Annotated in this window: 96 protein-coding genes, 1 tRNA gene and 1 pseudogene (2 of these 98 only partly in view); 54 read left to right on the top strand and 44 right to left on the bottom strand. The window is 46.6% G+C overall.

Annotation, left to right across the window (positions count from 1 at the left end):
* The 8 genes from glyS to ACKU40_RS05675 form a co-directional block, all read right to left on the bottom strand.
* On the bottom strand, window positions 1-34 hold the beginning of the coding sequence (gene glyS, locus ACKU40_RS05710) for a glycine--tRNA ligase subunit beta (RefSeq protein ID WP_320175557.1). 2,060 nt of this gene lie to the left of the window's left edge; the window shows 34 of its 2,094 coding nt (coding positions 1-34); the start codon lies at window positions 32-34; its stop codon lies off the left edge, out of view.
* Between the two features lie 16 nt (window positions 35-50).
* Complete coding sequence (glyQ, locus tag ACKU40_RS05705) at window positions 51-923, bottom strand: glycine--tRNA ligase subunit alpha (protein WP_320175556.1); 873 nt, start codon at window positions 921-923, stop codon at window positions 51-53.
* 151 nt (window positions 924-1,074) lie between these two features.
* Window positions 1,075-1,815, bottom strand: a complete 741-nt coding sequence (gene recO / locus ACKU40_RS05700) for a DNA repair protein RecO (RefSeq protein WP_320175555.1) — start codon at window positions 1,813-1,815, stop codon at window positions 1,075-1,077.
* A 16-nt stretch (window positions 1,816-1,831) separates the two neighbouring features.
* Window positions 1,832-2,716, bottom strand: a complete 885-nt coding sequence (locus tag ACKU40_RS05695; protein ID WP_320175554.1) for a RodZ domain-containing protein — start codon at window positions 2,714-2,716, stop codon at window positions 1,832-1,834.
* A 105-nt stretch (window positions 2,717-2,821) separates the two neighbouring features.
* A complete protein-coding gene (locus ACKU40_RS05690) occupies window positions 2,822-3,760 on the bottom strand; it encodes a SurA N-terminal domain-containing protein (protein WP_320175553.1) in 939 nt (312 codons plus the stop codon).
* Between the two features lie 130 nt (window positions 3,761-3,890).
* Window positions 3,891-4,850 (bottom strand): SurA N-terminal domain-containing protein, encoded by a 960-nt coding sequence (locus tag ACKU40_RS05685; RefSeq protein ID WP_320175552.1) that lies wholly within the window; start codon window positions 4,848-4,850, stop codon window positions 3,891-3,893.
* Between the two features lie 33 nt (window positions 4,851-4,883).
* Window positions 4,884-8,333 (bottom strand): transcription-repair coupling factor, encoded by a 3,450-nt coding sequence (mfd, locus tag ACKU40_RS05680; protein WP_320175551.1) that lies wholly within the window; start codon window positions 8,331-8,333, stop codon window positions 4,884-4,886.
* A gap of 168 nt (window positions 8,334-8,501) precedes the next feature.
* The gene (locus ACKU40_RS05675) at window positions 8,502-8,981 is read right to left on the bottom strand and encodes a chemotaxis protein CheW (RefSeq protein ID WP_163295949.1); all 480 of its coding nucleotides are present in this window, start codon (window positions 8,979-8,981) and stop codon (window positions 8,502-8,504) included.
* A 246-nt stretch (window positions 8,982-9,227) separates the two neighbouring features.
* On the opposite strand from ACKU40_RS05675, the gene ACKU40_RS05670 reads away from it, so the two are divergent.
* On the top strand, window positions 9,228-9,443 hold the full coding sequence (locus tag ACKU40_RS05670; RefSeq protein ID WP_320175550.1) for a hypothetical protein: 216 nt from the start codon (window positions 9,228-9,230) through the stop codon (window positions 9,441-9,443).
* A 54-nt stretch (window positions 9,444-9,497) separates the two neighbouring features.
* Here the strand turns inward: ACKU40_RS05670 and ACKU40_RS05665 are convergent, their stop codons facing one another.
* Entirely contained in the window at window positions 9,498-10,844 is a 1,347-nt protein-coding gene (locus ACKU40_RS05665) for a UDP-glucose/GDP-mannose dehydrogenase family protein (protein WP_320175549.1), read from the bottom strand.
* Window positions 10,845-11,119: 275 nt separating this feature from the next.
* Between ACKU40_RS05665 and ACKU40_RS05660 the strand changes: the two genes are divergently transcribed.
* From ACKU40_RS05660 to ACKU40_RS05625, 8 genes are all read left to right on the top strand, one after another.
* On the top strand, window positions 11,120-11,845 hold the full coding sequence (locus ACKU40_RS05660; RefSeq protein WP_320175548.1) for a pyridoxine 5'-phosphate synthase: 726 nt from the start codon (window positions 11,120-11,122) through the stop codon (window positions 11,843-11,845).
* A gap of 3 nt (window positions 11,846-11,848) precedes the next feature.
* Window positions 11,849-12,223 carry a holo-[acyl-carrier-protein] synthase gene (locus ACKU40_RS05655; RefSeq protein WP_320175547.1) on the top strand — a complete coding sequence of 125 codons (375 nt, stop codon included), beginning with the start codon at window positions 11,849-11,851 and terminating at the stop codon, window positions 12,221-12,223.
* 153 nt (window positions 12,224-12,376) lie between these two features.
* Window positions 12,377-13,912, top strand: a complete 1,536-nt coding sequence (locus ACKU40_RS05650; protein WP_320175546.1) for an NAD(P)H-hydrate dehydratase — start codon at window positions 12,377-12,379, stop codon at window positions 13,910-13,912.
* Window positions 13,906-14,355 (top strand): CBS domain-containing protein, encoded by a 450-nt coding sequence (locus ACKU40_RS05645; RefSeq protein WP_320175545.1) that lies wholly within the window; start codon window positions 13,906-13,908, stop codon window positions 14,353-14,355. Before ACKU40_RS05650 ends, ACKU40_RS05645 begins: the two co-directional genes overlap by 7 nt.
* Window positions 14,356-14,357: 2 nt before the next feature.
* Window positions 14,358-14,852: a tRNA (adenosine(37)-N6)-threonylcarbamoyltransferase complex ATPase subunit type 1 TsaE gene (gene tsaE / locus ACKU40_RS05640; RefSeq protein WP_320175544.1), complete on the top strand. Its 495-nt coding sequence runs from the start codon at window positions 14,358-14,360 to the stop codon at window positions 14,850-14,852.
* A 38-nt stretch (window positions 14,853-14,890) separates the two neighbouring features.
* A complete protein-coding gene (locus tag ACKU40_RS05635; RefSeq protein WP_320175543.1) occupies window positions 14,891-16,129 on the top strand; it encodes an aspartate kinase in 1,239 nt (412 codons plus the stop codon).
* A gap of 3 nt (window positions 16,130-16,132) precedes the next feature.
* Window positions 16,133-17,734, top strand: a complete 1,602-nt coding sequence (gene cimA, locus ACKU40_RS05630) for a citramalate synthase (protein ID WP_320175542.1) — start codon at window positions 16,133-16,135, stop codon at window positions 17,732-17,734.
* Entirely contained in the window at window positions 17,719-18,558 is an 840-nt protein-coding gene (locus ACKU40_RS05625; RefSeq protein ID WP_320175541.1) for an MBL fold metallo-hydrolase, read from the top strand. The genes cimA and ACKU40_RS05625 overlap by 16 nt, the downstream gene beginning before the upstream one ends.
* A gap of 82 nt (window positions 18,559-18,640) precedes the next feature.
* On the opposite strand, the gene ACKU40_RS05620 is transcribed toward ACKU40_RS05625, so the two are convergent.
* From ACKU40_RS05620 to ACKU40_RS05610, 3 genes are all read right to left on the bottom strand, one after another.
* Window positions 18,641-20,872 (bottom strand): DUF3536 domain-containing protein, encoded by a 2,232-nt coding sequence (locus ACKU40_RS05620; RefSeq protein WP_320175540.1) that lies wholly within the window; start codon window positions 20,870-20,872, stop codon window positions 18,641-18,643.
* A 154-nt stretch (window positions 20,873-21,026) separates the two neighbouring features.
* The gene (locus tag ACKU40_RS05615) at window positions 21,027-21,572 is read right to left on the bottom strand and encodes a hypothetical protein (protein WP_320175539.1); all 546 of its coding nucleotides are present in this window, start codon (window positions 21,570-21,572) and stop codon (window positions 21,027-21,029) included.
* A 224-nt stretch (window positions 21,573-21,796) separates the two neighbouring features.
* Complete coding sequence (locus ACKU40_RS05610; RefSeq protein ID WP_320175538.1) at window positions 21,797-22,216, bottom strand: hypothetical protein; 420 nt, start codon at window positions 22,214-22,216, stop codon at window positions 21,797-21,799.
* Window positions 22,217-22,441: 225 nt separating this feature from the next.
* On the opposite strand from ACKU40_RS05610, the gene ACKU40_RS05605 reads away from it, so the two are divergent.
* The 9 genes from ACKU40_RS05605 (at window position 22,442) to ACKU40_RS05565 (ending at window position 30,103) form a co-directional block, all read left to right on the top strand.
* Window positions 22,442-22,702, top strand: a complete 261-nt coding sequence (locus ACKU40_RS05605; protein WP_320175537.1) for a DUF493 family protein — start codon at window positions 22,442-22,444, stop codon at window positions 22,700-22,702.
* Window positions 22,703-22,971: 269 nt separating this feature from the next.
* The gene (gene ileS, locus ACKU40_RS05600; RefSeq protein WP_320175536.1) at window positions 22,972-25,785 is read left to right on the top strand and encodes an isoleucine--tRNA ligase; all 2,814 of its coding nucleotides are present in this window, start codon (window positions 22,972-22,974) and stop codon (window positions 25,783-25,785) included.
* A gap of 168 nt (window positions 25,786-25,953) precedes the next feature.
* Window positions 25,954-26,424: a signal peptidase II gene (lspA, locus tag ACKU40_RS05595; protein WP_320175535.1), complete on the top strand. Its 471-nt coding sequence runs from the start codon at window positions 25,954-25,956 to the stop codon at window positions 26,422-26,424.
* A gap of 1 nt (window position 26,425) precedes the next feature.
* The gene (lgt, locus tag ACKU40_RS05590) at window positions 26,426-27,181 is read left to right on the top strand and encodes a prolipoprotein diacylglyceryl transferase (protein WP_320175534.1); all 756 of its coding nucleotides are present in this window, start codon (window positions 26,426-26,428) and stop codon (window positions 27,179-27,181) included.
* Window positions 27,181-27,417 (top strand): PLD nuclease N-terminal domain-containing protein, encoded by a 237-nt coding sequence (locus ACKU40_RS05585; RefSeq protein WP_320175533.1) that lies wholly within the window; start codon window positions 27,181-27,183, stop codon window positions 27,415-27,417. The genes lgt and ACKU40_RS05585 overlap by 1 nt, the downstream gene beginning before the upstream one ends.
* Window positions 27,407-28,330 carry a tol-pal system protein YbgF gene (gene ybgF, locus ACKU40_RS05580; protein WP_320175532.1) on the top strand — a complete coding sequence of 308 codons (924 nt, stop codon included), beginning with the start codon at window positions 27,407-27,409 and terminating at the stop codon, window positions 28,328-28,330. Before ACKU40_RS05585 ends, ybgF begins: the two co-directional genes overlap by 11 nt.
* A gap of 19 nt (window positions 28,331-28,349) precedes the next feature.
* Window positions 28,350-28,778, top strand: a complete 429-nt coding sequence (locus tag ACKU40_RS05575; RefSeq protein ID WP_320175531.1) for a 4Fe-4S binding protein — start codon at window positions 28,350-28,352, stop codon at window positions 28,776-28,778.
* Window positions 28,779-28,804: 26 nt separating this feature from the next.
* The gene (locus ACKU40_RS05570) at window positions 28,805-29,317 is read left to right on the top strand and encodes a hypothetical protein (RefSeq protein ID WP_320175530.1); all 513 of its coding nucleotides are present in this window, start codon (window positions 28,805-28,807) and stop codon (window positions 29,315-29,317) included.
* A gap of 42 nt (window positions 29,318-29,359) precedes the next feature.
* Entirely contained in the window at window positions 29,360-30,103 is a 744-nt protein-coding gene (locus tag ACKU40_RS05565) for a protein phosphatase CheZ (RefSeq protein WP_320175529.1), read from the top strand.
* Between the two features lie 104 nt (window positions 30,104-30,207).
* Here ACKU40_RS05565 and ACKU40_RS05560 read toward each other — a convergent pair whose 3' ends face one another.
* The 3 genes from ACKU40_RS05560 to purT all read right to left on the bottom strand — a co-directional run bounded on the left by ACKU40_RS05560 (window position 30,208) and on the right by purT (window position 34,432).
* Window positions 30,208-31,464, bottom strand: coding sequence for a tetratricopeptide repeat protein (locus ACKU40_RS05560; protein ID WP_320175528.1), 1,257 nt, complete (start codon window positions 31,462-31,464; stop codon window positions 30,208-30,210).
* Between the two features lie 177 nt (window positions 31,465-31,641).
* Window positions 31,642-32,946 carry a Na+/H+ antiporter NhaC family protein gene (locus tag ACKU40_RS05555; RefSeq protein ID WP_320175527.1) on the bottom strand — a complete coding sequence of 435 codons (1,305 nt, stop codon included), beginning with the start codon at window positions 32,944-32,946 and terminating at the stop codon, window positions 31,642-31,644.
* Window positions 32,947-33,250: 304 nt separating this feature from the next.
* Window positions 33,251-34,432 carry a formate-dependent phosphoribosylglycinamide formyltransferase gene (gene purT / locus ACKU40_RS05550; protein WP_320175526.1) on the bottom strand — a complete coding sequence of 394 codons (1,182 nt, stop codon included), beginning with the start codon at window positions 34,430-34,432 and terminating at the stop codon, window positions 33,251-33,253.
* A gap of 184 nt (window positions 34,433-34,616) precedes the next feature.
* Between purT and ACKU40_RS05545 the strand changes: the two genes are divergently transcribed.
* Together ACKU40_RS05545 and ACKU40_RS05540 are read left to right on the top strand one after the other, a co-directional pair.
* Window positions 34,617-35,195 (top strand): UbiX family flavin prenyltransferase, encoded by a 579-nt coding sequence (locus ACKU40_RS05545; RefSeq protein WP_320175525.1) that lies wholly within the window; start codon window positions 34,617-34,619, stop codon window positions 35,193-35,195.
* A gap of 3 nt (window positions 35,196-35,198) precedes the next feature.
* Window positions 35,199-35,882 carry a metal-dependent hydrolase gene (locus ACKU40_RS05540; RefSeq protein WP_320175524.1) on the top strand — a complete coding sequence of 228 codons (684 nt, stop codon included), beginning with the start codon at window positions 35,199-35,201 and terminating at the stop codon, window positions 35,880-35,882.
* Between the two features lie 56 nt (window positions 35,883-35,938).
* Here ACKU40_RS05540 and uvrC read toward each other — a convergent pair whose 3' ends face one another.
* Window positions 35,939-37,747, bottom strand: a complete 1,809-nt coding sequence (gene uvrC / locus ACKU40_RS05535; protein ID WP_320175523.1) for an excinuclease ABC subunit UvrC — start codon at window positions 37,745-37,747, stop codon at window positions 35,939-35,941.
* A gap of 297 nt (window positions 37,748-38,044) precedes the next feature.
* On the opposite strand from uvrC, the gene ACKU40_RS05530 reads away from it, so the two are divergent.
* The 13 genes from ACKU40_RS05530 to ACKU40_RS05470 all read left to right on the top strand — a co-directional run bounded on the left by ACKU40_RS05530 (window position 38,045) and on the right by ACKU40_RS05470 (window position 51,237).
* Window positions 38,045-39,421, top strand: coding sequence for an outer membrane homotrimeric porin (locus ACKU40_RS05530; protein ID WP_320175522.1), 1,377 nt, complete (start codon window positions 38,045-38,047; stop codon window positions 39,419-39,421).
* Window positions 39,422-39,612: 191 nt separating this feature from the next.
* Window positions 39,613-40,917 (top strand): histidinol dehydrogenase, encoded by a 1,305-nt coding sequence (gene hisD / locus ACKU40_RS05525; protein ID WP_320175521.1) that lies wholly within the window; start codon window positions 39,613-39,615, stop codon window positions 40,915-40,917.
* A 12-nt stretch (window positions 40,918-40,929) separates the two neighbouring features.
* Window positions 40,930-41,829 carry a phosphoribosylaminoimidazolesuccinocarboxamide synthase gene (locus ACKU40_RS05520; protein WP_320175520.1) on the top strand — a complete coding sequence of 300 codons (900 nt, stop codon included), beginning with the start codon at window positions 40,930-40,932 and terminating at the stop codon, window positions 41,827-41,829.
* 38 nt (window positions 41,830-41,867) lie between these two features.
* The gene (locus ACKU40_RS05515; protein ID WP_320175519.1) at window positions 41,868-42,632 is read left to right on the top strand and encodes an enoyl-ACP reductase; all 765 of its coding nucleotides are present in this window, start codon (window positions 41,868-41,870) and stop codon (window positions 42,630-42,632) included.
* A 171-nt stretch (window positions 42,633-42,803) separates the two neighbouring features.
* The gene (rpsF, locus tag ACKU40_RS05510) at window positions 42,804-43,115 is read left to right on the top strand and encodes a 30S ribosomal protein S6 (protein WP_320175518.1); all 312 of its coding nucleotides are present in this window, start codon (window positions 42,804-42,806) and stop codon (window positions 43,113-43,115) included.
* A 2-nt stretch (window positions 43,116-43,117) separates the two neighbouring features.
* Complete coding sequence (gene rpsR, locus ACKU40_RS05505) at window positions 43,118-43,378, top strand: 30S ribosomal protein S18 (RefSeq protein ID WP_015851900.1); 261 nt, start codon at window positions 43,118-43,120, stop codon at window positions 43,376-43,378.
* Window positions 43,379-43,387: 9 nt separating this feature from the next.
* Complete coding sequence (rplI, locus tag ACKU40_RS05500) at window positions 43,388-43,921, top strand: 50S ribosomal protein L9 (protein ID WP_320175517.1); 534 nt, start codon at window positions 43,388-43,390, stop codon at window positions 43,919-43,921.
* Window positions 43,896-45,323, top strand: a complete 1,428-nt coding sequence (gene dnaB, locus ACKU40_RS05495) for a replicative DNA helicase (RefSeq protein WP_320175516.1) — start codon at window positions 43,896-43,898, stop codon at window positions 45,321-45,323. The genes rplI and dnaB overlap by 26 nt, the downstream gene beginning before the upstream one ends.
* A 53-nt stretch (window positions 45,324-45,376) precedes the next feature.
* On the top strand, window positions 45,377-46,672 hold the full coding sequence (locus tag ACKU40_RS05490) for a phenylacetate--CoA ligase (RefSeq protein WP_320175515.1): 1,296 nt from the start codon (window positions 45,377-45,379) through the stop codon (window positions 46,670-46,672).
* A 2-nt stretch (window positions 46,673-46,674) separates the two neighbouring features.
* Complete coding sequence (locus tag ACKU40_RS05485; protein WP_320175514.1) at window positions 46,675-47,178, top strand: DUF456 domain-containing protein; 504 nt, start codon at window positions 46,675-46,677, stop codon at window positions 47,176-47,178.
* Between the two features lie 106 nt (window positions 47,179-47,284).
* Entirely contained in the window at window positions 47,285-48,736 is a 1,452-nt protein-coding gene (thrC, locus tag ACKU40_RS05480; RefSeq protein ID WP_320175513.1) for a threonine synthase, read from the top strand.
* Entirely contained in the window at window positions 48,737-49,480 is a 744-nt protein-coding gene (locus tag ACKU40_RS05475; protein WP_320175512.1) for a TlyA family RNA methyltransferase, read from the top strand. It abuts the gene before it with no gap.
* Between the two features lie 464 nt (window positions 49,481-49,944).
* The gene (locus ACKU40_RS05470; protein WP_320175511.1) at window positions 49,945-51,237 is read left to right on the top strand and encodes an OmpP1/FadL family transporter; all 1,293 of its coding nucleotides are present in this window, start codon (window positions 49,945-49,947) and stop codon (window positions 51,235-51,237) included.
* Between the two features lie 77 nt (window positions 51,238-51,314).
* Here the strand turns inward: ACKU40_RS05470 and ACKU40_RS05465 are convergent, their stop codons facing one another.
* On the bottom strand, window positions 51,315-52,871 hold the full coding sequence (locus ACKU40_RS05465) for a DUF4139 domain-containing protein (protein ID WP_320175510.1): 1,557 nt from the start codon (window positions 52,869-52,871) through the stop codon (window positions 51,315-51,317).
* A gap of 214 nt (window positions 52,872-53,085) precedes the next feature.
* Between ACKU40_RS05465 and galE the strand changes: the two genes are divergently transcribed.
* Entirely contained in the window at window positions 53,086-54,072 is a 987-nt protein-coding gene (gene galE / locus ACKU40_RS05460) for a UDP-glucose 4-epimerase GalE (RefSeq protein WP_320175509.1), read from the top strand.
* Window positions 54,073-54,150: 78 nt separating this feature from the next.
* On the opposite strand, the gene ACKU40_RS05455 is transcribed toward galE, so the two are convergent.
* From ACKU40_RS05455 to ACKU40_RS05420, 8 genes are all read right to left on the bottom strand, one after another.
* On the bottom strand, window positions 54,151-54,885 hold the full coding sequence (locus ACKU40_RS05455) for a class I SAM-dependent methyltransferase (protein ID WP_320175508.1): 735 nt from the start codon (window positions 54,883-54,885) through the stop codon (window positions 54,151-54,153).
* Window positions 54,886-54,895: 10 nt separating this feature from the next.
* Window positions 54,896-55,720, bottom strand: a complete 825-nt coding sequence (locus ACKU40_RS05450; RefSeq protein WP_320175507.1) for a thioredoxin domain-containing protein — start codon at window positions 55,718-55,720, stop codon at window positions 54,896-54,898.
* A gap of 93 nt (window positions 55,721-55,813) precedes the next feature.
* Window positions 55,814-56,254, bottom strand: a complete 441-nt coding sequence (locus ACKU40_RS05445) for an exosortase system-associated protein, TIGR04073 family (protein WP_320175506.1) — start codon at window positions 56,252-56,254, stop codon at window positions 55,814-55,816.
* Between the two features lie 152 nt (window positions 56,255-56,406).
* A complete protein-coding gene (locus ACKU40_RS05440) occupies window positions 56,407-59,985 on the bottom strand; it encodes a PEP/pyruvate-binding domain-containing protein (protein ID WP_320175505.1) in 3,579 nt (1,192 codons plus the stop codon).
* Between the two features lie 303 nt (window positions 59,986-60,288).
* Window positions 60,289-61,212 carry a biotin--[acetyl-CoA-carboxylase] ligase gene (locus ACKU40_RS05435; RefSeq protein WP_320175504.1) on the bottom strand — a complete coding sequence of 308 codons (924 nt, stop codon included), beginning with the start codon at window positions 61,210-61,212 and terminating at the stop codon, window positions 60,289-60,291.
* Between the two features lie 105 nt (window positions 61,213-61,317).
* Window positions 61,318-62,457, bottom strand: coding sequence for a cyclic nucleotide-binding domain-containing protein (locus ACKU40_RS05430; protein ID WP_320175503.1), 1,140 nt, complete (start codon window positions 62,455-62,457; stop codon window positions 61,318-61,320).
* Window position 62,458: 1 nt separating this feature from the next.
* Entirely contained in the window at window positions 62,459-63,637 is a 1,179-nt protein-coding gene (locus tag ACKU40_RS05425; RefSeq protein WP_320175502.1) for a cyclic nucleotide-binding domain-containing protein, read from the bottom strand.
* 35 nt (window positions 63,638-63,672) lie between these two features.
* A complete protein-coding gene (locus ACKU40_RS05420) occupies window positions 63,673-64,353 on the bottom strand; it encodes a TVP38/TMEM64 family protein (protein ID WP_320175501.1) in 681 nt (226 codons plus the stop codon).
* 89 nt (window positions 64,354-64,442) lie between these two features.
* Between ACKU40_RS05420 and ACKU40_RS05415 the strand changes: the two genes are divergently transcribed.
* Complete coding sequence (locus ACKU40_RS05415) at window positions 64,443-65,606, top strand: polynucleotide adenylyltransferase (protein WP_320175500.1); 1,164 nt, start codon at window positions 64,443-64,445, stop codon at window positions 65,604-65,606.
* 63 nt (window positions 65,607-65,669) lie between these two features.
* Here the strand turns inward: ACKU40_RS05415 and ACKU40_RS05410 are convergent, their stop codons facing one another.
* From ACKU40_RS05410 to ACKU40_RS05400, 3 genes are all read right to left on the bottom strand, one after another.
* Window positions 65,670-66,032, bottom strand: coding sequence for a hypothetical protein (locus ACKU40_RS05410; protein ID WP_320175499.1), 363 nt, complete (start codon window positions 66,030-66,032; stop codon window positions 65,670-65,672).
* 145 nt (window positions 66,033-66,177) lie between these two features.
* A complete protein-coding gene (locus ACKU40_RS05405) occupies window positions 66,178-66,669 on the bottom strand; it encodes a hypothetical protein (RefSeq protein ID WP_320175498.1) in 492 nt (163 codons plus the stop codon).
* The gene (locus tag ACKU40_RS05400) at window positions 66,666-67,451 is read right to left on the bottom strand and encodes a hypothetical protein (RefSeq protein ID WP_320175497.1); all 786 of its coding nucleotides are present in this window, start codon (window positions 67,449-67,451) and stop codon (window positions 66,666-66,668) included. Before ACKU40_RS05400 ends, ACKU40_RS05405 begins: the two co-directional genes overlap by 4 nt.
* 262 nt (window positions 67,452-67,713) lie before the next feature.
* Here ACKU40_RS05400 and sucD point away from each other — a divergent pair, with 262 nt between their 5' ends.
* The 3 genes from sucD (at window position 67,714) to ACKU40_RS05385 (ending at window position 71,739) form a co-directional block, all read left to right on the top strand.
* Entirely contained in the window at window positions 67,714-69,810 is a 2,097-nt protein-coding gene (gene sucD, locus ACKU40_RS05395; protein ID WP_320175496.1) for a succinate--CoA ligase subunit alpha, read from the top strand.
* A complete protein-coding gene (locus ACKU40_RS05390; RefSeq protein WP_320175495.1) occupies window positions 69,803-70,894 on the top strand; it encodes a glycosyltransferase family 4 protein in 1,092 nt (363 codons plus the stop codon). The genes sucD and ACKU40_RS05390 overlap by 8 nt, the downstream gene beginning before the upstream one ends.
* Before the next feature lie 107 nt (window positions 70,895-71,001).
* Entirely contained in the window at window positions 71,002-71,739 is a 738-nt protein-coding gene (locus ACKU40_RS05385; RefSeq protein ID WP_320175494.1) for a 4Fe-4S double cluster binding domain-containing protein, read from the top strand.
* A gap of 22 nt (window positions 71,740-71,761) precedes the next feature.
* Here the strand turns inward: ACKU40_RS05385 and hysD are convergent, their stop codons facing one another.
* The 3 genes from hysD to hysB all read right to left on the bottom strand — a co-directional run bounded on the left by hysD (window position 71,762) and on the right by hysB (window position 74,967).
* Entirely contained in the window at window positions 71,762-72,235 is a 474-nt protein-coding gene (hysD, locus tag ACKU40_RS05380; protein ID WP_320175493.1) for a NiFeSe hydrogenase maturation protease, read from the bottom strand.
* Window positions 72,236-72,458: 223 nt separating this feature from the next.
* Window positions 72,459-73,997, bottom strand: a complete 1,539-nt coding sequence (hysA, locus tag ACKU40_RS05375) for a NiFeSe hydrogenase large subunit HysA (protein ID WP_320175492.1) — start codon at window positions 73,995-73,997, stop codon at window positions 72,459-72,461.
* A 22-nt stretch (window positions 73,998-74,019) separates the two neighbouring features.
* Complete coding sequence (gene hysB, locus ACKU40_RS05370; protein WP_320175491.1) at window positions 74,020-74,967, bottom strand: NiFeSe hydrogenase small subunit; 948 nt, start codon at window positions 74,965-74,967, stop codon at window positions 74,020-74,022.
* A gap of 284 nt (window positions 74,968-75,251) precedes the next feature.
* On the opposite strand from hysB, the gene ACKU40_RS05365 reads away from it, so the two are divergent.
* The gene (locus tag ACKU40_RS05365) at window positions 75,252-76,568 is read left to right on the top strand and encodes a M23 family metallopeptidase (RefSeq protein ID WP_320175490.1); all 1,317 of its coding nucleotides are present in this window, start codon (window positions 75,252-75,254) and stop codon (window positions 76,566-76,568) included.
* A 56-nt stretch (window positions 76,569-76,624) separates the two neighbouring features.
* Here the strand turns inward: ACKU40_RS05365 and ACKU40_RS05360 are convergent, their stop codons facing one another.
* Window positions 76,625-77,755 carry a YibE/F family protein gene (locus ACKU40_RS05360; RefSeq protein WP_320175489.1) on the bottom strand — a complete coding sequence of 377 codons (1,131 nt, stop codon included), beginning with the start codon at window positions 77,753-77,755 and terminating at the stop codon, window positions 76,625-76,627.
* Window positions 77,756-77,838: 83 nt separating this feature from the next.
* Entirely contained in the window at window positions 77,839-79,392 is a 1,554-nt protein-coding gene (locus ACKU40_RS05355) for an alkaline phosphatase (protein ID WP_320175488.1), read from the bottom strand.
* 747 nt (window positions 79,393-80,139) lie between these two features.
* Here ACKU40_RS05355 and ACKU40_RS05350 point away from each other — a divergent pair.
* Entirely contained in the window at window positions 80,140-80,430 is a 291-nt protein-coding gene (locus ACKU40_RS05350; RefSeq protein WP_320175487.1) for a hypothetical protein, read from the top strand.
* On the opposite strand, the gene ACKU40_RS05345 is transcribed toward ACKU40_RS05350, so the two are convergent.
* The 8 genes from ACKU40_RS05345 to ACKU40_RS05310 all read right to left on the bottom strand — a co-directional run bounded on the left by ACKU40_RS05345 (window position 80,427) and on the right by ACKU40_RS05310 (window position 92,564).
* On the bottom strand, window positions 80,427-81,380 hold the full coding sequence (locus ACKU40_RS05345) for a serine hydrolase domain-containing protein (protein WP_320175486.1): 954 nt from the start codon (window positions 81,378-81,380) through the stop codon (window positions 80,427-80,429). The two genes, ACKU40_RS05350 and ACKU40_RS05345, sit on opposite strands and share 4 nt — an antisense overlap.
* 301 nt (window positions 81,381-81,681) lie before the next feature.
* The gene (lon, locus tag ACKU40_RS05340) at window positions 81,682-84,135 is read right to left on the bottom strand and encodes an endopeptidase La (protein ID WP_320175485.1); all 2,454 of its coding nucleotides are present in this window, start codon (window positions 84,133-84,135) and stop codon (window positions 81,682-81,684) included.
* Window positions 84,136-84,445: 310 nt separating this feature from the next.
* Window positions 84,446-87,151 carry an ABC transporter substrate binding protein gene (locus tag ACKU40_RS05335; RefSeq protein WP_320176363.1) on the bottom strand — a complete coding sequence of 902 codons (2,706 nt, stop codon included), beginning with the start codon at window positions 87,149-87,151 and terminating at the stop codon, window positions 84,446-84,448.
* 186 nt (window positions 87,152-87,337) lie between these two features.
* The gene (gene clpX, locus ACKU40_RS05330; RefSeq protein ID WP_320175484.1) at window positions 87,338-88,591 is read right to left on the bottom strand and encodes an ATP-dependent Clp protease ATP-binding subunit ClpX; all 1,254 of its coding nucleotides are present in this window, start codon (window positions 88,589-88,591) and stop codon (window positions 87,338-87,340) included.
* A 6-nt stretch (window positions 88,592-88,597) separates the two neighbouring features.
* The gene (gene clpP, locus ACKU40_RS05325; protein WP_320175483.1) at window positions 88,598-89,206 is read right to left on the bottom strand and encodes an ATP-dependent Clp endopeptidase proteolytic subunit ClpP; all 609 of its coding nucleotides are present in this window, start codon (window positions 89,204-89,206) and stop codon (window positions 88,598-88,600) included.
* Between the two features lie 253 nt (window positions 89,207-89,459).
* Window positions 89,460-90,767: a trigger factor gene (tig, locus tag ACKU40_RS05320; protein WP_320175482.1), complete on the bottom strand. Its 1,308-nt coding sequence runs from the start codon at window positions 90,765-90,767 to the stop codon at window positions 89,460-89,462.
* A gap of 303 nt (window positions 90,768-91,070) precedes the next feature.
* Entirely contained in the window at window positions 91,071-91,385 is a 315-nt protein-coding gene (locus tag ACKU40_RS05315) for a tetratricopeptide repeat protein (protein WP_320175481.1), read from the bottom strand.
* Between the two features lie 183 nt (window positions 91,386-91,568).
* Window positions 91,569-92,564 (bottom strand): bile acid:sodium symporter, encoded by a 996-nt coding sequence (locus ACKU40_RS05310; RefSeq protein ID WP_320175480.1) that lies wholly within the window; start codon window positions 92,562-92,564, stop codon window positions 91,569-91,571.
* A 122-nt stretch (window positions 92,565-92,686) separates the two neighbouring features.
* Here ACKU40_RS05310 and ACKU40_RS05305 point away from each other — a divergent pair, with 122 nt between their 5' ends.
* The 3 genes from ACKU40_RS05305 to ACKU40_RS05295 all read left to right on the top strand — a co-directional run bounded on the left by ACKU40_RS05305 (window position 92,687) and on the right by ACKU40_RS05295 (window position 94,842).
* Window positions 92,687-93,367 carry a Crp/Fnr family transcriptional regulator gene (locus ACKU40_RS05305; RefSeq protein WP_320175479.1) on the top strand — a complete coding sequence of 227 codons (681 nt, stop codon included), beginning with the start codon at window positions 92,687-92,689 and terminating at the stop codon, window positions 93,365-93,367.
* Window positions 93,368-93,457: 90 nt separating this feature from the next.
* Window positions 93,458-94,045 carry a LysE family transporter gene (locus ACKU40_RS05300; RefSeq protein ID WP_320175478.1) on the top strand — a complete coding sequence of 196 codons (588 nt, stop codon included), beginning with the start codon at window positions 93,458-93,460 and terminating at the stop codon, window positions 94,043-94,045.
* Window positions 94,046-94,056: 11 nt separating this feature from the next.
* Window positions 94,057-94,842: an AraC family transcriptional regulator gene (locus ACKU40_RS05295; protein ID WP_320175477.1), complete on the top strand. Its 786-nt coding sequence runs from the start codon at window positions 94,057-94,059 to the stop codon at window positions 94,840-94,842.
* Here the strand turns inward: ACKU40_RS05295 and ACKU40_RS05290 are convergent, their stop codons facing one another.
* The 3 genes and pseudogenes from ACKU40_RS05290 to ACKU40_RS05280 form a co-directional block, all read right to left on the bottom strand.
* Window positions 94,843-95,247 (bottom strand): hypothetical protein, encoded by a 405-nt coding sequence (locus ACKU40_RS05290; protein ID WP_320175476.1) that lies wholly within the window; start codon window positions 95,245-95,247, stop codon window positions 94,843-94,845. It abuts the gene before it with no gap.
* Between the two features lie 129 nt (window positions 95,248-95,376).
* A complete protein-coding gene (locus tag ACKU40_RS05285) occupies window positions 95,377-95,838 on the bottom strand; it encodes an Sbal_3080 family lipoprotein (protein WP_320175475.1) in 462 nt (153 codons plus the stop codon).
* Window positions 95,839-95,984: 146 nt separating this feature from the next.
* Window positions 95,985-96,581 (bottom strand): annotated as a pseudogene (locus ACKU40_RS05280) (methyl-accepting chemotaxis protein); the annotation flags it as partial.
* Between the two features lie 1,341 nt (window positions 96,582-97,922).
* Between ACKU40_RS05280 and ACKU40_RS05275 the strand changes: the two are divergent.
* The 11 genes from ACKU40_RS05275 to ACKU40_RS05225 all read left to right on the top strand — a co-directional run.
* Window positions 97,923-97,999 (top strand) — tRNA-Arg (locus tag ACKU40_RS05275).
* 582 nt (window positions 98,000-98,581) lie between these two features.
* Complete coding sequence (locus ACKU40_RS05270) at window positions 98,582-99,337, top strand: DUF3450 domain-containing protein (RefSeq protein WP_320175473.1); 756 nt, start codon at window positions 98,582-98,584, stop codon at window positions 99,335-99,337.
* Window positions 99,334-100,758 carry a MotA/TolQ/ExbB proton channel family protein gene (locus ACKU40_RS05265; protein ID WP_320175472.1) on the top strand — a complete coding sequence of 475 codons (1,425 nt, stop codon included), beginning with the start codon at window positions 99,334-99,336 and terminating at the stop codon, window positions 100,756-100,758. The genes ACKU40_RS05270 and ACKU40_RS05265 overlap by 4 nt, the downstream gene beginning before the upstream one ends.
* Window positions 100,745-101,383, top strand: a complete 639-nt coding sequence (locus tag ACKU40_RS05260) for a MotA/TolQ/ExbB proton channel family protein (RefSeq protein ID WP_320175471.1) — start codon at window positions 100,745-100,747, stop codon at window positions 101,381-101,383. Before ACKU40_RS05265 ends, ACKU40_RS05260 begins: the two co-directional genes overlap by 14 nt.
* A complete protein-coding gene (locus tag ACKU40_RS05255; protein WP_320175470.1) occupies window positions 101,380-101,790 on the top strand; it encodes a biopolymer transporter ExbD in 411 nt (136 codons plus the stop codon). The genes ACKU40_RS05260 and ACKU40_RS05255 overlap by 4 nt, the downstream gene beginning before the upstream one ends.
* Window positions 101,790-102,452, top strand: a complete 663-nt coding sequence (locus ACKU40_RS05250; RefSeq protein WP_320175469.1) for an energy transducer TonB — start codon at window positions 101,790-101,792, stop codon at window positions 102,450-102,452. Before ACKU40_RS05255 ends, ACKU40_RS05250 begins: the two co-directional genes overlap by 1 nt.
* Entirely contained in the window at window positions 102,449-103,612 is a 1,164-nt protein-coding gene (locus ACKU40_RS05245) for a tetratricopeptide repeat protein (protein ID WP_320175468.1), read from the top strand. The genes ACKU40_RS05250 and ACKU40_RS05245 overlap by 4 nt, the downstream gene beginning before the upstream one ends.
* Before the next feature lie 301 nt (window positions 103,613-103,913).
* Window positions 103,914-104,219 carry a hypothetical protein gene (locus ACKU40_RS05240; RefSeq protein ID WP_320175467.1) on the top strand — a complete coding sequence of 102 codons (306 nt, stop codon included), beginning with the start codon at window positions 103,914-103,916 and terminating at the stop codon, window positions 104,217-104,219.
* 33 nt (window positions 104,220-104,252) lie between these two features.
* Window positions 104,253-105,149 (top strand): DUF4198 domain-containing protein, encoded by an 897-nt coding sequence (locus tag ACKU40_RS05235; RefSeq protein WP_320175466.1) that lies wholly within the window; start codon window positions 104,253-104,255, stop codon window positions 105,147-105,149.
* 48 nt (window positions 105,150-105,197) lie between these two features.
* Entirely contained in the window at window positions 105,198-115,070 is a 9,873-nt protein-coding gene (locus ACKU40_RS05230; RefSeq protein ID WP_320175465.1) for a non-ribosomal peptide synthetase/type I polyketide synthase, read from the top strand.
* A gap of 20 nt (window positions 115,071-115,090) precedes the next feature.
* A protein-coding gene (locus tag ACKU40_RS05225; RefSeq protein ID WP_320175464.1) for a non-ribosomal peptide synthetase/type I polyketide synthase crosses the window boundary here: on the top strand, window positions 115,091-115,343 show its 5' portion. Its footprint extends 9,320 nt past the window's final position; 253 of the gene's 9,573 nt are visible here — the first part of the coding sequence; the start codon lies at window positions 115,091-115,093; its stop codon lies beyond the right edge, outside the window.

Raw genomic sequence — 115,343 nt, 5'->3', positions numbered from 1 at the left:
CTTCAATTCCAATTTCGAGTATAAAATCGGCCATCTTAGCTTCCGTTTTTTTAATCGTTTTCAAGCATGGGGTAATTCAGGTTCTCGCGCTCTTCTGCATACAGTTTTGCAGCTGCTGAAGCGAGATTACGAACTCTGCCGATGTAAGTTGCCCTTTCAGTAATGGAGATTGCTCCACGGGCATCAAGCATGTTGAAAGTGTGAGAACACTTCAGGCAATATTCGTATGCCGGACGGGGCAATCCTTCTTCGCAGAGCTTCTTACTTTCAGCTTCAAATTTATCGAAGAGATCCAGCAGCATATTGGCATCGCTGAGTTCAAAGTTGTACTTTGACTGCTCCACTTCGTTCTGGTGAAAAATCTGACCGTAAGTAACCTTGTCATTCCATTTGAGATCGTAAACAGACTCAACGCCCTGCAGGTACATGCAGATACGCTCAAGTCCGTATGTGAGCTCTACGGATACAGGTTTGAGATCAATACCGCCAACCTGCTGGAAGTAAGTGAACTGGGTAACTTCCATACCATTAAGCCAGACTTCCCAGCCAAGGCCCCATGCGCCGAGTGTGGGAGATTCCCAGTCATCCTCGACAAAACGGATGTCATGCTCTTTAGCGTCAATGCCGAGAACTTCAAGACTCTTAAGATAAAGATCCTGAACATTATCAGGAGAAGGTTTCAGGATTACCTGAAACTGGAAGTAATGCTGCAGCCTGTTGGGGTTTTCACCATAGCGACCGTCAGTAGGACGGCGGGAAGGCTCAACATATGCGGTCTTCCACGGCTCAGGTCCGATTACGCGGAAAAAAGTTGAAGGGTTGAATGTGCCCGCACCGACCTCAATATCAAGAGGCTGGACAATGCAACATCCGTAATCAGACCAAAAGTCCTGAAGTTTGAGTATAACATCTTGAAAATTCATCAAATTCCTCTCATCTAACAAACAACATTTGTATTGATTCATTTCTTCGAGATGCTTGGTATAGAGCCGAAGAAATGTCCGGTTTACAAACAATAAAAACACAGGACAGATGCAATCCATCCTGAACAGACTGCCCTTGAGGGCAGGAAAATTATATCTTCCGGTAACCGTTGCCTTCCCAGACCACGCCCATATGGTAGGCCATGAAGCGGTCCATCACCGAAAAGCATTCCTGACGGATATCTGCAGGAAGCTGCAGGTTTATCCAACTGGCCGGTCCTGTATCCTGAATCCATGCGAGAGTTCTCGCTGTCCCGGCACTGATTGTCTCGCCCTGCCTGCCATCATTACAATCCAAGCAGTTAAGCTGGCCCTTTTCTATATTGAAGACCACAGGACGGGAACTAAACAAAGGTTTGCCGCATTGCGCGCAAATTGTAAAGTCAGGATTGTACCCTTGTTCAAATGCGACCTTGGCCCTAAAGAAAAGCGGAAAGAAGTCATCCGGCTCCGCCTCTTCAATTACATCCAATGTTTCGGTCAGCAAATCAAAGACAGCCCGGTTGCCATCACGCTCCAATACTGCTGATTCAATAAATTTGAAACAATTGGCAGCCAGTCCCATCTTGCGGAAATCCGAACGAATTCCGGGATATCCTTTTACAAGACTCCCCTCCTGCAGGACCTGATAAGTCCCGGTTTTATTCGTACCGGTTTTAAAAAGTACCTGCGAAAAAGGCTCAAGACATCCACCGAACCGTCTGCGACTCCTGCTTCCCCCGAAGGCAAATGCGTTCTGCACTCCCCTTGTAGCAGACAAAAAACGAACCCAAAGATCGTTTTCCTTAAATTTACCTGTTTTAAGTATTACTACTTTTTCAGTAAGTTCCATCTACTAATTGCAGCAGCTACTGAGCAGCAGAAAATTCAAGTTTTTTGACCTGACCCTTCGGTGCATCAAATGAATAAGGCTTACCGTTGGAAACAATATCAACCCCGCCACCATTGCCGAGCTTGAGCTTAAGATTGTCCTCATAAGGAAGGGAGAGTGTTTCACCTTCCTGAAGTACATATTCTTTAACGTTACCGTCAACCACAGCTTCAAGCCAGCAGGCTTCACCGGGTTTTGCTGTAATTGCCACAGTGTTGACTACAGGTTCTGCAACAACTTTTTTCTCTGCCACAGGCTGCTCAACGGGTTTTGCAACTTCTTCTACTTTAGTTTCAACCGGAGCTTCAGTTGCACCAGATTGCTCAACTTCTGTGGGAACAGATTCAGCAACGTCAGCTTTTTTATCTTCAATAGCAGGAGCTTCCGCTTGTGACGTAGTTGCAGCAGGCTTTTCCTGAACAGCCTCTTCCGCAACCATTTCTATCTGCGCTTCTTTCTGGGCACTGAAAAAAGAATTGTCATGCAGGTAATAAACCAAGCCACCGACAATCCCAGCCAGAATCAAAACCAGAAAAATGGTTCCAACAGGGCTCTTTTTTGTATTTGTAGAATAGTCAGACTGAACAGGTTCTACAACTTCATCTACTGCCCCAGTAGTGCCGGACCCCATGATTCGTGAAAATTCATCACCGATTTCATCTGCGTCAAGTCCAAGCGCCTTAGCATAAGTTTTAATAAACCCCTTGGCATAGACTTCATGGGGAAATTCTTTTCGATCCCCGCTCTCAATAGCATTAATATTCACACGGCTGACTTTGGTAATCTCCATAATCTGTTCCATAGTCAGCCCTTGGCGTTTTCTTTCGTCTTTTAACCGGGAACCAAGCTCTTTCAAATCCATACGACCCTCTCAATGCAGTCTGGCAGTAATGTTTCAAAAACCAATTTGAAACTGTCGTTAAAAACTGTCTAAAAGACAGCCAAGATCCGCTACAGTTCTCCCCGTTTATTTAAGCTCAATGACAGCTTTCTCCCTGAGCTTTTTAATAAAATCGGCAAATAATTCGTCCTGTTTATGACGATAAAGCCGTTGATAAATTTCCTGCTTGCTGTCTTCGAAAGAAGCTGTTTCGGTATTGGCATATGAATCAAGCTTAAGCAATGCCTTGAAACTCTGAACATCAAAAGGATTACTTATGTCTCCGGGTTTCAAGCCAGAAAGGGCTTCATGCCAAGTCTGGGCAAGGTCGCCCCATTCAAGAACACCGAGATCACCTCCACTACCGGCTCCGGGACCGGTAGTGTACTTATCCGCAGCTTCTTCAAAAGTTGTTTCTCCCGCAAGAATCTGCTCACGCACCTGATCGGCAGATACGTTTTCGGGAAAAAGAATCAATTTAAGATGTACGCTTTTGGCAACTTCACCCTGATCAGTGCGGGTGCTGTTCCAAGCCGCCTTAATTTCATCATCGGTAACAACAACTTTGCTTTTAACTTTGTAGGAAAGGAGACGATGTTTGCGAATATCCTTCCCTATCTTTTCTTTGAATGCATCAAGGTTTGTCTTCTGGAGCTCAAGCTGACGTTCAAATTCTTCGTCATTCAGGTTGCTTTTTTCTTTAATTGCCTTGACTTCATTATCAATATCCTGAGCAGACACATCGACCTTAAGTCTCTTGCTTTCCTGATCGATGATTATTTCATTAATGCAGCGATCAAGAATCTGTTGACGGACTTTGCTCAGCTGCTCCATTTCAACAGCTGAAAGGGTCTTTCCATCGAACTGTTTCATGATAGGAGCCATTTTTCTGTTCAGCTCATACATGGTCACAACTTCACCGTTCACCACGGCAACGATTCCATCAACAACTTTTTCTTCGGCAGTAGCAAATGATGCGGACCCTATAATCATGCTGGCCAGAAAACCGGCAATAATGCGTTTCAATTCGATTCTCCTGAATATGGATACCGGACTCCGGTCCGGTTTTATCTTCAAATTTATCACGACCATCGGAAAACGGTCGCAACTTCGTTAATTCCTATGACTAACTAAACTCTTTCACTAAACTATGCAACTATTCAGCCTGTGGCGTTTTTTCAGAAGCAGCATCGTGCTCAATTTCCTTAACCTCAGGCATCAGTTCCTTACTGATTTTAATTTTTGAAGTCGCCATTTTTTCTTTCAGCCAGCCTTCAAATTTTTCATTAAGCTTTCTTTCCAAAAGAACTTTTTCAACCATTGGATAGGCCTGAAGAGGAGTCAGCAGCGTAGCTTCCTTTTTCTCTTTGAGAATTAAGCAAAATACTTCTTTTTTCTGAGTAATTACCGGAGTAGCCTTCCCCGGCTCGAGGTCTTCGACAAAGGTTTTCCAATCCGCTGGAATCTGTCCATTCCTGATCCAAATTTCACGAACCGATACTTTGCGTAGTTTTGCGGAAATCGCAGCCGGAGTAAGTCCTTCGCGGTATAGTTCCACTCCCTTGAGAACGAGATCCTTACCCATACCTTTAACCATTACAAATTTATATCCGGCAGGCATGTAAAAATCGGAGAGGTGAGTGCGATAATATTTTTCAGCTTCCTTATAATCAATTTTGATCTCAGGACGCAGTATGTCATGAAAAAATTTATCCATAGCCAGCTGGTACTTCAGCTGTGAACGCCATGCATTAATATCGATGTATTCCTCAATAAGGATCTGCTCAAAAGAATCCTCCGGGTAATCAGAGCGGACTTCGTCTTCCGCTTCCTTCAATTCCTTATCAGAGACTGGAATTTCCCGCTGTTCAAGCTCTTGGGCAACAAGTTCCTGTACAATCAAATCCCCAAGAATCTGCCCGTATTCAGCCCTGACCTGCTCAACAGAAGGGACGAAGCCACCAACACCTTCATGGGTAAGGTCATATTTATATTCCAACTGGCTCAGGTAAATGGGATTACCGTTTACCCTTGCGATAACGCCCGGATCTTCACTTTTGTTCTGACAACCAAACAAGGAACATGCCAGCAAAACACCGATCAACATTTTTTTCATATCAGCTTCCAAATAAACCTTACGACGGCATAGTTAAAGTAACGGTTCAAGTTTTTTGCAAATAGAATCAAGACCTTTTGATATGGAAACATTTTGGTCAAGACGAACTTCAAGAGCTGCCGGGGGCTTAAGTTTTGCCTTATCTCCCTGCTCTCCAATCCAGGCAATCAATTTAGCCGGATCAACAGGATTATTATTCTCAGCCCATGTCAGGATAACCCTTGTCGGGAAAAGATCTGCCCGGACAACACCTAAACGAGCAAGGGTACGTTTGAGGTAAAGCACGGAAATAAAATTTTCAACCTCTTCCGGAAAATGTCCGAAGCGGTCTTTGATCTCAGCAGCAAGCTCTTCTATTCCGGCTTCACTGTCCGCAGAGGAAAGAGCACGGTAATAGCGTAAACGCTCACGTGCATCGGGAACAAAATCTTCCGGAAGATGTGCCTTGAACACAAAATTCATTTCAGGATCACTGACCTGTGCGGAATCATCGCCTTTAATCCTGCGCACTTCTTCGTCAAGCATTTCAAGGAATAGATCAAGGCCGACCTTGGCCATCTGTCCGGATTGAACCTCACCCAGAATATTACCTGCTCCGCGTAAACGCAGGTCTTCCATGGCAACTTTGAATCCGGCGCCAAGGTAATCGAGCTGCAGGATAATCTGCATTCTCCGCTTGGCTTTCTCAGAAAGGGAATCCAACGACGAAACCGCAAAATATGCATAAGCCTGACGGGTACTGCGTCCTACCCTGCCGCGAAGCTGGTAGAGCTGGCCAAGACCGAACATCTGCGCCTGATCAACAATCAAAGTGTTGGCATTGGGAAAATCAAGTCCGGATTCAATAATTGCTGTTGCAACAAGGATATCCAGTTCTTTATGCCAAAATTTATGGATAGTCTCTTCCAGATTCTTTTCGGTCATTTGCCCGTGAGCCATACCGATTTTAGCATCCGGGGCAAGCTTCTTAACAAACTCGATAACCCGTTCGAGGCCCTGAACACGGTTATGAACCCAGAAGACCTGTCCGCCGCGTTCAAGTTCACGGGCGACAACGGATGCAAGCATAGCTTCATCACGTTCAATTAGCGCGGTCTCAACCGGCTTGCGGTCCACCGGAGGGGTTTCAATAGTACTCAGACTGCGTACGCCGGAAAGAGAAAGCTGCAAAGTACGGGGGATTGGTGTTGCGGTCAGGGTCAGCGCATCAATATTCTTGCGCATTTCTTTGACTCTTTCCTTATGGCGCACACCGAAACGCTGTTCTTCATCAAGAATAAGCAAACCGAGGTTCGGTGCTTCAACATCCTTGGAAAGAACACGATGAGTCCCGATAAGGATATCTAGTTCCCCTGCTGCCATCTGCTCCAGAACGCGCTTCTGACGGGACTTGGGCACAAACCGACTGAGCATACCCACAGTGACCGGAAATCCTTCCATGCGCTGAACAAAGGTCTGGTAATGCTGTTCTGCAAGAACTGTTGTGGGGCAAAGCAAAACAACCTGCTTACCGTCCAATACAGCTCTGAAAGCAGCACGCAAAGCAACCTCGGTCTTACCAAAGCCCACATCTCCGCAAACGAGGCGGTCCATGGGTTCAGGGCTTTCCATGTCACGAAATACATCCTGAATGGCTTTTTCCTGATCCGGGGTTTCCTCGAATCCGAAAGTGGATTCAAATTCCCAATACATCTCATCCAGAGGACCGTATGCATACCCCTTGGCAATCTTGCGGTAGGCGTACATCTCGACCAGTTCTCCGGCGATCTTTTCGATAGCCTTGCGGGCTTTTTCGCGGGTTTTAGCCCAGCGAGCTCCACCAAGTTTATCAAGAACAGGGCACGATCCTTCCGGTCCCTTGTATTTCTGAACAAGATTCAACCGGTCTACCGGGACATACAGTTTGTCCTCGGAATCAAAGAACAACAACAGATAATCGTTAGCCACATCACCAACATTCATATGATGCAGCCCGCCGAACCGTGAAAGACCGTAATCGCGATGTACCAGCAGATCTTCAAGCAATAGATCCTCATAGCTGGTCATGCCCTCAAAAGCTTTATCGCGGCTGCGGGTACCTGTTGCGGCCTGCGGCTGAATTACATCTTCGCCGAGGATTACCGTCTGGTTCCATTCCAGCTCCATCCCATGTTTCAAAGGAGAAACAAGAGCATAAATACCTTTGTTCAGAGGGGAATATTCTGTTGCAATGGTAAGTTGTTCCGGTTCGATGAGGGAAAGAAATTTTTTGCGGGAACGTTCGGTACGGAAACTGAGTACTGTTTGAAAACGCTCTTTTTTCCACTCTTTTAATGCCGCTACCAGCGCAGCCCAAGGGCGCTTGACCTGCTCCGGCTTCCAAAAAATATCTGTGAATGCGGATATGCCCCGCTCCGAAAGATCAATACCGTCTTTTTCTCGGCCGATAACCAGATCTTCAAAAACTATCTGGCGTTCATCGCGCCAATTTCCGCGGGCCCTTTCATCATTCCAGCAGATAACATGCATGGGCCACTTACAGCCATTATGCGCTGATTTATCCAACAAAAAAGTTTTCCAGCTATATTCCTGATCCTGTAGCTTGGACCGCAGGTTGGATGCAGAGGAAAGCACGTATACGGATTTTTGCGGGAAGAAAGCTTTAAGGTCGACTGCTTCAGGATAAAAAAGTCCGGGCCAGATCATGCCGTCGGCGTTTTCCGCTTTTTCGAGCAAGCGAGTATAACCTTCCGATGAAATCTCTCCGGTCTTTTTCAGCTGGGTCCAAAGTTTTTCAGCTTCATCTATATGATTACCGGTCAGCATTGCCGGAGCGACCGGAAGCAGGGTTACTTCGTCCAGATCAGCCTTTGATCTTTGCGATGACGGGTCAAAAACACGTATTTCTTCCAGAATGTCACCGAAAAATTCAAGACGTACCGGTAAATCATATCCCGGAGCATAAATATCAAGAATATCCCCGCGCATGGACATCTCGCCATACCCGGAAACAAGTTTAGTCCTTGTATAGCCCCATGTAACCGCCTGTTCCATGAGCAGCTCAGGGTCCATTTCTTCACCCTTCGCAAGAACAATATAATTGTTCTCCAGAATATCCGGAGAAGGCCATTTGGGCAGCAGGTTGTCAGCAGTCATTAAAACGGACTGCCTTCCTCCTCGAGTAAGTGCATGCAGTGCAGCCCAACGCTCAGCCCAATCTGAAGCAGCCGGATTCTTGCTCAGATACGGTGGCAGAAAGACCCAATCCCGTTCCCATGAAGGAATTACTTTACCCTTCTGTTCAAGCTCGTTACGGCTGAACAGAGTTAGCAAGGCCTTAAGTTCCGAATATTCGCGAGCTCCCGGAGCAACAAGAACAACCGACTCTCCCCTTGAATGCAGGTTGTGAGCTGTAAAGGCTTGCGTTCCGTGGCCGCTTTTAAAAACACGTAAGTTATCACCACTTCCGGAAGCGAAAGCGGAGAGCTGAGCTGGTAAGGACAAACTGACTCCAGAAATTTATCAAAATTAAAGTCGTCCCCTGCTCAAGCAGAGAACGACTTTTTTTTGCAGAGAAATGCGACTTCTGTCCAGTTCTAAAACAATTATTAATTACAATTCAAATAAAGAACTGTCGTAATGCAAAATTCTGCACTAATATTTTAACAGCAGCTATACCTGAGCAAGCTGTTCCTGTTCTTCGTTGGACAGGAGTCTGTTCAGGTCAAGCAGGATAAGAAGCCTGTCTTCAAGCTTACCTACCCCGCTGATGTATTCGGATTCAAGACCGGAAACAACAGGCGGCGGCGGTTCAACGGTGGATGCGGGAATTCTCAGGACTTCGGAAACGGAGTCAACAACAAAACCTACAATCATATCGTTGATTTCAATAACAATAATTCTGGTATGCTGATCGTGTTCGCGGAACTGCAAACCGAACTTGCTTCTAAGATCGATAATGGGAATAACTTTACCGCGAAGGTTAATTACACCCTCAACGAATTGTGGCGCTCTGGGAACCTTGGTAATTTCCATGGTTCTGATAATCTCTTGAACCTTGAGAATATCGACACCGAATTCTTCTTCACCGATACTGAAGGTAACCAGCTGAATCAATTCAGCGTCAAGCGCAATTTTCTTACCTTCTTCCATATTTGTCCCCCTGTTATATTTTTACAGTGGATGACCAAGGGCTTTGATCAATTTTAATTTATAAGAAAATTCAAAAGTTCTAATTTAATACCATAATATTATTCATCTGAAATATTTGCAAGCTAATCCTGAGATTATAAAAGAATTACGCATTTTTTCTTAGAACAAAAATTGACTAGCTCCACTTTAATGACTATCAGTTAAATCTGATAGCAAAAAGCGAAGCTCAGGAGGGTATGAACTCGCATGGCTCAGTTTTCCCCGACAGAAAATATTACTCTGGAAGACCAAATTAAATCACTAGCAAATGAAGAACTGCTCGACTTTTGGGAAGAAACTCAATTTCTAGCCAAAATGCTTGATCAGGATAATCAAGAAGATATTCCATACAGCCCGGAGTACGAAAGGCTGATTCTGCAGGAACTGCAGCTCAGGTCATCAATGAAGACTCTGGATCCTTAAAAAAGTAAGGCCCGCCAATGGCGGGCCTTTTTATTTCTGTTTTCTCAGTATGAACTAATCTTCAGTTCCAACCGGACGGCGGCCTACGCTGAAGTAAGCAAAACCGCAGCTTCCAAGGTAGGCAGGATCATAAAGGTTTCTGCCGTCAAAAACCAGCGGTGCATTGAGAGACTCTTTTACCCTGTCAAAATCGGGGTTCCTGAATTGGTTCCAGTCAGTAACAACAGCAAGGGCATCAGCACCTCCAAGCACTTCATACTGGTTGTGGACAATCTCCACCAGATCATTATCACTCAGAATCTCTGCGGCTTTCTTGTGTGCAACAGGATCGAATGCTTTAATTTTCATTCCTGCGGAAGTCAGCTCTTCAATAATAGAAAGAGCGGAAGATTCACGCATATCATCAGTATTGGCTTTAAATGCAAGCCCCCACAATGCAAGGGTTTTACCTTTAACACCGCCCTGAGGTTCAAAATAGTCCAGAATTTTTCTGGAGAGCATTTTTTTCTGGCGGTTGTTAACGGAATCTACAGCCTCGATAAGTTCAGGCTTTGCACCTACTTCCCTGGCGGTGTTGATCAAAGCCTTTACGTCTTTAGGAAAGCAAGATCCACCATACCCTACTCCGGGGTAAATGAAGTAGTACCCGATGCGGTGGTCAGAACCGATGCCCAAACGAACTTCGCGTACGTTTGCATCGACTTTCTCGCAGATTCCGGCAATTTCGTTGATAAAGGAAATTTTGGTTGCCAGCATGCAGTTTGCTGCATACTTGGTCATCTCAGCACTTCTGGTCCCCATGAAGATAAGTTTTTCACGGCTGCGGGCATAAGGTGCGTAAAGAGTTTCGAACTGCTTGCGGGTTTCTTCATTTTCAGTACCGACTACAACCCGGTCAGGCTTCATGAAATCGCTGACAGCATCACCTTCTTTGAGGAATTCAGGGTTGGACGCCACATCAAAATCAATATCCAGACCGCGCTTATCCAGCTCTTCCTGAATGGTGGCCCGAACTTTATCAGCAGTTCCAACGGGGACGGTGGATTTATCTACAATGATTTTAGGCTCAGTCATATTCTGACCGACCTGACGGGCTACAGTCTCAACATAACTAAGATCACAACTGCCGTCGGCACCACAAGGTGTACCAACGCAGATGAAAACCATCTTGGCTTTTGCCAGCCCTTCTTTAAGATCGGTGGTAAAGAAAAGTCTTTCGTCTTCGTAGTTACGCTTAACAAGGACATCAAGGCCGGGTTCAAAAATATGAATTTTTCCCTGCTTGAGGGTTTCTACTACATCAGGATTAACATCCACGCACCATACGTGGTTACCCATTTCAGCAAAACACGCCGCGCTGACCAGACCCACATATCCGGTCCCTACAATACAAATGTTCATTAGCTGTTCTCTCGTTTATTTATAGCGTTTGATTTTCTATAATTAGCTGGCATTATCTCAGGTGCCGGGCTGACGCTTAATTGATCCTAGAGCGGATAACGCCATTATGTTTTTAATGTCAACTCTAACCCGGTTACAAAGATATGACGGTTGCCATCAAAGTCCATTAACTATATTGTGCTGTTAGCAAGCCGGAAACCGCTTCAGGCTTCATTTTTAATATAATAAAAATTCGACTTTCAAATTATGAAATAATTTTACCGGAGGATATAATCATGCCCTTCTTATGCGTCAATGTTGACCATGTAGCTACTATCAGGCAGGCACGCCTTGGAATAGAACCGGACCCCGTTACTGCAGCCGCTATGTGCGAACTCGCCGGAGCAGTAGGCATTATCATGCACCTGCGCGAAGACCGCAGACATGTGCAGGACCGCGATATCGAACTGATCAGTAAAACCATTCAGACTGATTTTCATTTTGAAATGGCAGCAACCGAAGAAATGCAGCAGATTGCCCTGCGCATCGATCCTGCAACAGTCTGCCTTGTACCTGAAAAACGCGAAGAGCTTACCACTGAAGGCGGCCTGAACTGCATTGGTCAGGAAAAACGTCTCACCGAATATCTTGCCCCGCTGCACGAAAAAGGAATCGGCTCCAGCCTGTTCATCGACGCTGATACCGACCAGATTAAAGCAGCTAAGGCGATCGGTGCGGAATATGTTGAAATTCATACCGGACATTTTGCTGATGCTCCGACCCGTTCCGAGCAGAAGGCAGAACTGGCCCGCATCATCGACGGCATCAAGATGTCACAGGATCTCGGACTCAAGGTCAATCTCGGTCACGGCCTGAACTACGTAAACATCCTCGATTTCGCAGATGTTCCCGGAATTTGCGAATATTCCATCGGACACTCCATCATGTCCCGTGCAATCTACGTTGGTATTGATCGCGCTGTCCGTGACATGGTTGAAATTATTAGAAACTTTGCTGATTAATTCATGATCATCGGACTTGGAATAGATATAACTGAACTTGACCGCATCAAGCGTTCGCTGGATAAATACGGCGAACGCTTTGCGGAAAAAATCCTTACTCCTGCGGAGATGGAACTTATCCCGTCTAAGAATCCAGTTCCCTACGTTGCTGCCCGCTTCGCAGCTAAAGAAGCAGCAGTAAAAGCACTAGGGACCGGATTTGCCGAAGGAATAACATTCCACACAATTGAAATAACACGCATGAAATCCGGAGCGCCACAACTTAACTTCCTAGGTAAAGCTCTTGAACGCAGCAAATCAATCGGCGTTGAAGGTGTCCATATCTCTATCACTCATGGCAGAGATTCCGCAGCAGCAGTAGTTGTGTTGGAGAAATAATGCCTCCGGCGGCTTAAACCCTTTTGCAAAAGGGTTTAAGAATCCCAAAACCTTATATTAGTATTAGTTTTGGTATCTTAAGAACTTGTGCGGTTAAAACGGCGAAACCATATTAAAAATATATCTGAACCTCGGAAAGCCCCCGGAGGGAAAATGTTCTCACCGCTTCCTACTCCCGCAGAAATGTCCAACTGGGACAAAGTCACTATCAATGAAATAGGCATCAGGGGTGAAATACTGATGGAGAATGCCGGACGCGAGGCTGTTTTCGCCCTGCTTAAGGGCTATGGCGATGTGTCCGGTAAAAAGATTCTGATCATTGCCGGATCAGGCAATAACGGCGGAGACGGCTTTGTCATGGGACGCATGCTGGCTGATCTGGGTGCGGAAGTCCTGATCCTACACACGGTTCCCAAGAGTAAGTATAAAGGCGATGCAGCTTACATGCTTAAGGTTGCCGCACGGCTGGGCGTGAACATGAAATTTTTTCGAGCTACGGAAAAGGTGATTTTACCTGAAGCTGATATAATTATTGATGCCCTGCTCGGAACTGGTTTTTCCGGAGAACTGCGCCCCTTTGCCCATGCAATAGTTCATGCAATCAACGAAACCAAAAACAGTTTTATCTTTGCAGTGGATATTCCTTCCGGCTTGAACGGGCTGACCGGACAGCCTCAACCTGTTGCTGTACAGGCCCAACTGACTGTAACGTTTGAGGAGGCTAAAATTGGTCTTGCCTTGCCCCATGCGGATGCATACACTGGCACTTTAGTGGTCACTCACATTGGTATTCCCAATGAGGTAAAATACAAGCATCCGGCTACACACCTGCTGATCAGGGAAAATGCGCTTGAATTTATCCCTGAGCCCTCCCCTGCCATGCATAAGGGAAATTCCGGGCACATATTGCTGATTGGAGCTTCCAAGGGCCTCACAGGAGCGCTGCATCTGGCAGGCATATCCGCCCTGCGTGCAGGAGCCGGATTGGTAACCATGGCCTGCCCTGACGGATTGGCTGCAGAAGTAAAAGCCGGGAAACCGGAATTGATGACTAAAGGGCTTGGCTCCGGCGATCAGTGGAATGATCAGATGATCGCAGAACTGCTTCGGGAACTGGAAAAATACGATGCGTTGGTCATTGGACCGGGATTGGGACGTGAAAAAGGAGCACTTGATTTGGTGGAAGCCATAGTCAAGCACGGACACCCGCCTGCAGTGTTTGATGCCGATGCTCTTTATGCTTTTGCCAAGCGCCCTGAGCTGCTTAAACGGATAGTTGAAAATTCAATTCTCACCCCGCATCCCGGCGAGATGGCCCGTATGGTCAACAGCAGTATTCCCGAAGTTGAAGCTGAACGAATCAACACCGCACGGGAGTTTGCGACAGCAAGCAAAACCATACTCGTGCTTAAGGGGGCAGGTACAATCATCGGCTGCCCGGATGGACAGGTTGTTGTATCACCGCTTTCCGCCCCCAACCTTGCGGCAGCAGGGTCCGGAGATATTCTGGCCGGTATGGGCGGAGCTTTGTTGGCAAAAGGAATTCCTGCTATGCAAAGTGCCTGTATCGCGGTATACTGGCATGGACTGGCAGGACAGTATCTGGCTGAAAATTTTCCGTATCGAGGAAACATCGCAACTGAAATAGCGGACGTGCTCCCTCAAGTGCTCAAGGAGGAATTATGCTGAAAGCGAAAGACATCATGACTTCCGGTGCTCTCACCCTCGAACCTGATACCGATGTTGCAACCGCAGCAAAGCTCATGCTTGAAAAACACCTGAACGGGCTGCCTGTGGTAGACCGTAGCGGAAAGCTGATCGGGGTTCTCTGTCAGAGTGATCTTGTGGCGCAACAGAAAACCATATCCATGCCTTCCCTGTTCACCATACTTGACGGTTTCATTTCCTTCTCCTCCAACGAGGATCTTGAGCGGGAAGTGAACAAAATTGCGGCTACCAAGGTCGAACACGCCATGACCCCGAATCCAATAACCATTGAACCTGACACCAGCATCGAAAAGATTGCCGATCTCATGGTCGAAAGAAAGTTTTATACCCTGCCGGTTGTTGAAAACGGCAAGCTGGTTGGCGTTGTCGGTAAAGAAGACGTTTTAAAGGTTTTAGCTAAGTAACAATGAGTAATGATAAATTGATCATCAATCTGCCGGATGTGGAGGCGACTTTAAAACTCGGCTCCACTCTGGCTTCTTTTTTTCTGGAAACTAAAAAACTGGTCCCCATCTTCCTGAACGGCGACCTTGGAGCGGGAAAAACAACTTTTGTTCGTGCGCTTGTAGAATCTTTCCCCGGTGCGCAAAACGCAGAAGTAAGCAGTCCCAGTTTCAATATTCTTAATATTTACCCAACAAAACCTCAGGTTGCGCATTTTGACCTCTATAGACTGGAAGGTCAGACTCCTGATGATGATTTCTTTGATTTATTAAGTGATAAAAAAACTTTGACAGTTGTAGAGTGGATTCAGTATCTGAATATTGAATTCTGGCCTGAAAGCGCACTGCTCTTCACTTGGACCCCTGCCGCATCCGGCAGAACAATAGAATTGACCCTGCATGGTTCAGCGACCTCCCTCTATGAAGAGCTTGCCTCATTTCTCAAGTCATTCCAATAATATCCGTTGAACTCATGTGGTAAGGAGATAATGTTCAGATGAACATCGTAGTACAGAAATTCGGTGGAACCTCGGTCAGGAACCTCGAATGCATGAAGCAAGTACTGGAAAAAGTCATGGTGCCTTACGAAAAAGGCAACAAAGTTATCGTAGTCCTCTCAGCAATGGCCGGTGAAACAAACCGGTTGATTGATCTGGCTTATGAATGGTCCGAAAAACCGGATCTGGCCGAAATGGACTCTCTGGTATCAACCGGTGAACAAGTTTCAGTAGCCCTGTTTGCCATGCTTCTCAAAGATCGCGGAATCAAAGCCCGCTCTCTGCTGGGTTTTCAGGTTCCCATTAAAACAGACTCTGCCTATTCCCGCGCACGTATCCTTGATATTGATCGTGATAAAATCGAAGAAATGCTGCAGGAAAATGATATACTGGTCATGGCCGGTTTTCAGGGCTGTGACGAAGGTAAACGAATTACCACCCTTGGCCGCGGCGGCTCCGATACATCCGCAGTAGCAATGGCCGCAGCCATTGAAGCTGATGTCTGTGAAATTTTTACTGATGTTCCGGGCGTATTCACTACCGACCCCAACATCTGCACTATGGCCCGCAAGCTGGATCATGTTTCCTATGATGAGATGCTTGAAATGGCCAGTATGGGCGCAAAAGTACTACAGATTCGTTCAGTTGAATTTGCTAAAAAATATAATGTTAAAGTCCATGTCCGCTCTACTTTCAGCGATGAGATCGGAACATACGTCACTCAGGAGGATAAGAATATGGAATCAGTACTTGTTTCCGGAATTGCATATGACAAGGATCAGGCCCGCGTAACTCTAGCTAAAGTTAAAGATGAACCGGGCGTATCCGCAACACTGTTTACTCCTCTTGCAGACGCAGGTATTCTTGTCGATATGATTGTCCAGAACCCCAGCCGTGACGGCCGCACTGACATGACTTTCACCATTCCCAGAGGGGACCTGAAGCAGACCCTCGAAATTATTGATGAGATCAAAGACCCCATGGGAGCTCAGGACATTCTGTACGATCAGCATGTTTGCAAGGTTTCCGTTATCGGTGTTGGAATGCGTAACCATTCCGGTGTTGCATCCAAGGCATTTCAAGCACTGCGTGACGAGAACATCAACATCCTGATGATCAGCACATCCGAAATTAAAATTACCTGCCTAATTGAAGAAAAATATACTGAACTGGCCATAAGAACGCTCCACAACACGTTCGGGCTCGATAAATCGGGGTCCGATGAAAACTCACTTTAGCAAATGAAACAAATAAAAATATACGACACCACCCTGCGTGACGGCACACAATCCGAAGAAATAAACTTAAGCGTACAAGATAAAGTGCGCATCACCCGCAAGCTGGACGACCTCGGCGTACATTACGTCGAGGGCGGCTGGCCCGGGTCCAATGCCACGGACAAGGAATTCTTTCAGGAAATCCAGAACTACGCTCTTAAGCACTGCAAAGTCTCCGCCTTCGGTTCAACCCACATGAACCGCCTTACTCCCGAAAATGATCCCAACCTGAATTCCCTGATTGAATCAGGGGCCAAGGTTATGTCCATTTTCGGAAAAACATGGGACTTCCACGCCACCAGTGCTCTTAATGTCACCCTTGAAAGAAATATTGAGCTGATCAGCAACAGTATCGGCTACCTGCGTCCGCATGTAGAAGAACTGTTCTTTGATGCCGAGCACTTCTTTGACGGCTTCAAAGCCAACCCGGAATTCACTCTTAATTGCCTAAAGGCTGCACACGAAGCCGGAGCCGATGTTCTTGTCCTCTGTGACACAAACGGCGGATCTATGCCCGAAGAAATAGTTGAAGCCTGCAGGACCGTATTAGATAAAATTCCCGGTTGTAACATCGGTATCCATGCCCATAACGACTGTGATCTCGCTGTAGCGAACTCACTTGCAGCTGTTAAAAACGGTGCAGTTCAGATTCAAGGAACCATGAATGGATATGGCGAGCGTTGCGGTAATGCAAACCTCTGCTCCATCATTCCCAACCTTGAACTCAAGCTCGGCTATGAGACCATTGGCCAAGATAGGCTGACCAAGCTTAAGGAAACTTCCACCTATATCACTGAAATCGCCAACCTGCGCCCCTTCCTGCGTCAGCCCTTTGTTGGACAGGCTGCGTTCGCGCATAAGGGAGGCATTCATGTCAGTGCTGTGCTCAAGGATTCCACCAGCTACGAACACATTGATCCCCTGCTGGTAGGTAATGACCGCCGTGTGCTGCTTTCAGACCTTTCCGGTAAAAGCAACGTGCTCTACAAGGCCAAGCAGTACGGTTACGATCTTGATAAAAACGACCCTGCGGTTCAGACCATTCTGGCTGACATCAAGGAACGTGAATCCATAGGATTTGAATATTCTGCGGCCGAAGCTTCCTTTGAACTGCTCTTCTTCAAAGCCATGGGCTGGTCTAAACGCTACTTTGAGTTCATCAACTTCTTCGTGGTAGATGCCAAACGCAAAAACGATTCAGAACCTTTTTCCGAAGCAACTGTCATCGTTAAAGTTCATGGCCAGGAAAACCATACCGCAGCTTCAGGAGACGGTCCGGTTAACGCCCTCGACAAAGCGTTGCGCAAAGCACTTGAGCCCTTCTATCCGTCATTAAAAGAAGTTCGTTTACAGGACTTTAAGGTAAGAGTATTGTCCGGAGCTGTACGTCAGGCAGCTGGAACGAGTTCCAACGTCCGTCTGCTTATTGAATCCACTGACGGTAAAAGCCAGTGGACCACCATGGGCGTCAGCCACAACATCATTGAAGCGAGCTGGCAGGCCCTTGTGGACTCCATCAACTACAAGCTCTTCAAGGATGATCCTCAAAAATGGCCATCGAGATAACAGGACAATACACCGAACCGTGCAGAATCTCCGTTCTTTGTGACAATGAATCCCTGAATGCAGATCTTGGTAAGGAATGGGGGCTTTCCATGGCCCTTGAACTTCCGGGAAATGACCTCTGGCTCTGGGATTGCAGCGCAAGCGACCTTTTCCTGAAAAATGCCGACGCCATGAATATTGATGTCAGCAAGGCCAAAGGTCTGGCACTCAGCCACGGTCACTGGGATCATACCGGAGGCATGGATGCCCTCATGGATGCTGATTTCATGGGGCCTGTTTATGCTCATCCTGATTTTGCAAACAAACGGTACACCAAGGAAGATGACGGTTCCGCCAAGGATGCGTCTTTCCATTGCGAATATCCGGGAACCATAATTGTTCGTGATAATGTTGAGCTGGAAGACGGATTGTTCATGATCACAGAAATCCCGCGCCGTGAAGGCTTATTTGAAGCGACTAAGGATTTATTCATTGATCAGGAAATGACCGATGTCGATCATGTCCGTGATGACGCTTTTATGCTGCTCATGAGTAATTCCGGCCCGGTTGTAGTACTCGGCTGCTGTCACAGCGGTCTGGCCAATTCGCTCTACCATATGCGTGACCTGACCGGAATAGATTCCGTACACGCAATCATCGGCGGTCTTCACCTGTATTCTGCTGATAAGTCGGAATATGAAAATACCGCCAAGGTAATTGAGGAATTCAATCCTAAAATGATCTCCCCCGGACATTGTACCGGGAAAGACGGTTTTGAATTCCTGAAAGAAAGGCTTTCCTGCGAAGTCGTGCCTTTGGGGTCCGGTTCGGTTTATGAGTTTTAGTTTTTTAGTTAAATTAATCAATAAAAAAGGTCCGTTGAATGAATTTCAACGGACCTTTTTCTTTTTCAATTTTTAAAGATAGCTACAAATCAAAACCAATCATTTTTGCCAGATCAGGATCGTTTTCCCCGATCAGGATCTTATCCCAGTAGCAATTCTGGAGTTTCCATAGATCAAGCGGTAATTCAAGATTACGAGCACGTTCGACAACTCCACGAATGCTGTCCCAAAATGTGAGATCATTGTGCAGCATAGTGCAGAGCTGTTTAGCAAGTTGCTCTATAAAATAGTCAAGATCAGGATGATCCCGCCCGACATCTCTCATAAAATCAAGAGAATCTTTACCTACATTATCACCGGAAAAAATGTAATTCCAAGCAAGTCCGGCCCATAATTTACGCCAGCGGGGAGCCCATGTCTGAGAGGTCTGGTAATCTTCAAAATCATTAAAAAGAACAGGGCCACACCCCGTATTCAATATCTGAGCTTCCCATGATTTATGAGCAAATCTGTCAACCCAGGTAAGGGACAAGGACTGCTTTTTCTTCCATGATATCTCAGTGAGCGGATAATGTTCAGTTTGTCCGGCAGGAAGTGATATTTCAACCGATCCGGTAAGAACACGTGCGCTCTTCTCCCATTTCCAGCTATACTCTTTAACTTCTGACTCAAGCTGCCAGCGAATCTCCGCTTCACCGCGAGCCATGACCAGAGAAGAATCGTTAACCCTGATGGAAACAGAAACACCAGGCCATTCAATCCGCCCTTCTTCACCGGGTAAAGGGAAGACGCCTTCAACATACAAACGGGCTAATGCCTGCCCGATCAAGCTTCCCGGAGTTTCACTCTGAGGCTTAATCTTACTGTTCCAAAGGTCAACGGTAGAACCGTAACGCTCTTCATTGGACCTTGCTTCCCCGGCTATGGAAAGGAATTTTTCTTCCATGCCGATCAACCCTGTTTCCTGAGCAATTTCAATTGCCCGCAGGGCAAAGCTCATATTGTTCACCGGCTCCAAACGGGCCAGATCATCAAAAAACCAACCGCAGCTCGCAAAAGACGAAAGAGCCCATTTCTGCATGGAAAGAAGCTTCCAGCCCATATCGGCTTCGGCACTGCCTTCAGAAACCTTAAAGTTCTTCTTGAAGAATTCTTCTTCGGTAACAATACCGCTCAGAACTGTTCCATATTCAACCAAAGCCTTGCGGGCGTCCCTGAAAATCTTATCTCCGTGATTGAAATAGTGGGCGTTCATCAAATTCTTGATTGCATCAAGCCCTTCCCTGAGAGGTTTTCTCCACTGTTGATTCCAGTCAGGATGCCCTCCGGTACAACAGCCGCAATCATTTCGCCAACGTTCGACACCGTGATAACAACTCCATGAAGAATCCTCCCGTACCTTCACCTTGCGGGTCGGAGGATGCTTTTCAAGATACGCCCCGTAGTTGAGCAACGAAATTTCATCTCGTCCTTCAATGGCTTGAGCCAGCACATAAGCCAGCGCCATTTCGCCGAACTCCACATGATGCCCGTACGTCTCACCGTCAGTACCGATAGAAAGAAGTCCTTCTGCAGATGCCCCTGAAAGCTTGTTCCAGAACTCATCTCCATTTTTAAGCAGTCCTTCAAAAGCAATGGCCTGCGAAAGTCCGCCATCGTAGAAGAAAACGGAAATGGTCTTACCTGAAGGCAATTCCACAAGGTATGGCTCTTTTATGTTTATAGAATACTCATCAACTTCGCGCCAATCATCAGTTCCAAGTTCAGCAATAGCCTCCGCTTGCCGGGGAGCCAGCAAAGTGAAGGCAATACCATGTTCGGCAAGGGTTTCAAGTGTATCTGTGTTACAAGCGGTCTCAGATAGCCACATGCCTTCCGGTCTGCGCTTAAAACGGGATTCAAAGTCCGCAATTGCCCAGGCAACTTCGGCATTGCGGTCCAGCTCTGAAGCAAGCGGCATGATTACGTGGTGGTATATCTGAGCAATAGCATTACCGTGCCCCCAACGCTTGAGACTCAAGGCATCACCTTCAAGAATCTTTGCATAAAGATCCGGCTCTGACCGTTCGATCCAACGAAACAATGTAGGTCCCACATTGAAGCTCATCCATTCATAACAGTTCAGGATGTCAAAAATGCCGTTGCCTCCCATACGTCTGGCCCAGGCCAATGGCCCGTAACTTTCGCGGCAGATACGTTCATTCCAATGCCGGAATGGAGCCGCACTTCCTTCAGGAAAAATCATATCCAACCACGGATCTTCACGTGGCGGTTGATAAAAATGTCCATGGATGCACAAAAATTTACCAGACATATATATACCTCTCGGTTTGAGTTCTGTTTTGTGGATAGTAACCCAACGATGTTATTAAATCCAACATAAAGACAATTGCGGCAACATTTTAACAGCCGGAATAAAAAAAGGGCAATGAGTAAACTCACTGCCCTTGAAGCCAAGACCATAAAAACTATTTTACATAACCGGCCTGCTTAAGCATGCGCGAAGCCCGGTCCGCCAGCACAAAACCGCTTTCATATAATATCGCCGGCCCCTTAAGAGAAATTTTGTTGATATACCCGACATCAAGCAAAACATTGAGAATATCGGAGGTAAAGGCTTCCTGCATAATGCTCTTTGGAGCTATGCCCCGAAAAAGAGAAATTCTTGAAAGATGAAATATATCAATTAAAGCACGAACATGAATTTTATCAAGTATTTCATTAATTTCAATATCTAAACCGCAGAATGTTTCCCAGTCTTTATCTTTTACTTCCTCACCGAATCTATTACATTCTTTCTCAGCCTTTCGTGATACCCTGTACCCTTCAAGATTATTCCCGCAGGAAGTGCAGATACTGCCCTCGTCTATCAATCCGGATTTTAAAAGTTCACGGATGAGTTCCGGGTCGTACAAATAAGTTTCCCGTTTAGGCAACAGGCCATGATATCTGTCAATTTTTGAGTAGCTTTTGATATGCTTCAAGAGCAGCATATGCCGTTCATTGAGAACCATAGGGCTGTGATCTCCATTGTTTGCATGTATCAACTTACACACTGGGCAAACACCCCATAAATTCTGATTTAAATTTTATCCACCACATTTCTGTTACAATTTCGTATAGCCATCTTCCCAAATCCAGACTTGAAATATATGAACAAAATAGAAGCGGAATTGCTCAATACTGGGCAATTCCGCTTCAAGGTGTATATTAAGGACTGGAAAATAAAGTGTTTTTCTTAACTGAAAAGTCTAAGCAACGGCTTTGACTCTTTCTTGGGCCTGCTTTTATGGATGAAATTGCCGGTAGGCATTTTGACGAAGAGATTCTGGCAGGAATAACACTCCCAGTGCTTGGACCGTTCCTGAAGCCTGATCAGGACTCCATCACGGTCATAGCAAACCTGGCAATAAGGACCAGTTTTTTCATTATCCTCATCAATCCAATATTTCTGTCCGTCAAACTCCATGCATTCCGCAAGGTCAAGAATCTCGGCAACCTCTTTAATCTGAGATCGCAACTCTTTATTTTCCTCATACATATTAAGATAGTCTTCCTGAATAATCCTTAAAAGACTTTCCGCTTCGCGGTCATGCCCATCATTAAATAATTCAAGAACTTTCCTAAAGTTGGTTGCGTGGAGATTTTTTTTACTCATTTTTCCGCCCTATCCTTACAGTATAATTTTAGGAACACCTGCTTACTGTATCGACAAAGCAGTAATTTCCTTTAGGGACAAGGGAAAAAACTTTTTTTCATACCATTGACAGCACCATATCCGATCCATATATCAACATTGCCCGACAAGAGGTATCAACTTCTTCCCTTGATCGAAGCCACAGCATAAAAAAATATATTCCAATTTAAATATAAGGAGATAAACATGGCGCATTCCATCGAACAATTTAAAGCGGCCCTTGATGAGCATCACGAATGGCCCTGCGACTACACTTTTAAATTTATCGTTCCCTGCAAGTCTCTGGTTGAACTCAAGTCAATGATTGACGGTTTTCCATATACAGAAAAAGACTCTAAGACAGGCAAATATACCAGCGTAACCGTTGTCATCCATGCCAACAGCTCTGATGTAATCCTGAATATCTACGAAAAAGCAGCAACCATTGAAGGACTCATTTCCCTTTAATTAATAAGAAGCAACTCCGGGTTGACTTCCATCACGCCTTGTTTAAAGATAACGCCGCTCATTTTTGAGCATTTTTTATTTTTCAAGTTTACGCAAGAATGGCTGTTTTTACTTTTCCATAGCGTGCCGAATTTTGTTCATATCCTTGTTAATAAGCCGAAATATCAGCTTTTTATTTTGAACATAATCGTTATCGTTAACGTGAATACTTAAACGGCTTTTAATCAAATATCATATCCTTAAGAGAGTTCCGGAGGACTTTTCCAGTCATGAGCGATTATAAAAAGACCCTGTGTCTGCCCAAGACAAAATTTCCCATGAAGGCTAACCTCAAACAGCGCGAGCCCGAAATGCTCAAAAGCTGGGAGGAAACCGGGGTGTACGAAAAAATGGTTGAAGCAAACGCTGACGCCGAGCAGTACGTCCTTCACGACGGCCCCCCGTATGCTAACGGCCACATTCACATGGGTACAGCCATGAACAAGGTTCTCAAGGACATTATCGTTAAGTCCCGCAACCTGCAGGGCATGAAAGCCGAATACGTTCCCGGCTGGGACTGCCACGGCCTGCCCATCGAGCACAAGGTTGAGCAGGAACTCAAGAAAAAGAAAAAAGAACTGCCCACCACTGTTATCCGCAAACTCTGCCGCGAATACGCAGCAAAGTTTGTTGATATTCAGCGCAAGGAATTCAAACGCCTCGGCGTACTTGGTAACTGGGAAGATCCATACCTGACCATGAAGCCCGAATACGAAGCAGCAACCGCTCGTGAACTGGGTCGTTTCATGGAAAAAGGATCTGTTATCCGTGGTAAGAAGCCCATTCACTGGTGCTGCGACTGCCGTACCGCTCTTGCTGAAGCGGAAGTTGAATACGAAGATCACACTTCTCCTTCCATCTACGTACGCTTCCCGCTGAATGATGAAAAAGTTCTGAAAGCACTGCCCGAAGATGTTGCATCCAAAGTAGACCTGTCCCGCACCTACGTGTGTATCTGGACCACCACTCCCTGGACCATCCCCGACAACATGGCTGTGGCTGTTCACCCTGAATTTGAATACGTTGTTGCCGAAGTTAACGGTGACATCTACATTCTCGCTGAAAGACTGCTGCCCGTCTGCGCAGAATCCTTCGGTTGGGAAAGCTGGAATGTTCTGGCAACTGTAGAAGGTGCCAAACTTGAAGGCGCAATAGCCAAACACCCCATTTACGATCGCGAGTCCCCCATTGTTCTCGCCAATTACGTAACTCTCGATTCCGGTACCGGTTGTGTTCATACTGCCCCCGGTCATGGTCGCGAAGACTTTGAAACCGGTCTTAAATACGGACTTGAAGTTTACTCCCCGATGAATAACAGCGGTGTGTTCCTCAAGGAAGTAGAATTCTTCGCCGGAATGAATGTTTGGGAAGCAAACCCCAAAGTAATCGAAAAGCTCCAAGAAGTGGGCAACCTGCTGGCACAGGAAAAAATATCCCACTCCTATCCCCATTGCTGGCGCTGTAAAGAGCCGGTCATCTTCCGCGCAACCACCCAGTGGTTCATCGGCATGGAAGAAAACGACCTGCGCAAAAAAGCTCTCAAAGCCATCAAAGATGATGTTGATTGGATTCCCGCATGGGGTGAAAACCGTATCTACAGCATGGTTGAAAACCGCCCTGACTGGTGTATCTCCCGTCAGCGCAACTGGGGTGTACCCATTATAGCCCTGATTTGTCAGGACTGCGATGAGGTATACAATGAACCTGAATGGGTTTTCTCCGTAGTAGACGAATTTGAAAAACACGAACACGGCTGTGACTACTGGTTTGAAAAATCAGTTGAAGAAATCGCTCCTGCAGGTCTCAAATGCCCCAAATGCGGCGGCACCCACTGGGCCAAGGAAGACGACATCCTCGACGTATGGTTTGATTCCGGTACCAGTTACGCTGCTGTTGTTGAAAAACGTAAGGAACACCGCTTCCCCGCTGATCTGTACCTCGAAGGTTCCGACCAGCATCGCGGATGGTTCCACAGCTCACTGCTCGCTTCCGTTGGTACCCGCGACGTGCCTCCCTACAAGACCGTACTTACTCACGGTTACGTAGTTGATAAGGACGGCCGCAAGATGTCCAAATCCATCGGTAACGTAATCGCACCGCAGGAAATCATTGACCAGCATGGTGCTGAGATCCTGCGTATGTGGGTTTCCGCAGTTAACTATCAGGAAGACGTCCGTATCTCCGACGAAATCCTGAGCCGCATGGTCGATACTTACCGTCGTGTACGTAACACCTGCCGTTACATTCTCGGCAACCTTGACGGTTTCAATCCCGAAGTTGACGCAGTCGCACCCGCAGACATGCTGCCCATCGACCATTTCGCTCTTGATCTGGTCAACCGTCAGCATGAAGTAATCCAGAAAGCTTACACAAACTTTGAATTCCACAAAGTTTACCATACCCTGCACAACCTCTGCACCACCGAGCTGTCTGCCTTCTACCTTGATATTATCAAGGACAGACTCTACGTGTCCGGCGAGAAGAGCCTCGAACGCCGCTCCGCACAGACCGTACTCTGGCAGACCATGCTCATGCTGCTTAAGGATATGGCACCTATCCTTTCCTTCACTGCTGAGGAAGCATATTCCCACATGCCTGAAGAAATGAAAGGATCTGCTGAAACTGTATTCGCTATCCGTCCCGAGCTCCTCAAGCCTTCCATCGACGATGCCGAGCGCAAAAGATGGGAACTGCTCATGGACGTTCGTACCGAAGTCACCAAAGCAATCGAGCCTCTGCGCCGCGAAAAGGTAATCGGTCACTCTCTGGACACCAAGATCACCCTCTTTGCCAACGAAGACATAGCCAAGGCTCTGGAAGGTATCGAGCGTCGCGAATTCTTCATTGTCTCCGGTGTTGAAATCAAGCCGCTGGCCGAAGCTTCCGACGATGCAGTTAAGCCTGAAGAACTTGAAGGACTCGCCATCAAGGTCGAAAAGGCACAGGGCGAAAAATGCAGCCGCTGCTGGAGATACGACACTCTCGGCACAAATGCTGAACATCCCGAACTCTGCCCGCGTTGCGCAGCCGTTCTGGCCGGTTAGTTTCTCGCTCTTTGTAAATTGAATAAGTAAATGCCCCCGCCCTTCTTGCAAGGACGGGGGCATTTTTGAAGAATGCCTCCGGCGGCTTAAACCCTTTTGAAAAAGAGTTTAAGAATCCCAAAACTTTTTAGTGTGCTTCGCAAAGTAGCATGTTAGGGCGACCTTCGAATGAATAAATATTTTTTAGCGGGGATTATCTCTGCTGCAACTTTAATCTTGGACCAAATCACCAAGATTGCAGTCCGTGAAAAGATGGTCCTCTGGACTTCAGAAACTGTCATTCCCGGATTATTTAATCTGGTGCACGTGGTCAATAAGGGCGCTGCATTCGGTTTCTTGAACCGTGCTGATATTACTTGGCAGCGTAATTTTTTTATTGTGGTTACCATTGTTGCACTGGTCGCAATCGGAATGCTGCTTAAGTCTGTTGGGGAAAAGGATAAATTCCAGATTGTGGGCCTTGGGTTAGTGCTAGGCGGTGCTATTGGTAATTTAATCGACCGGATTCTCTATCATCAGGTTACTGACTTTCTGGATTTTTACTATGGATCACATCACTACCCGGCTTTCAATGTAGCGGATATTGCAATCTGTCTGGGCGCTTTTGCCATGATCATCTCATTTTACAAGACTAAATAAGATGAATCCGACCCTGTTCAGCATAGGCTCCATAAACATTTATGCCTACAGCGTGTACATCACTGCCGGGTGCCTGCTGGGTATTGGCTGGGCCATGCGTGCGGCAAGGCTTTGGGAGCTGGATTACAAACTGGCTCCGGTTACCGGAATAATCGCAGTTGTCAGCGGCATTATCGGCGCACGGGCGCTTTATGTCGGCTTGTATCCTCAGGAATTCTCCGGAGACCTGCTCAGAATATTTTATATCTGGCAGGGCGGACTCGTTTTTTCCGGTGCGATTATTTTCGGTTCACTGGCTGGACTGCTCTACCTGCACTCCAAACAACAACCAATCTTGGATTGGCTGGACTGCTTTGCACCGGGCATTGCACTTGGGCAGGCAGTTGGTCGGCTGGGGTGTTTTTTTGCCGGATGTTGCTACGGCAAGCCGACCGATTTGCCATGGGCAGTAACATTTAAAAATACTGCTTCACTGGCCCCTCTTTTTCAACCTCTGCACCCGACCCAGCTTTACCATTCCCTTGCCGGACTGGTCACTTTTCTGATTCTGATTGTTGCCGGAAACCATATTAAGACAGAAGGCCGCATTACCGGACTGTTCCTGATATTGTTTTCTGCGTTCAGATTTATTATTGAATTTTTCAGGGCGGATTACCGGGGAGAACTCGGTCCCCTGTCTATGACTCAGTTCATAACACTTGTCTTTTTCGCAATTGGTATATACCTGTTATCAATATATAAAAAAAGGAGCTCCTAATGTTCTTCGGACAAATTCCCAATCTTCCCATGGAAACCTGGATTATCATCCTCGGCAGTGTCGGTCTTTTTGCGGCCTTGACACTTTTCGCCATATGGGATGCATTCAAAAGGGAATTCCCGTCCAACATGGAAAAAGTCGGCTGGATTCAGCTCTCTATTTTTATTCCATTTTTCGGCTGTCTGGCTTATTTTCTTTTAGGTAGAAAAAGGGGGAAAAAATTTAATGAAAAATAACATGAAAAATTCTCTTATTGCTGCCCTTATCGCTTTTCCTCTGGCTACCGGCCTAAGCGGCTGTGTAACCACCTCTGATATGGACAAACTGCGCATGGAATTGCGCCAGACCAGATCACAGCTGAACAAAAAAATCGAGACCGTCGAACAACAATCAGCTGCCGACAACGTCGCCCTGCGCGATGAAATCAAAAAATCCAGCTCTCCGGTGCAAACCCAGCAGGCAAATATGTATGCTGAAGTAAACGCCCTGAAAATGCAGGTCGCAAGACTTCAGGGTACCGTCAACACCATGTCCGAGTCCGTAAACAGAATCGATGCAGGAGACAGCAACAGCACCGTTTCTTTGGAAGAACTTTCCCAGAAAGTTGAAAATATGCGTCTGGCCCTTGAAAGCCAGTTGGCCATCGACCTTGGCCTTATCAAAACGCAGGCTCCCAAAGACAAGGAAACACAAGTTGCAATCTCCAACGCAACCGCAGCTATCGGTGGAATTGCCGCAGTGGTAGCTCCTGACGTTAAAAAGCCTGAACCTGCTGATCCCGCCCAAGCTTTGTATGATAAGGGACTTGCCTTGTTCAAGGACCGTAAATACAAAGACGCAATCCGGGATATGGCCGAATTTACCAAGACTTTCCCTAAACATAAGCTTGTTCCCAACGCCATTTTCTGGGAAGGTGAATGTTACTACCAGCTCAAGGATTATGCCAATGCCGCACTCAAATATCAGGGTGTCATTGCCAAACATTCCTCAAGCAATAAATACAGACCCGCACTGCTCAAGCAGGGCCTATGCCTGATCAAACTGGGCAAGACCAAATCCGGGCGCTATATTCTTGAAGACCTTATCAAGAAAGCCCCTGATTCCGCTGAAGCAAAGCGTGCTGAAAGCATTATCAAGAACTTAAAATAATCTAACCGGATATAGTACAATGAGCGAGAGCAAGAACTTTAATAAAATTATCCACCTGTCCTTCCCACCGAATACTTCCGGCCGTCCGGTTGTGTGCAATCTGGGCAAACTCTACAATCTCAGCTTCAACATTCTCAAAGCTGACATCAACCCCAGACTCGAAGGCAGCATGACCCTTGAAATCACCGGTCTTGAAGAAGACTACCACAAGGGCATAAACTACCTGAAAGAAAACGGCGTACGCCTCATCCCCGTTGCGCAAAAAATCGCAAGGGATGAAGAATCATGCATGCATTGCGGCATGTGCCTCTCCATGTGCCCCACCGGAGCTCTTTCCCTTGAGAAAGATACACGTCTGGTAATCTTTGATCTGGAGAAATGTACTGCCTGCGGCCTGTGTACCAAGGTCTGTCCTGTTCGGGCCATGGAAGTCGATCCTCAGGATTAGTTCATAACAAAAACAAGGGAATCCAAATGGACCGGGACACACCGCATTACGCCAGTGTAGAAACAAGAATCAAGGGACACGGACGCATCTCTTCCTCTCTGGAGAGTCAGCCCGTATACCGTGGATTTACCGGGATGAAAAAGCACCCCGCTGAAGATCTAGATGATTCAAAAGTTCCGGAATGGCTGAGAGTCTACATAACTGAACTTGACCGCAAGCTGGACCAGCTGCTGGGCATGCAGAGCAAAAAAGACATCAAGCAGGATTTCCCCCTCGACCTCGAAATAATAAAAATTTCCGGCAACGGAATGACCTTTCGCTCAACTTCCGTCACAGCACCATGCATAATGGAAATGGTGGCGGAAATTGAGCAGATTCCTTTGCGACTTGCCGGAGCCAAAGGTCGCGTTAAAGCTGGCAAAAAGGACAATTACTGGGTAATGAAATTTGAAAAAATCAGGGAACATGACCTTGAATCAATTATCCAGTTTGTTTTCAGCGAACAACGTGAAATGATCCGGACCGAAAAGCTGGGTTAGCCCTGCAACGTTTATATAAAAACCAACGCCAAGGAGAGCGCAGTGATTAATGATGATCAAATAGTGCGGGAGATGATGGAAAAGGTCTCCGAAGACCTAAGCAAAAGTCTCAAGGAAAGTATTGCCCATGCAGTACAGAAAGAAATTTCCAAGAGCATGTCTCAGACCCTTCTTGAGGGGGAATTCTACCGCCGCATCAACATTGACCTGCAGAACGGTCTCCGGGACATCTATCAGGAAGTAGCCAAGGCCAAAAAAGGCCCTGCAGGTTCAACAGGCTCAGTAGAAGTCTGCGTTGATTCCGATCCTGATCAGCTTTTCAACGAAGCCTCCGACCAGCTCGACGCCATCATGCGCACCACCGAAAAAGCCACGCAGGACATCATGGATATTCTTGAGAAGACTCAGGAAACCCAGTTTGCCCTTGCAAACATAATCAAGGCTTTTGAATCCGGCGGTGTAAAAAAAGAACAGCGTCAGGAACTGGCCAACATCAACGATACCTTGGGTCAGGATATCATGACCATCATGACCACCCTCTCCTTTCAGGACCTGACAGGGCAGCGCATCAAGATCATCATCGAAACCATCAAGAGTGTTGAAAAGATCGTCCTTGATCTGTACATGTCCACCGGGCTGAAAATCAAAGCCCGTGAACAGGCCCCGGAAAAATCCCTTGATCAGCTTGATCAGGAAACTCAAAGCAAAATGAGCGAACTCAAAGGCCCCACCGAAAAGGCCGATCAGGGTGATGTTGATGATTTGTTGGCGTCGCTTGGGTTGTAGGGATTGTATGGTTACGCCTTTGGCGTAGTTTTTTTCATAGAAAAAATGAAAGCGGGAAGCCTTTTGACGGGGCTTCTCGCTTTTATATTTGGGGAAAATTAATTTTATTTATTGATTTTGGCTTCTAATCTATCTAGCAAAAATTGTACTTTTTCGATCATTGGTGCTGCGCCAATTTGTTTGAATAAATCGAGTGATTTTTGCCAGTACTCATTAGCTTCTTTCAAGTTTCCTTGAAGTTCGCGAAGAATACCTAAGTTACCATAATCACAAGCTATTCCTTCAATGTACTCGATGTCCTTATCAATTTCCAAAGCCTTACAGTATAACTCTTCAGCCTCTAACAGATATCCTTTTTGCATCTTAACTACGCCAAGATTTCCATATCTAATTGCCAACCCTCTATGATTAAATTTTTTTTCCTCTTTTGCTAGAGACTCCATATTAAAAGATTCCGCACCGTCAATGTCACCGCAAGCATAGCAAAGACTTCCAAGATTGCCCAAGACAGTAGCTATTTTCTTTGTATTACCTAGTTGTTCATATATTTTAAGTGCTTTATTGTAGCAATTTTCTGCGCTTTCAAAGTCACCCAAATTTTTATGGATAACCCCTAAATTTCCATGAGCAATAGCGGTCCAGACTAGATTATTAGATTCCATACAAGAAATATTAATAAACGCGGCCTTGGATTCTTCAAGCTCTCCGAACAAATATCGCAATTGCCCCAATCGGTTCCACCCCTCAGCACTATTCGGATCAAGTTCAACCGATTTTTGATAGGCTTTTACTGCCTCTTTGGGATTATTCATAAAATCCAATAACCCAGCACGCCTATATGCTTGAGCAGCTTTCAAACGTAGTTCATCGCTGCCGTCAACATTCTTCGCGGCTTCTGCGTTAAAAAATGCCTTGGCTAAATCAGTATTACCCTTTGCAAGTTCAGCTTCAGCTTGTGCAGCGTAATCAGTCTCTTTCTGTGTATCTTGTGGCTCACGCAACCCATCGATGACATCTTTGAGAGCTTTAATTTCATCATCTCTTGATTGAATTACTTCATCTTTAGATTGAATAGTCTGCTGTGCTTTTCTTAAATCTTTTCTTTGATCTTCATATACTTTCTCAGCAAGTGTCTGCGAATCTACGCGTTCAGGAACATTCACATTTACCTCAACACTCTGCGTTAGCCGATCATTTCCCTTACGCTTAAAAAGCCCAAAAAAATGAACGCTTACGGGATAGGCAGCAAGCACTACACCCAAAACAGATAGCTTAACAGTAAAACCCAAGCCCCAAAACCATCCCCAAACAACACCCGGCACAGCCATAGCAGCATCAAGTATCTGAGTAGAATTAAACAAAACCACCCCCCCCCATATATCAAAAGCAAACCACCAATTATTCCAATCCCATTTTCTAAAACAACTAACGATACGAATACGATCCGTCAATACAGAATAACAGTTTACCCCGCTCCATAAAAAATCCCCCGCAACCAATGGCTACGGGGGACTTATTCAATTTATATTTCCGAATAATTATTTCGGGACTCTGGGAAATCCGGTCAGGATACTGAGCACTGCTACTACTGCGAGAATGAAGCAGTAATGCATATTGCCTATGATCTCAAGCGGGGAAAGCCCGGAGATGGAACCGGCCAGCAGGACCTGTGCGCCGTAAGGGATGATACCCTGAACTACGCAGGAGAAGATATCCAGCAGACTTGCGCTGCGGCGCGGATCAACATTGTGGCTTTCGGCGATTTCCTTAGCCATGCCCCCGGTGAGGATGATGGCTACGGTGTTGTTCGCGGTGCAGAGGTCAGACAGTACGGAAAGAGCACTGATGCTGAACTCACCGGCCTTGGTGGACTTGGTGCCCTTGGTCAGCTTACCGATGAAGTTAATAATGTAAGTGATACCGCCGTGAAACTTGATCAGCTCACCAAGACCGCCAACGAGCAGGGAAAGCACGAGGATTTCCTGCATTCCGGTGAAACCTTTGTAGATGTCCTGAGAGAAGGTCAGCAGATTAAAGCTTTCCATGGATGCAAATCCGACCAGACCGGTGAAAACAATACCTGCGCCGAGCACTACGAAGACGTTCACGCCAAGTACGGCCATGACCAGAATGGTGATGTACGGCAGAACCTTGAGCAGGCTGTATCCGCCATCGGCTACAACCTGACCGCCCTCACCTGCCACATAGAGAATTACGATGGTGATCAGTGCGGCCGGCAGTGCTATGAGCAGGTTCATCTTGAACTTATCACTCATTTTACAGCCCTGAGTACGGGTTGCGGCGATGGTGGTGTCGGAGATCATGGACAGGTTATCACCGAACATGGCCCCGCCCACAACTGCGCCCATAAGCAATGCAGAGGAAATATCTGTTTTACCGGCAACACCTACAGCGATAGGCGCGATAGCGGCAATGGTTCCCATGGAAGTACCCATGGCAGTAGCAATGAAAGCAGCGATAACAAACAGTCCGGGCAGAACCATGGAGGCAGGTACAATGGACAGACCGAGGTTAACGGTGGACTCAACACCGCCGATGGATTTTGCAACAGAGGCAAATCCGCCAGCCAGCAGGTAAATCATGCACATGGTCACGATACCCGGCTCACCTGCACCGCGCAGGAATATGTTGATCTTGTCGTTGAGTTTGTCCTTACCCATCCAGACTGCCCAAGCAATAGCGGGAAGAATGGCCACGGTTGCGGAGAGCTGGTAGAAAGCCATGCTGGTTCCGTTCATGGTCAGGAAAAATCCTGTTCCAATAAATATCACCAAAAATAGAGCCAATGGCGCTAGGGCCAATCCGTTTGCTTCCTGTTTCATACTACTATATTCCTATATAAAGAGTTAGACATATAGTTCGAGTAAAAAATATCTCCGCTAGGCGGAGCTATCGTTCGAACCAATTTCAGAAAATCAACGTAAGTAACTACTTATCTAGTGAAAAAAGCAATTTTTACGCTGATTTTTCATTATTTGCGTTACTGAGGTGAATTAAATGCTCACCTTTTTGCAGTTATGTCAACAAAAACCGAACAGCATTTTTTAAGGATAAATCCAAATAAAAAGCTCCTTCCGTGCCGAGGTGACACAAAAGGAGCTTTCTAATCAGGCTATATAAAATAAACTAGTACTCTATTTCGACAGCGGAAGAAGCACGGATAGCACGGGCTTTTGCGTCTTCCACATCTTGACCAAGGGCAAGGGCAACGCCAAGACGACGCACACCGTTACATTCGCCCTTTCCGAAGATGAGAACTTTGGTGTCAGCTTCTTCGAGAGCCTTGTCCACATTGAGGAAAGCCGGAGCTTCGGATTTGCCATTGGAAAGAATTACACTTGATGCGGCTGGTCCATACTGACGGATTGCCGGAATCGGCAGTCCGAGAATGGCACGGACATGGAGTGCAAACTCACTCAGGTCCTGAGAAATTACGGTCACTAAACCGGTATCGTGAGGACGGGGAGAAACTTCACTGAAGATTACTTCCTCGCCTTTAACGAAAAGCTCGACTCCGAAAAGACCTCTGCCGCCAAGGGCGTCGGTGATTCTGAGTGCATAATCCTGCGCATTGGCAAGAGCTGTCTCTGACATGGGCTGCGGCTGCCATGATTCACGGTAGTCACCATCATCCTGTCTGTGCCCGATGGGCGCACAATAGGAAGTTCCACCGGCATGGCGCACGGTAAGCAGAGTGATTTCATAGTCAAAATCAACAAAGCTTTCCACAATGATGCGGCCTTCGCCAGTACGTCCGCCGGACTGAGAGTAATCCCAGGCGCGATCGATATCGGCTTCGGATTTTACTGTGCTCTGCCCTTTACCGGAAGAGCTCATAACAGGCTTGATTACGCAGGGAATGCCGATTTCTTTAATTGCTTCGAGGTACTCTTCCTTGGTATCGGCAAATCTGTAAGGGGAAGTTTTAAGACCGACTTCTTCAGCCGCCAAGCGACGGATACCTTCGCGGTCCATGGTCAAACGGGTGGCACGGGCTGTGGGAACTACGTTGAAACCTTCCTTTTCCAGTTCGAGAAGAGTCTCGGTGGCAATGGCTTCAATTTCCGGCACAATGTAATCAGGCTTTTCTGTTTCCACTACGCGACGCAATTCTGCAGCATCAAGCATGGAAATCACATAGTTACGGTGTGCAACCTGCATGGCCGGGGTATTTTCATACCTGTCCACGACAATAACCTCAACGCCGAGGCGCTGGGCTTCAATGACAACCTCTTTACCAAGTTCACCGCCGCCAAGCAGCATCATTTTGCGGGCAGAAGCGGTTCCGGCAGTTCCGAGAGTGACCATAGATTTTTTCTCCGTAAGGTGTTTTGTCTTGTGGGAAATTAATTTCGTGTGGGTGTGGTTCTAGTCTCATAAGACAAGCAAAAATTCAAGGAATTAGATACACCCTTCTGCTTGTCTTCGATATCCCGCTGTTGTATTTTCAAAAGCTGAACTAAGCAGCTTTAAAAGGAGTATCCTTATTAATATGGATAAGAAAAAAGTAATCCTTGCCGTGAGCGGTGCCAGCGGAACCATGTATGCGGTCAAACTTGCTCAACATCTCGGTTCTGCAGAGAATGTTGAACTGCACCTGATCATGTCCGATGCAGCGCTGAAGGTGATGGAACTTGAAACAGACTTTAAACCCGAAGACCTGACCGGGCATGCTGATTTTGTATACCGGCAGGATAACATTGCAGCACCTCCGGCCAGCGGATCATGGCAGCATGACGGTATGATCATCTGTCCCTGCTCCATGGCAACCCTTGCAGCAATTGCCCAAGGACTGGGCAACAACCTGCTCCACCGGGCCGCTGATGTCTGCCTTAAGGAACGACGCAAACTGGTTCTTGTTACCCGCGAAACTCCGCTGAACCTTATCCATATCCGCAATATGGAAACAGCAACCCTTGCCGGGGCAACGATCATGCCCGCATCTCCGGGATTCTACCATGCTCCCAGAAGTCTGGATGACATGGCCTCACATATGGCAGGACGAATTCTTGAACAAATGAAAATTCCGCACAACCTTTATCTCCGCTGGGGAGAGGAATCATCGAGGTAAGCTATGAAACATACATTTACTTGGAACGGACATTCAAACTTCACAATCAAGTCTGATGACAAGACCGTAATCATCGACCCTTTCTTTAAAGGAAACCCTAAAGCCTCGACCACATGGGAATCCATCAGCAAAGCAGATGCTGTGCTGGTAACCCATGACCATGGAGATCACATCGGGCAGGCTGTGGAAATCTGTAAAGCCACCGGAGCAACACTGGTCTGTATTTTCGATCTGGTAGAAAAAATGGTTGGGCTGGGCGTAGATCAGAGTAGAATAATCGGCATGAATATCGGCGGCACGGTTTCCGTAGCCGGAATAAAAATCAAAATGGTTCAAGCCATGCATTCTTCTGCAACCGGAGCACCAGCCGGATACATCCTTACTTACGAAGACGATTTCTGCGTCTACTTTGCCGGAGATACCGGGCTGTTCGCTTCCATGGAGTTCTTTGGAAAACTGCACGACATTGACGTGGCCCTGCTGCCCACCGGAGGCTGGTTCACCATGGATTCAAAAGACGCTGCCTACGCCTGCAAACTGCTGAAATGCAAAACTGCAATCCCTATGCATTACGGAACATTCCCTATCCTTGAACAGGATGCCATAAGCTTCAAAGAAGCATGCGCGGAACTGGCACCCAAATGTAATGTTGTTGAACTAGAAGTAGGCACTGAAAAAGAAGTTTAAATTGGCGAAAGCATAAGAAAAAGGATTTAAGAATCCCGGCAGGGCTGCCGGAGGCATCAAACTTCCCGAAAAGCATCAAATATCTGCTGGGCTCGCTTTTTGCCGATTCCCTGAACATTAGAGAGGTCTCCCACGGAGGCCTCTTTCATTTTCTGCACAGAGCCGAACTCATCCCAAAGCAGACGGGCTGTCTTGGGACCGATTCCGGGCAAAGACAAGACCTCACTCTGCAATACCTTCTTCTTACGAGATTTGCGCTGCCTGCCGATGACAAAACGGTGCGCTTCATCACGGACACGCTGCAAATACAATAGCTCCGGGCTACCGCTTTTAAGCGGCAGATGGTTCTTACGTCCGGGCCGAAAAATACGGTCCTCCAGCTCCCCTGCCTTACGCGTCGGGCCCTTGGCAATGGAAGCCAGATGCGGAATAGGTTCGTCATACTTCCAATTTTCGGCAAAAGCCTTTTCAACCGAAGCAAGCTGCCCCTTACCACCATCGATTAATATAAGGTCTGCCCATGGCGGGCCGGAATCAATGCGCTTGATCACCCAGTGGAAAAGTGCGGCGTAATCATCTGAAGAATGCTCAAGCTCCGGGAAGGCATAGGTTCGGTATTGAGATTTTTCAGGCTTGCCTTCCTCAAAAACAACCATCCCTACACGCATACCTTCCCCGCCAAGATGAGAGGCATCGATACATTCTATACGCTGCGGCGGCCCGGAAAGTTGAAGTTTTCCAGCCAACAGTTCGAGAATATTATCGTTATTCTTTTCCTTATCTTTGAGTCCGAGAGCAGCATTCTTGCGTGCGATTTCCAGCAGCCTTTTTTCCTCACCGCTATGCGGAGTGACAATGCGCACGGTGGACTTGCTACGCTCGCTAAGCAGTTCAGCCGCGCCCTGCATGTCGAACTCGAAAGGTACGAAGATCTTAGGCGGAATAAATTTGGTTGAAGAATAAAACTGGGAAACAAAGCTATTAAGCACTTCCTCTCCGTCTTCCAGACTGAGCCCCGGCCAGAAGAAGTTTTTCTTATCAAGCAAACGCCCTTTCCTGATGAACAGCAGTCCAAGCCCCACGCCCTGCGATGATTCCGCGAGCGCAATGACATCAATATCAGAACGTTCGCCGAGCACCACAGATTGTTTTTCCACAGTTTTTTGAATGGCTTTGATCTGATCACGAAACTTGGCAGCGCTTTCAAAATCCAAGACATCTGAAGCATTCTCCATCTGCCGGCGCAGAGAACCGATCAAATCCCCTGCCCTGCCGGAAAGAAGCATTTCCACCTGATGGACCAGCTCCATATAAGTCTCCCGGGGGACTACATTTACACAAGGCCCGAGACACTGCCCGATATCATGATACAAGCATGGCCTGACCCGATTACGAAAAGCTGAATCAGAACATTTCCGAAGCGGAAAGACCTTACCAAGCACCTTCCATGTTTCGCGGGCGAAATAGCTGGAAGTGTATGGACCGAAATACACGGAACCATCACGCACGACCTTGCGGGTCATACGCAAGCGGGGATATTCGGATTTCTTGTCCAACTGAAACAGCACGTACTGCTTATCATCACGCAGGACAACATTGTAGCGGGGACGGTGTTTCTTGATCAGGCTGGCCTCGAGAAGCAAAGCCTCTTTCTCCGTTCCGGTGACAAGGGTGTCAATGGAATGGATTTTAGAAACCAGCACACGAGTTTTGGGAGTATGCTTATGCATTGCCCGAAAATACGAAGCAAGCCTTTTGCGCAATTCCCGGGCTTTACCGACATATATAATACGCCCTGATGAATCTTTCATCAGATACACACCGGGCAAAGCCGGAAAATCGACACTATTAAATTCAAAACTCATGACTAATTTGCTCGTATAATTTTTTAAACCCGGTTCAAAATCAATATTTGAGAACTAACTTTGAGTTTATACATTGTCAATAAAGGGCTTCCGACGACCCTAAGAAAGTCTAGAGAATATCTAAGTTTTCGCACGGACAAATTGGGTAAAATTTTTTATACGGTAAAAAAAATTATACCTTTGTCAAAAAAATGTAATTTTTTACTTGCCATGGAGTCCATGAAGGGCTAGAACGGTCACTGAAGGTAGGCGTCAGGCAATCGTGCTTAAACATTTATTCAGCAAAAGGAATAAAAAATGAAAAAACTTGCTATTCTTGCAGTACTGGCATGCATGGTCTTCGGCTTTGCTGCTTCTGCATCTGCAGTAGATCTGGACGCTAAAGGTCAGTTCCAGTTCCAGATGAACTTCATGGATAACCCTGACTTTCTGTCCAACAAAGACGGCGGCACCAACGAAGACGATCTGAACTTCTGGTTCCGTGCTCGTACTGAATTCCGTTTCATCGCAAACGAAAACCTCTGGGCAGTTCTGTACACTGAGTACAAGAACCGTGTAGGTACTGGTCACGTTAACACCAGCACCAACGACAACGACGATGGTCTGTATGTTAAGCGTGCTTACCTGCAGTACCGTTTCCCCGGCACCGAAGTTCTGACTTCTGCTGGTATCATGTCCATCAACATGCCTGGTGCTGTAACCGGTTCCATGGTTCTTGGTGATGCTGACCTCGGCGCATTCATGGTTGAAACCCCCATCACTGACGAAATCGCTATTGCTGGTGCTTTCATCCGTTACGCTGACGACAACCAGAACGACGCAACCGACGCTACTTCCAAAGACGAACTGGATATCTTCTACGCAGCAATGCCCATCACTCTTGATGGTATTTCCGCTACCCCCTACTTTGCATACGCAATCGTAGGTCAGAACGTTGCTAACGTTCCCTCCGGTCTTCTTGCTCCTAACGTAAGCGCTCTGACCAAGAACGAATACGCTTGGTGGCTCGGTACTTCCTTTAACATGGACATGTTCGATCCCATCGTATTTGCAGCTGACGCAGTCTACGGTTCCGTAGACGGCGACGTTAAACAGAATGACCGTTCCGGTTTCCTCTTTGACGCATCTCTTGCTTACACCGGTCTTGATTTCGTTAAGCCCGTTCTGAAGTTCGCTTACACCACCGGTGAAGACGACAACACCAGCAACGGTTCTGAGCGTCTGCCCATCGTTTCTGATGACTTCGACCTCGGTACTTACTACCTCGGTGCTTCCAGCCTTACTTCTGCTGACCTGGGTAAAAACCCCCTCGGTTTCTGGGCTCTCGGTCTGTCTTTTGACAACATCTCTTTCTTCGAGAAACTGACCCACAAACTGGCTTTCACCTACATTCAGGGTACCAACGACAAAGACCTGATCAAAAATGTAGGCGCAGCTAACATCGCTGACGCTACCATCACTGCTGATGGTAACTTCCTGACCACCAAGGACCACGTATTCGCTATCGACTTCAACACCAACTACCAGATCTACGACGAACTGGCAGCTATCGTTGAATTCGGTTACGCTGACGTTGACCTCGACAAAGGTACCTGGGAAAACTTCCGCGGTACCATCAAAGACAAGCAGGATCCCAACTTCAAGCTTGCTCTTGGTCTCGTTTACAAGTTCTAAGAAATCTTAGAAATTTAGCATAGCCTTGACGCCGGGGGCCGGGAGTTCATACTCCCGGCCCTTTTTATTTTCCTGCCTCAAACGATCTATTCTTCTCGACTTTTGGTGCTCATTACGATAAGGGTCAACACATCTTAAAGACATCTCTTCATAAGAACCATACTCACCAATCACATCTTAAGGACAATTCTATGCCTTGCAGAGATATTACCTATTCCGGACAGCAGGATTGGCCGGAAATCAAGAAATGGCTCGAAATCAGAGTCAACCCCGACAGTAAAGTAGACTCCATTGTCAAAGACATCCTTACCAGAGTAAAAACCGAAGGCGACGCAGCCCTCGTTGATTACACCAAGCAGTTCGACTGCCCGGATTTCAATCATTCCATGCTTAAGGTCAGTCGTGATCAGCGCGGTCTCGCCTATGCGGAAATCGAATCTCATGACCTCGAAATCATCGAAGAGGCTATCCGCAACATCAGAAATTTTCACCGCAGACAGGTTGAAGAATCATGGTGGACTACAGGAGAAGACGGAACCATCCTCGGCCAGCTGGTTCGTCCGGTTGACCGCGTTGGACTGTACGTTCCCGGCGGACAGGGCGGTGAAACTCCGCTTATTTCCAGCATGATCATGAATGCCGTACCCGCACAGGTTGCCGGAGTAAAAGAGATCGCTGTAATCTCCCCTCCCCGCAAAGACGGGACCCTGAACCCTTACATCCTTGCCACTGCACAGGAACTGGGGATCACAGAAATTTATGCATCAGGGTCCGCTTGGGCTATCGGAGCACTTGCTTACGGCACTGATACCATTGCTCCCTGTGATGTAATCGCCGGTCCGGGCAATATCTTTGTTGCTACCGCCAAAGGGCAGCTGGTTGGAGAAGTCGGTATCGACATGATCGCAGGCCCCAGTGAAGTTGCCATCCTTGCCGACGGTGATTCCGACCCGGCATGGATTGCCGCAGACCTGCTCTCTCAGGCTGAACATGATCCGCTCGCTTCTTCCATTCTCGTAACTTGGGATGATGAACTGGGCGTAAAAGTTAAATACGAACTCAAAAAACAGGCGGACCTTCTTCCCCGAGGCGAAATCGCCCTTAAATCACTTGAAGACTGGGGCGCAATCGTCAAGGTTCCCGACCTTGAAACCGGCATTGATTTTGTAAACCGCATGGCTCCCGAGCACTTGGAACTTGCGTTCGAAGAACCTTGGGGTGCAATCGGACAGATCAAACATGCCGGAGCGATCTTTATGGGCCACTATACCCCTGAACCCGTAGGCGATTATTTCGCAGGTCCCAACCACGTACTGCCCACTGTTGGAACAGCCAGATTTTCATCTGCGCTCTCAGTGGAAACATTTACTAAAAAAACAAGTCTGATCTATACTGATCAGAATTACATCAACCGCCACGGCGGTAAAATTGCTAGGCTGGCAAGGCTCGAAGGACTCGAGGCGCACGCCCGTTCAGTTGAAACCAGATTAAAATAAGAGGATACGCGGATGTCCAAGCATGTAGTTGAAACTGATATTAAGGAACTGAAACTTCTTTCACGCGGAAAGGTCCGTGATATATACGAAGTGGATGATGACAAGCTTCTGCTGGTTACCACCGACAGAATCTCAGCTTACGACGTCATCATGCCCAACCCCATTGATGACAAGGGCAAGATCCTGAACCAGATCACTCTTTTCTGGATGGACATGTTCAAAGACATCATTCCCAACCATCTGATCGCCTCTAAAGTGGACGACTACCCTGAAGTTCTCCACAAATACCGTGATCAGCTGGAAGGACGCTCCGTACTGGTGAAAAAAGCCACCCCGCTGCCAATCGAGTGCATTGTACGCGGCTACATCACCGGGTCCGGCTGGAACGACTACCAGAAAACAGGTGAAGTCTGCGGCCACAAGCTGCCCGAAGGCCTCAAAGAGTCCGAAATGCTGGAACAGCCCCTGTTCACACCTTCCACCAAGGCGGAACTGGGTGAGCACGATGAGAATATTTCCGTGGAAAAAGCAACTGAAATGCTCGGCAAAGAACTTTTTGACAAAGTTCAGGATGCCACTCTTTCCATTTACAAACGCGGTCGCGACTACGCACGTGAAAAGGGAATCATCATTGCTGACACAAAGTTTGAATTCGGTATCTGTGACGGCGAACTGATCATCATTGACGAAGTCCTGACTCCTGATTCCTCCCGCTTCTGGCCTGTTGAAGGCTACGAAGCCGGTAAATCCCAGCCCAGCTTTGATAAGCAGTTCCTTCGTGACTGGCTGACAGAAATCAAATTCAATAAACAGCCTCCGGCTCCCGAAGTACCTGAAGAAATCGCTACTAAAACTCGCCATAAATACATGGAAGCGTTCACCCTCTTGACTGAAAGCGAACTTGACGCTTAATAGCTTCTAAAAAGCAAGTATAAAATAAGGAGATATCAATGCTTCTAAAAGGTAAAAAAGCACTGATTTTCGGTGTTGCTAACAAAAAAAGCATTGCTTACGGCATCGCCAAGCAGTTTAAAGAACATGGAGCTGAACTGGCTTTCAGCTACGTTAATGATGCCATCCAGAAACGCGTTGAGCCCATCAGCGAAGAGCTGGGCGGCGCATTCACCTTCCAGTGTGATGTGCAGAGCGATGAAAGCATTGCCGCTTCTGTTGCTGAAGTCAAAGAACAGTGGGGAGATTTTGATATCCTCATCCATTCTGTTGCTTTCGCCAACCGTGACGACCTCAAGAATCGCTACATTGAAACTTCCCGCGACGGATTCCATCTTGCCATGGACGTTTCAGCTTATTCTCTGGTCAGCCTCTGTAATGCCTACGAAGATCTGATCAAGCCCGGCGGTTCCGTCATGGCTATGACCTACCTCGGCGCAAGCAGGGTTATCACTAACTACAATGTAATGGGTGTTGCGAAAGCTACTCTCGAAGCAAGCGTACGCTACCTTGCAGTAGATCTCGGTGAAAAGGATGTCCGTATCAACGCCATCAGCGCAGGTCCTATCAAGACCCTCGCTGCTTCCGGTATTTCCAGCTTCAAGGACATTTTCAGACACATTGAAGAGCGCGCTCCGCTCAAACGCAACGTTACTACTGAAGATGTAGGTAAGACTGCAGTTTACTACGCATCCGACCTTTCCGCAGGTGTTACCGGCGAAACCCACTTTGTGGATTGCGGTTACAACATCCTCGGAATTTAAATTCCGCTCGGATATCGATTCATATTGCCGGAAGCTTTTTTAAGCTTCCGGCTTTTTTATTTTTCAGATATAGTCTCATTCCTACTTGACAGGACTGAGTGAAGGGAATACACATCCCTTTTGCCTTGCCCTTATATAGGAAAGGGCCATAGACCATAAGGAGGAGTTAATATGCTCAGAAAGTATGAAGTACTTTTGCTTTTGAGCCCCGAGCTTGCGAGCGACAGCCGCAAAGAACTCGTTGAGGGACTCATCGCAATTATTGACCGCGAAGGCGGTAAAATGGATGAGATCGACGATTGGGGTTCCCGCCAGCTGGCTTACCCTGTCCAGAACCAGACCCGTGGATACTATGTCCGCCTCATTTTCGACGCACCCGGTCCGCTGGTTGCTGAACTCGAGCGCAACATCCGTATCACCGATGGTATCTTCAAGTTCGTAACAGTTAAACTTGATGAAACCGCTAAGGCAGAGGAGGCTTAATCATGGCATTCAAAAGAAAATTCACACCCAAAAGAAAGTTCTGCCGCTTCTGCGCGGATAAGAACCTTCCTCTCGATTATAAACGTCCTGACATTCTCAAGGACTTCGTAACCGAGCGCGGCAAAATCATTGCCCGCAGAATTACCGGTACCTGCGCTAAGCACCAGCGCCGTCTGACCACTGAAATCAAGCGTTCCAGACAGATGGCTCTCATGCACTACACTACTGTGCACAGCACCGATGTAAAGAAAAAGAGCATCTAGGGGGACTACATGAAACTTATTTTACGTGCCGATGTAGACGCTCTGGGTAGTCTTGGTGAAATTGTTACCGTTAAAGCAGGTTATGGCCGCAACTACCTGATTCCTCAGGGACTGGCTATGCCCGCTTCCGAAGCCAACCTCAAGCAGTTTGAGCTTGAAAAAAGAAAGCTTCAGGAAATGGCTGACAATCTCCGCACTCAGGCAGAAGGTCTTAGAGACAAACTGGCTGAAGTTGAAGTTAAAATTGAAGTTCGTGTCGGTGAAGGCGAAAAACTGTACGGTTCCGTAACCGCAGTTAACATCGCTGAAGCTCTCGCAGAAATGGATTTCGATATCGACCGCAGAAAAATCCTGCTGTCCGATCCTATCCGTTCTCTCGGTGAGTACGACATCGAAATTAAACTCCACCCCGAAGTTCGCGGTGAAGTTAAACTGGTTGTAGCCAAAGTTGGCGGACTGGTTGAAGAAGAGCCCGCTGAAGAGGTTGAAGCTCCCGCTGAAACCGAAGTAGCTGAAGATGCAGAAGAAGCAACTGAAGCGTAAATCAGGCTCAGACTATAATTCGGGCGGAGCGTCTAACGACGCTTCGTCCGATCTTTTGCGTAAAGTCCCGCCACACAACCTCGAAGCCGAACAGGCTGTTCTTGGCGGGGTTTTTCTAAGCAATACCATATTCAACGATCTCGTTGATATCGTCAAATCCGACGACTTCTACTCCCCTGCACATCAGGAAATTTTCCGGGCCTTTGAAGATCTCTATGCCCGAAATGCTCCCATAGACCTGATTACTGTCAGTGAGTACCTTACAGCTAAAGATAGAATAGACTCTGTAGGCGGCCCTGTGTACCTTGCTGAACTGGCGAACTCTGTTGTTAGCTCCGCTAACGCTCTTTATCATGCTGAAATTGTTGCAGAAAAAAGTATTCAACGTAGCCTGATAAATACCGCTGCCAGCATCATCAATGAAAGCTTTGAAGCTCAGGATGTTAAAGAACTGCTTGATCATTCCGAGCAGGCAATCTTTGATATTACTGACAACAAAAAGAATACCACTATCAAGGGCAGTAAAGCCCTCATTCAAGAAGTCTTTCAGGATCTTGAAAACAGGGTAGCCCAGAAGTCCCTCGTCACCGGCATTAATACCACATATCATAAATTCGACGAGATGACCGCAGGACTCCAGAATTCTGACCTGATCATTATTGCTGGACGTCCCAGTATGGGTAAAACCGCATTTGCCCTTAACGTGGCAATGCGCGCAGCACTACATTCCGGGGTAACCACTGCGGTATTTTCCTTGGAAATGGCAATGGGCCAGCTCATGACCCGTATGCTTGCCTGTCATGGCAAGGTTGATCTTTCCCGTCTGAGAACCGGACAGCTTGATGATGAAGACTGGGCCAAACTATATGATGCAGCTCAGGACTTGACAGAAGCCCCCATTTTTATTGATGATACTCCGGCAATCTCCACTATGGAACTACGCGCACGTTGCAGGCGTTTAAAATCCCAGCACAATCTTGGTCTGGTAATGGTCGACTACCTGCAGCTTATGCGTTCCAGCGCCCGAGTTGATTCCCGTGAACAGGAAATTTCAGATATTTCACGAACACTGAAGGCTCTTGCTAAAGAATTGAATATTCCTGTCATTGCCTTGTCTCAGCTTAACCGTAAAGTTGAAGAACGAACTGACAAACGTCCTATGATGTCTGACTTGCGTGAGTCAGGTGCTATCGAGCAGGATGCTGATATTATTCTTTTCCTTTACCGTGAAGATTTCTACAACAAGAAAGAAGACAAACCAATCACCAATACAGCGGAAGTTATCATCGGTAAGCAACGTAACGGCCCTACTGGTATTGTAAAACTTGCCTTCCTCGGTCCTTATACTGCTTTTGAAAACCTTGCTGCCGAAGCGTATCCGTCTGAATACGACGATGAATAATCGGATTATATTTATGACGTGATGCATAGAAAACATTTACACGGAGAAAATTAATGTATTTTCATGAAGCCGAAACCCTTGAAAGGGGTAAACTGGAAGAACTCCAAGTTCAAAGATTAAAGAAAACCATCGAGCAGGCTGCAAATTCTCCGTATTATAGTGAAGTTTTCAAAAAAAACAGCATCGATCCTTCTGTCATCAAAACAGCTGATGACATAACAAAACTGCCCTTTACCACTAAAGACGACCTGCGCTCCCAGTATCCTTACGGATTGCTGACCCAGCCGCTGGATAATTTCGTGCGTCTGCACGCTTCTTCCGGTACTACCGGAACCCCCACCGCTGTCCTCTACACTCAGAAGGACCTTGATACATGGGCTGATCTTATGGCCCGATCCATGTATTCAGTCGGCCTGAGAAAGAACGACATTTTTCAAAACATGTCCGGTTACGGACTTTTTACCGGTGGTCTGGGAATCCATTACGGTTCAGAGCGTCTCGGCTGCCTGACCGTTCCCGCAGGTGCTGGTAACACCAAACGCCAGATCAAACTAATCCGTGACTTTAATGTTACCGGACTCCACATTATTCCTTCATTTGCTCTTTATTTTGCCGCGAAAGTCCGCGAGGAAGGTTATGATCCGGCTGAAATGCCTTGGAAAATAGCACTCATTGGTGCTGAGCCGCATACTGAGCACACTCGACGTAAAATTGAAGAACTTATGCACATCAAGGCATACAACTCTTATGGCCTTTCAGAAATGAACGGTCCGGGTGTAGCATTCGAATGCCTTGAACAAAACGGCATGCATGTCTGGGAAGACTCCTACATTGCTGAGATCATCAATCCTGAGACAGGTGAACACGTTGCCGAAGGCGAAGTAGGTGAACTGGTCATGACCACACTTACCCGTGAAGGAATGCCCATCATCCGCTATCGCACCCGAGACCTGACGCGCTTCATCCCCGGTCAGTGTAAATGCGGCCGCACCTCACGCCGTATTGACCGCATCATGGGTCGCGCTGATGATATGCTCATTCTTAAGGGTGTAAATATCTACCCCATGCAGATTGAGAAAATCATCATGGGTATCCCTGAAGTCGGCCAGAACTACCTAATTGAACTGATCAAGGAAGGCCTCATGGACCAGATCAGGGTCAAGGTAGAAATTAAGGAAGAATACTTTATTGAAGATATGCGTGCTTTGCAGGGAATCCAGAAGAAGATTGCCGGAATGCTGCGCGATGAGATTCTGATTACTCCCAGAGTAGAACTTGTACAACACAACTCTATTCCTAAATCTGAAGGAAAGGCTGTACGCGTTGTTGACCTCAGGGATGAGGAATAGCAATGATTACCGCATTGGCAGTTCTGGTAATTCTGCTCATGCTCTGCTCGCTGGCATTGCATGTGTTCGGCCTACCGGCAAACTGGCTGGTCTTAGCCCTTGTGGCTGGCTGGAAATTATACCAGCCGGAAACAATGACTTGGAACTTCATCATAATTCTCGGGGTTATCGCTTTAGTTGGCGAAATTCTGGAATTTGTGGCCCAGTATTTTGGCGGTAAAAAATACGGTGCAACCGGACGCGGCAATATTGGCGCGTTCATTGGAGCAATCGGCGGAGCTATCCTCGGAGCACCGTTCTTTTTCGGACTTGGTGCTCTGCCCGGAGCCCTGCTTGGCTCTTTTGGCGGCTGTCTCGTTTTGGAACTGACCCACGGCAGAAGCTTCGACGAAGCCAAGCATTCCGCATATGGCGCGTTTTGGGGTAAAGCATTCGGCATGGCCATCAAGATCAGCCTCGGAGTCTGGATGTTTGCCATGAGTATTCCCAAAATCTGGCCTGCTTAAAATTTTGATGCGCTTTGCGCTTTTGGGTAAATTGATTTCGTCTCCGGCGGCCAAAGAGGATGATCCCCTTTGGAATCCCTATTAGATTTTTTAGAGAGGACAAACGATGACTCTTGCGAATAACTTTCCTAAATATCGCGGTAAAATGGAATATCATTGTCTGGGCTGTAATGCCCGTTATGACGTGAACGAATTGCACTACACCTGCCCTGAATGCGGTTCTGTTTTCATCCTTGAAGACCTTAATTTTGACGAACTGAAAAAGACCAGCGGCAAGGAATGGCGCGAAATTTTCGATGCCCGTTGCGCGACCAAAAACGACAGCCTCCGTGGTATCTTCCGCTTCTACGAGCTTTTCGCCCCCGTTATGGAAGAAGATGAAATCCTTTATCTCGGTGAAGGCAACACCCCCATCGTTGCATCCAGCCCCGCCCTTAATGAAGTTACCGGAATCAAAACATCGTATAAAAACGACGGTCAGAACCCCAGTGCATCTTTCAAAGACCGCGGCATGGCATGTGCTTTCAGCTACATTAACGCCCTGATGAATAAAAACGACTGGGATGAGATCCTGACAGTTTGTGCATCTACCGGCGATACTTCCGCAGCGGCTGCGCTTTATGCTTCTTACATGAAAGAAGGTGTTAAATCTGTTGTTATCCTGCCTCAGGGCAAGGTTACCCCACAGCAGCTGGCACAGCCTCTAGGCAGCGGTGCTAAGGTTCTTGAAGTTCCCGGCGTATTTGATGATTGCATGAAGGTTGTTGAAAATCTCGCAGACAACTACCGTGTGGCTCTTCTCAACTCCAAGAACGCATGGCGTATTCTGGGCCAGGAATCTTACGCATTTGAAGTTGCCCAGTGGTACGATTGGGATCTTAAAGACAAATGCATCTTCGTGCCCATCGGTAACGCAGGTAACATCACCGCAATTATGGCCGGTTTCCTCAAGCTCTACGAACTTGAAATTATTACCGACCTGCCCCGAGTCTTCGGCGTTCAGTCCGCCCATGCAGACCCGGTTTACCGTTACTACTCCGTTGAAGATCCCAACGAACGCGAATACCAGCCTGTAAAAGTACAGCCCTCTGTTGCACAGGCAGCAATGATCGGAAACCCTGTTTCCTTCCCGCGTGTAAAACATTTTGCTGATAAATTTGAAGCCATCGGCGGCAAGAAAGCATTTCAGGTCGTTCAGGTCAGTGAACAGATGATCATGGACTCCATGCTCCTCGCCAACTCCCACGGTCACATTGCATGCACTCAGGGCGGCGAATGCTTTGCCGGACTTATTCGGGGCAAAGAACTGGGGCTGATCAGCGAAAACGAAAGCGCTGTTCTTGATTCCACTGCACATCAGCTGAAATTTATCGGCTTTCAGGACATGTATTACCAGAACGATTTCCCTGCTGAATACGAAGTTACTCCGGACTCTACCCGCTCCAACAAGCCTGAGCTTGTAATTGAAGGAAGCGAGAAAGAAAAAATGTCCGAAGCTGACTACATTGCAAAGGCAGCAGAAAACGTTGTTTCCATGCTTGGGCTGGAGAAAAAATAAGTGGCAAAAAAGGAACGCGCAGACCAGATTCTTTTTGCTCAAGGGCTTTCAGAAAGCCGGGAGCAGGCCAAGCGCATGATCATGGCCGGACAGGCCCACTATCTCAAGGATGGACAGAAAATACCCGTGACCAAGCCGGGAATGCAGCTCGACCCTGACATTGAAATCGTGGTCAAAGGTCGTGACCGCTTTGTAAGCCGTGGAGGCTACAAACTGCTCACAGCCATTGAAGAACTTGGTCTTGATCCTGAAGGCAAAGTAGCCCTTGATGCTGGAGCTTCCACCGGAGGTTTTACCGACTGCATGCTCCAGTTTGGTGCTGTTCGCGTATATGCAGCAGATGTAGGCTACGGACAATTACATTGGAAGCTGCAACAGGATGAACGTGTCACCAACCTTGAACGTATCAACCTGCGCCATGCCGAGGAAAACCTGATTCCTGAAAAAGTCGATCTGGTAGTATGCGATGTATCCTTTATTTCTTTAACTAAAATACTTCCGGCTTTAGTCCGATTCCTTAAGGAAAACGGAGAGATTGTCTGTTTGATTAAACCGCAATTTGAAGTCGGTCCCGGTCAGACGGATAAAGGTATAGTCCGTGACAAAGCGCTCAGACAACAAGCAGTTGATATGATAGTTAATTTTGCTTCTACTGAACTCGGACTACAGCTCAAGGGTTTAGTCCCTTCAAGTATTAAGGGACCTAAAGGTAATCAGGAATACCTTGCGTATTTTACTCGTTGATTAAATATATCTATATCAAATAAAAAAGGCAGTCACAGAAATGAGACTGCCTTTTTTATGTTAATCAACTTACTTAATATCATTGCAAGCTACATTCAAGATACAATCAGCAAAAAACAACATTAAATACGTTTAAAACAATAGTATTTTAATGTTGCTTTCATTACTAAGCAATTCATTAACACTATTGTTTATACAAGAACACACAAGATTAACATTGTATTACTTGATTTTTACATCATATTAGCCTTAAGTAAATTCTTCACAACAAATAAACATACACACATGTATGCAAATTTGGAACGATTTATCTCTATATTATTTTCACAACAATTTACAACTACGTCAATTTTACTTTACTTAATTTAACATTCAAGATAGTCAATATATGCATTTTCTTGAGGGGATGACTTTAACACATCTAAGTCATTAAGCATTTTCAGCATTTTTTTGAAGGAGTGTATATGAGGACCAAGTTTACAGCATGTATCAGCATGTTGATCATTTTAATGGGATTGGCAACAGTCCCCGGATTCAGCACTAAAGCTGAAGCGGCAGGCTTTGCCATCTACGAGTGGGGATCTCGCGGCAACGCACTTGGTGGAGCTGTGATAGCTAAAGCTGACGATCCGTCTGCTATTGCATGGAACCCTGCAGGCATCACACAGCTGGAAGGAACCCATATTCAGGCCGGTGTAGCCATGATCTCTCCCATGATGGATCTGAGCACCACCTATAATGGGGTCACCACTAAATCCAGCATGACTAAGAACACTTTCTTCCCGCCTAATGCCTACATTACTCACCAGATTAATGATAATATCTGGCTTGGAGTAGGTACCTTTACTCGCTTTGGACTTGGTACTGAATTCGACGAGAAATGGTCCGGTAGATATGCATCCTACAATACCGCAATTGAAAGTTACTCTTTCAACCCCAACCTAGCCTACAAATTCAACGAATATGTTTCTATCGCTGCCGGTCTCGAGTTCATGAAGGTTCGTGCAGACCTCAGAAAGAAGCTCGATGCATCTGGCGTGAAAGACCCAACCACATATACCTTTGATGTAGACCAGCGTATCCTTGTCAACGGATTTACTCCCGGTGCCAACGCAGCTATCCACATCACCCCCAATGACCAGTGGGCCATCGGCCTTTCCTGGCGCAGTAAAATGAGCCACTCTGCATCCGGTTCCGCAAGCTACAACCCATCTGCTGCCGCTGCTGCAGCTCTTCCTAACAGCTTTCAGGACTCTGATGTCAAAATGACCATGAAAACCCCGCATATGGTTTTCGCAGGCGTTGAATACAAACCTTTGGATAATCTGAACTTTGAATTCGACGCAATCTGGTCTCTCTGGAGCGACTACAGCCATCTTACTTATGAATTCGAAAATGTGAACGCAATCGGACGTACCTCAGTTACCTCTGATAAAAAGTGGAATGACGTCTGGAGATTCCAGTTTGGTGTAGAATACCTTCCCATTGAAGACCTCGCTCTCAGAGTCGGTTACTTCTATGACCAGAGCCCGATTCCCGATGGCTACATTGACTACATGCTGCCTACCAGTGACCGTCAGAACATATCTTTCGGTATCGGCTGGAAGTATGAAAACTTCAAAATTGATGCTGCCTACAACTATCTTTGGATGAAAGACCGCACCATTGAAGCAAGACCTACTGAAGGCATTCTCCAAACTGAAATCAGCAATTCACGCACCCACATAGTCAGCCTTGACCTTGGATTTGAATTCTAGTTTCAATATTACGAAAAGCATAAAAAGGCCCGTTCCTGCTGGAACGGGCCTTTTCTTTTTTAAAGGGAGATCCCTCTTTATCTGCCAATCCCCAAATCAATATCCATATCGTCCGGAGCCTTCATTTCAACTCCATAGTTCACAGCATATTTTCCGCCTGCAGGAACCTCTACCAGCCATTCAAAATTATCATCCTTGATTTCTGCCTTCGGCTCAGTGACAATTTCGAGCTTGATACGCTTGTCGCCGGAAACAGGAAAAGGTTCCTGAACCAGAACTTTAACCGGTACCTTCCGGCTATTCTCAAGCTCTAGACTATATTTCCAGCTGTAAGTCTGCTTGGAATTAAACATGCCCTGCTCACCGGATTTCTTTTCAACAGTTTTACGCTCTGCCTTCAGCATAGGATCAGAGCCGAAGAACAATTCCTTTTCCTTACCTGAAAAAGAGAAACGTTTTTTACCGATCATTGTTCCTTCCATAAACATAAGCGCCTCGCCAACAGGATAATCCTTTGCTTCAACTAGTAATGTTTTTGAGGAAACAAACACATCGGGAGTAAGTGATGGACGAGCTATAAATGAAAACTCAGATTTCCATGTTTCACTTTCAACCGCATATTTACGGGTACTACCAGCCGGAATGTTCTTTTTACCCATCTCCCATAAAGAATATGTTGCCTTGCTGACCAGTTTGGGAGCACGCTTGAACATTCTGCTTCCTCCGCCTCCTTCAGGAGCAGAAGATGCCTCCATGGCCATATTCATACTGTCCATGGCATAACGGGCCATTTCCGGCTCAGGCTCAGGCTTGGGTTCAATTACCCAACGTCCAAGCTCTGGGGGTGAAATTCGAGAAAGCTTCTTAACCGTTGCAAGTGCTACATCACAATTCGTGAAATCCAAGCCGCTTCCCTGATAAATTTCCGCCTCAAAGGTAAAGTTTATATTTCCGCTACCGGGGAACGCATCAAGCTTATATTTAGGTATCCAGCCGCAATTGCGAAGCATATAGCCTACTTTGAAATCTGCACTCTTCGCTCCAGTGGAAACCACAGAAACCTTCACATTCCAGACCAGCTTATCGCCACCGGCCATTTCTTTCAGCTGTCGCTGCAAATCATTTATCAGTTCCTGCAACTCATCAATCTTGACCGCAAGTTTTGCTGATTCAGTGTAAAGCTTTGAAAGATTGGTGACTACCTGTCCAGCAACATTGCCCAAATCTGCGGTTTTTATCTGTTGATCGATTCCCCGCTCCTTCCAAAAAGCAATTCCTCCGTCCACGGCCTGCTTCTGCGAAACTACTGTATCTTTCTTAAATTTAAGCTGGTCAATTCTTTTGCCCAACTCAATAGCTGCAGGCGAACGGGACAGATCGCTCCGTGCCCAAGACACATCATTAATTACTACCCCCTTGGAGAGGGAAGCAATGGTGAATGTTTCCGGCACAGCCTGTCCGGAAAGGGTAAACATGGCATAATCACCGTTTACATCATGTTTCAAATCAGCTTTAACTTTGCTGCTAAAATCAGCCCCGGAAGGGTAAAACACAACCCTTTCAGAAGCAGCAAAAGCTGAGCTGCAAAACAAAACACAGAATACCAAAGTCATGCATATAATTCTTTTTTGCAAAACATCATCCTCGGTTAATAATCATTTTTTAATAATTGTAGGTCAAACATCATAGCAGATATTGATCAGGTTCAACAACACTCAAACAGCACCCACTTAATTAGATTTTACCACGCGTAGTCCAAACTAACCCTTTTCTCGACAAATCATGCATTTTGAGAAATAGTCATTGCGTTTGATACTTAATCTACTCATTACAACCGGAGCATAAAAAATGAGCAATAAACTTTCCCTGCTCGTCTGCGGCGGTGCAGGATATATCGGTTCCCACATGACCAGAATGATTGCCGAAGCCGGGCATAATGTCACTGTCTTCGACAACCTTTCCACAGGGCATGCAGAAGCACTCAAATGGGGCAAATTTGTACAAGGCGACTTGCGTAATCCAGAAGACCTTGCAAGACTTTTTGCTGAAAATTCATTTGATGCGGTCTTCCATTTCTCCGGGCTGATCGTGGTCAGCGAATCTGTTGAAAAACCTTTTGAATATTATGACAACAACGTAACCGGAACCCTTAACCTGCTGCAGGCCATGCGCAAATATGGTGTTGATAAATTTGTATTCTCGTCCACCGCTGCGGTTTACGGTGAGCCGGTAATGGAGATGATCACCGAAGAACATCCGCTCAAGCCTCTGAATCCGTATGGCAGGACAAAGCTTCAGGTTGAAGAAATTTTGCAGGACTATGCTATTGCCTACGGACTGGACTCTGTCTGTTTCAGATATTTTAATGCTGCTGGGGCACATCCTGACAGCACAATCGGGGAAGCACACTCTCCTGAAACACACCTTATTCCAAACATCCTGCTCAGCTGCATTGATGAAGGACGCAGATTAAAAATTTTCGGCAGTGAATACCCGACTCCTGATGGAACATGTGTGCGTGACTACATTCATATTCTCGATCTCTGCGACGCACATCTCAAGGCCGTCGATTTTATGAGCAGCACCAAAGGCGCCCATTCCTTCAACCTCGGAAACGGCAAAGGATTCAGTATTCTTGATGTAATCAGATCTTCAAGTGAAGTGATCGGAAGGGAAATTCAATTCGACTACGAACCTGCCAGAGCCGGAGATTCTCCACGACTTGTGGCTGACAGCTCAAAGGCTGCTGAAATACTCAAGTGGACCCCGAAATATGCTGACCTACGCGAAATCATCAAGACAGCATACCGCTGGCATAAGAATCCGGCATTCTAAAATCAAGAACCATACAAAATTAAAAGCTGGAGCATACGCAAACACGTAAACTCCAGCTTTTTTATTCAACACAAATACTTAGCGGGTAATCAATAAGATATCCTGATGGTTCATAGCCTTACGTCCGCACCAGTCACCAAATAGAATCTTCTTGATCTTAAACCCTCTTTGCTCAAACAGATTCCGGGCAAACTTTTCGTCGTAACCGACCGCATCCATAGGATCTTTGGGGTCAGCAGTATAAAAGATTCCGTACTTGAAGAAATCATGCGTACTTTTGCCCTGATCCATCAAAGCATTGGATTCCTCGTTGACCAAAAAGAACGTTGCAAAGATACGCCCTTTATCACTAAGGACCCTATCCATTTCCTTGATGTAGTTCATGATGTCTTCCGGCATCATATGCGTAAACACGGAGTTAAGCATAATCAGATCAAAGCTGTCATCTTCATAAGGAAAGACAAAATCAGCTGCTTTGGTCTGGGCATATGGATTGTAGGTTGAATTAAAGATATCAACCAATTGAAAGTTGAAATTCGGAAATTCAGGAGTTATATTCTCCCTGCACCATTTGATGCCCACTGGAAAAGTATCAAAGCCTTCGTAGCCCCCTTCCTCAGAAAGATATTCGAGCAAAGGAAAGGCAAGACGCCCGATTCCGCATCCGATATCAAGAACCTTCTCATCAGGCCTCAGGTTCAACTTATCCCGGCAAAAGCCAATCATTTTATTCCCGACGGCTCGAAAATTTCCTCCGCCAAAACAAATATGCAAATCCGCAGGCGGATCAGGAATCTTGGTAATATCTCTCATATAACACCGCTTACATCTGATTCAGACAATCTTCGCAGACTTCTCCTTCAGGAGTCTCTGCTGGAACATTTTGAGCTGACTTTTCCATAATCATGTCCACCATCTGCTCAAATCTATCAGCAGGCAGATACCCCCGAACGGAGACACCGTTCACAAGAAATGTGGGAGTGGCATCAATCCCGAATTCTCCGGCCTCTTTTTCATCTGCCAGCAAGAACTCCTGCAACTGAGGGGACCTGAGATATTTCTGGAGCAGGTCAGAATCTACTGCAACTTCTTCCAGAATTTTACCTAAAACTACACCCTCTTTATCTTCATAAAGGTCCTTTTGGCGCTCGAAGGCAAGATCATGAAATTTGTAAGCTTTATCTTTATCAAATTGTGCAATTGCCTCAAAAACAAGAGCGAGTTGACGGGAGCTCTTATGCAAAGGCAAGTGCTTAAAAATAAGCCTGTACTTCTCAGGATGTTCGGCTACAAGCTTGCTTACAACCTTGGCTCCCTTGCTGCAATAAGGACAAAGAAAATCAGTATATTCAACAATTGTTACCGGAGCAGCAGAATTACCAAGCATGGGTCTGTCGGACCAGATACGGGGGTTGAATGGATTTTTGATTTCTGCTGCAAGCATAGCTTCCCGCTTAAGCTTTTCACGCTGATCAATGCCCTGCTCCACAATCGTAAGCATATCCACGCTATTCTCACGCATGGCATCCAGAACAATCTGAGGATTCTCACGAATAACCTCAGCAATCTGCTCTTTAAGCATTTGCTTGTTCACACAACCGGAAACCATCACAACCAGTAAAAGCGCAAGTGCAGTTTTTTTCAGCATATCATCCTCTTCAGCATCAGTTCATTAAAAAACCTCCATGCGGACGTACCGTGGAGGTTTTTTTGAAAATTATAAATTCAAACAGGTTTGGGCTTACTCAGCTCCAAGCCCGGTGACATCCTTAAATGAGTCATCCCTTTTTTCGACCTTTTCACAAAAATCTGAATGAATAAGGTCCGGGTCCATAGTAGGAACGGAAGGTCCACCAAAGGGGGAAGTTATGATGTCATAAACACCTGAAACAACACGCCCCCCTGCATACGCAACGCCTACAAAAAAACCTCCGACATATCCAGCTGCCTGTTCTGCGGGAGCATCATTTTCAGCAGCGAGGTCGACGGCTTGGTTTGGGATCTCCAACGGAGCCGTCAGAATATTAGTCATCCCCCGACCCAATTTGCGCGGAGCCCGATCAGAATAGTTTTCCTCGTTTCCAACATAGTTAGCAGAATTCAGAGAACATCCGCTGAGCAACATTGAAGACAGGGACACTGCGATAAGCAATATTTTTACAAATCTTTTAGATTTAATCATTTTATCTCCTGTTCATAAACATATGCCCCTGCTCCTGTTCTCTGTCAAGACTAGGCGCGTGTTTACAAGACTAATAAAGGCTTCTAAACCGATTTATAACAAAAAAGCCGCTCCCGAAGGAACGGCTTTTCATTATTACTTTTAGATCAGAATTACCATTTTTTCTTGCGCTGCTCTTCGAGAGCTGCATCCTGTTCTTCAAAGGTAGCGAAACCTGCATGATGCATTGCATCTTCAACAGTCTGGTTCCAATCCCAAGCAGAATAGATAACAGGCTTATGGAAGGTACCACGGAAGGTATCCATTTCCTGCCTGATAAAGGCTTCTCTTGGAGAATCCATGTTATCGCGAAGCTGTTCGTTAAGCCTTCTAATCTCACCTTCGTACCAATCCTCGAGATCTTCGGGGGTCTTGTACTTTTTGATGATGTGGCTGTAACCGTTTTCTTCCATGAGGGTGGCAAGGCGTTCGAAATGACGGGCCCTGATCCACTGTCCCAACTCGCTGACCTTGATATTTTCCGCTTCAACGGCTGCCATATCAAGCTTGGTCTGCAGATAGGTATCAGGTACGACAGATGCGGAAACAATCCCGGCAATGCAGACTACACCACGCAGAATCACGCTGTTTGAAACACCCTGTCCGCAGAAACCGATCTTCTTGCCGAACTTTTGTCCGGTGAAGATTGCTGAGAGAATAGCCCAGACAACTGCCGGGTCCTCTTCATCGTAGATATGCTGCAGGCTGGGGTTGTCACGGTCAGTACCGAGTACCAGCTGGGTCATATCGTTGGAACCGATGGAGAATCCATCGACTTCCTTGATGAATTCCTTACTGAGTACTGCGTTACTTGGAATCTCGGCCATAAGGATCAGCTTCAGGCCGTCCTTGCCGGAGTCAAGGTTATGTACCTGAGAGAGATAACGCTTCATGCTGCGCGCTTCTTCAATAGTGCGAACGAAAGGCAGCATGATATGCAGGTTCTTACCGCCAAAAACACCACGGGCCAGCTTGAAGGCTTCCAGCTCCCAATCATGGATATTTCTGGAAACACCGCGATAGCCGAGCATGGGGTTGTCTTCGTAATGTTCAAAGAGCAGACCGCCAAGCAGGTTATGGTATTCATTGGTCTTGAAATCGGTAGTTCTGTAGACAATATCCTTACCATAAAAGGCCATGGCAAACAGCGCCAAGCCCTGAGACAGGGTCTGGATATAGTTTTCCTTACCGGTTCTGAGACCGCGGGATTTAATGATATCGGTAATGCGCTGGCGAAGAGTGGTGACTTCATCCATTTCGGACTTGAGTCCCATCTTAAGGGCTACTTCTTCACGCAGGGCTTTAATCTGTTCGATGTATTCGAGAACCACTGGATTCTCTTTGGCCTTGGCAAGCATCTCCGGCATTTCATCAAGTGATTCAGTACGCTTATAGATAAACTTGGAATCAGCATGTTCACCGGCATGAATACCGAGTACTGAGCGCAAATGCTCTTCAATGTCCACGGAAGTCTTCAGCGTGTAGAGACTTTCAGTGGCATGCTCAAGATAATGGTCGAGTTTTTTATCGAGTTCACGCAGCTTGCGATGCATGGCCAGGACTTCTTCGGTTCCACGGGCGGTATTGGCGTTGGCCATGGAATCCATTTCTTCTGTCAGGCCGGTCAACGCGCCGATGTATCCCCTGAGATTAATGTTCAGGGAAATAAGACCGGAATCAAGCTGGGTCTTCATGACTGTGGTTAACTTCGCATCAAGCTCATCAAGCTTATCCTGAACAAGCTTATCAAGGCTGCCGTTGTCATATGCTTCAAGGGCCAGAGGATGAACTCCCACGTTACCGAGCATAAATTCAGCACGCAGCAGACCTACTTCAAAATCAGGCACTTCTCTCAGACGGGAAAGAAACAAAGACTGTCCCACGTCAGCGAGAATCAAACCGACTTTGGTCTTGGTGGCCGGAAGTTCAGCTACATCAATGGTTCCCCCCACCTCGATTAGAGGCAGTGCACCGCGATAAACCTTACCACGTGAGCCGTCAACAGTGATTTCCTGCCCATCAAGGGAGCGCAGGACTTCAAGTCTCTGGATACCGATAATAGCCGGAATTCCAAGCTCACGGGAGGTAATTGCAGCATGGCTGGTGTCACCGCCAACGTCAGCAAGAATACCGGAGGCAATACGCATTCCCGGAACCATATCCGGGTCGGTGCGTTCAGCCGCAAGGATATCTCCCTTGTGGATTTTGTTCAGCTCAAGAGCGGAACGGAGATACTTAACAGTTCCCTGCCCAGCTCCGCGTGATGCGCCGTTGCCTTCAAGAACCACTTCTGCAGCTTCAAGCTCCTTGGGATTAACCTCAAGCCTGCGCATGAATATTGAATGGGGATGCTGCTCAAATTCCTCGTTCCAACGGGTTTCAGGTCGAGCCTGAACGAACCAGAGACGGTCAGCCGCATCAAGGCAGAACTCGGTATCCATGATCATGCCGCCATAAGCAGCACTGATGGAACGGACGCCTTTGGCTACCTCTTCAGCCTGAGCAAGAGACAGAGCCCAACGGTAGACAGCACCGGGCTGAACTTTTTCAACCTTGGTTCCGCCTTTCTCGCTGTAAACGATCTTCTTATCCTTGCTACCCATGTTACGGACAACAACTTCAGAGCCGTCATCACGCTGGAATACATAAAATTTATCCGGGGTAACCATGCCGCCGACAACAGCTTCACCGAGACCGTAACTGGCATCAATGGAAACAAGATCCTTGCGGTCAGTTCCACGGCAACCGGTTGCGGTATCCGCACTGAAAGCAGTACCGGAAATTATCGGGTTGATCATACGCATTATGCATACGGAAAGAGAGGTGTTCTCAATAGCCCACTCTTTCTTGGCATTTTCGGCAATGGATGTGTCACCGGTATTCTCAGCCAAGGTAACGGCATCGAGAATGGCTTCACGGCGGTAGGTCATGCTGCGCAGGTTATAAGCGGATGCGCAGTCCCAGTGATATGCTTCGGCGCACTGGTCTTCGCCGACAATATTAAGGTAGGTATCCTGAAGCCCGGCAAAAGCCTTCTTACGGCTGTCTTCGCCGGCAGCAGAGGAACGTACGGCTACAGGCTCATTCTCAAGTCCTGCATCTTTGCAGATTGAGAGATATGCTTCCCTGACTGCAACTTCAACGTCCTTGGGCAGTTCCACGGAAAGAATCGCACTCTGAACAAGCACTGATCTTTTACGTAACTGGTCAATTCCTTCAGGAGAGGTCGCAAAACCTTCAACAACGTTATTAATAAAAGTACGCAGCTGAATCTGTGTTTCAGTATGTTTGCTCGCTTCTTCTTTAATTACCTGAGCGATAGAGCGGACAAACTTCTGTAAAAATTCACTGTCACTGTTAACTTCTTCACTGCTCCAGTCCACTGCGTTGTATTCGCTGTCTACGACAGACCTAACAACACTTGCATTGACTTTGGTTTCATCCAGCAGCTTATGGAACGCAATAGATGAAACAGCCCTGAACTGGGGAGATCTGATGCCTTCGACTTGACTGATCAAAGCGGTATTATAGTTCTTTCCGCCTACCAGCAGTTCTGCATCTTCACCGATTTTAACGATATCGGAACCGGTTAGAATCAGCTTACTTTCAAGCTGTTTTTTAGCCTGGGACTTCTTGGGAGCTGCTGTTTCCGCACTTTTATTGGAAACTGCTTCTTCCGTCTTACCAGCCATCACTTCCTCCTTACACATCATTAAAAGATATGCTCTTGGATTTTTTATGTAAAATCCGGGTAAATAAGATAATCAGTAATCGAAAAGAAATTAACAGAATATAAACAGACATAGCACCCTGCTTTGGCAAAAGACAAGGACGCTGACAATAAATGATACTGATTCGGGCGCAAACGAAAGAACTCCGCTGCATTCCGGGCATTGCCGTGATCGGGTGAAAAGCTTCCCTTCAGTTCACCCGGCAACAGGAAACAAATTCCTCAGCAACGCCCGCATGTCAAGCAAAAACAGTATCTAGCTGCATTATAAAGGCATTACAGAACCAGAATATATCTCGTGCTGCTCACCATTGTGATCAACCACGAGTCCACCATCAGAACGCAGACCGCAAATTACACCGCGATCAACTCCTTCAGGACCATCCACTATCTTGACCTCTTCACCGAACCAGACCAGACGGTCTTGAAGCTCGTAGAGAAAATCATCAGTATTCTGCATGGAAATAATCTGCTCGAAATTGCCCCTGAAGTGCTTGATCAACTCAACCCATGTTTCCAGAGGACCAAGCTGCATTGTATCGGTATTAAGCTTTCCGGCAGGAACAGCATGGTCAGCCCTAAGCAAGTTTCTTTCAGGTGCATAAGACAGATTTAAGCCTATCCCAACCATGGTTGCATTTCCACGCTCTTCAATGAGTATACCACCAGCCTTCTTCCCGTCGATTAAAATATCGTTGGGCCACTTAAGCTGGGCATCAACACCTAGATCACGCAATGCATTACAGGTAAGGTAGCCGACAATTAAGGGAAGGATGCGATTCCAGACAGGACGGACTTCACCGGGCTTTACTTCCGGAAGAGAAGGCCACTTAATGGTGCCGTACACATTCCCGGGAGGAGAAATCCATTCTCGACGAACCTGCCCGCGTCCGGTGTTTTGCTCTACCGCCAGAACACTTCCCCAATCAGAAAGATCTTCAAGGGAATTCAGGCGCCAAGCAACATCAAGGCTGGATACACAAGAACCGCATACAGCAACAGGAACTCCGGTCCTTGAACCTGATATCCATGTTGAATAAGTCCTGTATTCAGCAGACTCGCCGTTCCAAGGTCCGAAATTCTCAATATCACGCGCCCATAAAGGGTGGGACTGAAAAATATCTTCCGGATTAGTCTTAGGGAGAGGACTGGAATCCTTACCGCTGATAATAGTAATTCGAGTAATCATGTTTCACTATCCCATGTTCTAAGGCTGATTGACAAGTTTAAACCTGTTTTTACTAATACTTTAGCTTAATTATATTATTAACCAAAGCCAGCGGGATGCGCAACATTATTCTTTCTTCGAAGACTTGATCTCCCTGATCATATCAATGAGTTCTTCTTCCACATCATCAGCTTCGCTCTGGTCAATAGCATCGGACGAACGGGAATCACGGGTAATAGCTGCAGCAATCTTGGTTGATATCGCTGCCAGAATGCGCTTTCTGGCTTCATCACCGGCAATAGCCAGCAGAATGCCAAGCTTGTAGTAGCCAAGCTTGCGGAAAACCAGCTTCAAAGTTCCGATATCCACAAAAATGATATCTTCAACGCCTTCAAGTTCATCAATGGACTTGCGCTTGCGTTTTGTTTCTTTGAAGTATTGAGCGCCCTTCTTCTCAACCCATTTGGAAGTTGCTTCCTTGTGCAACATACAAATATCTTCAGGAAAATCACCTACCCCGATTTTTTTATAGATCATCTCCGGGTCGGAATCGACGATTGCTGAAAAATCATTAATATCAATAAAATCTGACAGAAAAACCTTACCACTGTACTTATTGATATCTTCTGAAAGATTCTTGGCAATCTCAAGGAAATCATCAGGATTAATGATTGTCAGGTAACTCTGAGAGGCGATCTTATTGACTGAAACCATGTTAAATCCTACTGCGGATTTAAGGTGGCGTTCAACATCGTGCTGCGAGCAATTTGTAATTTCGCAATATTCCCGGGACAACTCTTCAAGAGTAATCCCTATAGGCGAATCCTCACGCTTAGGTGCAGTTTTAAAAATACGATGCTTCATATGCAGCAGGCGGCAGAAAGTAAGCCATGAATTATCACTGCGGCTTTCAGAGACAGCACGGTCTGCACGGGCAAGGCGTGAAGCCAGCACTCTGGTCAGATGGAATACTGTAGGATGACTTTTCTTAAGCAGCAGAAGAATCAACCGCGCAGTCAACTCCAGCAAAACGCACTCTGATGCAGCCTCCGCCCCGGCAACCCTTTCACATTTAGAAATGATTGCCATTTCACCAAAAAGTTCACCCGGTCCCAAGGTGGCAAGAATCTGTCGTTTTCCCTTAATATTTTTAACAATATTCACAGTACCGGATTGGATCATGTAAGCAACATGCCCCTTATCGCCTTCCCGGAAAATGACATCGCCCTTAAGATAAGTTTTAGATTGCGGCCTGACTGCTGCCATACTACTTCACTCCCTTCAATTTACGCACAATATCAAGGAGTTCATCACAACATTCAAGCACTTCCGGATCACTCGGATCACGGTCGGAAGGAGGTTCACGCAATAAAATTTGAGCAACCTTTTTGCCTACGTTTCGCTTGAGCTTATCCCTGCCCTGCTGATCCATAGCCGAGTAGAGAATTGAAATTTTATAAAAATTAAATCCTTCAAGAGCCTTTTTAAGGGTCGGATTATCAATAAAGATAAGATCTTCCACAGACTCAAGATCTTCAAGGGCCTTGCGGGGCCTGCGAAACTTCTTGAAAAAGTCTGGCTCTTTGCCTTTGCCCCACTCAATGGCTTTCTCCCGGTTAAAAAAGAGTAGATTTTCCGGCATTTCCTCCTTAATCAGCTTTTTATAAATCAGCTCCGGCGTGCTTCCGGTTCTTTCTGCCAAGTCACTAAAACTCATAAAAGTCATGCGCTGATCTACATTCGCACCAAGTTCCCGCATCTGCTTGTACAGATTGCGCAGATGAGGAATGAACTGTTCAAAATCTTTAATATTTATATAGCGCTCAACAAATGCACTTTTATCACCCTTCTTGACACTTTTCATATCAATCAGACGAAGCTTGAAAACAATCTCCAAAAAAGACTCGATTTCAAGATTCGAAAAGGCAGCCAGGCTTTTGACTGTTTCGGTATAGGACTTAACCGAAAGGCCCATCTTGTAATTCTCAATTTCCTGCTGCTTATTGCGGGGAGTGTAAGCAAATTCCTTGTAGGCGAGATCAAGAATAGTTGCGAGGGCAATAAATGAATCATTCTGCTCTGCCCCGGATGCTTTCATGTCAGTAGCTGCAACCCTCTTTGCCAACAGTTTAAGCATCTTGCGCACTGTTTCTGGAGAAGTTTTAAGCAGCTTGTTCATCATCTCTTCAGTCAGCACCACTAATTCACAAAAACTGGAAGCCTCTGCGCTGGCCGTACGTTTCTGATTAGCCAATAAAGACATTTCGCCAAAGATATCACCACGACGCAGGGTTCCCATGACAGTCTTTTTCTTGTCGATTATTTTAAAAATATCGACAGTCCCGGACTTAATCATATAGGCGATCTTACTTTCCTGCCCTTCGCTGAAAATGACCTTACCCTTATGGTAGGTCCGAATACTTGGTGCTGTCCTTACAATCATCATTAACCGTACTTAATAAAAATGAAACTTTCTAAATATTACACATTCCGACGGACCTTAACAAGCCCGACGATTTTTTTCACGATCAGTGGGAATACACCCAGCAGTGCAAAGGAAATTAAAACTCCCGGCTGAACAATACCGGAAAGAGAATCAATCCGGCCGAGTTCTTTTCCGGCATTAACATAGACCATTGTCCCCGGCAGCATCCCCAGTTGGGAAACCCAATAAAAAGTCCGCAATCTGATCGGGGTAAGCCCCATAAGCAAATTGATAACCACAAAGGGAATAGCCGGGATAAGCCGCATTGTGAAAAGATAAAAAGCACCCTCTTCTTCGATGCCCCGGTTAACCTTTTCCAGCCGGTCCCCGAACTTACGCTGTACGTAATCCCTGAATAGATAACGCGAAAAAAAACAGGCGAGTGTGGCACCGATAGTGCTGGCAAATGAAATAGTCAGCACCCCTACGGTAAAGCCGAATAAAGCCCCCCCTGCCAATCCAAGCACTGTTGCGCCGGGAAGGTTCACTCCAACAACAAGCACATAAACCAGAAAAAAAGAAAAAACAGTTAAAAATGGGTTCTGATCATAAAAAAGTTGGAACTCCTGCCTGGAACTTTTGATATATTCAAGAGTCAGGAAACTATCCAAATTAAAGGCAAAAAACAGTGCCACAACAACTGCAATAAACGTAATTATGAGTATTTTATTTTTCATTGATCATACGATACCATCAAACATAAATTAATCAAGAACGCTGATAATCAAAGCCTTGTTATCAGCCGTCTTAATAGAAAATGCAACAAATGACCAAAAAACACAATAATTTAAAAATATTAATAGCTGGAGGTTCTGTAAGAGACCTACTGCTCGGCAGAACTCCAAAAGATTTGGACTACCTTATTGCATCCGGTTCTCCTGAAGAATTTCTTGCTGCATTTCCAAAGGCCCGACCGGTGGGCAAATCTTATGAAATTTTCTATCTCAAAGGACTTGAATTTTCCTTCCCGCGAGCTAGAGGAGCCGACATCGAGGAAACAATAGACCTCGATCTCAAAGCGCGTGACTTCACTGTCAACAGCTTTGCGCTGGCCGAAGACGGTGAACTATATGCCCACCCGAATGGATTGGAAGACTTACAAAATCGAATTTTACGGCCATCTTTTCCTGATACGTTCAAAGAAGACCCGCTACGTGTATTCAGGGCAGCAACCTTTATGGCCCGCTTCCCGGAATTCAGTCCTCACCCGGACCTTATTACAGAGATGAAAAGCTGCGCTGCAAACGGTTGGCTAGCCGATATTGCCCCTGACAGGATCGGTGTGGAACTTCGCAAAGGATTAAACGGACCGAAACCGGGAAATTTCCTGCGGTTGCTGATTCAAGGAAATTGCCTTGAACCATGGTTCACTGAATTTACAGGTGCTGATGATATTCCGGCCGGTCCGCCAGAATATCACGACAAATCCGTAGCCGGACATACCGCTGAGATAATGGACGAAGTTGCAGGGGATCCCCTGAGCTGCTGGATGGCAATGTGCCATGATCTGGGCAAAGCACAAACAGCGCCGAACATACTGCCCTCGCATTACGGACATGACAAAGCTGGTATGATTCCGGCAAAAGAGCTTGGCAGCAGACTGATGCTCCCGGTAAAGTTCATTCGTGCCGGGGAAAGCGCAGCAGAACTGCATATGAAGGCCGGTAACTATCAGGAATTAAGGCCCGGAACCAAAGTAGACCTGCTGATGAAGCTTCATGTTTCAGGACTTCTTGAGAATATGATCAGCCTTTGCAATGCGGACAGAGGTCAGGGAGTGCTTGAAAACGCTCCCGCAGACCTTGCAGAGATACTTAAGGTTTCGCTTCCGGCCCACGAAAGGAATCTTGGTAAAGAATCAGGAGAAAAGCTGCGCAACATGCGGGCCATGAAAATAAAGACCTTCAATGGCAGCAGAAATAGGATTTAAAAATCCCCGTATGCCTCGACGGCATGCGGGGATTTTAAATTATCAACAATTGCAGGCAGTCGACTACTGTACGCTGACTATAGCCTTACATCCTAAATCGACACCTGAAGCTTTCACTACTATTTTTTTAGGATGAGAACCTACTGTATACGACTCATCCTTAAGCCGTTGCAGCTTGCTGTTCTGCATATAAATTATGATTTTATTATTGGTCCACTTCAAGTAATTTTGATCATAATGCAAGACTTTGGATTCACCTGGAGCCACCAGACCATTAGTTTTATGTGTGGTTCCCTTTACCACAGACGGGATAGACAAGTAACATGAACATTTATTTTCAACTTCAATCGGAATAGTTTCATCTGTCAACGCTGTTGCGGCGTAAAGAAAAATAAACAGCAATGTAAAAGTCAAAATCTTCTTCATCTTCCCCTCCATTTAAGACATTTGAACAAGTTAAATTAACACGTGATCTTTTAACTGCAAATGCATATTACACATTAGAAAAAGATACTGCAAAGGGAAATTAAATAAAATGATCAACAGCAATGACAATCCAAATATTACTAATCTACTCAAACAAATACTTATATTCCCCGGTCACCTTGTCTGTTGTATTCATTAATCCGGCAGCACTGTTTTCCACATTGCGGGAATTAACAAGACCAAGTTCCTGCTTAAGATAAAACGGCACAACCCCCTCGCTCTCCGCGAAAGTCCAGACCACTGAATAGACAGAACCGATCTCCGGCCTTTCATTAAATTCGCTGCGTGATTCAATAATTACCCGTACCGCCTTGCCTTCTTTACCGGCCAAGGTAAAAAGCACTGATTTCCTAAAGTATTCCTTTAACTTTAATGCCAAAGTGCCACCCAAGACATCATCTCCGCTATGAATAACCATTACGGGAACGCCTTGTTTTTCAGCCCCCTGCTCTATCTTTTCAACCGGAGCTGGCTTAGCCTTGGAATCTGGTACGGCTTTCTTTTCTTCAGCGGAGGCAATTGAACCCAAACAAAGCACAAGCAGCAATATCAACGCGGAACCAGTTACTTTTTTCATAACAACTCCTTATTCGCATTTATTTTTAACTCTTCTATCAAGGCTTTTACCCGGACTTTATCGCGTGCCCAAACCTGAGAACAATACCCGGAAATATACGTTGCCATCTCCTTGCGATTCGGCAAATTCGGAAAGGCCGGAAAATCAATATCTTTGATTGTGATCACAGTAAAAGCCATCTCGTCATCAATCGCTTTACACTGCGGCCCCACACATCCGGCAATGCTTTCCTTCCTTACTGATTCAGGATCGAGAGACTTGGTGAACTTGAGCACATCCGAGGCTGAAACATTCCTGTTAACCTTTTCAATTTGAATATTGATTTCTTCGGCCATTTTGAAAAAATCATCCCGATTTACCGACCGCACCTTACGCCCATTCTCATCCTTCTTGATTGAACCATGCATATATTCTTCAATACTCACAGCAAGCATATCATAACCAATGCCGAACCACTTGATGTATTCTCCCCTGCCGGTGAAAGCAAAGGGAGGGCTATCTATGATGTTTGCACATTCAACCCCTGCAGGATGATTAAAACGACTTCTGCTCATTCCGGCAGACACCCAGAAATCGTTGAACCCGGCAGGCCCCAGACAGATTTTCTCAAGCAGGGAACAAGCTTTAAATACCTGATAAAGTTTAACATGAAGTTTTTCAGAGACATCATGAAACAGCTCAAGGGCATCATCAACATCTACGCGGGCACCGAAAAAGGAATCCGCCATGTCGCTTAAGACTTCATCCGTCAAAGCATCGGTTAAATATTTAAAATCAGCCATAATATTTCCTTTAATACTGCAGTTCAAAAACTTTATACGGATATTTTTTATTTCCGCTCTATCCTTTTGTTTTTAACGTTTCCCGGACTAAACAAGCATTCAAACTACAAATGAAATCATTAATTAACCTTGAGAGTGCCATATAATTGAATTATACGCCAATGGTACAAGTATCATTCAAATGATGATTGTTCGATAAAATTCAACAGTTAAATTACCTGCTCAATTTAACTGAACCTACATCAGACATACTGGAGGGAGTATGCTGCTCAACGAACATTTAAGTAAAGTACTGCTCAAAGAGGCTGCCGGACTTCCCGTACCCACCGGGGTAAAAATCACTGAAAAGGATTTGCCCGGACTGGAACCATACTTTCCCCTGCCGTGGATTCTGAAAGCTCAGGTTCCTGTCGGTGGTCGCGGCAAGGCCGGAGGTATCCAGAAAGTTGATTCACGGGACGAATACGAAAAAATAGCCCGCCAGATTCTCAGCATGGAAATCAAAGGCAACAAGGTCCCTTTCCTGCGGGCCGAGCCTGCTGTAGACATCCGTAAGGAATTTTATCTTTCCCTGACCCTTTCCCGCCAGCGCCGCAAAGTCATCATGACCGTCGGACGCGAAGGTGGGGTGGAAATCGAAAACATGGGCCCTGAAAACCTGCTCATTCAGGAAATCAGTCTTCCCGGCGGATTACAGCCCAACCAGATTCGCGCTGCATTCTTCCATATCGGCATAGCCAAAGAACTCTTTGCTGATTTCAGCAACATCGTTAGAAACCTCTACAACACCATGATCGATTACGGTCTGCTACTGGCTGAAATCAACCCGCTGGCCCTGACCGGGTACGGCAAGCTGCTCGCCCTCGACGGTAAAATCGAGATGGACGACAACATCGTCGACCTCAACCCCGCTTTTGAAAAATTTTATCAGCCGGAGCACTCCACCCCGGTGGAAAACATCGCCCGTGATGCCGGAATGAGCTTCGTATCGCTCAAAGGATGGGTAGGTTTGATCGCCAACGGTGCAGGTCTGGCAATGGCCTCCATGGACGCGCTCAACTTCTCTGACCTTCCGGCAGCAAACTTTCTCGACCTCGGCGGTGCTGCGGATCAAAAACGCATTGAAACAGCCCTGAGACTGCTCTTCGATGATGATCAGGTCAAAGCGATCCTGATCAACCTCTTCGGCGGAATCCTTTCCTGCGAGCTGGTTGCCAATGCCCTCGTGGCGGCACTGGGCGGCAAGGAACCGGAAAAGCCCATCGTGGTACGCATGTCCGGCAATAGTGCTGAGGAAGGACTTAATGTGCTCAAACAGGTTAAAGGCGATAAACTGCATCGGGCCAGAAACATGCAGGAAGCCCTCGACCTGCTGACTAAGCTCAAGCCTGCTGATACACCTAAGATTGATTTCCCCGAGCCCATCGCGGCTATGCCTGATTCCCGTCCCAAGGACATCGGATATAAATCGCCGCATACCTTCGGCATCGATAAGGACACCCCCATTCTTGTACAAGGCATCACCGGGGCTGAGGGCCGTTTACATACTAAACTCATGCTCGAATATGGCTCCAATATTGTCGCCGGGGTAACTCCGTTCAAGGGCGGTCAGGAAGTGCTCGGAGTTCCGGTTTATAACTCCATCAAGGAAGCACAGCGGCATCATGAAATCGGGGCCAGCATCATTTTCGTACCGCCCAAGCTGGCAACTGACGCCATCCTTGAAGCAACATCCTGCGAAATACCATGGGTTGTCTGCATTACCGAAGGAATTGTGCAGTCTGCCATGCTCAACGTGCTGGAGCAGATCAAAGGCGGCAAATCAAGAATTGTCGGTCCTAACACCCCCGGCATGATCGTGCCCGGACAAACCAAAATCGGTATCCTGCCCACTACCCCGTTCTCTCCCGGTCCGGTTGCAGTCCTTTCACGTTCCGGTACCCTGACCTACGAAGTAGCCGACCGCCTCAATCAGGTAGGTATCGGGCAATCCCTGTCTATCGGTATCGGCGGTGACTCCTACATCGGCACCACCTTTGCGGATGTTTTCGAAATGCTCAGAAATCACGATGAAACCAAGGCTGTCATGGTTCTCGGTGAAATCGGTGGTACTGCGGAACAGGATCTTGCAGACTATGTAATTGAAACAGGATTTGACAAACCCGTACTTTCCTTTATTGCTGGTCAGACCGCACCTCCGGGCAAACGTCTGGGCCACGCAGGTGCGATCCTTCAAGAAGGAACAGGGGTACAGGGAAAGCTTGAAAAAATGCGCGCAGCAGGATTCACAGTCTGCCCCAGCCTTGAGTCAATCCCACAGCTGACAGCAGACGCACTTGGAATTAAGTTAAGTGAATAAAAACATATGCTTCTTCAATAGCAATAAAGCCTGGGGCGGCGGGGAAAAGTGGAACCACCACTTCTCCCTGCTCCTCCGGGATCAAGGTTACAACGTATTCGTGGTAACCAACCATAGATCAGAACTCAAAGCCCGCCTTGAAAACGAACTGGGCATTACCCTTCATAGCGAGCCGATAGGTAATCTTTCCTTCCTGAATCCCGTTTTAATGGGCCGTTTGAAATCTTTTTTTCAAGCAAACAAGATCCAGACTCTGATCACCGCCCTGCCCTCCGACCTCAAAAGCGGCGGAATTGCCGCCAAGCGCGCCGGGGTTAACCGCGTAATTTACCGCAGAGGAATCGCCGTTCCGGTTAAGAACTCATTCCTCAACCGCTACATCTTCAAGAACGTTGTTGACCGTTTAATCGTCAATTCCCTTGAGACTAAGCGGACTGTTCTGGCCAACAATTCCGCGTTAATAGATGAAAGCAAAATACGCCAGATATACAACGGATTCGATGTAGCTGAGTTCGATAAACAGGACTTTTCACCGCTCTACGTTCCAGAAAATGAGGAGGTAGTAATCGGAAATGCGGCTCGCTTGACCGCTCAAAAAGGTCAGAAACATCTCATCGAGTGCGCAAAAATACTCAAAGAAAAGGGCCTGAATTTCAAAATACTCATCGCCGGAAAAGGCGAAATGGAACAGGAATTAAAAGACTACGCCACAGAACTTGACGTAAACGATCGAGTTTCATTCCTCGGTTTCATCAAAGACATGAAAAGTTTCCATGCATCGCAGGATATTTTCTGCCTCCCGTCTTTATGGGAAGGGTTCGGTTATGCCCTCGTGGAAGCAATGACTTTGGAGAAACCAGTAGTAGGATTTAACATTAGCTCCAACCCTGAAGTTGTTGCTGACGGTGAAACCGGTATTCTTGTTCCGGTAGAAGATACTGAAAAACTGGCAGCAGCTTTGGAAAAGGTGATTGTTGATATTGAATTAAGAAAGAAAATGGGTGCTGCGGGACGTCAGAGAGTATTGGAGAATTTTAATACTCCGCTGGTTTTAAAGAAACTGGTTGAGGTTGTGGAGGAATAACGCAACATTTTTAGGTTAATGTCAATTTCATTCTATATCAATTGAGATTGCTCTGGCACCATAGCTTGTGTTCATATGTAGCAAGAATTATTGATCTGGAGTGAATAATGACTGATCTGAAAAAAGAGCTTTTTAAGAATGCCAAGCAATGGGGAGCGGACCTGATTGCAGTGGCGGATACGACCCGCATGGCAGGCATGGAAACTCGCCCGGACGATCTGCTGGATAATTTCCCGCGAGCGATTTCAATTGCGGTTCAACTCGCTGACGGTATCATAGATACAATTGTAGATAAGCCCACTGAAATATATTCCCAGCACTACCAGCGTGTTAATGCCCTGCTCGACAACATAGCCTGCCGTGTAAGCAGTTTTATCCAGAACAATGGCGGAAAAGCACTCCCCATTCCGGCCAGCCAAATCCTCTGCGAAGAACGCTTTATATCCTATATCTCACACAAAGCAGTAGCAATTAATGCCGGATTAGGTTGGCAAGGCAAATCATTATTACTGGTTACTCCGCAATACGGCCCGCGCATTCGGCTGGTAACCATCCTCACAAACCTAGACATTCCGGCAGATGAGCCAATCAAAAACCGTTGCGGAAAGTGCACCAAATGCACCGACGCATGCCCTGCCGGAGCAATAAAAAACGTCAATACCGTGCTGCATTATTCATCGCGCAATGAAGCCGTGGACTTATCGTCCTGCGTGGATCATTTAAATAAGGTATCGGGTTATGGAAACGTGGCGGCGTATATTTGTGGGGTTTGTGTGGCTAGTTGTCCTTGGGGGAAGAAAAAACGGCAGCCCCAAAAAGGAACTGCCGTTTATCAAAATCTATAATCCAACCAAAAATCAAACCGCCCTACTGACCAAACTCCTCAATAAAGCGCTTGATCTCCTGACGGGCCCTTTCAACATAACCGGGGAATACAGCTTTGCAGGTATCGGTCATTTCCATGGACCAGTCAGTGTAGTTCTCAGGCTCCATGCCTAAGATACGCATCTCCGGACGCTTACCTACTGCTCCGGCCATATTCAGAGAATCGACCAGATCAATATCATGCAGGGACAAACGCTGCTTTTCATTATCTATGATATCTTTTTCCTCAAGATAGTAGACTGTGCCACCGTCCTTTCCGCCATGGACGATATCGAGCACCAGCAGGCCGTCGTAGCCTTCCAGAATATGAAAAATATCGTGGGTGAATGTGCCGCCATCCACTAAGTGAACGTATTCGGGCCATTCTTCTTTCTTCAGTTCTTCTACAGCATGCACCCCGACGCCCTCATCGCCGAGGAGAATGTTACCAATCCCAAGTACCAACAGTTTCTTCATTATGAAATCCTTAGTTGATGCGCTTCGCGCCTTTGACGAAAGATTTCGCCTCCAGCGGCCAAAGGGGATAATCCCCTTTGGAATCCTTAATAGTTTTAAATAAAGCTATTAACAATTCCGCCTCAAAATCATCATACGAATAAATCATAATCGTATGAAAGGGAAACTCCCGGACACAGGAACCCTGCGTCCGGGAGTTTATATACAGTGAAACGTCGTTACGTTAGCAACCTTCGCCTACGTGAACAACATGCTCTTCACCGGTCTCTGCGTGCAGCACGTGCACGGCACAACCCAGTCACGGGTCAAAGGATCGAATGATCCTTGAGATGTCAACAGGGTTCTTCGGATCAGGAACCGGAGTACCTACGAGGGCTTCCTCGATTGTACCGCGATGACCTTTGTCATCACGCGGGGTGCTGTTCCAGAGGGTCGCGGGGATCATCTGGTAGTTCGCAGTCTTGGAATCCTTGATGTTGATGTAGTGCAGCAAGGAACCGCGGGGTGCTTCGGTAAGACCGAGACCTTCTGCGGACACAGGAATTTCAGTCTTGACGTAAGTTTCTTCGCCAGGCTTAACTTCCTTGAGCCATGCATCCTGGATTGCGTTTGCAACCATGTAAGCTTCTTCTGCGCGTGCAACGTGGCGGCCCATGAGGGAGAATGCCATGTCTTCGCCCAGATCGCGGAACATCTTGGCTTCGATGCCGAAGAGATCCTTGAGCTGTTTTTTACCCATGGGGCTGAGCTCGGGGTTATGAACCCACATACGTGCAAGGGGACCAACTTCAACAGCTTTGCCGTTGTAGCGGGAAGCCTTACAGAAGCTGTAAGCGTCCTTCTTGTGAACATCCGGAATGGTTTTTCCTTCGCTCGGATGAAGGTCGGAACACTCATCAGTGTACCATGCGTACTTGGTGTATTCCTTGATGAGTTTCTGATCGAAACCAGCATCTTTGCCGTCGATGTAAACACCGGGCTTGAGCAGGAATTCTGATTCAGCATCATCCATGGGGAATACGCCGTAAGCCATAGCGTTTTTGTAACCGCCACCGATCTTGAACAGATCTTTGTAGACGGAACCGATAAGGTAAACGGTGGGTACGTAGGTTTCTTCAATGAATTTCTGAACCTGTTTGAAGCGGCTTGCGTATTCAGCAAGCTTTTCCTTGCTCGGAATTTCAGTTGCACCACCAACGACCTGACCGGAAACGTGAGGCATTTTACCACCGAACAGAGCTACCATTTCGTGGCAGATACGGCGGATTTCAAGAGCCTTAACGTACTGGTCAACAGCTACCTTGTTGGTTTTTTCATCAAGACGCAGGTCAGGATGTTCAAAGCGGGGGACAAAGGGAGCTTTGCCGGGACCGCGTACGAAGTCCAGAGCTGCAAGATGATAGAAATGCAGAATGTGAGACTGCAGGTAGTTAGCACCGAAAATGAGGTTTTTGGTTACGCGACCGTTAGTGGTCAGCTTAACACCAAAAGCATCATCAAGAGCGCGGGTGGAAGCAGTAGAGTGAGCTGTGGGGCAAACACCGCACAGACGCTGGGTCAGCTGGGCTGCATCGCGGGGATCACGTCCGATAAGGATGTTCTCGAAACCACGGTACATGCCGCCGGAGAGCCATGCGTCGGTTACTTTACCGTCTTTAACTACGACCTCAGCCTTAAGGTGACCTTCGATACGGGTTACCGGATCAATGGCAATCTTAATTTTCCCGTCTTTACCGGCGGGTGCATGAGATTTTGAAGACATAAGGATTTATACTCCTTTCCGGTTAACCGGCTTCGTAGAAGGGGGACATTTCATCCGGGAATCCCGGTTCTACACAGCCAATACATACTGAGTTTTCAACACACCAGTTAACGCCGCCGTTCCATTTGCGTTTGAAGCAATCGGAGTTGGCGCTGGGGCCTTTACAGCCCAGCTCGTAACGGCATTTAACGGGATCAGTGAAGATTTCAGCGTATTCATCGTTCTCGAACTTCTCAAGATAAGGGCAATTATCATGGATGTTCTCACCGAAGAAAGGTTTGGGACGACCGTTGTCATCAAGAATCTTAACGACTTCAGCCAGACCGCCCTGCAGTCCTTTTTCTTCAATGGCATTGATTGCGACAACGAGGGTGCCTACCATCCAGTCAGGATGGGGAGGACAGCCCGGAATGTTAACAACGGGAGTCTTCACGCCGTTTTCTGCGAGGAAATTGGTTACAGACATGGAGCCGGTAAGGTTTCCTTCAGCAGCGGGGATACCGCCGTATGCAGAGCAGGTACCAACGTTAACAACCACAGCAGCGTTTTTGGCCATCTCGAGAGTGGCTTCAGCCATGGTGTATTCTTTGTGGTTTGCATCTGCACCGACAATACAGAAATGACCGTTCTCAGCTGTGGGAACGGCACCTTCAACGATAACGATGTACTTGCCCTTATTAGCTTCAGCCTGACTCATCATGAAATCCCAGGCTTCGTGGCCTTCGGAACCCATAATGGTCGGATGGTAATCAAGGTTAATTACATCAAGTAGAACCTCTGCGATAGAGGGGTGCACTGAGTTGAGAATGGAAACCGAACAACCGGTGCAGCCCTGTCCCTGCAGCCAGAAAACATTCGGTACAAACTTTTTCAGCGCATGCACTACACTGGGGTTGAACATCTGGGAAATCCCAAATCCAGCCACAGTTCCTGTGCACATTTTCACGAAATCTCGCCTGGTCAAACTCATCCCTACCTCCTTGGTGGTTGCCGGCGTAGTAAGGCACTGTCCTTACTAAGTAAAAAAAACCGCCACGGCGACGATATTTTTTAAAACCAAATACACATTCCAGCATTTTTCGTCAACAATATCTGATACAAAATTGATACATGTATAGATGAAACAAATACCACTTATAGATAGTTCCTTTTTTAACAATGTTGTAGGTTGAACCATGTGCCCATTTATGTTTATTGTGGGCGGGAGTACGAACGATGTACGACACTAACGATTAAACAATTTAAGGATATGTAATGGCTAAGAAAAAAAGTCGTATCGGACAGATTCTCCTCCTGATAATTCTCGTTGCCGTGATAGGCACAGGGGCTTACCTGCTCTATAAAGACACAACAGCACCGCAGGCAGCTTTGACGCCGGCGAAAGGATTCGTCACCTATGAGACCCCTATCAACGTAAATATCAGCGATACTCAATCCGGACTTAAGGCGGTTAAAATCGTACTTTCTCAGGGAGAGAAAAAACTGACTCTCACAGAAAAAAATCTTCCCAAGGGAACCTTCGATTACAATGAAGACATTCTGATTAAGAAAAAGCAGATCAAAGAAGGGCCGTTTGAACTGGCAGTTTGGGCTGTGGATACTTCCCTGGCCGGTTTCGGCAGCGGCAATGCTGTAATTGCCAGAGGCAACTACACCCTTGATACCATCGCTCCCAAAATTACCGTTCAATCCACCACCCACAATTTCAATCAGGGCGGCTGCGGACTGCTGATCTATAATTTAGATGAAAATCCGTCCAAAACCGGCGTACAGGTTAATGAAGATTTTTTTCCGGGCTACAAACAGCCGGACGGAAGTTATGCCTGTCTTTTCGCAATGCCTTACTACACCGACAAGAAAGATTTTAATCCGGTGCTAATGGCTGAAGATGCAGCCGGCAACGTGCGCAAAGGTTCATTCTGGTATCATGCCAACGGTAAAACCTACCGCCATGACCGGATCAACATCTCCGACCGTTTCCTGAATACAAAAATGCCCCAGTTTGAAGGAGATTACCCCGGACTGCCCAGTCAGGTTCAGCTCTTCCTTAAAGTTAACCGCGAGCTACGCAAGAAAAACCGTGCGGAACTCCATCGCGTTGCTAAAGAGACCTCCCCGACCTTCCTGTTCGAAGGCAGCTTCAAAAGACTTCCGAATGCTGCCACCCGTGCAGGATTCGGTGACAAACGCAGCTACTACTATTCAGGTGAAGTAATCGACAAACAGACCCATCTGGGAATTGACCTTGCCAGCACACGTCAGGCTCCGATTCCGGCTGCAAACAACGGACGGGTTGTACTTGCTGAATCAGACTTCGGCATCTACGGCAATGCAGTCATTATCGACCACGGTCTCGGTCTTCAGACCCTTTACTCGCACCTGAGCCAAATTGATGTGGCGCCCGGAGATATGGTCGCAAAAGGACAGATAATCGGTAAGACCGGTGCCACCGGCATGGCTGGCGGAGACCACCTGCATTACGGTGTCATCTGCTCCGGTATACCAGTGAATCCCGTGGAATGGTGGGATGGAAGCTGGATCAAGAATAATATCACCAGCAAGTTGAAATAAAAAAACAAGGTCGAATATAAAACAAAAGTCCCGGACAATTTCTGTCCGGGACTTTTTTAATTTGATGTCTTTTTAATCTCATTAAATCCGCACAAGATAAATCCTGCTAAGATTGCCGTTATCGGTGCCACCAGCACCAGCCCGACACTCCCGACCAAGGTTCGGAAGATCTCAGCCGCCACCAGCTTAAAATTAAGCATACGGGTAAAAGATGTTCCCTTCGTTACGAAAAGCATAAGCATAGTCAGATAGCCGCCGGAGTAAGCCAGCAATAATGTTGTGGTCATTGTTCCGGTAACCATGCGCCCGACATTGAAGCCGGACTTGATCAGCTCATTACGGGTGATATCAGGCTTCTTATCCATAACTTCGTTCATGGAAGCGGCAACGTCCATGGCAATATCCATAGCCGCACCTGAAGCACCTAAAATGACCGAAGCATAAAATATATCAAGCAGATCCAGTGTATAATGACCGGAAAAGACCAGCATAGTCGCAAATGGAGCTGTCATACCCGCCATTTTCAGCTTCTCGCCAAAGAACAGTGTCAGGGTCAATGCCAGCAACAAACCGCTTAGAGTCCCCAATGTAGCCACCACAGTAACCCGCGAAAATCCGGCAACACAAGTGATGATCACCACAGTAAGCAAAGTAAGGGTGACAACGGTCAGCATGATTGGATTGCCGCCGTCAAGCAATCCGGGAATGAAAAATTTCCAGATAATGTAAAAACTGGTGATAAAGCTGAACAGGGCTTTAAGGCCTATTGAACGGGCATAAATCAACAGAATGATTACAAACAAACCAAACAGCGCCAGTTCCCAGCCTTGCCGATACTGGTTTACGGCACGGGCTTCCACAGCCTTACCGTCATTAATGCGCACAGCCATAAGGATAGTATCACCGGGATGAAAAATTTCATCCATTTCCGGCTGCCCTGTTAACTGGTTAACGCCGATGACAGTCTGACCTTTGACCTCACCTTCCATTAAAATCGCGGTTACGTGCTGTCCACCGATACGAGCAGTACCCATTTCCACCAAAGCGGAGTTATCCACACCGGTAACAGTGGCACGTAACTCATGCATCCCGGAATACGGATCAGGTCCGGCCTGCTCATATTTCAAAAGTCCGACAATCCCGACAATCATCAGGATAAATAATATCGGAGATATAAACCTTTTCATGGATACCTCTTGATATGGAAAAAGGCCCCCGCTCATGCGGGGACCTTTAAATCATAAGCAAATATGCCTTTTATCCGTAACAACTATTTGTTGTAAGGAATCTTGGCGTATTTTTCCTGAGGACCGAAGGTTTTACCCAGCAGAGCCTTGGAATCGGTGTGCTTGCTGTCAGAAAGTTTAACTTCCATGACTTCAGCCATACGGTTGGGGATATCGGTGTTATCGATGAAGCCGTTAAACTTCTCGGAACCTACACCTATGGAGGTTGCAGGAATGAATGTTCCGGTGTGAACAAAAGAGGTCCAGAACATACGTGCGCGCTGGGAGATCAGGTCGGTAACAGCAACCATGGTCGGGGTGTAAGCATAACCGTAGTTGGTCTGCTTGTCCTCGGGCAGGTTCTGGTTCTTGTCCTGAACAACCATTGCATCAGCAAGGATTTTGTCTTCAGCAGCAGTACGATCGGTCAGACCCCATTCTTTTTCAGCGTATGCGATAAAAGCAGCGTGACGTTTCTTGAGATCAGACTCTTTTGCACACAGCTTGTTGTAGTATTTATCGAGGTTATCTTCAGCGGAGACCTGAACTTTTTCGAGTTCTTTAAGGTTGAGGAAGTAACCTTTGGAGTCCATGGAGATACCCAGTGCAACACCACCGGTTTCGTGGTCGGCAGCAGTTACAATGAGAGTTTCTTCAGGATGTTTCTGGTAGAAGTCATATGCAACTTTAACAGCGTCATCCATAGCAATGGTATCCAGGATAGTGGACTTTGCATCATGAGCGTGTGCAGCGTGGTCAATACGGCCGCCTTCAATCATAAGAAAGAAAGGCTTTTCCTGAGCGGAGAGAGACTGAACAGCCTTCTCGGTCAGTTCGTAGAGAGCAGGCAGTTTGTTTTCGGTCATCTTGCTGTTACGGCGCTCAACTTCGTAAGGAAGGTGGCTGTAGGTCAGAGCTGCGAAAACTTTCTCGCCTTTTTTAGCCTTGTAAGCACGGAAAGCATCACGGGTGGAATCACCAACGAAAGTCTTGTATCCCTGATCAGCAAACATCTTAACAACGTCTACATCATCCTTACGCTTGGACTTGAGGCCCTGAGCATTGTCTTTGGCAACATAATGACGGTATCCGCCGCCAGCGAAGAAATCAAAGCCGGAATCAGCCTGATCTACTGCGATAGCGTTTTCTGCGTTACGATCGGGGTTGTGAGAGGAAAAAGCTGCCGGAGTAGCATGGGTCAGACGAGTTGTGGTGATGATACCTACTGCGTAACCATTTTCTTTTGCTGCTTCAGCAACAGATTTGATGTCGGTGCCGTCAGGCAGTTTGCCGAGATAGCCGTTGGTGGTTTTGAAACCACATGCCAGCGCGGTACCGCCTGCTGCAGAGTCGGTGATCAGGGTGTTGTCGGAATAAGTGGTAACCAGTGCAGACTGGGGAAAAGTGTTCATGAGCAGCTTAGCTTCTGCGTCATTCTTTTCCATTTTGTTGTAGAGTTCAGCTGCCATGCGCTGGGTGGGTCCAAGACCATCACCGATGAAGTAAAATACGTACTTAGGCGCACCTGCAAATGCAGTAGCCGCAACCATTGCCAGACAGACCGCCAGAACCAACGGGCGAACAATCCTTCTAAACATTTTCACATTCCTTACCGTTTAGAGTTATGCTTCATGCTGAAAAAACAGCACGAAGCTGCAACGCTCCCTTCGCAACAATTGACCATATCACTCCACACAGCAAATCCACGAAGGTCACAATTCAACATTGCATATAGGTAATTGCGAAGTTCAGGCAGGATCAGCCCGCATTTTAATGATCCTCCGACCCCTGTAAAGGAGCCCTTCAAAACCCACTGCAACAACATAAATTTTCTGCTTTTCGCGAGAAATTTAAGCCACTTTAGAGTGATTGAAGTTATTGTCAATAGGGGTTTTGTTGCAGAATAATGATAAAAGATCGTAACACAACTGTAACAATCTGAAATCTCATTTCTATTTTGAAAGAAAAAACTTTATAAAAATTAGAATTATTTTCTTATTCACGTCAATCTTATCGTCAAACGAACCAAAACTGTCTCATTTCGAAAATCATACACTATTGGACTCAGCCTAAAATTCAAAGCCGAACTAAATTAGTTCGTATTTGAAAACTAATTACTCATAAATCTATCCACCTTACCGACATATCTGGATCGCTGCTTCGGAAGGTTCCTGCCGTAAGGCAGCTAGTAAAAATCGATCATTTTTCCTAGCTGCTCAAATATGGAATAAGTTCAATTTTAAATATCCAATTGAATTATTGAACATACAACACAATGGTCCATATTTTGTATAATTCTATACGACAAGGGGAGAAATTTCCGCAACTCAACGGGAAGGTGAAACATGTGGAAATCAATAGTAGTAACATCAGCACTGCTGCTCTTCGGATCCAACAATATCTTTGCTGCTGATTTCGGGTATGTCGAAGAGACGAAATCCAAAGAGCAACAAACCGTTGCAAGCATGGAAAAAGAATTCTCATTCACTGACTTTGTAACTGGATTAGACATCACCGACGACATGCAGACAGGATTAATTTTCGGCCTGGACAACCAGCCCACAGAGACTCATGCCGGACCTGACGCTCCTCCCAGCGCTATGGGACTTGGACTGGGATTCAGCTTCAGCTTCTAATTAAATATCTTCGACCTCTCTATCACTCGCCAGAAAACGGACTCTGCAGTTGCTTTACGTCCTCCACCCTCTGCCTGACCATTAGTCAGAATTACAAAATAATACCCCCTGAACTTGAAAGCCAGAGAAGTATATATACCGGCAAAATTACCGTTATGGCCTATAGCTGTATATTTATTCATAACCCCAAGACCATAAGAAATACCATCGTAAGTTACCGGGCGGAAATCCATCTGTTCGGACTTAAGACCTGCATTTATCCCGAATCCATTTAAATACGCCTTCAGCCAAATCATCATATCCGAAGCGGTGGAAACGCCGTTTCCAGAACACCACGCCCATGACGGATTGATCTTAAGAGTCAAGTCTTTGATTTTTCCGGTTTGAGGGTTGTAGTCATGGCCCCGCGCAAATGGCTCAGAGATATTGGCGCTTTTCACTGGGAATGTAGTTGATTTTAACCCCAAGGGCTTGAGTATGCGCTGATAAACCTGATTCTCAAAAGTATCCCCAGTAATTTTTTCAATGATCAACCCCAAAAGAACATAGTTCGAATTATTATACTCAAATATCCTGCCTTCCCTGCAATGATTCTTATTTCCGAATTGCAGTAAATGTTCCGGGCTCCAATGCATCCACGGCCGCTCCCTGAACAAATGCAAGAAATCCTGATCAATTGTAAAATTACCCAGACAGCTGCGCATCTGTAATAGATTACGAATAGTAAGAAGGCTGCCTTCAGTAACTACATCCGGCAAGACTTCAGATACTTCGGCATCAAGGCTGATTTTTCCCTCATCCACCAGCATTAGTATTACTGAAGCCACAAAAGTCTTGGTTATACTGCCGATGCGGAATTTAAGATTGTTCCCCATAGGCTTGAGGCTGCCGATCCTGCGTACGCCTGCCCGAAAAGCCCAGACCTGCCCTTCCGGAGTTTCCACCATCATCACCGCACCCGGAATTTTCAATTCCCGAATAGATTCGCGCAAAATTTTATTGAGATCATTATGATTGGAAGCTTCTGAACAAATATAAATTGTAAGCACAAAAAGGAAAATAAAGACAACAGTTATCGCGCGCCGAAACTTACACGCGAACTCACAACCTTTATATATCCGATAGCGCGACTTCATACTCCATCATAACATGAAAGTCCGCTTAGATAAAACCGCAGTACTTTTGACCTCAAAGAAAAAGAGGATGTCCCAAAAAGGACATCCTCTTCTAAAATCAATTTGTATATGAAACTTAGTGCGGCTGGGTCTGATACTCATCCTTGATCAAGTTAAGCGCGATAGGCGTAGCGCTGTCTCGCCCGCGGAACAACTCTTCAGCGGTAAGGTTATCCAAAGCACAACTGAGCACTTCATCCATATTTTCCACCGGAATAATTTCAAGATCCTTAAGAATTACATCAGGCACATCCTTAAGATCTTTCTTATTATCGATGGGAATAAGCACAGTCTTGGAAAGACCTCTATGTGCAGCCAGAAGCTTTTCCCTCAAGCCGCCGATAGGAAGGACACGACCGCGCAGGGTTATTTCCCCGGTCATCGCCAGATCATGGCGGACAGGAACATTAAGGAACGCAGAGGCGATAGCAGTACACAGGGTAATACCGGCTGAAGGACCATCCTTGGGAGTGGCTCCTTCGGGTACGTGTACGTGAATATCAATCTTCTCATGAAAATCCGGTTTCAGTCCAAAAAGATCGGAACGGGAACGGATGTATGAAAGTGCTGCCTGAGCAGATTCCTGCATGACTTCACCGAGCTTACCGGTGATAACAACTTTGCCCTTACCGGGCATAAGCACGACTTCCACCATGAGCATTTCACCGCCCACCTGAGTATAGGCAAGACCTGTGGAAACACCGACCAGAGACCGGTCTTCACTGGCTCCGTAACGGAATTTATGGACCCCGAGAATCTTACTCAGATTAGCGGTGGTCACATGAACACTCTTGCTTTTGTCTCCGGATTCCACGATCTGCATTGCAGTCTTACGACAGACCTTGGCAAGCTCGCGCTCAAGGTTACGCACTCCCGCCTCACGGGTGTAGGTGCGAATGATATCGATCATGGCATTATCGGAAACAGCAAGGTTATCTTCCTTAAGACCATGTTCCCCTATCTGCTTCGGCAGCAGGAAGTCTTTTGCAATATGGATTTTCTCGGTTTCGAGATAACCGGGAAGCCTGATAATCTCCATCCTGTCCTGCAGAGGCAGCGGAATAGAATGGAGGTCGTTAGCGGTAGTGATGAAAAAGACCTTGGAGAGATCGTAATCAAGATCAAGGTAATGATCGTTGAATGTTCCGTTCTGCTCCGGATCAAGAACTTCAAGGAGAGCCGCAGATGGATCGCCCCTGAAGTCGGTACTCATCTTATCCACCTCATCAAGACAGATAACCGGGTTGCTGTATTCGCAACGTCTCAATGACTGGATGATCTTACCCGGAAGCGCTCCGACATAAGTACGTCGGTGACCACGGATCTCGGCTTCATCGCGAACGCCACCAAGGGAGAGACGTACGAACTCACGCCCCATAGCCCGGGCAATGGAACGGGCGATAGAGGTTTTACCTACACCGGGAGGGCCTGCAAAACAAAGGATGGGACCTTTGATGGTTTCGACCAAAGACTGCACAGCCATATATTCAAGGATGCGCTCTTTGGGCTTTTCAAGACCGTAGTGATCTTCATCCAGAATCTTGCGTGCTTCAGCTATATCCAGCTTGGTTTTCTTGTATTTGTTCCATGGAAGCTCCATAACCCAATCCACATAGTTGCGGACAACGGTATATTCTGCAGAGGAGGGAGCCATCTGGCGCAATTTTTTGATTTCCTTGCGCACCCGCTCCCGGGACTCTTCTTCCATGTTCTTTTCATTAAGCTGCTCTTCAAGATCATGGGCTTCCGCCTGAGGATCATCCTCACGCCCCATTTCCTTATTGATAGCCTTGAGCTGCTCATTGAGATAATACTCACGCTGATTCTTTTCCATCTGCCCTTTGACACGGTTCTTAACGCGTTTCTCAATAGACACGATTTCAATTTCACCAAGCAGCAGCTCATAAACGGCTTCCAGCCTTTCGATGGGATCAACCATCTCAAGAATATTCTGCTTCTTGAGAAACTCCACCTTAAGGTGCGGCATGATTGAATCAGCCAGCTTCCCGGCAGTCCGGATGGTAGAAATAGCCAGAATGGTTTCAGGAGCTATTTTCTTGTTCACCTTGCCGAATTTTTCAAGGGCTTCGTGAACGGAACGCACCAGAGCCTCGGTTGTATGCTCTTCGGCCGGAAGATCATCAACCCGCTCAATATTCACCAGCGGAAAATTCTCACCGAAAACGACTTCATCAGAATCAGGATCCCAACTGGCACGGTACATACCTTCGAAAAGCACCTTGATAGTACCGTCGGGAAGCCTGAGCATCTGCAGGATCTTACTGACAGTACCTACCCGGAAAAGATCTTCCGGTTCGGGCTTTTCTTTTTCTGGAAACTCCTGAGTGACCAGAAAAATCTTTTTGTCGTAATCGGAAATGGCTTCCTCAATCGCTTTGATTGAAGATTCCCTACCGACAAAAAGAGGCACAATTGAACGCGGGAACATAACTACTTCCCGCAGTGACATCATCGGAAGAATATTCTGTTCAGTGGATGTATTGCCACCTTCAAAAACTGTGGACGACATTTATCCTCCTGCTTTTAACCCGGAAACGTCTTAAACCAAACTAGAACAAACACTATGTCAGTTCACAGGATGGACACCTAATCAGGTAAAAAAGTTATTTCGGAACGTCAGTTAAACCTATAACCATGACGATTAATTTTCAAAAAATAAAACTTATAACCATACAGAAACATGAAATAATACCTGCTACCGTTTTGTCAAACCACAAACCATCATTAATTACATTATACATAAAAATTAATAGCTGACGATGACAACAACACGTATCGGAGAAAAACAAAGATCGATTACCCCGCTCAGCCCGAAAATGTTAATTTTTATTAATACATGTACAGTGTTGTCCCAAAACGGACTGCCGTATAGGCAACGAGATAACAAACTTTGTCCAATTTCCGGGCGACGAATATACTTCCATATTCCCTTTATGCAGATCTGCTATAATGAAATATGAGATAGCAAGACCAAGGCCGGTTCCCTCACCAACTTTCTTGGTTGTGTAGAAAGGTTCAAATATGCGTTTGCGCACACTCTCAGCCATGCCCTGCCCGTTATCTTCTATTTCAATATTGACCCAGTCCTTTTTTTCATATGCCCGGAGTATAAATTTGGGACCGCCTTTTTCATACTTCTTCGAAGTCATGGACTGGGCACTGTTTTTCAATAGATTCAAAAAGACCTGCTGAATCTCACTTCCTTCACATAAGACAGTAGACAGATCATCTTCAAACTCACGTACTATTTCGATCTTCTTAAAATCATATTTAGTCGAAAGGTTGTATTCATTATCCGCAAGCTCAATTGTATTCTCGAGCAACTCAGAAAGGTCATGCCTCTTAAAATTATCCTGATTCTTACGGCTGAAGCTAAGCATGTTCCGAACTATTTTTCCGGCCCTATCAACGGAAGCTGTTATGCCGTTAATGATCTTGGGAATATCCCGGTCACGCATATAACCATGCAGCTCATCGAGATTAATATTCCATTTATCTGCAGCACGTTTATTTCCCGGAAGATCACCTAATACTCGTCTGGATATATTCTGGGCACCCTGAGCAATTACCCCAAGCGGATTATTGATTTCATGCGCCATGCCGGCTGCAAGACCTCCAACCGAAAGCATCTTTTCATTCTGGACCAGCATGTCTTCAAGTCTAACCCGCTCCGTAACATCTTCAACCTGGACAACAACACCATTCTGTTCTCCAGCGGAAAGCGGGTAAATCATAATATCATCGTAAAAGACATCCCCATCTTGCTTGCGGGAAACCCTTGGGTCAGTCCATACATTTTGACTGCGCAATGACTCCCTGACCTGCTCCATATAAGGTGAAAGCCTCGGAAATACCTCTTCAACCAATCTTCCCACAGCCTCATCACCGCTGACTCCGGCCACTTCTGAAGCCTTCATGTTCCAATGGGTAACCCGTCCTTCACTGTTTAGACCAACCAGAATGAAAGGCATGGAATCAATAATACTTTTCAACTGATTACGCAGATGTCTGATTTCCTCAAGTGAACTTTTTAACTCAGTAATATCGGTATGAGTGCCGATCATCCGAATGGCCTTGCCGGAATCATCCCTTTCCACGGCATTTCCGCGCCCAAGAATCCATAGCCATTTACCATCCTTGTCCTGCATGCGGAATTCGACTTCAAAGTTCTCTATTTCATTATTGATACACTTACTGTTGATTTCGAAAGCATGAGCACGGTCATCTTTATGAATAAGATCAACCCATGAAGCAACATGTGACGGAAATTCATTTTCACCATATCCGAGCATAGCCTTATAGCCGGGGCTGTAATACACATCGTCAGTAATAATGTTCCAATCCCAGACACCATCCTTATTGGCGGCCATTGCAAGAGCAAAACGTTCCCTGCTCAGGCGGACCTCTTCCTGAGCATTGCGCAATTTCATATACGCTACGGATAATGCGATGGAAAAAACAAGCAGTACTGCGATAACAAAAAGCCCGGCTACAATCTCAATTTTATGGACTCCCCATACCGAATGCTTCTCGTTCAAAATAATAGATCCGGCTGGTAATTTTGAATCTTTGATTTTAAAGTGATCAAGAACGACACGGTCAAAAACAAACCTATTGGCTTCTCCATCCTCCACTACCGGTATGTCTTTGATGGATTTACCATTCAGGATATCGAGAGCTATACGCCCTGCAATAGCACCTTGTTCATAGTGCGAAATAACTTTACCGCCTATAAGCCCATTCCCGATGCCATGTTCATAAATATGAAAAACAGGACGATTGCTGCTTGAAATAATCTCCTGCAAACCTCCCTCAAAAGACTTCGCGACCCCATCTTTATCCCGATAAGCGGAAAGCAAAAGAACAGCACTATCAGCAGGAAGCCTGCCAAGCACATCTTTCATTTCCGTCCAGTTCATTCTTTTTAAAGGAATCTCGACAAGCTTAAGATCTGAGAACTCATGATGTACACTGTCGGCCAATTGCAGATCTGCCTGCCCACTGGGAGTATCATCCACGATAAGATAAACCGTTTTGAGTCCAGGTACTAAATCAATGATGATTCTGATATTTTCCCGCATGGAAACGGCCTCAATGACACCGGTAATATTCTCATTACTATCCAGAGAACGGGCCAGAGATTGATCATTGACCCCGCAAAATATAACCGGAGTGTCCGGGAAAAACTCATTTTTATTTTTTAATACAAAATTTAAGGCATTATCATCAGAAGTGATTACAACATCATATTTATCCACCGAATCAATCTTCATCTTAAGCATGTTACGGAAAGCGGAAAGATTTTTTTTGTTCATAAACCGCTTGGAATCCATAAACTCTACGTCAAGATGAACTCCCGCCGGATCAAGTACTGATTTAAGACCATCTATCTGTGAAAAGAATGTCGGGAATCCGGGATGATAAGAACTTATAAGCAAAGCTTGGGACTTTGCAGCTGAAATAACAGGGCAAAAAGAAAAAATCACCAAAAGAGCTAAGGTAGCAATTAATATAATTTTCTTCATGAACTGGCCGACCTGAAAATATAAAATTTGAGTAAAATTTTTCATACGACATTACTCGGATAAAGCCAATCCCATACAATTAAAAAACATCCTTTCTCATAATAAAATAATTCAAAAATCTGCATAATAAAAAGCCCCCGCTCCTGACAGAAACGGGGGCTACATAAAAACCAAAACAAATTTCAGCTATGCGCTTTTCACTTCATTGTGAAAGAACAGAATGGGTTCCATTCCATTTTCAACAACGCTTTTATTGATCACGCACTCTTTGACTCCACTCATGGAGGGAAGCCTGTACATGATATCAAGCATGATGGATTCAAGCACGTTGCGCAGACCGCGTGCACCGGTTTTACGCTGCACAGCTTTGGCTGCAATAGACTTCATAGCGTTAGCAGTAAAAGTCAGGCGTACGCCGTCCAGTTCGAACATTTTCTTGTACTGCTTGACCAGAGCGTTTTTAGGCTCCTGAAGGATACGCACGAGATCTTCTTCGCTCAGCTCGGAAAGAGCGGTCTGAACCGGGATACGGCCGACAAACTCGGGAATAAGACCGAATTTGACCAAATCCGCGGGTTCTGCTTTAGCAAACAGTTCACTGATTCCCTTATCTGACTTCTGCTCAACCTTTGCACCGAAACCGATACCGGAACCGGACATGCGCTGCTGCACGATGGTATCCAGACCGATAAACGCACCGCCGAGGATAAACAGGATATTGGAGGTATCGAGCCTGATAAATTCCTGCTGGGGATGCTTACGACCGCCCTTGGGAGGAATGTTGGCTTCGGTTCCTTCAATGATCTTGAGCAGAGCCTGCTGCACGCCTTCACCGGAAACATCGCGAGTGATGGAAGGACTGTCACCCTTGCGGGAAATCTTGTCGATCTCATCAATGTAGATGATTCCGCGGGATGCGGCGTCAATGTCATAGTCAGCGTTCTGCAAGAGCTGCACGAGAATGTTTTCCACATCCTCTCCCACGTAACCGGCTTCGGTCAGTGTGGTGGCATCTGCAATGGCAAAAGGAACTTTAAGTACTCTTGCCAGAGTCTGAGCCAGCAGGGTTTTACCGGAACCTGTAGGCCCGATCAGCAGAATGTTGCTCTTATCGATTTCAACGTCATCAGAGCCGCTGGACTGGGTGTAGTACACACGCTTATAGTGATTGTGAACTGCTACAGCCAGAATCTTCTTGGGGTGCTCCTGACCGATTACATATTCATCAAGCAGTTCTTTAATTTCCTGTGGAGACAGGAGCTTACCTGCATCAAACTCCTCACCGACCGCTTCCTGAGCCATGATGTCATTACAAAGCTGAACACACTCGTCGCAAATGTAAACATCAGGTCCGGCGATCAGACGCTGCACCTCATCCTGAGACTTGGAGCAAAAGGAGCAATGAAGGTCCTGTCCTGAACCTTGTTTTTCATTACTCATCAGGAATTAACCTTCCTTGGATTCAATATTTCCGCGAGTCTCCAAAACCTTGTCGATGAGGCCGTATTTAACAGCTTCCTGAGCAGACATGAAGTTATCGCGATCAGTATCCTTCTCAATCTCTTCTACAGTCCTGCCGGTGTTTGCCGCCATGATAGAGTTGAGGGATTTTCTAAGTCTTAAGATTTCACGGGCCTGAATATCAATGTCAGTAGCCTGACCCTGCGCACCGCCCAGAGGCTGGTGAATGAGGATACGGCTATGCGGCAGGGAATAACGCTGCCCTTTCTCTCCTGCGCTGAGCAGGAAAGCGCCCATGCTGGCAGCCTGTCCCATACACAGGGTTGCCACAGGAGCAGAGATATACTGCATTGTATCGTAAATAGCCATGCCGGCAGTAACTACGCCGCCGGGAGAGTTGATATACATGTAAATTTCTTTATCAGGATCTTCTGACTCCAGAAAAAGAAGCTGTGCGCAAATAACGCTGGCAACATGGTCATTAACTTCGCCGCTGAGCAGGATGATTCTATCCTTAAGAAGACGGGAATAAATATCGTAAGCGCGTTCTGTGCGCCCGGTAGTTTCAACAACAATAGGTATGGTTCCAGACATCTATATCTCCCGGAAATATTTATTTATAAAAGGGAATTGAAATTAATGAAAACCGCCCGATCCGGTACGGATAATCACGTGATAATTCATCCTAATCATTTGAATGCTTGAGTACAAGCACAAATCCGGCGGGTCAAACTCTACAACTTGTTAACCGCATATAGAATTATTAACAACCCGTTTTCAAAAAAAATCAAAAGGCGGCGCGGTAAGATAACCACGCCGCCTAACATGTATATTTAAACGGTCGAGATTACTTGTCGTCCTTTTTAACAGGATCGATTTCAGTAACGTCTGCGTTTTCGTAGATGAACTCGGCAGCCTTGTCAGCAAGGAGACGGTCCTTGAGAGGAACAAGGAGGTTGTTCTCTTCGTAGTAGGACTTAACGGAGCTAAGATCCTGTCTGGTCTGCTGTGCGATCTGGTAGAGAGCGCCTTCAACTTCCTGAGGTTCTACGGAAAGCTCTTCACGCTTAGCAACGTTGAGCAGGAAGATTTCAGTGCGTACGGACTCTTCAGCCATGGGACGCTGTTCTTCACGGAGCTCTTCCAAGGATTTGCCGAGAGACTCAAAGCTCTTACCGGAACGCTCTGCGCGGCCGATAACATCAGCAACCATACGCTGCAGGCGGTCTTCCATGAGGGAAGGAGGCAGCGGGAAGTCGAGTTCTTTAACGATACCGCTGATCAGCTTGGTCTGAGCTGCAGACTTGTTGAGCTGCTTGCGGTTTGCAGAGTAGGACTGCTTAATGATCTCACGCATTTTTTCAACGGATTCAAAACCGCCGGCCTGCTTAACAACATCGTCGGTAAGTTCGGGCATTTTGCGTTCTTTAACGGCGTGAACAGTAACCTTCATGGTTGCGGTCTTGCCTGCGAGATCGGAGTTGATGAAATCTTCAGGGAAAGTGATGTCAGTTTCACCGGACTCACCAGCTTTCAGGGTCTTAACGAACTCTTCGAACTCTTCAAGAGAGTGACCTTCACCGATGGGCAGGTCGAAGTTGTCAGCCTGTACGCCGGGGATAGGCTCGCCGTCCATTTCTGCGGAGAAAGTTACGGAAGCGAGTTCGCCGTCCTTAGCAGGACGATCTTCCTCAATGGGAGCGATCTTAGCCATGGACTGGAGCAGTCTGGTTTCAACGTCTTTCAGTTCATCTTCGGAAACTTCGGCACGCTCTTCTTCAACGGAAAGACCGAGGTAACCGGGAGTATCGAATTCAGGAACGATTTCGAACTTGATTACATAGCTGAAATCTTCACCGCGAACGAGTTCCTTAGCGTCAACGTCAATTTTGGAAACGGGAACGAAGGACTGGCCGTTGAGGATATCGTTGATCTGGTAGTTGATCAGGTCAGTGGTAGCTTCGCTGATGATCTGTTTTTTGTACTTTGACTGGATAACAGAAGCAGGAACTTTACCCTTTCTGAAACCTTTAACCGGGGTCTGTACTTTGTACAGGGCAACGGTTGCATCCAGAGCTGCACCAACTTCTTCAGCAGGTACGGAAACTTTAATCTCTCTTTCTACCGCTGAAACTTCTTCAATATTAAAATCCATCTTAGGCATCCTCCTAGAAAATATATCTGCCACGAGCAAACCGCTACGGCAGTTGTGTACTTTGGCTTGTGTCGGCCAACGTGAAGTCTTTCACATTGTTCCAACAAAAGAACTGGGATTATTTAGGCAGTTTCCACACAAAGTCAACCCCCTTAAAGGAGTTGATTCACAAATAATGAATATAAATTGAATTTTATCCCTAAATTCCCAGTGGATGCCCGCTTACACGTATCATTAATAATAAAGCGGAACCCCGCTACAGGATCCCGCTTAAGCAAGGAGGAGATGCGTATTGATTAAAATTTATGCTGCAAGCTTCTGCTTTAGTGCTTTCCGCTTTGATTCAAACCGCTCTATCAAGGCTGCCTGCCCTTTGTGGCCGGGGTTAAGGAAGCCGATAGCGAGATCATATGCATGTACCGCCTCATCTTCTTTGCCGCACATCTGCAAGACAACAGCAAGATTGTTATGCAAGGTAGCCCGATGAATCTTCTTGGACTTGCACTGAGACATTTGAATCGCTGCCCTCAGATTATTTTCCGCTTTTTTGAAATCGCCCTTGTTACAGGCCTGCATACCTTCCCTGTTCAACTGCCATGCTTTTCCGAGATTACACATATGATTCTCCTGAGATATATTTGAAATTGTTTGAAAGCTATTTTCCGTCGTGCTTGAATACAAGATATTGAAAACGATTTTCAATGTCAAATCTTAATTTTAAAAAAAATAAGCCACATAAAAATATATGTGGCTTATTTCCATTTTTCTAAGCACTTACACGGTGCATTCTTCTAAACTCTATCATCCCTGACAGGCAAATCGGGCTGGTTTTGGCTGGCTATTTCCAAATATCTTATCCGTGAAACGCACATACCATGCCGCCGACTGCACCTGAATAATGTATGCCACCGCAATTACAAGAGCAGCATCCGATCCTTGCGCTCCGAATGCATTAATAGCGATTGCCAGTGCGATAGACAGGTTTCGCATGACTGAACCATACACAAGGGCAATTGCGTCTCCTCGCGGCAGCAATGTCTTACCGACCAAAGTGCTCAAGGTAAAATTGAACAGGTAAAGAAGCAATAACGGAACGAGGATGCTGAGCAAAACTTCCGGTGCTGAAGCAATGGTCTTGGCCTTAAGGGCAAGAGCCACAAATACGATCCCAAGCACACCAAGAGTTGAGATAGTCGGGAATTTCGGACCGACATATTTCTGAAAATCAGCCTGACCATATCTCTTGATCATGAATTTCTGGGTCAAAAAGCCAAGCCCCATAGGCAGAAAAACGATAAATACAATCTGTTTAAATACCGCCATTAGGTTAATCTCAATAGAAGCGCCCATCAGCAACTTTACGAAAACCGGGGTCAGCAAAGAACCGGCAACTAGACCTACCACAGTCATTTTTACCGCTGCGGACATATTCCCCTTGGCAAACCCGGTCCATGAAATGGTCATTCCGCTAGTCGGGACCAATCCCGCAAGCAACAATCCCAAAGCCATATAGGGCCTATCAGAAAAGAAATACATACCGAACCCAAAGGCGACAAAAGGAACAATTCCGAAATTGATCATCTGGGTCAGGAGCTGAGCTTTGCCATCCCCTCCTTCAAAAACTTTTTTAACCTTCAGGGTAACCATCATGGGATAGACCATCAAAAAAGTGAACGGAATAATCATTGATTTCAACCAAGTTGGATCAAAGCTCAATCCATAAATAAATCCCGCAACCATCATCACCGGAATAGCCAGAATCAAATTCTTTGTAATTTTCTGTAATATAGTCCACATATCCTTCTCCAATTCATTAAAGTTCATTCATTGCTCTACCCCGCCCTCATGAGTTAAAAACTACCCCATACAATTCAAACGCACATTGACCTCGATCAACAGGATCGCATTTGGGACAAACTATGAATAAAAAAGACATTGAAAAAGAAATCAGCGAGCTGCCCCTTTTTGCCAAATTAAAAAAAGAACAGCTGGAAAGACTATCCAAGTATGCAGTAGTTAATGAAATCCCCCGTAAATCAATTTTCTTTAGCGAAGACAAAGCATCCAAGGGGCTACATGTTTTGCTGACTGGGAAAGTTAAACTTTTCAAAATTTCCGACGAAGGCAAAGAGCAGACAATCTTCGTATTCGGTCCCGGAGAACCGTTCTGCCTGTGTTCAGTCTTTTCCGATGGAGTGCTCCCGGCGAACATGAGTGCTCTGGAAGACAGCCGGGTCCTTTTCATCAACCCAACTGAATATGAAAAACTGGTTCAGGAAGACCCCACTATCCTGATGCAGATGATGCGGGTAATGTCCAGACGGCTTAAGGATGCCATGGAAATGATAGACTCTCTATCACTCAAGCAGGTCCCTTCACGACTCGCAGCCTACTTCCTCAGCCGTGAAAAAAATGGGAGGATAACCATGGATATATCCTATCGCGAACTTTCCAAAATTATTGGAATCACTCCTGAAGCCCTATCCCGAACCATGAAGAAAATGAGTTCCAACGGCTTAATTTCAGTTGATGGTTCAGAAATTGATATTCTCGACCACGAGGAACTGAGCCGTTGCCGCGAAGGAGGATGCCTGCGCTGAAGACATCAGCAAACTGAGCAACTTTGTACTATCCGGATAAAACCAGCCTGTGCCAATTTCTACTCATACTGAAAATGAGGAGAAAGACGTATGAACATACTGGCATTTCTGGCCTACAGCATTGTGGTGACATTCACCCCCGGACCTTCAAACATTGTAATATTTTCCACAGCGCAAAACCACGGCCACAAAAAAGCACTTGAATTCGTGGCCGGGGCAACACTGGCTTTCGGCATATTACTGAGCCTTTCCGCAGCCCTGAGCAGCTACCTTTTTAAAATGATGCCGCAGATCCAAACCGTCATGGCTATTATCGGGACAGGCTACATGCTCTACCTTGCATGGAAAATTCTGCACATGGATGACGGCGGAAACTCGAAAAAGAGCGGTGGATTCATGACCGGATTCACCATGCAGTTCATCAACCCGAAAGTAGTGCTTTTCACCCTGACCGTCATTGGCAGTTTTGTAATCCCTGCTTTCTCTGATCCTATGGACATTGCCCTGTACGTGCTTATACTGACATTCATCGGTTTCTGCGCCTACAGCTCATGGGTTGTGCTGGGAACGTTCTTCCGTCGCTACCTGCGCCCATACCAGAAACAGGCAAACATCATCCTGTCATTGACCATGGTTTACTGCGCATGGTCCATTTCCGGACTGCAAAACTTACTTTAAGTATATTAGTTATGCGGGAATTCAACTACACACATCATGAAGACCTGACCGTTCTTTCAGCCAGATTTGATGAATTCAAATACAGGAAGCACTCCCATGAGGAATACGCCATAGGAGTGACCCTGCAAGGAATTCAAAAATATTGGTTGGAAGGGGAAATGCTGTATTCAAAACCGGGCGGAATCATGCTTTTCAGCCCGGAACAATTGCATGACGGCTGCTCCGGAGGTGAAACAGGACTTGAATATGTTATGACCTACATCCCGCGGGAGCTGTTTGAAAAAGTATCCGGCAAAAAGGATGTGCTGAAATTCTCCACTCCTATAATTAATGATCCGAAACTGGCAGCAAACATTGTTAACCTGACCCGTTCAATCGAAACAGGCAAAGGAGACCTGCTGACCAGCGAGCTGATCATGGACGTCATAGACCGGACAGCGAATACAGTAGAACAACGGCGTACCCCCCGTAATTACAAGGCGGTACAACGCGCGGTTGAAATGATGCACGACAATTTCGAAGCACCGCTGAAACTCGATGAAATCTGCAAGGAAGTGCAGATGTCCAAATTCCACTTCATCCGTCAATTCAAGGCAATGAAAGGACTCTCGCCATACCAGTTCTTCCTCAGTTGCAGGACTGAACAGGCCAAAAAGCTCCTTGATAGCGGAGAAGAATTGTACGCAGTCATGCTCGATTGCGGATTCTATGACCTCTCGCATTTCAACCGCCAATTCAAAAGCGTCTACGGGATCACCGCCAAGGCGTATTCAAAACTGATCAACAAATCCTGCTGATCAATCATTGATATCAAAATCGCCGCCGGAATCGAAATCCGTATCAATATCAGAATCAACATCCCCTGAGTCAAAATCATTGTCAGCAGAGTCATGCATGGTTGAAGCTATATAATGAGTTTGGGCCATAGCCATCCCCATAGCAGCGTCCTCATCATCCTGCGTCCGGCACATACGGGCAGTCATATACTTGCCACGGCGGTAGACCTTGCGCATCATCCACCAGATCAGCAATCCACAAAAACTGAGCAAACCGCCCATAAAAAACATGGCCAAAGCATCATCCGACCCCATATCAGGCTCCATAAATCCGGACAGAACCAGCAGCGCGCCCGGAAAAGACAGAATTGCCCCCAAAAGGAAAAGAATAACCACCCTGACCCGTACTCCCCAACTGACACCCATACTCACGCTCCTTGCTGAGATTATTGTGGTTCATCTAGAGAATAGCACATTTCGGATCACAGCTCACGGTTTCGAATAAAAAAAACGTCCCCTCACTGAAGGGACGTTTTTTGCACAAGCTTTTACGGATTAATCGGCTTTATCATTCTGTATAGTTGGTAATTCGTAATGGCCGACTTTACCGGAAAGCATGTCCATCAATTTATAAATGCGGACTTTTCCGTTTTCCCATTTGTAGCCATCCCATTTTCCTATACCCAACCATGCTCGCCCGGCCTCGTAGCCATCACGATAAGCTGAGATCTTTGCATCAGCCAGGTACAAACCGACCATCCATGACCACCGTCCTTCGTAAGTGATAGTCCATTCGCAAATATCTACGGAAGTATCCTGCGGATAAACGTCCGGCGTAATTCCTTGATCCCGCATCCATTCCTTAAGAGTTGTCTTAAAGAGTTCACGGGTACCATCATGTTCAATGATGCAAACCTTCTCCGCCTGCAAAATCTCCGGAACAGGCTCATTAACAACATCAATCGACGAACACCCTGTAATAAAACCCAGAATCGCCACAACAAAATATAATTTCAAGCTTTGCAAACTATCCCCCTCAAGCACGACTTAAGCCGGAGTATGATGGTTACACTACGGGGTCAAGGTCCCGACCTTACAAAGTGAAACAGGCCGCACTGTATAAACAATGCGACCTGCTTCGGACAATGGAGTACGGGACTGTACTAGGAAGAAAGCTGTTTAATTAAAGTATTAAGCTCATCGCTCATCCGGACCAATTCGGAACTGGCTTCATTGGCGGCATGCATGCCTTCCGCTGTCTGGGCGGCGATGGAGTTGATGTCATCAACTGCCCGGTTGATCTCCTCACTGGTCGCGGATTGTTGTTCCGCCGCAGTTGCAATGGACTGAACCTGATCAGAGGTACCGTTAACGATTTCCGCAATTCGTTCTAGTGTCTGACCGGAGCTGTGCGCAATTTCTGTTGACTGCTCAACGGCATTGCTTGCAAGGCGCACACCTTCAATGGACCTCTGCGCCCCGTCCTGAATGGCCTTGATTGCTTTGCCTACCTCATCGGTAGCAGTCATGGTCTTCTCAGCAAGCTTACGCACTTCGTCGGCAACAACCGCAAATCCGCGCCCTGCTTCACCTGCCCGGGCTGCCTCAATTGCAGCGTTCAAAGCCAACAGGTTAGTCTGATCAGCAATATCCTGAATAACCGTTATAACACTTCCCACGGAATCTGTCTGCTTTCCAAGATCACTCATGAAAGTACCCAGATTTGTGGCATGTGTATTCATAGTCTCAATAGATTCAACCAGCTTGCGGCCTTCGTTCTGGCCTTCGTGAGCATTATTAGCCGCTGCTGTGGCATTATCCGCAGCATCAACAGCGTTACGGGCCACTTCAAGGGTTGTGCTGTTCATCTCTTCCATGGCGGAAGCAGTTTCAGTAATCCGCTCAGACTGTAAAGCCGCGCCCTTAGCCGCTTCTTCAATCTGTGAAGCGATCACTCCGGCAGCAGTATTAACCTGTCCGGTAATATCTACAAGTTCAGCCGCAACATTAGCGACCCTTTCGGCATTTTCCTGAATTTCACGCTGCTGCTGTTTAACCTCAGTAAGGTCGAAGTAAATGGTCAAAGCTCCGCACAATTCATCATCAAGATCATAAAATGGCTCGCCGGAAAACTGTAATTCATGAAGACCGCCGTCACCCTCAAAAGAAGTCTCGCCTTCAATGCGGATGCCCTCGCTCACAACACGGTCTGTCCTTGTTTTACGTGAGTTGTCGCCGTACACATACCCACCGGTTGTTAAACCGTAATAATCTTCAGGCTTGCCGGTTTTACCGGAAATCTTGAAAAGCCGATTACCAACGTAATTAACTTTCGCCTCGGCATCACAGGTCATAAAAGGATACGCCTCGGCAATGGCATTAAGTACCCCTTCTGAAAAACCGATCCTTTTTTTAAGAACATCAATAGTAGAACAGACTTGCTTGCCAAGCTGACCGAGATCCCCTTCACAAGACTCAGGCCGATTAGAATTAAAGTCCCCTTCTTCAACACCCTTCAGATACTTGGCAATAGCATCTGATTTTTTCGCAGCCCCTCTGCTCACCATCTGAACAGTGACCATCCCTCCCAACAGGACAATCACAAGAACAGACACGGCTGCAATCTGTAACACAAATTTCAAATCAGTCCCGAATTCCGCTGCGGTAAACACTGACAACGCACTCAGAACAGCACACACGCCAACCCCAATCATCAATTTGATCTTCATAGCACCCTCTGCCTCCAAAGGTTCAAAAGAAAATAAATCCACCCCAATGAAATCTGCTTTCAGATGAACATTTATGAACGACAACGAACACCATATAAGCGATTCCGAAAAAGTTATTTTCGAAATTACTCAAACAAACCACTTGAGTCAATAGATTGTGACAATTTCAGCAACAGGAGTGTTGCATTGAGAAAACAAATTGATATTTAGATAACGCTAAGCACAGCAATTCCAACAGCAGCCAAACACCATATTAAATTTCAACTAACGCAAAACAATAAAATTCTTCCCAAAACTTACAAACAGTTCGCAAAATAAAGGAGTTTTTTCTTGACAGATTGGCACAGTGATGGATAGTAAAGCTTTCTGCGCGGGCAATTAGCTCAGTTGGATAGAGTGTCAGCCTCCGGAGCTGAAGGTCACAAGTTCGAATCTTGTATTGCCCGCCAATTATTTCAATAGTTTACAGTTGAATTTGGTGAATATTTTAGAAAACTAACTCACCTTTTTTGCTAGCCTAACTTTTCAAGCCTGTTCACGTGAACAGGCTTTTTTTATGACTTCTTAAGGGTTCCTGCCTTTCCGCAAGAACTGAAAACGACTCTGGAACATAGCCTATTGCCCCTGCAAATGCTGAAGGGTCGAAGCTCAATCCCCCGGAAAATTTCTCTGGAGATTTCAACTTAAAAGTTACCGCATCCGTAGAACACGCACGGCAAGCCCATTAAAATAATCCAATCCATAGACATTTATGTGGAAGCAGGACCTGATCCTGCTATGCACATAAATGCAGGAGCTTAGGCATACATGAAAGTTTTTGGAGGGGATTAGTTACGATTTAAGTGGCATAAGGGAGCAACCTTAGGATCATGCATGTCAACCCGGACTACGGGAAGAACCCCCTCTATATTGCAATTGAGATTCACAATCAACAATAATTAATTCATCAAATGTTAGAACCGTTCAATAGGAATTGCCTATATACAAATGCGATTTTCAATATTCCAAATGTTCAATTGTCAGGAGACTCTATGAATAAATTTATCCTTCTTTCTCTTATTCCACAGCTACTGATATGTGCCCCGGCCATGGGTAATACGCAGGTCAAAACTGTACACGAACAAGCCTCTAAAGCTGTAGCTATAGAGGCAAAAGCGCAACGACAATATCAGAACTGGGCAGATCTTAAAGAACAGAAATCCGATGAGATTCGTGAGATGAAAGCCACTGAGGCTTGGCTGGAATTTCAGAACCAGAAATACAGCAGATACGTCAATAAACAGGAAGGAGTAATAGCAGAGCTGAAGCGGCGCAAAGAAGAAGCGAAACGAATTAAGATGGAGCTTGAACCGTTTTTGGAAACAGTTGTTGATCAGCTGGAACTCTTCGTGAAATCCGACCTGCCCTTTCTGAACGATGAAAGAACCCGCAGAATTCAGTTCTTACGTGACTCTCTGGATGATTACCATTTGCAACTCAGTGAAAAACTACGCCGGGTATTCGAAGCATTACTTGTCGAGACTGAATACGGCCAAAATATCTCCACTTCCACACAGGAATTAATGATTAACGGGAAAACTACCCAGGTCACTATCTTTCGCCTTGGCCGGGCAGCCCTTTACTACCAGACAACAGACGGCTCTGAGATCGGAATCTGGGATAAGGACTCAAACACGTGGAAAACTCTGGCCCCCACATATGCTTTGACCCTACACCGCGCCAAAGACATGGCGGAAAGAAAGCGCGCTGTTGAATTATTGAAACTTCCGCTGGGAGTGGCGAAATGAAAATAGTCTTATATTGTCTTTTACTTTGCTTATCGTTTCCTTTCTGTGCAGATGCGCAGAGCTGGACTGACACCGCAAAAACCGTTGGCAGCATTGCTTTGGAAGCTAAACAAAATGCGAAAACAACCAAGGCCCTTATTGCAAAAGAACAAAGTGAGCTGAAAGCTGAAAAACAGCAACTCGACAACAGCATCAACTCTAAACAGAATAAATTTGATTCTCTCAAAGCCAAATATGAAGAACTCCTCAAGGAAGAAAAACAACTTAATAAGGAATTAGCCGAGCAGGCTCAGGAAATCCAAACCATAGACGGAACTATTCGTACCTCAGCCAAGCAGGCACGGGATTATTTCCATGAAAGCCTGACCACTCCTGAACACCCGGAACGAACTGTCATTTTAAAAGAAGTATTGAAAGCCAACACATTTGCCGGATTAAGCGGTATCCAGAATCTGCTAGGCCTGTTCATGGATGAAATGATTGCATCCGGCAAAATTGACCGGCGCGAGGGAAAATTCACCGGAACAGATGGGACTGAAAAATCGGGTGAAGTACTCCGCATCGGCTCATTCACCTCAGCCTACCGCCAGCCCGATGGGACATTAGGTTTTCTGCGCCCTTCCCCCGGCGGCGACAAGCTCATAGCTGTGAAGGGAGATCCGGGTTGGTCACTATCCAAAACTATGAACAGTTTTCTGGATAACAATGGTGTTGCTTTTCCTGTGGATATCTCAAACGGAGCTTCTTTTGCCCGACTGGCTCAGCAACAGAAAAGTATACAAGAATGGCTGAGTGCGGGGGGGCTGCTGGTCTGGCCCATAATAATCGTTGGGATAGCAGCTTTCATTCTAGTTATCGAACGGTTCTATACCCTTAGCAGAATCCGCAGCAACTCGGACCGCAACATGGGAAAGATCCTGAATATGATTGCCAACGATGAATGGGATAAATGCCGCACTTTCTGCAATGAACAATCTCAATACCCCACCTGCCGTATCATCGGACATACCCTGAATTACATGGGACAGGCACGAGAAATTATCGAAAATGCATTTCAAGAAGGCCTGCTCAAGGAACTCCCGATTTTGGAACGTTCCCTGCCCTCGCTAAATGTTCTAGCTGCAGTTGCCCCGCTGCTGGGTCTTTTGGGTACAGTTACCGGCATGATCAGCACTTTCCAGATCATAACTTTATACGGCACGGGAGATCCCCGGATGATGTCCGGGGGCATATCCGAAGCACTGGTCACTACTCAGTTAGGGCTGGCTGTGGCAGTCCCAATCATGATTCTGCATCATATTTTGGACCGCCGCGTGGATAAAATCATTAGTGACATGGAAGAAAAAGGATCCGGATTCGCTGTTGCCCTGATGAAGAAAGGCAAACTCAAAAGTAGAGACGAGCACCATGCAGCAATTTAACATCATGGAACTCCTGACTGAACATTTTCAAGCCGGCGGCGATATTATGATTGCGCTGCTGCTCCTCTCACTCATCATGTGGACTTTAGCCATATATAAGAGTCTTCGCTTTTTTCGTGAAAGCAATAAGGAGCTTTCTCCGGCTAAATGCCTTGAAATGTATGAAAATGAGCCGCAATCATGCAAAATAAAACTCCCGGTGTGGCAATTCGATATTCTCTCTGAGCATATGGATGCGAACGGTAATGATCCTGATTTAAACAGGGAACTGCTGAAATCAATACGTGTGCGTCATGAGTTCACCACCATGTGCAACATCGGTACTATCCTGATTCTTGCGGCCGCGGCTCCACTGCTTGGCCTTCTGGGGACAGTAACCGGTATGATTTCGACCTTTGATGTAATTGCCCAGTTCGGAACCGGAAACGCACGTGCTCTGGCTTCAGGTATATCCGAAGCTTTAGTCACAACTCAAAGCGGTCTGGTAGCCGCTGTTCCGGGACTGATTCTGGGAGGAATACTTCTGCGCAAGGGGGAAAAACTGAAATCCCGGATGGAATTATTTTGCATTTGCCTTCAAGAACAGACCGACAGCCTAAGCACTCAGAAAGGGATAGCCAGATGAGAAGTATCCGTCATTCACGCACCAGACGAGGCGGAGGCAGTGAAATCAACATGACTCCCCTCATTGATATGGTTTTCATTTTACTTATCTTCTTCATTGTAACCACCAGCTTCGTACGCGAAGCGGGAGTTGATGTGCAGCGCCCTTCTGCGCAAAGCGCGGAGACCAAAGAAAAGGCTAATGTCATTTTAGGCCTTACTGCGGAAGGACAAATTTTTATTGAAGGAAGACCCTTAGATATCCGCTCGGTTCGGGCTTATATGGAACGTTTTCTTGCAGAAACGCCTGAAGGAGCTGTTGTAATTGTCGCAGACAAAGACAGCATGACCGGAGCCGCTGTACAGGTTCTTGATCAATGCCGCCTTGCCGGAGTGCAGAACATCAGCCTCGCGGCGAGGAAAAAATAATGCTCCGGAACACACGAGGAACCGGAGACTTTGTTGCAGCCTGCCTTGGCTCCGTCATGATCGCCGGGCTGATATATATCGGGGTAGTTCTACTCAACACTGCGGAAAAACCGTCCGTAAATCCGGTTGTTAATGGAGCAATCCGTATTGCACAAGATCAGAAAGAAGAACCGGTGGAACCACTTGAACGCAAAATACTGGACGACCCCAAGCCACCAAAGCAATTGCATAAGACATTCTCATCAAAAACCAACCGCCCAAAGAATACTAAACCAAGAATGGATATTAACACTCCAAATTTCAAGGCTGACATGCATCCCGGCCTGAAAGGCGGAATTTCCATTCCCCGCATGGAATTAGGCGGAGTCGGCTTTGAAATGGATGAAGTGGATGAAATGCCACAAATTACCAGAAATTACCCTCCTGAATATCCCTATGGAGCAAAGCGTAAACGAATTGAAGGAGAAGTCGTGGTGCGCATGTTGGTTACCAGCAAAGGAAATCCTGTAAACTTTTCCGTCTATTCAGCCAGTCCCTCCGGCATTTTCGAACAGGCAGCTCTTAAGGCTGCAAGGCGCTGGAGATTCAAACCCGGAAAATATCATGGAGAAAATGTGGACACATGGGTCCTGCTTCCATTCAAATTCGAGCTGACACGATGAAAACCATATCCATTTTTACAATTATATTGCTGGCAGTATTCTGTTTTGTTCGTACCGGCTTTGCCAAACTCCCCCCGCAGGCCCGTCAGAATCTGTACAAAGCTCAATTACTGTTGGATGAGGAGAAATACGCTGAAGCTGCCGCCGTAATAAAGAAATACATAGACTCCACCACTGAAACTGTGGATGCTCAAGTTTTTCTTGTGCTTGGCGGAGCCTATCTGCAAACAGAAGATGATAAACAGGCATACGACATTTTCAAACAAGGCTTTACTCTCCACCCGGAGAATATCCACCTCTGCCGCAATACAGCAGTCACTGCGTATAAACTGGAACGCTACAATGAAGCGGGCAGATTCTTGGAGAAGACCTATACCCTGCAAAAGCCTGCTGATCCCAAGACATTATTTCAGGCGGGATCAATGTACTACAAAGGCGACAACTTCAAATCTTCGATCAGAGTACTGCAAAAACTTATATCCCAGACAAAAAATCCTGACAAAGAGTGGATATCCCTAGCCATTCATGCACTTCTCGAAAATGGACAGCCGGATAAAGCAAAAGCCATGCTGCTGAAATACTTGGAGCAAGTTCCTGATGACTCGGCTTACTGGAAGCTTCTGGCCAAACTCTATATGGACAAAGAGCAACTCGCAAAGACTGCAGCGGCACTGGAAATCGCCTATAGTTTGAAGCATCCTTCACAACATGAATTGGAAAAACTGTCCTCCATATACAGATACAAGGAAGCCCCGTTGTTAGCTGCGACAACATTGGAACGAGCCTACGGAACGACAGTCAGTGCAGAACAGGCTCTCAAGATTGCTGCGCTTTACGCTTCAGCAGGGCGTATAAGTAAGGCGTTGAACATAATGGATCGTTACTCCGAAAACAAATCAACCTGCTTAAAAAAAGGCTTACTCCTCTTTAAAGCCCGACAGTTTAACGATGCATACAAAGCTTTTCAACCTGTACTGGGAACAAAGGATGGGGGCAAGGCCAGATTCTATATGGCTCTTTGCGCATGGGAATTAAAGGACTGGCAAAAAGCAAAGCAGGAACTAAAAACAATCACCGGCGGCAATTTCAAAAAGCGTGCTTCCGGCTATCTGGAAGTTCTGCTTGATATTGAGACGGCTCAAATGGAAAGCATTGAATAGACAAGGCCTGAAAATTCCTCACAAAGGGCAAAAGACCCCACGCCTAAATGCCGGATTCCTATATAGGAATCCGGCATTTAGTGTTCATGCACCCACAGCTCAAGCAAGGAAAAAGCACTAAATAACAAACTATTTTTACTTCAAAAAAATTATATTTTTTCATATTCACCTGCAAAAGCAAAACAATTCTCAAGTTGAAATAAAATAATCAGCAGATGTTAGAAATCGCCGATGCAATTACCGTAAACACATCTTTGCATGAGTAAAATTGTCATCTTATATTTTCATAAAAGGATTGAAAATGAAAATTAAAAGCATTCTCGTAGGATTATTTATTCTGCTTTTGAGTTCGCAAGCATACGCGCACTCACTGTTTATGTCCCTGACCGACATCGACGAAAACACGATTGAGGTTGAAGGAATGTATTCCACAGGTGAAATGGCCGTCAAAACCCCTGTAAAAATATACAGAACCAAAGACAATTCTTTGCTCTGGCAGGGTGAAACCGATGAACTGGGAACATGTATCTTTGTGCGCCCCGCAGAGCCCTATGAAGTGGAACTCGACGCCGGTCCGGGACATCAAGTCAGAGAAGATGGAATATAGTTTCAATAACTACAAAGCTTAGGAGAAATAATCTTGTTAAAAAGAACATTCTACACCATGACCCTTTGTCTATGTGCGCTAGTGCTTCCAGCTCACGCCGCCCATGCTCATTCCTTATGGGTAAACCTATTTGAATCCCACATGCATGAACCTGGGCATGTGCTCACAAGCCTGGGCTGGGGCCATTTCGCTCCCCTTGATGACCTGCTCTCCTCCCCTACTGCTTCAGCAAATATCGTCAAGTATTACATTACTGCCCCGGATGGAACCGAAGTCGAACTTCCCCTTCCGAAATCAGCTGTGGAGACCGTAACTGAGACTCCTTATGCGGACATCGTCACCGGCGATATCGGGATAAGAAAGATTGCTCTGAAAAAAGACTCTCCTGAAGGAACATATCAGGTAGCTGCGACCAGCAAAGTCAGCTTCTTTTCCCGCTACAAAGATAAAAACGGAAAGATGCGCATGGCGGCAAAACCCATGGATCAACTTACAAACGTTGGAGAAGTGCTGGAAAGCTTCCGTTACTCCCTGAACGCAAAAGCCTTCTACAGCATAGGTAAATGGACCAAGCCCAAACCGGCCGGATTTGATCTGGAAATTACCCCCGAAAGCAATCTCTCCGATGTTCGCAAGGGTGACATGGTTTCCTTTGATATTTCTTTCATGGGTAACCCCGTAAACACCGACAGCAACGCAATTAACTATATGACTCTCACCAGTGACACCTTTGGTGGACCGGACGGCTACTTCCTTTCAGCATACATTATGAACGGAAAAGCCAAATTCCGAATCCCAACAGCAGGTCACTGGGTAGCCAATGTCTACGTTACACAGCAGACCTCACCCAAAGGCCCTCTATCCAACCTAGCGAAAAAATGCAGCAAAGTTTTTTCGTGTGCGACTGTCAGCTTCACAGCCAACCCCTAAAACCCATATCCCCACGAAAGCGGGGATACACTTATTCAGGTACTCAGCATGCTTAATATACAAGAATTAGATGGATATAATTACGATAACGTTTCCGACTGGCTACTAAAGCAGATACAAAAACAAACTTCGGCAACTATCTGCCATAATACTCCTCTGGCTGATCAGGGCTTATCTTCGCTTGAATTATCCAATCTTGCCGCCAAGACCTCACAAAAATATTCAGTTGAAATAACTACTGCCGATATTTTCTCACATCCTACTATCCAAGATTTCTCCAGACTTGTTTTGGAACGCAAAAATACTTTTCCCGCACCGGCGAAGCAGCCCCAAAGCAACCAACCAGACGGGCGCATCGCTATTATTGGTATGTCATGCTCATTTCCCGGGTGCGGTAACTCACTCGAAAGCTACTGGAACCTGATGAACAGCGGAGACCACGGACTGAGCATCATTCCGGACAGCCGTTGGAACAAAAGTATTTTTTACTCACCAAATTCCGAAAAAGGTAAAAGTTACGTAAACAAAGGCGGATTTATAGATGATATGGAAGCCTTCGATGCAGAATTGTTCGGAATTTCCCCACGGGAAGCAATGGTTATGGACCCACAACACCGCCTGCTGCTGCAAGCGGCATGGAGAGCCCTTGAACATGCGGGAATGACTCCGCGCAGTCTGGCGAAATCCAACACCGGTGTTTTCATTGGGATTTTCAACAACGACTACGCAAGCCGGGTAAAACAGTATCGGCAGGATCTGGATATGCACTCGGCCACCGGGATGTTCGGCAGCATGGCCGCCCATAGAATTTCTTATCACCTTGACCTGACGGGCCCCAGCATGGCTGTAGATACGGCATCTTCAGCTTCTCTTTCCGCGATTCACATGGCTGTAAAATCTCTGGCCGCAGGAGAATGCGATATGGCTCTGGCCGGAGGGGTAAACGTAATACTTTCCCCGGAAATGCACATTCTCTGCTCGCAAGCGGGACTTATGGCCCGTGATGCACGATGCAAAACTTTTGATGATTCCGCTGACGGCTATATCAGATCGGAAGGACTCGGGGTTGTAGCACTGAAGCCACTAGATAAGGCTATCAAAGACGGCGACCCCATTCAGGCAATAATCGCCGGAACAGCAGCCAATCAGGATGGACGAAGCAACGGTATCACAGCCCCCAACGGAGAAGCTCAGCAAAGACTTCTGCAACAGGCATTGGACAACGCAGGTCTGAAGCAGGAACAGATTCAGTACATTGAGACGCACGGAACCGGTACTCCACTTGGCGATCCCATTGAAGTGGAAGCGATTTCAAAAGTTTATCGGCATGAGCAACGTCAACACCCTGTAATATTAGGTTCTGTAAAGCCATGCATTGGTCATGCGGAATCTGCGGCAGGCGTAGCCGGACTTATTAAGACTGTCCTTTGCATGCAGCATGAAGAAATCCCAGCCCAACACGCATTCAAGAAACTCAACCATCGTCTGGAAAAATTTAAATCATCATTTTTGCTACCCCAGTCCAACACTAGATGGCCGGAGACCGGAAATCAACCCAAGAGGGCCGGAGTCAGCAGTTTCAGCATAGGTGGAGCGAATGCACATGTGCTTCTGGAAGAATCCCCCAAAGCAGAAGGGAAAATATTCTCCCGAAAAAACAATAAAGAGTTCATCCTGCCCATAGGGGCCGACACTCCTAAACGTTTGCGGGACAAAACCATAACCTACACTAATTATCTCGAACAGCAAGGTCCTCAATTTTTCGAAAATATCGCCTATACAAGTGGACGCGCCGCCAACTCTGAACAGGTAGGAACGGTATTATCCGCGCCAGATTATGACGGGATAATTAAGCAGCTGCGGGAATTTTCCGAATCAGGAAATTACGATTCGATAAAAAACAAACCGCATAAAACAGCCTTTCTTTTTACAGGACAAGGCTCGCAGCATCCGGGCATGGGACTTGAGCTTTACAACTCCTTCCCGTTTTTCAAAAAACAGATAGATCATTGCGCTGACATCGCGTCTTCTGAATTGGGCGTAAACCTGAAGAACCTTCTCTTCGAATCATCACAGGAAAAACTCAACCAAACTAATTATACCCAGCCCGCTTTATTTGCATATGAATATTCTCTGGCCCGCCTCTGGATGGAATGGGGCATAGAACCGGCAATCATGCTGGGACACAGTGTCGGAGAATATGTCGCCGCCTGCCTTGCCGGAGTATTCTCTCTTGAAGATGCTCTGTCACTTGTCATTAAACGGGGAGAAGCAATACAGAAACTGCCTGCTTCAGGAACTTCTGCCGGAGGCATGTACGCTGTTCTCACTCCTCAGGAGCAAATCCAAAACATTCTTAATGATTATAACGATCTAGTGGACATTGCTGCGGTAAACGGGCCAGAAAACATTGTTATCAGTGGCAATCTGGAACTATTAAAACCCATAATTTCTGAGCTGGAATCGCAAAACATCAAAACCGTACAGCTTTCAGTCTCCCATGCTTTCCACTCTAAATTGCTGGAACCTGCTCTTGCAGAGTTTCACAATACAGCACAAAAAATATCCTACTCCCCTCCTTCCATTCCCATAGTTTCAAACGTCACCGGTGAGATTGCCATCGGCTACATGCTGCAAAGCGCTGACTACTGGTGCGCGCATATGCGCAAGGGAGTTCAATTCCTGCAGGGAGTAAAAAGTCTCGAAGGTTTCGGTGTAGACAGCATCACCGAAGTCGGACCGAAACCTATTTTAACAGCAATGGCTAAACGAATCATTCCTGATTTCTCCGGCTCATGGATTGCTGCAAAACAACTTTCTGACAAAAAAAGAACCGCAGCTGAAACCGCAGCACTATCCGACCTCCTTCAAGCCGGACAGAAGATTAAATGGGATAAAGTCTTCCCCGAAGGGAGCGTGGTTTCTCTTCCCCCCACAAAGTTCAACAAAACAAAATTCCTCTTACCTCCGACGGATTCAGTAGACAAAGCTGAACAAGGAAAAACAAGTCTTAAAGGACTGCTAAAAGAGACTCAAAGCGGATCTTCCAAGCAAAAGGAAAACGCAGAACTGTCCGGGACCGCAAAACTCCTGCTTGGATGGATTGCAGAGGAGATGTGGACCAAACCGGAGAACATTCTCATGAATGTCCCGCTTGCTTCGCAAGGTATGGATTCCCTGATGGCCTTCCGCATGGTTGAAACCATCGCTTCTAAAACAGGATGCAAAATACCTCTGGCAGACGTTATGCAAGGGTCGCCCGCAGCTATTCTGGAAAAGCTGCCCTCTGAGACCTCTGAAGAATCTGAAATACGGAACGAACAGACAAAATCCATCCAGCTAAAAACTGATCCTGAAAACCAGAACACTCCCTTCCCCCTTACCGACATCCAGCACGCATACTGGGTTGGACGGGAAGACATGGAATCCGGCGGAGTATCCTGCCACCTCTATCTGGAGCTGGACCTGAATTCCTTTAACAAGGAAAAAGCCGATATGGCTGTCAATACGCTTATTGAACGTCACCCTATGCTTCGAACCATAATCCACGAAGACGGGAAACAGCAGGTTCTCGAAAAAACTCCAAGATATTCAATCTCCACAGAAAACCTGAGTTCAATGGCTGAAGAACAGGCAGAGATTGAACTGGAGGCCGTCCGCGACTCCATGTCACACACGGTTCATTCCAGCGACACATGGCCGTTGTTCGCGCTTCGCGCTTCCAGAAAGCCGGATCAATCCACCCGTCTGCACATCAGTTTCGATCTCCTCATCGGGGATGGAATGACACTGCTTATTCTGGCAAGAGAACTATCCGCTCTTTATAACGCAGTTCCTGAACCTTCGCAGAATTTGGAAGACATGGTTAAACAGGCTGCAAATAAGTTTCCGGCTTTGAGTCTTACTTTTCGTGACTGCGTAATGCACGAGAAGCAGACCGAAAAATCGGATAGTTACGAAGCTGCTGAAGCATATTGGTCCCAGAAATTAACATCAATCGCCCCGGCACCGGAACTGCCTACCGTATCTAGTCAGGAAGGAGCCGGACGTTTTGTCCGCCGCAGCGGCAAACTTACAGCCGCTCATTGGCGCAACCTCAAATCCATGGCTTCCGAATACAACCTCACCCCTTCAGGGCTGCTTTTGGCTGTCTTTGCGGAAGTGATCGGGGCATGGAGCAAATCTCCGGATTTCACCCTCACCCTGACAATGTTCAACAGACCTACGGGGCATAATGATATACCGCATCTGGCCGGTGACTTTACATCATCCATGCCGCACTCTGTTTCCTTGAGAGATAAAACATTCCTGCAACGGGCGCAGTCAATTCAGGACGACCTGTGGCAAAACCTCGAACACCGCATTTACTCCGGCGTAAAAATCCTGAGGAAACTACGGGCAGCGGGCTTACCTTCCGCAATGCCTGTGGTCTTCACCAGCCTGCTGCCCATCACCAGAAATGAACCTCGAGGATTCTTTCCTGACACCCTTCCGGAAGGATTGATACGTGAAGTGCCCTTTGGAATCTTCCAGACCCCTCAGGTCCACCTCGACCATCAGGCGTGGGAAGATGCAGGCGACTTAAAATGGAACTGGGATTTCGTTGAAGACCGTTTTCCAGAGGGTATGATTGAGGCCATGTTCGAGAGTTACAGCAAACTGCTGATAAATCTCGCTGAAAGCAGATCAGCATGGAATAAACAAATCGCGGTACGCCTCCCTGAATCACAACGCAGGCAACGCATTGCTTCCAATGACACTAACGCCTATCTGCCCTCCGGTCTACTGCACTCGCCGATCATGGAAATGATCCATACTAACCCGGAAAGAACCGCCATAATCAGCGGCGATAAAAAAATCAGCTATGAGCGCCTTGGCGAGGCTATCAATTCCATCGCTGCGACACTGGCCGAATTAAGCATTAAGCAAGCGGAACCAGTTGCGGTCCTAATCCCTAAACATTGGCTGCAAACGGCTTCAACCATCGGCGTACTCCAAGCCGGAGGAACTTACCTGCCCATAGATCCTGATCTACCGAAAGAAAGAATCTCAGCAATCATAAAGCAGGCTGATCTGCGCTCGGTTCTGACTCTATCGAAACAGAAAATAGAATTGCCGGAACATATACAACGAATTGACGTGGACAGAATTTTAGAAGCCGAACCCCAAAAATATTACGGCACTGAAAATCCCTGCTCCCCGGAACAACTGGCCTACATAATCTTTACTTCAGGCTCTACCGGAACACCCAAAGGCGTGGCAATCTCGCACGCAGCAGCAAGAAATACCTGCGAAGACATCAACCGTCGCTTCAGGGTGACTTCCGAAGACCGGGTTATGGGACTGGCCCGTCTGAACTTCGATTTATCTGTTTATGATATTTTCGGAGTACTCGGAGTCGGAGCAACCTTAATTCTGCCTGCACAAGATGAACTACGAAACCCGGAAGCATGGTTGCAGATCATGGATCAACACCGGGCAACCCTCTGGAACTCCGTGCCCGCACAGCTTGAAATGCTGATAACCTCCATGGAGAACAGGCATAGCTCCAGCGAAACACCTTCACTGCGGCTTGCAATGATCAGCGGAGACTGGATTCCGGTTACCCTGCCGGAGAGAGCTAAACGGGTTCTCCCAGCCATGGAACTTCACAGTCTTGGAGGAGCTACAGAAGCTTCAATCTGGTCGATTCATTACCCCGTAGGACGGGTTGAACCGGACTGGAAAAGTATTCCCTACGGCAAAGCCATGACCAACCAGACCTTCCATGTTCTTTCCCACAATGGCGGGAACAGGCCGGACTGGGCTGTCGGCGATCTCTATATCGGTGGAAAAGGACTTGCGGACGGATACTACAATGATCCCGAAAAAACTGCTGCGGCATTCATATCTCATCCCATAACCGGCGAAACCTTGTACAAGACCGGAGACTTGGGACGTTGGCTCCCCTGCGGGAATATAGAATTCCTCGGACGGGATGACTTTCAGGTCAAAATCAGGGGGCACCGCATTGAATTAGGTGAAATTGAAGCCGCAGCCACAAGTGCGGACAATGTAATTGACGCAATTGCCATTGCTGCCACGCGCCCCTCGGGAGGCAAGGTATTAGCCTTGTTCTTTAGAACCGAATCAGATTCCGAGAAGACTTCGGAAGAAATTATTGAAGCCTGCAAAAAAATGCTTCCAGACTACATGCATCCGGATGAAATTGTTGAGGTGCAGGAATGGCCGACATCCCCCAGCGGGAAAATAGACCGCCAGAAACTGATTGTACCGGAAAGAGCACTAGATCCCCGGCACACCGCAGCTGAACAGCAGCACCTTACCGCAGAAGAAAAGGTTCTGCAGGAAATCTGGACCAGTATTCTTGGAACCGATACTCCATCACTTGAATCAGACTTCTTTGCTCTTGGCGGAGATTCACTGCTGGCTATCAGGCTCGCTGCCGCAATCCGCAAAAAAATGGACAAAGAATTACCACTGGGTAAAGTTTTCGAACTTTCAACCCTGCGCAAACAAGCAAAATGGCTTGAAGAACAGACAACGCAACGTCAGGAATTGCCGATACTCATTTCCTGCCCTGAAGAAGCCAACGCCTCCTTCCCGCTGTCTGACATTCAGCAGGCATATTGGATCGGACGCGGAAACCTTTACGCTTTGGGCGGCATTTCCACTCATATCTATCTTGAAATAGATAGCTGGCTGACTGATGCCGAACTGCTGGAATATACATGGAACGAGTTGATTAAACGTCACCCCATGCTACGCGCTATTGTAGATGATGACGGCAGACAGCAAGTACTTGCTGAAACGGACTGGCTGAATTTTCCTTACTCTGATTTACGCAAAAATTCTAAACAGGAAAAACAGGCAGAGCTTGAGAAAGTCCGTGCCGAACTTTCACATCAGGTCCTTAATCCAGCTCAGTGGCCCCTGTTTGATATTCGCTTAAGCAGAACCGATGACAAAAACATGCGCATCCACATGAGCTTTGATGCTCTTTGCGTGGATATATGGAGCCTGTTTCTGGTCATGGAGGAATGGAAAAAACTTTATGTCGCAGCAAAGGAAAATAGAAAGGCGACCCTCCCAGTACTGGACTTAACTTTCCGTGATTACATCATGGCTGAACGCGAGTTCAGAAAAAGCGACTCCTATGCTCAAGCTAAAAAATATTGGATGAATAGACTTAAATCCCTGCCTGCAGGCCCGGATCTTTCTCTTGTCAAAAGACCGGAGGAGATAGGAATCCCTCATTTCTCAAGGCTTGAGCACAGTCTTGAACCGCAAATCTGGAAGACAATCAAACAAAAGGCATCGAACTCAAATATCACTCCATCATCGCTGCTTTGCGCCGCTTATACCAAAACCATTGCCGCATGGAGTAAATCGCCAAGATTCTCCATCAACCTGACTCTGTTCAACAGGGCCCCGATCCATAAGGATATTAACAGTATCGTCGGGGACTTTACTTCCCTTACGCTGCTTGAAACACCGGATCACGCTGCAAAATCCCTGTCCGATAATTTTTCCGAATACGCAGGACTTCTTCAGCGCAGGCTATGGAAGGACCTCGACCACCGCCACTTCGGCGGAGTTGAGGTAATGCGCGAAATGGCCAAAATTGCCGGGGACGACCATGCCGTAGTGCCAGTGGTTTTCACCAGTGCCATCGGTTCGGAAGCTCTTGGCAGGGATGCTTCAGTCATAGACTCCTTCGGTGTCCAGAAATACTGCCTGACCCAGACCCCGCAGATCTGGTTGGACCATCAGGTTTATGAGAACAAGGAAGGTCTGGTATTTAACTGGGACTATGTAGCCGAACTATTTCCGCAGGGAATGATCGAAGACATGTTCTCATCTTATAAAGACCTACTTTACAGACTTGCTGAGTCAGACGACTGGACCTTTATCGAAGCAGTGCGTCTGCCGCAGCCACAGGCTGAGCGCCGCAAATCATATAACAATACGGCAGAGAAACCCGGCACTATACCGGATCAGGCTGCTCCGCAAGGAACCAGATTCCTTATTGACGGATTCATGTACCATGTTGAACGTCAGCCGGAAGCTCCGGCACTGACAACCGCAGAAGTGACTCTCAATTATGGGGAGCTGTACACTAAAGCTGTGGCAATCGCTTCGGAAATTCAAAAACGCGATATTACTCCCGCAAGTGCGGTAGCAGTGATCCAGCCTAAAGGAATTCGTCAGATTGCAGCCGTTTTAGGAACTCTTCTGGCTGGCTGCCACTACATCCCTATCTCACCGGAAAGTCCTGTACAACGCACCTGCAAAATACTCGATAACGCAAAATGCAAACTGGTAATCACCAGTCCGGATACCGCCAAGAATATTCCCGAAAACTATGATTTGCTGACTGATGAACCGGGAATACCGGACTACTTTAACTGGGAACAAAAAGGCTCACCATCCGACACAGCCTACTGCATCTACACATCCGGCTCCACCGGTGATCCCAAAGGGGTAGTCTTGAACCATCAAGGCCCCTGCAATACCTTCGACGATTTGAAAACCCGTTTTCAGATCACCCCCGAAGACTCTGTTTTAGGACTAGCCAACCTCACCTTCGACCTTTCCGTCTTTGATATTTTCGGAATTCTCGATGCTGGAGGAACATTGGTTATGCCCGAACCGGAAAGAGAAAAAGACCCGCTTCGCTGGCTGGAACTGCTAAAACAGCAACAGATCACCATCTGGAACACAGTTCCCATGCTTATGGAAATGCTTGTGGAATATTGTGAGGCTACGAACAAAAAACTTCCATCCTCCCTACGCTTGTGCATGATGAGCGGCGATTGGATTCCGCTGACCCTGCCGCAAAGAATAAGGGCTTTGAGTGATTCCTGCCAAATCGTTTCACTTGGCGGAGCAACCGAGGCTTCAATTTGGTCCATCCTCTACCCGATAGAGAAGATGAATAAGCAATGGCAAAACATTCCTTATGGCTCTCCCATGTATAACCAGCAATTTCACGTGCTTTCTCATGACCTGTCTCCCAAACCGGAATGGGCTGTTGGTGAATTATATATCGGCGGTGACGGACTGGCACTCGAATATCTTGGAGACCAAGACAAGACAGCTGCCCATTTCATCAGGCACCCCCGCAGTGGAGAACGTTTATACCGCACCGGGGACCTTGGCTACTTCCACCCTGATGGAACGATCCGTTTCGTCGGCAGAAATGACAGCCAGATCAAACTGCGCGGTCATCGCATTGAGCTGGGTGAAATAGAATCTGCCGCAATTCGGACTCCACAGGTAATCAATGCCGCAGCGACTATTATCGGCGAAGGAACAGAAAAACGTCTGGCCGTCTATTGTCAGAGTGAAAAAAGACAGGAACATAACTTAGAAGAAAGCATTGTCGCCAGGCTTACCGAGGCTTTGCCCCCATATATGCTTCCTGACTATCTGGTCCTGCTGGACAAACTACCACTGACTGCCAACGGCAAAGTAGATCGCAAAGCACTGCCGAAACCGTCTGCTGAACATTCGATGTATAAAGCCACTCCCAAACTAGATAGCGAAGCGACTGATAAATCAGCTGCTTTCGCTTCAGATGATACAGGTACAACCCGCTCCATAGAAAAATTTGCCGAAACAATCGAAGAAAAGCTTAACGAACTCACCGGAGGAGACTGCTCCGATCACGGTGCCAGCTTCTTTGATCTCGGTGCAAACTCCCTGCACCTGATCCGCTTACAGAACAGCCTGACCCGTGAACTGGGTATATCCCTTGATGCTGTAACAATCTTTGCCAATCCGAGTATCAGCAAGTTGGCTGAAGCATTGCAATCCATGCTCAATCAACCTTCTGAGACAGAAGCCCCGGATCAGGATAGTCCCAAACAGAATACTTCCCGAAACAGAAGACGCAACCGCCGCAAAGCCCGCGTCTAACAATAAGAATGGATAAAACGATGAGCGAATACAACACAGCTGACTTTATAGCCATTATTGGTATTGGATGCCGTTTCCCCGGAGCAAAAGACAAAGACACCTTCTGGGACAACCTCAGAAACGGTGTGGATGTACTGGCCGAATACACTGATGACGAACTAATCGCCAACGGAGTCCTGCAGGAAACTCTTTCCGACCCTGATTATGTTAAGCGTGGATATCCGATCGAAAATATTGAAAGTTTTGACGCAGATTTTTTCGGTTACTCCGCAG

It is taken from the genome of Maridesulfovibrio sp. (assembly GCF_963666665.1).
In the GTDB taxonomy this organism is placed as follows: domain Bacteria; phylum Desulfobacterota; class Desulfovibrionia; order Desulfovibrionales; family Desulfovibrionaceae; genus Maridesulfovibrio.
Note: the sequence above shows the minus strand (reverse complement) of the source record. Positions and strands in the feature narration are given on the sequence as shown.

Coding starts and splice junctions, on each gene's coding strand:
- glyQ (WP_320175556.1), bottom strand. CDS start 923: ATGAATTTTCAAGATGTTATACTCAAACTTCAGGACTTTTGGTCTGAT.
- recO (WP_320175555.1), bottom strand. CDS start 1,815: ATGGAACTTACTGAAAAAGTAGTAATACTTAAAACAGGTAAATTTAAG.
- ACKU40_RS05695 (WP_320175554.1), bottom strand. CDS start 2,716: ATGGATTTGAAAGAGCTTGGTTCCCGGTTAAAAGACGAAAGAAAACGC.
- ACKU40_RS05685 (WP_320175552.1), bottom strand. CDS start 4,850: ATGAAAAAAATGTTGATCGGTGTTTTGCTGGCATGTTCCTTGTTTGGT.
- ACKU40_RS05675 (WP_163295949.1), bottom strand. CDS start 8,981: ATGGAAGAAGGTAAGAAAATTGCGCTTGACGCTGAATTGATTCAGCTG.
- ACKU40_RS05670 (WP_320175550.1), top strand. CDS start 9,228: ATGGCTCAGTTTTCCCCGACAGAAAATATTACTCTGGAAGACCAAATT.
- ACKU40_RS05665 (WP_320175549.1), bottom strand. CDS start 10,844: ATGAACATTTGTATTGTAGGGACCGGATATGTGGGTCTGGTCAGCGCG.
- ACKU40_RS05660 (WP_320175548.1), top strand. CDS start 11,120: ATGCCCTTCTTATGCGTCAATGTTGACCATGTAGCTACTATCAGGCAG.
- ACKU40_RS05655 (WP_320175547.1), top strand. CDS start 11,849: ATGATCATCGGACTTGGAATAGATATAACTGAACTTGACCGCATCAAG.
- ACKU40_RS05650 (WP_320175546.1), top strand. CDS start 12,377: ATGTTCTCACCGCTTCCTACTCCCGCAGAAATGTCCAACTGGGACAAA.
- ACKU40_RS05645 (WP_320175545.1), top strand. CDS start 13,906: ATGCTGAAAGCGAAAGACATCATGACTTCCGGTGCTCTCACCCTCGAA.
- tsaE (WP_320175544.1), top strand. CDS start 14,358: ATGAGTAATGATAAATTGATCATCAATCTGCCGGATGTGGAGGCGACT.
- ACKU40_RS05635 (WP_320175543.1), top strand. CDS start 14,891: ATGAACATCGTAGTACAGAAATTCGGTGGAACCTCGGTCAGGAACCTC.
- cimA (WP_320175542.1), top strand. CDS start 16,133: ATGAAACAAATAAAAATATACGACACCACCCTGCGTGACGGCACACAA.
- ACKU40_RS05625 (WP_320175541.1), top strand. CDS start 17,719: ATGGCCATCGAGATAACAGGACAATACACCGAACCGTGCAGAATCTCC.
- ACKU40_RS05620 (WP_320175540.1), bottom strand. CDS start 20,872: ATGTCTGGTAAATTTTTGTGCATCCATGGACATTTTTATCAACCGCCA.
- ACKU40_RS05615 (WP_320175539.1), bottom strand. CDS start 21,572: ATGGTTCTCAATGAACGGCATATGCTGCTCTTGAAGCATATCAAAAGC.
- ACKU40_RS05610 (WP_320175538.1), bottom strand. CDS start 22,216: ATGAGTAAAAAAAATCTCCACGCAACCAACTTTAGGAAAGTTCTTGAA.
- ACKU40_RS05605 (WP_320175537.1), top strand. CDS start 22,442: ATGGCGCATTCCATCGAACAATTTAAAGCGGCCCTTGATGAGCATCAC.
- ileS (WP_320175536.1), top strand. CDS start 22,972: ATGAGCGATTATAAAAAGACCCTGTGTCTGCCCAAGACAAAATTTCCC.
- lspA (WP_320175535.1), top strand. CDS start 25,954: ATGAATAAATATTTTTTAGCGGGGATTATCTCTGCTGCAACTTTAATC.
- lgt (WP_320175534.1), top strand. CDS start 26,426: ATGAATCCGACCCTGTTCAGCATAGGCTCCATAAACATTTATGCCTAC.
- ACKU40_RS05585 (WP_320175533.1), top strand. CDS start 27,181: ATGTTCTTCGGACAAATTCCCAATCTTCCCATGGAAACCTGGATTATC.
- ybgF (WP_320175532.1), top strand. CDS start 27,407: ATGAAAAATAACATGAAAAATTCTCTTATTGCTGCCCTTATCGCTTTT.
- ACKU40_RS05575 (WP_320175531.1), top strand. CDS start 28,350: ATGAGCGAGAGCAAGAACTTTAATAAAATTATCCACCTGTCCTTCCCA.
- ACKU40_RS05570 (WP_320175530.1), top strand. CDS start 28,805: ATGGACCGGGACACACCGCATTACGCCAGTGTAGAAACAAGAATCAAG.
- ACKU40_RS05555 (WP_320175527.1), bottom strand. CDS start 32,946: ATGAAACAGGAAGCAAACGGATTGGCCCTAGCGCCATTGGCTCTATTT.
- purT (WP_320175526.1), bottom strand. CDS start 34,432: ATGGTCACTCTCGGAACTGCCGGAACCGCTTCTGCCCGCAAAATGATG.
- ACKU40_RS05545 (WP_320175525.1), top strand. CDS start 34,617: ATGGATAAGAAAAAAGTAATCCTTGCCGTGAGCGGTGCCAGCGGAACC.
- ACKU40_RS05540 (WP_320175524.1), top strand. CDS start 35,199: ATGAAACATACATTTACTTGGAACGGACATTCAAACTTCACAATCAAG.
- uvrC (WP_320175523.1), bottom strand. CDS start 37,747: ATGAGTTTTGAATTTAATAGTGTCGATTTTCCGGCTTTGCCCGGTGTG.
- ACKU40_RS05530 (WP_320175522.1), top strand. CDS start 38,045: ATGAAAAAACTTGCTATTCTTGCAGTACTGGCATGCATGGTCTTCGGC.
- hisD (WP_320175521.1), top strand. CDS start 39,613: ATGCCTTGCAGAGATATTACCTATTCCGGACAGCAGGATTGGCCGGAA.
- ACKU40_RS05520 (WP_320175520.1), top strand. CDS start 40,930: ATGTCCAAGCATGTAGTTGAAACTGATATTAAGGAACTGAAACTTCTT.
- ACKU40_RS05515 (WP_320175519.1), top strand. CDS start 41,868: ATGCTTCTAAAAGGTAAAAAAGCACTGATTTTCGGTGTTGCTAACAAA.
- rpsF (WP_320175518.1), top strand. CDS start 42,804: ATGCTCAGAAAGTATGAAGTACTTTTGCTTTTGAGCCCCGAGCTTGCG.
- rpsR (WP_015851900.1), top strand. CDS start 43,118: ATGGCATTCAAAAGAAAATTCACACCCAAAAGAAAGTTCTGCCGCTTC.
- rplI (WP_320175517.1), top strand. CDS start 43,388: ATGAAACTTATTTTACGTGCCGATGTAGACGCTCTGGGTAGTCTTGGT.
- dnaB (WP_320175516.1), top strand. CDS start 43,896: ATGCAGAAGAAGCAACTGAAGCGTAAATCAGGCTCAGACTATAATTCG.
- ACKU40_RS05490 (WP_320175515.1), top strand. CDS start 45,377: ATGTATTTTCATGAAGCCGAAACCCTTGAAAGGGGTAAACTGGAAGAA.
- ACKU40_RS05485 (WP_320175514.1), top strand. CDS start 46,675: ATGATTACCGCATTGGCAGTTCTGGTAATTCTGCTCATGCTCTGCTCG.
- thrC (WP_320175513.1), top strand. CDS start 47,285: ATGACTCTTGCGAATAACTTTCCTAAATATCGCGGTAAAATGGAATAT.
- ACKU40_RS05470 (WP_320175511.1), top strand. CDS start 49,945: ATGAGGACCAAGTTTACAGCATGTATCAGCATGTTGATCATTTTAATG.
- galE (WP_320175509.1), top strand. CDS start 53,086: ATGAGCAATAAACTTTCCCTGCTCGTCTGCGGCGGTGCAGGATATATC.
- ACKU40_RS05455 (WP_320175508.1), bottom strand. CDS start 54,885: ATGAGAGATATTACCAAGATTCCTGATCCGCCTGCGGATTTGCATATT.
- ACKU40_RS05450 (WP_320175507.1), bottom strand. CDS start 55,720: ATGCTGAAAAAAACTGCACTTGCGCTTTTACTGGTTGTGATGGTTTCC.
- ACKU40_RS05445 (WP_320175506.1), bottom strand. CDS start 56,254: ATGATTAAATCTAAAAGATTTGTAAAAATATTGCTTATCGCAGTGTCC.
- ACKU40_RS05440 (WP_320175505.1), bottom strand. CDS start 59,985: ATGGCTGGTAAGACGGAAGAAGCAGTTTCCAATAAAAGTGCGGAAACA.
- ACKU40_RS05435 (WP_320175504.1), bottom strand. CDS start 61,212: ATGATTACTCGAATTACTATTATCAGCGGTAAGGATTCCAGTCCTCTC.
- ACKU40_RS05430 (WP_320175503.1), bottom strand. CDS start 62,457: ATGGCAGCAGTCAGGCCGCAATCTAAAACTTATCTTAAGGGCGATGTC.
- ACKU40_RS05425 (WP_320175502.1), bottom strand. CDS start 63,637: ATGATGATTGTAAGGACAGCACCAAGTATTCGGACCTACCATAAGGGT.
- ACKU40_RS05420 (WP_320175501.1), bottom strand. CDS start 64,353: ATGAAAAATAAAATACTCATAATTACGTTTATTGCAGTTGTTGTGGCA.
- ACKU40_RS05415 (WP_320175500.1), top strand. CDS start 64,443: ATGACCAAAAAACACAATAATTTAAAAATATTAATAGCTGGAGGTTCT.
- ACKU40_RS05410 (WP_320175499.1), bottom strand. CDS start 66,032: ATGAAGAAGATTTTGACTTTTACATTGCTGTTTATTTTTCTTTACGCC.
- ACKU40_RS05405 (WP_320175498.1), bottom strand. CDS start 66,669: ATGAAAAAAGTAACTGGTTCCGCGTTGATATTGCTGCTTGTGCTTTGT.
- ACKU40_RS05400 (WP_320175497.1), bottom strand. CDS start 67,451: ATGGCTGATTTTAAATATTTAACCGATGCTTTGACGGATGAAGTCTTA.
- sucD (WP_320175496.1), top strand. CDS start 67,714: ATGCTGCTCAACGAACATTTAAGTAAAGTACTGCTCAAAGAGGCTGCC.
- ACKU40_RS05385 (WP_320175494.1), top strand. CDS start 71,002: ATGACTGATCTGAAAAAAGAGCTTTTTAAGAATGCCAAGCAATGGGGA.
- hysD (WP_320175493.1), bottom strand. CDS start 72,235: ATGAAGAAACTGTTGGTACTTGGGATTGGTAACATTCTCCTCGGCGAT.
- hysB (WP_320175491.1), bottom strand. CDS start 74,967: ATGAGTTTGACCAGGCGAGATTTCGTGAAAATGTGCACAGGAACTGTG.
- ACKU40_RS05365 (WP_320175490.1), top strand. CDS start 75,252: ATGGCTAAGAAAAAAAGTCGTATCGGACAGATTCTCCTCCTGATAATT.
- ACKU40_RS05360 (WP_320175489.1), bottom strand. CDS start 77,755: ATGAAAAGGTTTATATCTCCGATATTATTTATCCTGATGATTGTCGGG.
- ACKU40_RS05355 (WP_320175488.1), bottom strand. CDS start 79,392: ATGTTTAGAAGGATTGTTCGCCCGTTGGTTCTGGCGGTCTGTCTGGCA.
- ACKU40_RS05350 (WP_320175487.1), top strand. CDS start 80,140: ATGTGGAAATCAATAGTAGTAACATCAGCACTGCTGCTCTTCGGATCC.
- ACKU40_RS05345 (WP_320175486.1), bottom strand. CDS start 81,380: ATGATGGTGGAAACTCCGGAAGGGCAGGTCTGGGCTTTTCGGGCAGGC.
- lon (WP_320175485.1), bottom strand. CDS start 84,135: ATGTCGTCCACAGTTTTTGAAGGTGGCAATACATCCACTGAACAGAAT.
- ACKU40_RS05335 (WP_320176363.1), bottom strand. CDS start 87,151: ATGAAGAAAATTATATTAATTGCTACCTTAGCTCTTTTGGTGATTTTT.
- clpX (WP_320175484.1), bottom strand. CDS start 88,591: ATGAGTAATGAAAAACAAGGTTCAGGACAGGACCTTCATTGCTCCTTT.
- clpP (WP_320175483.1), bottom strand. CDS start 89,206: ATGTCTGGAACCATACCTATTGTTGTTGAAACTACCGGGCGCACAGAA.
- tig (WP_320175482.1), bottom strand. CDS start 90,767: ATGGATTTTAATATTGAAGAAGTTTCAGCGGTAGAAAGAGAGATTAAA.
- ACKU40_RS05315 (WP_320175481.1), bottom strand. CDS start 91,385: ATGTGTAATCTCGGAAAAGCATGGCAGTTGAACAGGGAAGGTATGCAG.
- ACKU40_RS05310 (WP_320175480.1), bottom strand. CDS start 92,564: ATGTGGACTATATTACAGAAAATTACAAAGAATTTGATTCTGGCTATT.
- ACKU40_RS05305 (WP_320175479.1), top strand. CDS start 92,687: ATGAATAAAAAAGACATTGAAAAAGAAATCAGCGAGCTGCCCCTTTTT.
- ACKU40_RS05300 (WP_320175478.1), top strand. CDS start 93,458: ATGAACATACTGGCATTTCTGGCCTACAGCATTGTGGTGACATTCACC.
- ACKU40_RS05295 (WP_320175477.1), top strand. CDS start 94,057: ATGCGGGAATTCAACTACACACATCATGAAGACCTGACCGTTCTTTCA.
- ACKU40_RS05290 (WP_320175476.1), bottom strand. CDS start 95,247: ATGGGTGTCAGTTGGGGAGTACGGGTCAGGGTGGTTATTCTTTTCCTT.
- ACKU40_RS05270 (WP_320175473.1), top strand. CDS start 98,582: ATGAATAAATTTATCCTTCTTTCTCTTATTCCACAGCTACTGATATGT.
- ACKU40_RS05265 (WP_320175472.1), top strand. CDS start 99,334: ATGAAAATAGTCTTATATTGTCTTTTACTTTGCTTATCGTTTCCTTTC.
- ACKU40_RS05260 (WP_320175471.1), top strand. CDS start 100,745: ATGCAGCAATTTAACATCATGGAACTCCTGACTGAACATTTTCAAGCC.
- ACKU40_RS05255 (WP_320175470.1), top strand. CDS start 101,380: ATGAGAAGTATCCGTCATTCACGCACCAGACGAGGCGGAGGCAGTGAA.
- ACKU40_RS05250 (WP_320175469.1), top strand. CDS start 101,790: ATGCTCCGGAACACACGAGGAACCGGAGACTTTGTTGCAGCCTGCCTT.
- ACKU40_RS05245 (WP_320175468.1), top strand. CDS start 102,449: ATGAAAACCATATCCATTTTTACAATTATATTGCTGGCAGTATTCTGT.
- ACKU40_RS05240 (WP_320175467.1), top strand. CDS start 103,914: ATGAAAATTAAAAGCATTCTCGTAGGATTATTTATTCTGCTTTTGAGT.
- ACKU40_RS05230 (WP_320175465.1), top strand. CDS start 105,198: ATGCTTAATATACAAGAATTAGATGGATATAATTACGATAACGTTTCC.